This window comes from Cohnella xylanilytica (assembly GCF_014212175.1).
Classification (GTDB): Bacteria; Bacillota; Bacilli; order Paenibacillales; family Paenibacillaceae; genus Cohnella; species Cohnella xylanilytica.
Window position 1 is genome coordinate 1 of sequence record NZ_JACJVR010000004.1, and the last position, 107,517, is coordinate 107,517.

At 55.0% G+C, this 107,517-nt stretch carries 104 protein-coding genes and 1 tRNA gene; 46 read left to right on the forward strand and 59 right to left on the reverse strand.

The features are described from left to right. Positions 1–12: 12 nt before the first annotated feature. The 4 genes from H7B90_RS01205 to H7B90_RS01220 form a co-directional block, all read right to left on the reverse strand. Positions 13–762, reverse strand: a complete 750-nt coding sequence (locus H7B90_RS01205; protein WP_185134046.1) for a hypothetical protein — start codon at positions 760–762, stop codon at positions 13–15. A gap of 100 nt (positions 763–862) precedes the next feature. Next, entirely contained in the window at positions 863–1,405 is a 543-nt protein-coding gene (locus H7B90_RS01210; protein ID WP_260410647.1) for a cupin domain-containing protein, read from the reverse strand. A 201-nt stretch (positions 1,406–1,606) separates the two neighbouring features. After that, entirely contained in the window at positions 1,607–2,380 is a 774-nt protein-coding gene (locus H7B90_RS01215) for a MeeY/MeeF family manganese export membrane protein (protein ID WP_185134047.1), read from the reverse strand. Positions 2,381–2,579: 199 nt separating this feature from the next. Then, positions 2,580–3,128 (reverse strand): maltose acetyltransferase domain-containing protein, encoded by a 549-nt coding sequence (locus tag H7B90_RS01220; RefSeq protein WP_185134048.1) that lies wholly within the window; start codon positions 3,126–3,128, stop codon positions 2,580–2,582. 267 nt (positions 3,129–3,395) lie between these two features. On the opposite strand from H7B90_RS01220, the gene H7B90_RS01225 reads away from it, so the two are divergent. After that, positions 3,396–5,948: an excinuclease ABC subunit UvrA gene (locus H7B90_RS01225; protein WP_185134049.1), complete on the forward strand. Its 2,553-nt coding sequence runs from the start codon at positions 3,396–3,398 to the stop codon at positions 5,946–5,948. Between the two features lie 45 nt (positions 5,949–5,993). Here H7B90_RS01225 and H7B90_RS01230 read toward each other — a convergent pair whose 3' ends face one another. After that, complete coding sequence (locus tag H7B90_RS01230) at positions 5,994–6,443, reverse strand: YdeI/OmpD-associated family protein (RefSeq protein ID WP_185134050.1); 450 nt, start codon at positions 6,441–6,443, stop codon at positions 5,994–5,996. Positions 6,444–6,615: 172 nt separating this feature from the next. Continuing rightward, positions 6,616–7,482 carry an SDR family oxidoreductase gene (locus tag H7B90_RS01235; protein ID WP_185134051.1) on the reverse strand — a complete coding sequence of 289 codons (867 nt, stop codon included), beginning with the start codon at positions 7,480–7,482 and terminating at the stop codon, positions 6,616–6,618. A gap of 147 nt (positions 7,483–7,629) precedes the next feature. Between H7B90_RS01235 and H7B90_RS01240 the strand changes: the two genes are divergently transcribed. From H7B90_RS01240 to H7B90_RS01250, 3 genes are all read left to right on the forward strand, one after another. Further along, positions 7,630–8,223, forward strand: a complete 594-nt coding sequence (locus tag H7B90_RS01240; protein ID WP_185134052.1) for a TetR/AcrR family transcriptional regulator — start codon at positions 7,630–7,632, stop codon at positions 8,221–8,223. A 61-nt stretch (positions 8,224–8,284) separates the two neighbouring features. Continuing rightward, positions 8,285–9,142: a helix-turn-helix transcriptional regulator gene (locus H7B90_RS01245; RefSeq protein ID WP_185134053.1), complete on the forward strand. Its 858-nt coding sequence runs from the start codon at positions 8,285–8,287 to the stop codon at positions 9,140–9,142. Positions 9,143–9,253: 111 nt separating this feature from the next. Beyond that, positions 9,254–10,126 (forward strand): SDR family oxidoreductase, encoded by an 873-nt coding sequence (locus H7B90_RS01250; protein ID WP_185134054.1) that lies wholly within the window; start codon positions 9,254–9,256, stop codon positions 10,124–10,126. A 129-nt stretch (positions 10,127–10,255) separates the two neighbouring features. Here the strand turns inward: H7B90_RS01250 and H7B90_RS01255 are convergent, their stop codons facing one another. After that, positions 10,256–11,170, reverse strand: coding sequence for an NADP-dependent oxidoreductase (locus H7B90_RS01255; RefSeq protein ID WP_185134055.1), 915 nt, complete (start codon positions 11,168–11,170; stop codon positions 10,256–10,258). A 221-nt stretch (positions 11,171–11,391) separates the two neighbouring features. Continuing rightward, positions 11,392–11,883 (reverse strand): JAB domain-containing protein, encoded by a 492-nt coding sequence (locus H7B90_RS01260; protein ID WP_185134056.1) that lies wholly within the window; start codon positions 11,881–11,883, stop codon positions 11,392–11,394. A gap of 197 nt (positions 11,884–12,080) precedes the next feature. Here H7B90_RS01260 and H7B90_RS01265 point away from each other — a divergent pair, with 197 nt between their 5' ends. Beyond that, positions 12,081–12,296, forward strand: a complete 216-nt coding sequence (locus H7B90_RS01265; RefSeq protein WP_185134057.1) for a helix-turn-helix domain-containing protein — start codon at positions 12,081–12,083, stop codon at positions 12,294–12,296. 126 nt (positions 12,297–12,422) lie between these two features. Then, a complete protein-coding gene (locus H7B90_RS01270; RefSeq protein WP_185134058.1) occupies positions 12,423–12,656 on the forward strand; it encodes a helix-turn-helix domain-containing protein in 234 nt (77 codons plus the stop codon). A 169-nt stretch (positions 12,657–12,825) separates the two neighbouring features. Here the strand turns inward: H7B90_RS01270 and H7B90_RS01275 are convergent, their stop codons facing one another. Then, positions 12,826–13,116, reverse strand: a complete 291-nt coding sequence (locus H7B90_RS01275; protein ID WP_185134059.1) for a DUF3892 domain-containing protein — start codon at positions 13,114–13,116, stop codon at positions 12,826–12,828. 114 nt (positions 13,117–13,230) lie between these two features. Continuing rightward, on the reverse strand, positions 13,231–13,941 hold the full coding sequence (locus H7B90_RS01280; protein WP_246578508.1) for a DNA modification methylase: 711 nt from the start codon (positions 13,939–13,941) through the stop codon (positions 13,231–13,233). 68 nt (positions 13,942–14,009) lie between these two features. Here H7B90_RS01280 and H7B90_RS01285 point away from each other — a divergent pair, with 68 nt between their 5' ends. Next, positions 14,010–15,203, forward strand: coding sequence for a DNA adenine methylase (locus tag H7B90_RS01285; protein ID WP_246578507.1), 1,194 nt, complete (start codon positions 14,010–14,012; stop codon positions 15,201–15,203). Positions 15,204–15,662: 459 nt separating this feature from the next. Here H7B90_RS01285 and H7B90_RS01290 read toward each other — a convergent pair whose 3' ends face one another. The 3 genes from H7B90_RS01290 to H7B90_RS01300 form a co-directional block, all read right to left on the reverse strand. Next, positions 15,663–16,319, reverse strand: coding sequence for a BglII/BstYI family type II restriction endonuclease (locus H7B90_RS01290; RefSeq protein WP_185134060.1), 657 nt, complete (start codon positions 16,317–16,319; stop codon positions 15,663–15,665). 37 nt (positions 16,320–16,356) lie between these two features. Then, positions 16,357–16,587, reverse strand: coding sequence for a helix-turn-helix domain-containing protein (locus H7B90_RS01295; protein WP_185134061.1), 231 nt, complete (start codon positions 16,585–16,587; stop codon positions 16,357–16,359). A gap of 285 nt (positions 16,588–16,872) precedes the next feature. Next, positions 16,873–18,249, reverse strand: a complete 1,377-nt coding sequence (locus H7B90_RS01300; protein ID WP_185134062.1) for a hypothetical protein — start codon at positions 18,247–18,249, stop codon at positions 16,873–16,875. Between the two features lie 179 nt (positions 18,250–18,428). On the opposite strand from H7B90_RS01300, the gene H7B90_RS01305 reads away from it, so the two are divergent. After that, on the forward strand, positions 18,429–18,845 hold the full coding sequence (locus tag H7B90_RS01305) for a hypothetical protein (protein ID WP_185134063.1): 417 nt from the start codon (positions 18,429–18,431) through the stop codon (positions 18,843–18,845). Positions 18,846–19,103: 258 nt separating this feature from the next. After that, the gene (locus tag H7B90_RS33585; protein ID WP_373315911.1) at positions 19,104–19,361 is read left to right on the forward strand and encodes a DUF3888 domain-containing protein; all 258 of its coding nucleotides are present in this window, start codon (positions 19,104–19,106) and stop codon (positions 19,359–19,361) included. A 334-nt stretch (positions 19,362–19,695) separates the two neighbouring features. Here H7B90_RS33585 and H7B90_RS01315 read toward each other — a convergent pair whose 3' ends face one another. Both H7B90_RS01315 and H7B90_RS01320 read right to left on the reverse strand, forming a co-directional pair. Further along, positions 19,696–20,037: a hypothetical protein gene (locus H7B90_RS01315; RefSeq protein ID WP_185134065.1), complete on the reverse strand. Its 342-nt coding sequence runs from the start codon at positions 20,035–20,037 to the stop codon at positions 19,696–19,698. 47 nt (positions 20,038–20,084) lie between these two features. Continuing rightward, positions 20,085–21,284 (reverse strand): ParM/StbA family protein, encoded by a 1,200-nt coding sequence (locus H7B90_RS01320; RefSeq protein WP_185134066.1) that lies wholly within the window; start codon positions 21,282–21,284, stop codon positions 20,085–20,087. A gap of 218 nt (positions 21,285–21,502) precedes the next feature. Here H7B90_RS01320 and H7B90_RS01325 point away from each other — a divergent pair, with 218 nt between their 5' ends. Together H7B90_RS01325 and H7B90_RS01330 are read left to right on the forward strand one after the other, a co-directional pair. Then, entirely contained in the window at positions 21,503–21,886 is a 384-nt protein-coding gene (locus H7B90_RS01325; RefSeq protein ID WP_185134067.1) for a MerR family transcriptional regulator, read from the forward strand. Further along, positions 21,883–22,644 (forward strand): SDR family oxidoreductase, encoded by a 762-nt coding sequence (locus H7B90_RS01330; RefSeq protein WP_185134068.1) that lies wholly within the window; start codon positions 21,883–21,885, stop codon positions 22,642–22,644. The genes H7B90_RS01325 and H7B90_RS01330 overlap by 4 nt, the downstream gene beginning before the upstream one ends. A gap of 92 nt (positions 22,645–22,736) precedes the next feature. Here H7B90_RS01330 and H7B90_RS01335 read toward each other — a convergent pair whose 3' ends face one another. After that, positions 22,737–23,768: a Cfr family 23S rRNA (adenine(2503)-C(8))-methyltransferase gene (locus H7B90_RS01335; RefSeq protein ID WP_185134069.1), complete on the reverse strand. Its 1,032-nt coding sequence runs from the start codon at positions 23,766–23,768 to the stop codon at positions 22,737–22,739. 454 nt (positions 23,769–24,222) lie between these two features. Next, a complete protein-coding gene (locus H7B90_RS01340) occupies positions 24,223–25,434 on the reverse strand; it encodes a macrolide family glycosyltransferase (protein WP_185134070.1) in 1,212 nt (403 codons plus the stop codon). 137 nt (positions 25,435–25,571) lie between these two features. On the opposite strand from H7B90_RS01340, the gene mraY reads away from it, so the two are divergent. From mraY to nspC, 3 genes are all read left to right on the forward strand, one after another. Further along, complete coding sequence (mraY, locus tag H7B90_RS01345; protein WP_185134071.1) at positions 25,572–26,522, forward strand: phospho-N-acetylmuramoyl-pentapeptide-transferase; 951 nt, start codon at positions 25,572–25,574, stop codon at positions 26,520–26,522. A 561-nt stretch (positions 26,523–27,083) separates the two neighbouring features. Beyond that, the gene (locus tag H7B90_RS01350) at positions 27,084–28,331 is read left to right on the forward strand and encodes a saccharopine dehydrogenase family protein (RefSeq protein ID WP_185134072.1); all 1,248 of its coding nucleotides are present in this window, start codon (positions 27,084–27,086) and stop codon (positions 28,329–28,331) included. 2 nt (positions 28,332–28,333) lie between these two features. Beyond that, positions 28,334–29,461 (forward strand): carboxynorspermidine decarboxylase, encoded by a 1,128-nt coding sequence (gene nspC, locus H7B90_RS01355; RefSeq protein ID WP_185134073.1) that lies wholly within the window; start codon positions 28,334–28,336, stop codon positions 29,459–29,461. A gap of 110 nt (positions 29,462–29,571) precedes the next feature. On the opposite strand, the gene H7B90_RS01360 is transcribed toward nspC, so the two are convergent. Continuing rightward, the gene (locus H7B90_RS01360) at positions 29,572–31,245 is read right to left on the reverse strand and encodes a DUF6138 family protein (protein WP_185134074.1); all 1,674 of its coding nucleotides are present in this window, start codon (positions 31,243–31,245) and stop codon (positions 29,572–29,574) included. A 391-nt stretch (positions 31,246–31,636) separates the two neighbouring features. Beyond that, positions 31,637–32,572, reverse strand: coding sequence for an alpha/beta hydrolase family protein (locus H7B90_RS01365; protein WP_185134075.1), 936 nt, complete (start codon positions 32,570–32,572; stop codon positions 31,637–31,639). Positions 32,573–32,773: 201 nt separating this feature from the next. Here H7B90_RS01365 and H7B90_RS01370 point away from each other — a divergent pair, with 201 nt between their 5' ends. From H7B90_RS01370 to H7B90_RS01385, 4 genes are all read left to right on the forward strand, one after another. Next, on the forward strand, positions 32,774–33,235 hold the full coding sequence (locus tag H7B90_RS01370) for a MarR family winged helix-turn-helix transcriptional regulator (RefSeq protein ID WP_185134076.1): 462 nt from the start codon (positions 32,774–32,776) through the stop codon (positions 33,233–33,235). A gap of 69 nt (positions 33,236–33,304) precedes the next feature. Next, positions 33,305–33,697 (forward strand): DUF1801 domain-containing protein, encoded by a 393-nt coding sequence (locus H7B90_RS01375; RefSeq protein ID WP_185134077.1) that lies wholly within the window; start codon positions 33,305–33,307, stop codon positions 33,695–33,697. A gap of 227 nt (positions 33,698–33,924) precedes the next feature. Further along, positions 33,925–35,238 carry an HD-GYP domain-containing protein gene (locus H7B90_RS01380; RefSeq protein ID WP_185134078.1) on the forward strand — a complete coding sequence of 438 codons (1,314 nt, stop codon included), beginning with the start codon at positions 33,925–33,927 and terminating at the stop codon, positions 35,236–35,238. Positions 35,239–35,361: 123 nt separating this feature from the next. Then, positions 35,362–36,648 carry an MFS transporter gene (locus H7B90_RS01385; protein ID WP_311772661.1) on the forward strand — a complete coding sequence of 429 codons (1,287 nt, stop codon included), beginning with the start codon at positions 35,362–35,364 and terminating at the stop codon, positions 36,646–36,648. On the opposite strand, the gene H7B90_RS01390 is transcribed toward H7B90_RS01385, so the two are convergent. The 4 genes from H7B90_RS01390 to H7B90_RS01405 form a co-directional block, all read right to left on the reverse strand. Beyond that, the gene (locus H7B90_RS01390; protein WP_185134135.1) at positions 36,645–37,280 is read right to left on the reverse strand and encodes a YdeI/OmpD-associated family protein; all 636 of its coding nucleotides are present in this window, start codon (positions 37,278–37,280) and stop codon (positions 36,645–36,647) included. The genes H7B90_RS01385 and H7B90_RS01390 overlap by 4 nt on opposite strands. Before the next feature lie 86 nt (positions 37,281–37,366). After that, positions 37,367–38,167, reverse strand: a complete 801-nt coding sequence (locus H7B90_RS01395; RefSeq protein WP_185134079.1) for an SDR family oxidoreductase — start codon at positions 38,165–38,167, stop codon at positions 37,367–37,369. Positions 38,168–38,403: 236 nt separating this feature from the next. Beyond that, on the reverse strand, positions 38,404–38,982 hold the full coding sequence (locus H7B90_RS01400; protein WP_185134080.1) for a uracil-DNA glycosylase: 579 nt from the start codon (positions 38,980–38,982) through the stop codon (positions 38,404–38,406). A 108-nt stretch (positions 38,983–39,090) separates the two neighbouring features. Then, the gene (locus H7B90_RS01405) at positions 39,091–39,474 is read right to left on the reverse strand and encodes a MerR family transcriptional regulator (protein WP_185134081.1); all 384 of its coding nucleotides are present in this window, start codon (positions 39,472–39,474) and stop codon (positions 39,091–39,093) included. A gap of 260 nt (positions 39,475–39,734) precedes the next feature. On the opposite strand from H7B90_RS01405, the gene H7B90_RS01410 reads away from it, so the two are divergent. Together H7B90_RS01410 and H7B90_RS01415 are read left to right on the forward strand one after the other, a co-directional pair. Further along, entirely contained in the window at positions 39,735–40,775 is a 1,041-nt protein-coding gene (locus H7B90_RS01410) for an NAD(P)-dependent alcohol dehydrogenase (protein WP_185134082.1), read from the forward strand. A gap of 287 nt (positions 40,776–41,062) precedes the next feature. Further along, positions 41,063–43,120 carry a glycosyl hydrolase family 18 protein gene (locus tag H7B90_RS01415; RefSeq protein ID WP_185134083.1) on the forward strand — a complete coding sequence of 686 codons (2,058 nt, stop codon included), beginning with the start codon at positions 41,063–41,065 and terminating at the stop codon, positions 43,118–43,120. A 155-nt stretch (positions 43,121–43,275) separates the two neighbouring features. On the opposite strand, the gene H7B90_RS01420 is transcribed toward H7B90_RS01415, so the two are convergent. After that, the gene (locus H7B90_RS01420) at positions 43,276–44,133 is read right to left on the reverse strand and encodes a helix-turn-helix transcriptional regulator (protein ID WP_246578502.1); all 858 of its coding nucleotides are present in this window, start codon (positions 44,131–44,133) and stop codon (positions 43,276–43,278) included. Positions 44,134–44,330: 197 nt separating this feature from the next. Between H7B90_RS01420 and H7B90_RS01425 the strand changes: the two genes are divergently transcribed. Together H7B90_RS01425 and H7B90_RS01430 are read left to right on the forward strand one after the other, a co-directional pair. After that, positions 44,331–44,897 (forward strand): NADPH-dependent FMN reductase, encoded by a 567-nt coding sequence (locus H7B90_RS01425; protein WP_185134084.1) that lies wholly within the window; start codon positions 44,331–44,333, stop codon positions 44,895–44,897. Continuing rightward, positions 44,890–45,192 carry a Dabb family protein gene (locus H7B90_RS01430; protein ID WP_185134085.1) on the forward strand — a complete coding sequence of 101 codons (303 nt, stop codon included), beginning with the start codon at positions 44,890–44,892 and terminating at the stop codon, positions 45,190–45,192. The genes H7B90_RS01425 and H7B90_RS01430 overlap by 8 nt, the downstream gene beginning before the upstream one ends. Before the next feature lie 57 nt (positions 45,193–45,249). Here H7B90_RS01430 and H7B90_RS01435 read toward each other — a convergent pair whose 3' ends face one another. Further along, complete coding sequence (locus tag H7B90_RS01435; protein ID WP_185134086.1) at positions 45,250–45,627, reverse strand: MerR family transcriptional regulator; 378 nt, start codon at positions 45,625–45,627, stop codon at positions 45,250–45,252. A 179-nt stretch (positions 45,628–45,806) separates the two neighbouring features. On the opposite strand from H7B90_RS01435, the gene H7B90_RS01440 reads away from it, so the two are divergent. Both H7B90_RS01440 and H7B90_RS01445 read left to right on the forward strand, forming a co-directional pair. Further along, positions 45,807–46,661, forward strand: coding sequence for an SDR family oxidoreductase (locus H7B90_RS01440; RefSeq protein WP_185134087.1), 855 nt, complete (start codon positions 45,807–45,809; stop codon positions 46,659–46,661). Positions 46,662–46,706: 45 nt separating this feature from the next. After that, entirely contained in the window at positions 46,707–47,651 is a 945-nt protein-coding gene (locus H7B90_RS01445; protein WP_185134088.1) for an alpha/beta hydrolase, read from the forward strand. Positions 47,652–47,714: 63 nt separating this feature from the next. Here the strand turns inward: H7B90_RS01445 and H7B90_RS01450 are convergent, their stop codons facing one another. From H7B90_RS01450 to H7B90_RS01460, 3 genes are all read right to left on the reverse strand, one after another. Next, positions 47,715–48,284, reverse strand: a complete 570-nt coding sequence (locus H7B90_RS01450) for a YdeI/OmpD-associated family protein (RefSeq protein ID WP_185134137.1) — start codon at positions 48,282–48,284, stop codon at positions 47,715–47,717. Further along, complete coding sequence (locus H7B90_RS01455) at positions 48,284–49,480, reverse strand: MFS transporter (RefSeq protein ID WP_185134089.1); 1,197 nt, start codon at positions 49,478–49,480, stop codon at positions 48,284–48,286. The genes H7B90_RS01450 and H7B90_RS01455 overlap by 1 nt, the downstream gene beginning before the upstream one ends. A gap of 75 nt (positions 49,481–49,555) precedes the next feature. Next, a complete protein-coding gene (locus tag H7B90_RS01460; protein ID WP_185134090.1) occupies positions 49,556–50,020 on the reverse strand; it encodes a VOC family protein in 465 nt (154 codons plus the stop codon). Positions 50,021–50,120: 100 nt separating this feature from the next. Between H7B90_RS01460 and H7B90_RS01465 the strand changes: the two genes are divergently transcribed. After that, positions 50,121–51,047 carry a helix-turn-helix transcriptional regulator gene (locus H7B90_RS01465; protein ID WP_185134091.1) on the forward strand — a complete coding sequence of 309 codons (927 nt, stop codon included), beginning with the start codon at positions 50,121–50,123 and terminating at the stop codon, positions 51,045–51,047. Between the two features lie 16 nt (positions 51,048–51,063). Here H7B90_RS01465 and H7B90_RS01470 read toward each other — a convergent pair whose 3' ends face one another. Next, complete coding sequence (locus tag H7B90_RS01470; protein ID WP_185134092.1) at positions 51,064–52,488, reverse strand: PQQ-dependent sugar dehydrogenase; 1,425 nt, start codon at positions 52,486–52,488, stop codon at positions 51,064–51,066. 184 nt (positions 52,489–52,672) lie between these two features. On the opposite strand from H7B90_RS01470, the gene H7B90_RS01475 reads away from it, so the two are divergent. The 4 genes from H7B90_RS01475 to H7B90_RS01490 all read left to right on the forward strand — a co-directional run bounded on the left by H7B90_RS01475 (position 52,673) and on the right by H7B90_RS01490 (position 55,761). Then, positions 52,673–53,329 (forward strand): helix-turn-helix transcriptional regulator, encoded by a 657-nt coding sequence (locus H7B90_RS01475; protein WP_185134093.1) that lies wholly within the window; start codon positions 52,673–52,675, stop codon positions 53,327–53,329. Positions 53,330–53,383: 54 nt separating this feature from the next. After that, a complete protein-coding gene (locus H7B90_RS01480) occupies positions 53,384–54,550 on the forward strand; it encodes an alanine racemase (RefSeq protein WP_260410649.1) in 1,167 nt (388 codons plus the stop codon). Between the two features lie 87 nt (positions 54,551–54,637). Next, positions 54,638–55,105 (forward strand): RidA family protein, encoded by a 468-nt coding sequence (locus H7B90_RS01485; protein ID WP_185134094.1) that lies wholly within the window; start codon positions 54,638–54,640, stop codon positions 55,103–55,105. 86 nt (positions 55,106–55,191) lie between these two features. Next, entirely contained in the window at positions 55,192–55,761 is a 570-nt protein-coding gene (locus H7B90_RS01490; protein ID WP_185134095.1) for a DUF4062 domain-containing protein, read from the forward strand. A gap of 121 nt (positions 55,762–55,882) precedes the next feature. Here H7B90_RS01490 and H7B90_RS01495 read toward each other — a convergent pair whose 3' ends face one another. From H7B90_RS01495 to H7B90_RS01510, 4 genes are all read right to left on the reverse strand, one after another. After that, positions 55,883–56,698, reverse strand: coding sequence for a DUF5666 domain-containing protein (locus tag H7B90_RS01495; RefSeq protein WP_185134096.1), 816 nt, complete (start codon positions 56,696–56,698; stop codon positions 55,883–55,885). After that, positions 56,679–57,176 (reverse strand): RNA polymerase sigma factor, encoded by a 498-nt coding sequence (locus tag H7B90_RS01500; RefSeq protein WP_185134097.1) that lies wholly within the window; start codon positions 57,174–57,176, stop codon positions 56,679–56,681. Before H7B90_RS01500 ends, H7B90_RS01495 begins: the two co-directional genes overlap by 20 nt. Positions 57,177–57,439: 263 nt before the next feature. Then, a complete protein-coding gene (locus H7B90_RS01505) occupies positions 57,440–57,862 on the reverse strand; it encodes a tetratricopeptide repeat protein (RefSeq protein WP_185134098.1) in 423 nt (140 codons plus the stop codon). A gap of 76 nt (positions 57,863–57,938) precedes the next feature. Then, the gene (locus H7B90_RS01510; protein ID WP_185134099.1) at positions 57,939–58,736 is read right to left on the reverse strand and encodes a hypothetical protein; all 798 of its coding nucleotides are present in this window, start codon (positions 58,734–58,736) and stop codon (positions 57,939–57,941) included. A gap of 268 nt (positions 58,737–59,004) precedes the next feature. Between H7B90_RS01510 and H7B90_RS01515 the strand changes: the two genes are divergently transcribed. Then, positions 59,005–59,616, forward strand: coding sequence for a TetR/AcrR family transcriptional regulator (locus H7B90_RS01515; RefSeq protein ID WP_246578500.1), 612 nt, complete (start codon positions 59,005–59,007; stop codon positions 59,614–59,616). A 68-nt stretch (positions 59,617–59,684) separates the two neighbouring features. After that, positions 59,685–61,136 carry an MFS transporter gene (locus tag H7B90_RS01520; RefSeq protein WP_185134100.1) on the forward strand — a complete coding sequence of 484 codons (1,452 nt, stop codon included), beginning with the start codon at positions 59,685–59,687 and terminating at the stop codon, positions 61,134–61,136. A 28-nt stretch (positions 61,137–61,164) separates the two neighbouring features. On the opposite strand, the gene H7B90_RS01525 is transcribed toward H7B90_RS01520, so the two are convergent. Further along, the gene (locus H7B90_RS01525; RefSeq protein ID WP_185134101.1) at positions 61,165–62,130 is read right to left on the reverse strand and encodes a helix-turn-helix transcriptional regulator; all 966 of its coding nucleotides are present in this window, start codon (positions 62,128–62,130) and stop codon (positions 61,165–61,167) included. 118 nt (positions 62,131–62,248) lie between these two features. On the opposite strand from H7B90_RS01525, the gene H7B90_RS01530 reads away from it, so the two are divergent. Continuing rightward, the gene (locus tag H7B90_RS01530) at positions 62,249–62,671 is read left to right on the forward strand and encodes a VOC family protein (RefSeq protein WP_185134140.1); all 423 of its coding nucleotides are present in this window, start codon (positions 62,249–62,251) and stop codon (positions 62,669–62,671) included. A gap of 75 nt (positions 62,672–62,746) precedes the next feature. Here H7B90_RS01530 and H7B90_RS33300 read toward each other — a convergent pair whose 3' ends face one another. Together H7B90_RS33300 and H7B90_RS01540 are read right to left on the reverse strand one after the other, a co-directional pair. Further along, on the reverse strand, positions 62,747–63,025 hold the full coding sequence (locus H7B90_RS33300; RefSeq protein WP_306421756.1) for a DUF2269 family protein: 279 nt from the start codon (positions 63,023–63,025) through the stop codon (positions 62,747–62,749). A 194-nt stretch (positions 63,026–63,219) separates the two neighbouring features. Further along, positions 63,220–63,948, reverse strand: a complete 729-nt coding sequence (locus tag H7B90_RS01540) for an NAD(P)-dependent oxidoreductase (RefSeq protein ID WP_185134102.1) — start codon at positions 63,946–63,948, stop codon at positions 63,220–63,222. 149 nt (positions 63,949–64,097) lie between these two features. Here H7B90_RS01540 and H7B90_RS01545 point away from each other — a divergent pair, with 149 nt between their 5' ends. Beyond that, positions 64,098–64,466, forward strand: a complete 369-nt coding sequence (locus tag H7B90_RS01545) for a winged helix-turn-helix transcriptional regulator (protein WP_185134103.1) — start codon at positions 64,098–64,100, stop codon at positions 64,464–64,466. Between the two features lie 134 nt (positions 64,467–64,600). Here H7B90_RS01545 and H7B90_RS01550 read toward each other — a convergent pair whose 3' ends face one another. The 8 genes from H7B90_RS01550 to H7B90_RS01585 form a co-directional block, all read right to left on the reverse strand. After that, positions 64,601–65,089 carry an OsmC family protein gene (locus tag H7B90_RS01550; protein WP_185134104.1) on the reverse strand — a complete coding sequence of 163 codons (489 nt, stop codon included), beginning with the start codon at positions 65,087–65,089 and terminating at the stop codon, positions 64,601–64,603. Then, positions 65,073–66,266 (reverse strand): cobalamin-independent methionine synthase II family protein, encoded by a 1,194-nt coding sequence (locus tag H7B90_RS01555; RefSeq protein WP_185134105.1) that lies wholly within the window; start codon positions 66,264–66,266, stop codon positions 65,073–65,075. The genes H7B90_RS01550 and H7B90_RS01555 overlap by 17 nt, the downstream gene beginning before the upstream one ends. Positions 66,267–66,344: 78 nt before the next feature. Next, on the reverse strand, positions 66,345–67,163 hold the full coding sequence (locus H7B90_RS01560; protein WP_185134106.1) for a phosphate/phosphite/phosphonate ABC transporter substrate-binding protein: 819 nt from the start codon (positions 67,161–67,163) through the stop codon (positions 66,345–66,347). Between the two features lie 22 nt (positions 67,164–67,185). Continuing rightward, positions 67,186–68,313 (reverse strand): acyl-CoA dehydrogenase family protein, encoded by a 1,128-nt coding sequence (locus H7B90_RS01565; protein WP_185134107.1) that lies wholly within the window; start codon positions 68,311–68,313, stop codon positions 67,186–67,188. A 164-nt stretch (positions 68,314–68,477) separates the two neighbouring features. Beyond that, a complete protein-coding gene (locus H7B90_RS01570) occupies positions 68,478–71,021 on the reverse strand; it encodes a right-handed parallel beta-helix repeat-containing protein (RefSeq protein ID WP_185134108.1) in 2,544 nt (847 codons plus the stop codon). Positions 71,022–71,154: 133 nt separating this feature from the next. Then, entirely contained in the window at positions 71,155–71,622 is a 468-nt protein-coding gene (locus H7B90_RS01575) for a DUF8821 family protein (RefSeq protein ID WP_185134109.1), read from the reverse strand. A gap of 25 nt (positions 71,623–71,647) precedes the next feature. After that, positions 71,648–72,127 carry a GyrI-like domain-containing protein gene (locus H7B90_RS01580; RefSeq protein WP_185134110.1) on the reverse strand — a complete coding sequence of 160 codons (480 nt, stop codon included), beginning with the start codon at positions 72,125–72,127 and terminating at the stop codon, positions 71,648–71,650. Positions 72,128–72,242: 115 nt separating this feature from the next. Beyond that, the gene (locus tag H7B90_RS01585; protein WP_185134111.1) at positions 72,243–72,665 is read right to left on the reverse strand and encodes a DoxX family protein; all 423 of its coding nucleotides are present in this window, start codon (positions 72,663–72,665) and stop codon (positions 72,243–72,245) included. 92 nt (positions 72,666–72,757) lie between these two features. Between H7B90_RS01585 and H7B90_RS01590 the strand changes: the two genes are divergently transcribed. Next, positions 72,758–73,723, forward strand: coding sequence for a helix-turn-helix transcriptional regulator (locus H7B90_RS01590; protein WP_185134112.1), 966 nt, complete (start codon positions 72,758–72,760; stop codon positions 73,721–73,723). 227 nt (positions 73,724–73,950) lie between these two features. On the opposite strand, the gene H7B90_RS01595 is transcribed toward H7B90_RS01590, so the two are convergent. From H7B90_RS01595 to desA, 3 genes are read right to left on the reverse strand one after another with little or no spacing between them, the layout of a single operon-like run. After that, positions 73,951–74,550: a response regulator transcription factor gene (locus tag H7B90_RS01595; protein ID WP_185134113.1), complete on the reverse strand. Its 600-nt coding sequence runs from the start codon at positions 74,548–74,550 to the stop codon at positions 73,951–73,953. Continuing rightward, positions 74,547–75,683, reverse strand: a complete 1,137-nt coding sequence (locus tag H7B90_RS01600) for a sensor histidine kinase (RefSeq protein ID WP_185134114.1) — start codon at positions 75,681–75,683, stop codon at positions 74,547–74,549. Before H7B90_RS01600 ends, H7B90_RS01595 begins: the two co-directional genes overlap by 4 nt. Positions 75,684–75,713: 30 nt before the next feature. Beyond that, the gene (gene desA / locus H7B90_RS01605) at positions 75,714–76,781 is read right to left on the reverse strand and encodes a Delta(5) desaturase DesA (RefSeq protein WP_185134115.1); all 1,068 of its coding nucleotides are present in this window, start codon (positions 76,779–76,781) and stop codon (positions 75,714–75,716) included. A gap of 227 nt (positions 76,782–77,008) precedes the next feature. On the opposite strand from desA, the gene H7B90_RS01610 reads away from it, so the two are divergent. Continuing rightward, a tRNA-Met gene (locus H7B90_RS01610) sits at positions 77,009–77,085 on the forward strand. A gap of 130 nt (positions 77,086–77,215) precedes the next feature. Here the strand turns inward: H7B90_RS01610 and H7B90_RS01615 are convergent. Continuing rightward, positions 77,216–77,869 (reverse strand): TetR/AcrR family transcriptional regulator, encoded by a 654-nt coding sequence (locus tag H7B90_RS01615; RefSeq protein ID WP_311772662.1) that lies wholly within the window; start codon positions 77,867–77,869, stop codon positions 77,216–77,218. A 68-nt stretch (positions 77,870–77,937) separates the two neighbouring features. Beyond that, entirely contained in the window at positions 77,938–79,170 is a 1,233-nt protein-coding gene (locus tag H7B90_RS01620; RefSeq protein ID WP_185134116.1) for an FAD-dependent oxidoreductase, read from the reverse strand. A gap of 114 nt (positions 79,171–79,284) precedes the next feature. On the opposite strand from H7B90_RS01620, the gene H7B90_RS01625 reads away from it, so the two are divergent. The 5 genes from H7B90_RS01625 (at position 79,285) to H7B90_RS01645 (ending at position 84,184) form a co-directional block, all read left to right on the forward strand. Further along, on the forward strand, positions 79,285–80,460 hold the full coding sequence (locus tag H7B90_RS01625; protein WP_185134117.1) for a sensor histidine kinase: 1,176 nt from the start codon (positions 79,285–79,287) through the stop codon (positions 80,458–80,460). Beyond that, entirely contained in the window at positions 80,447–81,097 is a 651-nt protein-coding gene (locus H7B90_RS01630) for a response regulator (protein WP_185134118.1), read from the forward strand. Before H7B90_RS01625 ends, H7B90_RS01630 begins: the two co-directional genes overlap by 14 nt. A gap of 67 nt (positions 81,098–81,164) precedes the next feature. Continuing rightward, the gene (locus H7B90_RS01635) at positions 81,165–82,073 is read left to right on the forward strand and encodes a CPBP family intramembrane glutamic endopeptidase (RefSeq protein WP_260410650.1); all 909 of its coding nucleotides are present in this window, start codon (positions 81,165–81,167) and stop codon (positions 82,071–82,073) included. Between the two features lie 286 nt (positions 82,074–82,359). Continuing rightward, positions 82,360–83,376, forward strand: coding sequence for an SIS domain-containing protein (locus H7B90_RS01640; RefSeq protein ID WP_185134119.1), 1,017 nt, complete (start codon positions 82,360–82,362; stop codon positions 83,374–83,376). A 109-nt stretch (positions 83,377–83,485) separates the two neighbouring features. Beyond that, positions 83,486–84,184: an HAD family hydrolase gene (locus H7B90_RS01645; protein ID WP_221481878.1), complete on the forward strand. Its 699-nt coding sequence runs from the start codon at positions 83,486–83,488 to the stop codon at positions 84,182–84,184. Positions 84,185–84,272: 88 nt separating this feature from the next. Here the strand turns inward: H7B90_RS01645 and H7B90_RS01650 are convergent, their stop codons facing one another. The 3 genes from H7B90_RS01650 to H7B90_RS01660 all read right to left on the reverse strand — a co-directional run bounded on the left by H7B90_RS01650 (position 84,273) and on the right by H7B90_RS01660 (position 87,718). Next, positions 84,273–85,736, reverse strand: a complete 1,464-nt coding sequence (locus tag H7B90_RS01650) for an APC family permease (RefSeq protein WP_311772664.1) — start codon at positions 85,734–85,736, stop codon at positions 84,273–84,275. Between the two features lie 63 nt (positions 85,737–85,799). Next, positions 85,800–86,612, reverse strand: coding sequence for a PfkB family carbohydrate kinase (locus H7B90_RS01655; protein ID WP_185134121.1), 813 nt, complete (start codon positions 86,610–86,612; stop codon positions 85,800–85,802). Between the two features lie 125 nt (positions 86,613–86,737). After that, on the reverse strand, positions 86,738–87,718 hold the full coding sequence (locus H7B90_RS01660) for a LacI family DNA-binding transcriptional regulator (RefSeq protein WP_260410651.1): 981 nt from the start codon (positions 87,716–87,718) through the stop codon (positions 86,738–86,740). 261 nt (positions 87,719–87,979) lie between these two features. On the opposite strand from H7B90_RS01660, the gene pfkA reads away from it, so the two are divergent. Continuing rightward, the gene (gene pfkA, locus H7B90_RS01665; RefSeq protein WP_185134122.1) at positions 87,980–88,942 is read left to right on the forward strand and encodes a 6-phosphofructokinase; all 963 of its coding nucleotides are present in this window, start codon (positions 87,980–87,982) and stop codon (positions 88,940–88,942) included. Between the two features lie 106 nt (positions 88,943–89,048). Continuing rightward, positions 89,049–89,771: a GntR family transcriptional regulator gene (locus tag H7B90_RS01670; protein WP_260410652.1), complete on the forward strand. Its 723-nt coding sequence runs from the start codon at positions 89,049–89,051 to the stop codon at positions 89,769–89,771. Between the two features lie 340 nt (positions 89,772–90,111). Here H7B90_RS01670 and H7B90_RS01675 read toward each other — a convergent pair whose 3' ends face one another. The 7 genes from H7B90_RS01675 to H7B90_RS32670 all read right to left on the reverse strand — a co-directional run bounded on the left by H7B90_RS01675 (position 90,112) and on the right by H7B90_RS32670 (position 99,772). Then, a complete protein-coding gene (locus H7B90_RS01675) occupies positions 90,112–91,311 on the reverse strand; it encodes a winged helix-turn-helix domain-containing protein (protein ID WP_185134145.1) in 1,200 nt (399 codons plus the stop codon). Positions 91,312–91,362: 51 nt separating this feature from the next. After that, positions 91,363–92,229: an RNA polymerase sigma-70 factor gene (locus H7B90_RS01680; protein ID WP_185134124.1), complete on the reverse strand. Its 867-nt coding sequence runs from the start codon at positions 92,227–92,229 to the stop codon at positions 91,363–91,365. Further along, on the reverse strand, positions 92,207–93,514 hold the full coding sequence (locus H7B90_RS01685) for a phytoene desaturase family protein (protein ID WP_311772665.1): 1,308 nt from the start codon (positions 93,512–93,514) through the stop codon (positions 92,207–92,209). The genes H7B90_RS01680 and H7B90_RS01685 overlap by 23 nt, the downstream gene beginning before the upstream one ends. Positions 93,515–93,648: 134 nt before the next feature. After that, positions 93,649–95,010: an alpha-L-arabinofuranosidase family protein gene (locus H7B90_RS33305; protein WP_185134125.1), complete on the reverse strand. Its 1,362-nt coding sequence runs from the start codon at positions 95,008–95,010 to the stop codon at positions 93,649–93,651. A 197-nt stretch (positions 95,011–95,207) separates the two neighbouring features. Then, entirely contained in the window at positions 95,208–96,767 is a 1,560-nt protein-coding gene (locus H7B90_RS01695) for an extracellular solute-binding protein (RefSeq protein ID WP_185134126.1), read from the reverse strand. 138 nt (positions 96,768–96,905) lie between these two features. Continuing rightward, positions 96,906–99,197, reverse strand: a complete 2,292-nt coding sequence (locus H7B90_RS01700; RefSeq protein WP_185134127.1) for a helix-turn-helix domain-containing protein — start codon at positions 99,195–99,197, stop codon at positions 96,906–96,908. A 224-nt stretch (positions 99,198–99,421) separates the two neighbouring features. Then, positions 99,422–99,772 (reverse strand): hypothetical protein, encoded by a 351-nt coding sequence (locus H7B90_RS32670; RefSeq protein ID WP_260410653.1) that lies wholly within the window; start codon positions 99,770–99,772, stop codon positions 99,422–99,424. Between H7B90_RS32670 and H7B90_RS32675 the strand changes: the two genes are divergently transcribed. The 4 genes from H7B90_RS32675 (at position 99,771) to H7B90_RS01720 (ending at position 107,485) form a co-directional block, all read left to right on the forward strand. After that, a complete protein-coding gene (locus H7B90_RS32675) occupies positions 99,771–100,358 on the forward strand; it encodes an ABC transporter permease subunit (RefSeq protein WP_260410654.1) in 588 nt (195 codons plus the stop codon). The genes H7B90_RS32670 and H7B90_RS32675 overlap by 2 nt on opposite strands. A 17-nt stretch (positions 100,359–100,375) precedes the next feature. Further along, a complete protein-coding gene (locus H7B90_RS01710) occupies positions 100,376–101,251 on the forward strand; it encodes a carbohydrate ABC transporter permease (RefSeq protein ID WP_185134128.1) in 876 nt (291 codons plus the stop codon). Positions 101,252–101,375: 124 nt separating this feature from the next. Next, on the forward strand, positions 101,376–102,956 hold the full coding sequence (locus tag H7B90_RS01715) for an autotransporter outer membrane beta-barrel domain-containing protein (RefSeq protein ID WP_185134129.1): 1,581 nt from the start codon (positions 101,376–101,378) through the stop codon (positions 102,954–102,956). A gap of 11 nt (positions 102,957–102,967) precedes the next feature. After that, positions 102,968–107,485, forward strand: coding sequence for a DUF7948 domain-containing protein (locus H7B90_RS01720; protein WP_446483090.1), 4,518 nt, complete (start codon positions 102,968–102,970; stop codon positions 107,483–107,485). Positions 107,486–107,517 lie beyond the last annotated feature (32 nt).

Here is a 107,517-nt window from a genome sequence, read left to right on the forward strand (position 1 = left end):
AATTTATAAATTCTATAATGTGTAGAAAACGAGAATGCCGCCCTTCCAGAGCCAAGCGTCGGCCGCGACCAGGATCGGAAGCGGGGCCGCTCTCCAGTACCGATTCTTCGGCACGTACATAAAGAAGAGAACGACGAAGGCCATCGCCACGTCGTATAGAAAGCCGCTGAACAACGTGCTGTCCCGGTACAGGTTGTCCACCCCGTTCACGCGGAAAAACTGTTTATCGAACAGCAGAAGCACGCTTGTCGGAGTCTGCAAGATTATCCATGCGATCGTCCAGATCGACGCGCCCCGCGGGAACCGGCTGCCGGTCTCCTGCAGAACCATGTACCACCTCTTCATGGCGATCAGAAAACCAAAGGCAAGGATGCCGGTCATATAGGTCCGCCACCAATGATGGGAGTAGACGCCGGCTCGGAGGAACAGCTCCTCGACCAGCATGAACCCGATGGAGATCAGAGCCATCCGGAGGAGAGACGGCTGGAATCGCATGACCCAGACGGCCGCCGCCGCCCATAAGGCCGAATTCGCGATGATATGGCCCAGAATATTTTCGAGGAACGGATCCGAGTACGCTCCGGGTTGATAGGCGTAGGCGTTGAACACGAACAGCACGAACGCCTCCCCGAACCACGACAACGCCGTCGTGAACAGGAAGTAAGCGAGAAGGTCCAACGCGCTTCCCTTGCGATACGCCGTATATCCGATGATGACCGCCCCGATGGCGATCAAGCCGTAGTACCAGACGATATTCGGCATAAGTCCTCCGCCTTGCGAGCAAATGCGTATTGCCTATTTATTGCCTGCGACCGGGGCGGTTCATACGTCGGCATTCGGTCAATAGCAAGGCCCCTCGGGGTTATCCCGGGGGACCGATCACGACGGTCTGTCGAAGCGGGCGGACGACCTCCGCCCACTGGGCGGCATTCAGGCCGTATACGGCCTGGATCGTCTCGGGCGGCGTCTTCCTCAGAATATCCGAACCGTAGATGGACTCGAAGCGGTTATTGTCGAAGGTAACCACGAGCCGGACGTCATCCGTGAGCGCGATCGTCCAATGCCACCATCCCCACGGGATGTACACCGATTGCTGCGGCCCGACGCGGTAACCGAGCAGCTCGAGGGTGTACGGATTGAGGACGTATTCGACGATCTCCCCCTGAATCGTATAGAGGAGCTCGTTCGCGTTGGGATGCCAATGCGGTTCGACGCTATGGCCCCTGCTCAGATACACGTCGACCAAGCTTAGCCCCTGCAGGATGGGGAACTGCGCCGCGGTCTGATACAGAATGAAGTTGCGGTCGTCCTTCACGAAGTAAGGGGAGGATCTGACGTCGAAGAACAAATTCAAGCTAGAGGCGGGAGGGCGGGGCGGACCCCAGGCGGTTGTCATTCTCGTCATCACGCCTTTCCTTAAGTTGAACCGAAGCCCATTCATCGCGCACACCAGAGTGTATTCGGGCATCACACGGAAATGCACAACGAAAAAAGAAGGCACCCCTTAGCCGGAGTACCTTCTCGCACCTATGCAAACCTTCCCGGACCTTCTCATGCTTGCTCATGCCTTGTCTCGAACGGATACCGCCTTCGCGCGAATGCGGCTCTAGACGCTGCCTGCCTTGGACCGTTTGTTGCTGGGCGCGAACCAACCGATAAGGGCAATCGCGACCAATACGCCATAGAAGATAAGGGTCCAGACCGTGCTGTGCGGAAAATGATGATCCAATACGCCGATATCCTCATGGGCCAGCGTAATGACGGCGAGCTTCACTCCGACCCATGCCACGATCGCGTAAGCGGTCGTCTCGAGCGCCGGCCGTTCGGCCAGCAGCTTCACGAACCAGGTGGCCGCGAACTTGATCAGAACAAGCCCCGCGATCCCGCCGAGCAAGACGACCAGGAACTTCCCGCCGTCCATCCCGCCGAAATCGTCAAGCGGCGAATCCGGGAGACCGAGCGCCAGAGCGACCGCCGCAAGGATGGAGTCGATCGCGAAGGCGAGATCCGCCACGGCGATTTTCCCCACGGTGGGCCAGAAGCCTTTGCCCGCCGCCTCTTTCTTGATATCTTCCCGGTTGTTCTCGTTCTCCTTGCCGAACCGCGCTTTGATGATATGCTTTAACCCCAAGTATAGAAGGTAAGCGGCTCCGATCGCCTGAATCTGCCAGACGTTCGCAATGAACGAGATCGCGAACAGAGCGGCGAAGCGGAAGACGAACGCCATTATGATCCCGTAATTGATCGCTTTCTTCTTCTGGCTGTCCGGCAGGTGCTTCGCGATGACCGCCAGAACAAGAGCGTTATCCGCCGATAACAGCCCTTCCAATCCGATAAGAATAAGCAGTGCCCATGCGTACTCCAACCACAGCGAATCCAACTGTCATTCTCCCCCTCTACAACTACGGCTAGTTGTCCTAATCTGCGAATGGCCATGAAAATATGGTTTTCTTGCCCGGCAATAGGTATACGTGCGAAATCGGCCATGGAATTCATTTTTGAATAATAAAAAAGCCTGCCGAAGGCAGACTTCTCGGAATGACGGGCGCAAGTCCCCCCATGGTCCCGTATTCTCCTGATTATCTGGAGGAGCTGTCGATGGACTTGATCGCTTTGGCCGGGTTGCCTCCTACGATGACGTTGTCCGGGACGTCCTTGACCACCACCGCTCCGGATGCGATTACCGCATTGTCGCCGATCTTCACGCCGGGGTTGATGACCGCCCGTCCGCCGATCCAGACGTTATGGCCGATCGTGACCGGCTTGCCGAATTCGGCGCCGGAGATTCTGGCCTCGGCCTCCACGGGATGAGTCGCGGTATAGATATGAACGCCGGGAGCCAGGAAGCAGTTGTCGCCGATGCGAATCTCGCACACGTCGAGGAACACGCAATCGAAGTTCGCGTAGAAGTTCTCCCCGACATGGATGTTGTAGCCGTAATCGCAGCGGAACGTCGGTTCGACGTAGAGGCTGCCGCTCGTCGAGCCGAACAGCTCCTTGAGCAGCTCCGTCCGGAGTTCGAACTCCGTCTCCAGGGATTGATTGAAGAGCCGGGTCAACCGGCGGGCGTTCAGGCGATCCCGGATCAGCTCCGGATCGGCCGCATTGTACAGTTCTCCGTTAAGCATCTTTTCTTTTTCGGATTTATTGGGCACGACAAGGTTCCTTTCGCAGATCGTGTCTTCTTGAGGATCGTTCCTTCCTCTTCATCATATCAGCTCTAACGGCGGACAGCTTCCCCGTATTTGGCCTCTCCTTCTTCTAATATGACACTAGGTGTCCTAATTGCCTCCTTATAATCCTAAGGGTCGGGCGTTCGCGATGGTCGTCCTGCTTCCGCGGACCAAGCGAGAGCGCCAAGAGCGGATAACTCGAGGGGATAAGGAGAGGGTCAGATGCAACGGGAATTTATGGAGTTCCGCGGAGTGCGGGAACATAACTTGAAGGGGATCGACGTCGCGCTGCCCAAGCGCAAGCTCATCGCCGTCGTGGGCGTATCCGGGTCGGGCAAGTCGTCGTTCGTGTTCGACGTGCTGTGCAAGGAGGCGGAGCGGCAGTACTTGATGACGATCGGGCGAATCGCGGAGCATCTGGCGCGGCCGCGCTTCGACAGCGCAGCCGGCCTGTCCGCCGTCGTGTCCGTGTCACAGTCCGGCGCCAACTCGAACCCGCGGTCGACGGTCGGCACCTACACGGAGATCTATACGTACCTGAGGCTGCTGTACTTGCTCGCTGGCGACAGAACCTGCATGCGGTGCCAGGCGGTGACGCCGGCCTCGTCCGCCGCAGCCGCCGCGTCCGGCGAGGGGGGACCGGATACATGCCGGTCGTGCGGCGCGCCGCTGCCGGCGCTCACGCTCGCGCATCTGTCGTACAACACGCCGCAGGGAGCCTGCGCGACGTGCAAGGGATTGGGCGAAGCGCTGGCGCCCGATCCCGACGTCCTGCTCGATCCGAAGCGGTCGGTCGTGCAGGGAGGCATCCTGGCGTGGAATAAGGGGACCGGGCGATTCTTCGAGACTTCCCTGACGAAGGCAGCCAAGTTTTATGGGCTGCCCTTCACGGCCGAGGACATGCATACGCCGATCGGGGAGCTCCATCCGGCCATGATCGATCTGCTGCTGTACGGCACCAACGACTTGCGGCTGAGACGGCTCAGGCCCGATGCGAATCCGCCCAAGACGGCGGAGGAGGGCCGGTTCGAAGGCGCGGTGCCGGCGGTGCAGCGCCGCTTCTTCGACAATCCCGAGCACGTGATGAAGGAAGACTCCGAGCTGCGGGCGCTCATGAAGAAGGCCGTCTGTCCGTCCTGTCAGGGCAAACGGGTGAATGAGCAGGCGCTGTCGCTCGCGATCCGCGGCGCCGATCTGGCCAAGACCTCCGCGCTGTCGATGGGCGCCTTGTTGGAGCGCCTGCGGTCGTGGCAGAGCTATTACCGGGAACAGGCGATCTATCCTTCCATCGAATCGGTCGTCCGCGAACTGGAGAGCCGGTGCCGGAGCCTGCTGGACGTCGGCCTGTCCTACGTGTCGCTAGACCGGCCGTTCTTCACCCTGTCCGGCGGCGAAGCGCAGCGCGTGCGGCTGGCGTCCTCGCTCCATTCGGAGCTGACGGACCTCGTCTTCGTCTACGACGAACCGTCTTCGGGCCTGCATCCGCAGGATACGATGCAGCTGTTCCGCGCCCTGAAGCGGCTGCGGGAGAGAGGCAATACCGTCATCGTCGTGGAGCACGACCTGTCGCTCCTGGAGCTGGCGGACCATATCGTCGAGCTGGGGCCGGAATCGGGCAGGAACGGCGGCGAGATCGTCGCGCAGGGCACCTTGGCCGATCTGCTGAAGAGCGAGCGCTCGATCACGCGACGATACGTGGACGGCGGCGAAGGAACGGGGCGCGCCTATCGGGAGAACCGGCGGCGGCCTGGTTCGACAGCGGACGGGCGGACGGAAGGGAATATGGAAGAAAAGGCGGAAGGGAAAATGCTGCGTTTGTCCGGCGCTTACGCGCGCAATCTGAAGGGGATCGATGTCCGGATCCCGCTCGGCGCCATGACGGCCATCGCGGGCGTATCCGGCTCCGGCAAGACGACGCTGCTGTTCGAGGAGTTGCTTCCCCGGCTTGCGGGCCGGGCGGGCGGTTGCTTGACGGGAGCCGAGCCGATCGGGCGCGTCGTCGTGTTCGATCAGGACGAGATGGGGCGAAGCTCTCGCTCGACGGCCGCGACGTACACCGGCGTGTTCGACGGCATCCGCGCGCTATTCGGCGCCCGGGCCAAGCAGCAGGGGCTGCCGTACAAGGCGTCCCACTTCTCCTACAACGTGAAGGGAGGGCGCTGCGAGAATTGCCTCGGGCACGGCACGGTGAAGATGGACATGCACTTCATGCCCGACGTTCACGTCGCGTGCGACGTCTGCGGCGGCAGACGCTATCGGCCGGACCTGCTTGCGGTTCGGTATCGCGGACTGTCGATCGCGGACGTGCTGGAGCTGACCGTCCGGGAAGCGGCCGAGCTGTTCGCCGAAGAGGCGGCGATCAAGGCCAAGCTGGATCTGTTGATTAAGCTGGGCCTTGGCTACCTCCAGCTCGGGCAGCAAGCGACGACGCTGTCCGGCGGGGAGGCTCGCCGAGTGAAGATGGCGGCGGAGCTCGGCGTCCCCGCGGACAAGCACACGCTGTACGTGCTCGACGAGCCGACGACCGGGCTCCATCCGAGAGACGTGGAGCTCGTCGGCGACGCGCTCGAGGAGCTGGCCGGCCGCGGCCATACGGTCGTGTTCATCGAGCACAAGCCGATGCTGCTCGGCCGGGCGGACTGGCTTATCGAGCTGGGCCCGACCGGCGGCGAAGACGGCGGATACCTGCTCTGCGAAGGAACGCCGGAGCAGGTGCGGACGAATCCCGCTTCGCAGATCGGTCCCTATCTATCCGCTGCTTGTATCGCTCATTAGGCCCTATTCAAGGGCGCCCCGTCGGGCGCCCTTCATGCTTGATCCTTATTGGAGCTTGCCTTCTCGCAGCAATTCGACGGATTTCTCAATCCGACGTTGCCTCGTCTCGGCGCTTTTGGCGCCCTCGATGTTCAATACGAACCGGCGCTTATTGCTGTAGGACAACCCTTCGAAAAACCGCCTGGCCTCCTCATGGCGATTAAGCGCTTCTTCGAAATCCTCCGGCACGATTAACTCGCGCGGCTCGGCGTCCAGCTCGAGTTCGACTTCGATCTCGTCGCCGGCTTGAATGCCGGCTCCTTCGCGGTTCTCCTTGCTGACCGGCAGCATGAATCTGCCGCCCATCGAGCCGATCGAGGTTCGGTAGGTATAAGAGCCGATCGTCGCTTTGACGGCCGGCTTCTTGCCTCCTCCGAGCGCCTCCACGATTTCGTCCGGGACATGAATTCCCGTGGCCGTTTTCCTGCTGAGTTCAAGCGTCGCTTTAAACTTCATCCTTCCAGCCCTCCTCGAATTCCTTCTCCTTGAGATCGAATTCCGTCTCCATCTGTGTGATCGTTAACAGATTCTCCGCCTACAATAATTTTACAAGAATGCCACCAAAATAAATAGAAGGCCGTCGAAAAAATCGACAGCCTCTTGCGGGACGAACGGAGTCCTTATTGGATTAGCTCGATTGTCGGTCCATCGACTCCTTCAACACCTCTCGGAAATGAATCGGGGGCCGGCCGATCAAGTTCGCGAGCGCCGGATCGACTTGCGCGAAATCGCCCTGGCGGCTAGCCTGGAAGATGCCCGTCAGCATAGCGGCTCTCGCTTCCGGCAGCCCTTGGGAGATTAAGCGATCCCGGTATTCCTCGTCCGACACGACGATCCGGCGGATGGTCCGCCCCGCGACTTCGGAAGCGATCGCCGCGATCCCTTCCATGTCGATGGCCTCGGACGCCGTCAGGTTAGGAGTCGGGCCTTCGAACCGCGGTTCGCTTAGGATCGCCGCCGTCGCTTCGGCCAAGTCGGCGTGAGCGGTCCAGGCGACCGGCCCGTCTTCGGGAGCGATCAATTCCCCGGTTCGGAGCGCATCGCCCAGCAGCATGAGCGCTGACGCGGCGTAGAAGCCGTTGCGAAGCGACGTGAAGGCCATCCCCGAATCCCCCAGCAGCTGCTCGGTAGCCGCGTGGTGAATCATCGGAGCGAAGCGCGACGTCGGGGACGAGCCCATGTGGCTGGTGTACAGCACCCGGTCCGCCCCCGACTTCTTGGCCGCCTCGATCGCCGTCCGATGGTGCCGAATCCCTGCCTCGCCCAGCGTGCCGGACGAGATGATAAGAACTTGAGACGCGCCTTCGAAGGCGCGGCGCAGACTCTCGGCATCGTCGAAGTCGCCCCGGCGGACCCGTACTCCGCGCTCCTGAAGATCCTGCGCCTGATTCGGGTCGCGGACGCTGACCCCGATCCGCTCGGCGGGCACCCGCTTCAGCAGCCCCTCCACCACGGCTCGGCCCAACTGCCCGTTCGCTCCCGTAACGATAATCATGACATCGACATCCTTTCTTTTTTGTATAATTAAAAGGTAGACGGGAAGCGCCATGCGAACAACCGGCAAAAGGCGGTTGCCGTTGCGTTCCCGACAAATCCGCTTGATTGTCTGTTTGTCGAGTTCTAGAGAAAGCGTGGTTGAGACATGCCGGTCAATCCGAACGATCCCCGGGTCAGAAGAACGCGCCAATTGATGATGCAGGCCTTCAACGATCTGCTGGAAGAGAAGAGGAATATTTATTCCATCTCCGTGCATGACATCGCGGCTCGGGCGACCGTGAATCGAGCCACCTTCTATGCCCATTTCGAGGATAAATTCGCCTTCCTCGAACAATGGATGACGGAGAAGTTCAAGGCGATAATAGGGAAAAGAGTGCCGGAAGACGCGGAATTCAACGAGGACACGCTGCGAATCCTCGTTCGAACTCTATTCGATTTTCTAGTCCGGTTCCGACAGTACCTCTCTCCGGGAGACAAGCAGTTCGAACCGATGTTCGAGATCGCCATGCAGAAGGAGCTTCACCGGCTCCTGCTTCATTGGTTGGGAGAAGGAACCGTTCCGGGCCATTCGAGGGAGCAGGCGGAAGCCACTGCGCTTGTCGTCAGCTGGGGGATATTCGGATCGGCCTTGCAGGGAAGCCGGGATCCTCAGAGCCGTTCGGCGGAGACGATGACGAGAAGCGTCATGGAGGTCGTTACGGTTAATCTGGCCCCGTTCTGGGCACGGCAACCCGGATAAAGATCGGGCAGGCTGTCGGAGAGAAGCCTCCCCCATTCCAACTTAAGGCGGTGATCGACTTATGACCGTTGCTAACGGCCATGCGAAAGCGATGGGAGCGTTCCTCAAGTCGCGCAGGGAACGGCTGCAGCCTTCCGAGGCGGGGATTCAGCCGCTGCCCGGACGAAGGCGCACCCCGGGGCTTCGGAGAGAAGAAGTCTCGTATCTGGCCCATATCAGCGTGACTTACTATACCTGGCTGGAGCAAGGCAAGGAGGTCAACCCTTCGCCGGAAGTGCTGCTGAGCATCGGCAAGGCGCTTCAGCTTGACGAAGACGAGCAGAGGCATCTGTTCGATCTGGCGAACGTCGACCCGGCGAGCGTCGCCGCCGCGCCGAATAGCGCGAAGCCGGACCGAGGATTCCTGAAGCGAATCGTCGACCAACTGCATTATCCTTCTTTTATCACGGATGAGGGGACGGATGTGATCGCCTGGAACCGGGCGGCGGAGCTGATTATCGCCGACTTCGGCCGTCTGCCGGAAGACGAACGGTATATGATGAACCTTATGTTCCTGAGGCCGGAATACCGCGCCAGGCTGGTGAATTGGGAAGGCTTCGCCCGTTACTCCGTCGCGGTTGCGCGGGCCAGCTTCGACCGTTACAAGGACAACCCGGCGTACATGGAACGGTTCGAGAGCTTGAGACGGGAGAGCGAGGAATTCGCGCATTACTGGGAGCTGTACGAGATCAGGCAAAAGCGCGTAGCCACCGCTTTATTCCGACTTCCCGGCGCGAAGGAGATGGAGTTCGAGATCCATTCCGCGGGCGTCATCGACAGCGATCCGGGACTGCACTGGTGCTTCTTCGTTCCGGTTCCCGGTTCAGGCACGGAGGAGGAATTATTGCGGTTGCTGGAGCAGGATAAGTGGCTCCCGTAGAGAGAAGGATTAGAGCCTGTTACTCCCGTTACTAGAATAGACGTGCTGTGGCTAGCCCCCTCCGGTCGAAGGTATGATCCAGTGGAAGACAACGATTGGAGGGTGTATGGCATGCAAACATGGTTTATTACGGGAGCGTCGGGAGGCTTGGCTTCGCAGATCGTTCGCCGGCTGCTGGATAGAGGGGATCGCGTAGCCGCGACGGTACGCAAGCCGGGCGTGCTGGACGATCTTCAGGCGCAGTACGGCTCTCAATTGTGGCAAGCTCAATTGGATCTGACTCATCCTCAGCAAATCGTCGAAGTGGTGGAACGCGCATTCGCGGAGCTGGGCACGATCGACGTGTTCGTCAACAACGCGGCCTATGGATTGTACGGCGCAATAGAGGAAGCGAGCGATCGTCAGATCGAGCATCAGTTCGCGACCAACGTGCTGGGCTCCCTGCGCGCGGCGCGTGCCGTAATGCCTCATTTCCGTCGGCAGGGCCGCGGTCACCTCGTGCAGATCTCGAGCATGGCGGGGCATTATTCCGTTCCGGGCATGGGGCTGTACTGTTCTTCGAAGTGGGCGGTCGAAGGAGCCTTCGAAGCGCTCGCCAAGGAGGCCGCGCCGTTCGGCATTCGCACGACCCTCGTGGAGCCCGGCGGAATCCGCACGAACTTCATCACGAGCAACGCCGTCATCGGAGAGCGGATGGACGTTTACCGGAATACGGAGGCGGGCCAACTCGTCAGCCTGATGAAGGGGGAGCTGCCCGGCTACGATAGGAGCATGTTCAATCAAATCGTTATCGGCGATCCGGATAAAATGGCGCAGCAGATTATACGCCGCGTCGATGAGGGAGAGGGGCCGATGCGGATGGCGCTGGGCAGCGACGCCTATGAGCAGATTCGAGCCGCCCTGCTGGAGAGACTCGCCGCCCTGGAAGCGCAGAAAGAGCTGGCTTATTCGACGGATGCGGATGATGTGATGAAGCAGGTGTAAAAGAAAAAGCCTTCCTCGGCATCGTCCGGCCAGACATCCGGGCACGACAGGACCTCCGTTCCACGATAACGTGGAGGAGGTCCTCTCTTCTCTCTTGGATGAACGATACCGGTTCTCTCCTGCTTCCGCTTAGTCGATCGTAAGGAGAATCTTGCCCCGGCCGTGCCTGGTCTCGATCAGACGGTGCGCATCCGCGACCTGTTCGATAGGGAACGTCTGCCGGATCGGGATGCGCAGCTTGCCCTTGCCGTGCAGGTCGACGAGCTCGGCCAAGCGGGCGGCGGAGCGCTGGCTGCGGACGACGGGGAGACCAAGCTCCTGGGCAAGGTCGTAAGCGACGAACGTGCAGATTCGGTTCCTGTCCGGCACCAATTCGACTGAAGCCCGCAGCGCATCCGCTCCGGCCGTATCGAACGCGGCGTCGACGCCGTTCGGCGCCAGCTCCCGCACTCGCTCGACAAGCCCTTCTCCGTACGTAACCGGGATGGCCCCAAGCGAGCGCAAATAATCGTGATTGCTCTCGCTGGCGGTGCCGATGATCGTCTTGGCTCCCCACTCCTTCGCCAACTGCACCGCGAAGGAGCCGAGCGATCCGGCCGCGCCGTGGATCAGCACCGTATCGCCCGGTCCGACGCCGATGGCTTGCAAGGCGACATACGCGCCTTGGCCGTTGCCGGTCAGCCCTCCCGCCTCTTCCCAGGTCATGCCGGCGGGCTTGCTTACGATCTGGTCGGCGCCCACGACCACGTATTCGGCGTAACCATTCAACATCGTGAAGCCGAGCACCTCGTCACCGACGTCGAAGCCGGTTACGCCTTCTCCAACCTGATCGATAACTCCCGCGAACTCGTTGCCCGGAATTTGCGGAAGACGAATGGCGACCCCCGGCGGATTCCAACCTCTGCGCACGCTGCAATCGTAATGCTGGACTCCAGCCGTTCGGACTCGGACCCTGACTTGTCCCGGACCGGCCTGCGGATCGGGCAAGGTGATAACCTCCATGACCTCGGGTCCGCCGAATGAACGAAATGCCGCTGCTCTCATCGTGAATCCCCCCTTGTCATGCTTTATTTTACGGTCGCTTGAGGATAAACAAAAATATATCTTGAACCATAAGGCTTATATACCCGGGTGTATAAGGTTTCCTAGACAGTAGAGAAGCATTACCGTGGTCGTGTATCCTATTCTGAAAATACGAAAGACACCCGATAGGGTGCCTTGGATTCTCGAATATAGGGTTCTGAAAATAGGGATTGCAATATCCGCTACAAGTCCGACCTGCCCCGGGTTGTCGCTAAGCTGCTTATGACTCCGCTCTCTTTCAAGCTCAGGTAATTGTCTTCGGCCCCAAGAATCAGGTGATCCAACACTTTAATGCCCAACAGTTCGCCCGCCTGCATAAGCCGGTACGTAATCTTCACATCATCCAGACTCGGCTCCGGATCCCCGCTCGGGTGCCAATGGGCACAGACGATTGAAGCCGCATTGGTCAAAATCGCCGTTTTGAACACCTCTCTAGGATGAACAAGCAGGCTGTCGAGCGTGCCCACGGCCACGACCTGAATCGCGGTAGGCCGATGCTTCGTATCAAGGCACAGCAACACCAAGTGCTCCCGATCCATCTCCCCCGTCAGAAACTGACGGAACACAGCTAATGCATCCTCAGGAGACTCTACCTTAGGCTGAGTATAAAACCCCTTCTCCCGAATCAACTCCAAGCGGACGAATTCCACGTATTGCAGTTGGCTGTTCTCCATACCAGGCCCCCACTCTCGAGTTCACTTCGTTACCCAATCTCGAATCCCGCTTTAACGAGGTAAGTTCCAGTGCTCCTTGTCTAAAAACCTAGGGCATAGAAATGAATATTGGTCGTTATACAAATCGTACCATTTCCTATTTCATTAGGTGGTACGCTTTTGCGTATAGTCATATCATCCAGAAGACAAGATGAACCATGAGAAAACGAGTTGTCGTTAAAATTCCCGAGCTGCTGAAGAAACATGGAATCTCACTCAGATATCTCTCTCGGCTAGCGGACATTCTCCATGCCGCTCTTAACGAACAGAACATCAACTTTGCTCCCATCGAAAAGATCGCCGAAGTCTTTGGCATTCAAGATATCCGTGAAATTGTAGAATTAGATCGAAATAATATTAGTTCTGTGATCTAGCAGATTGTCCTATGTTCAACAACTCAGACTATAGTCTACATATTAACATAGATTGTCTCTGTAGACTATAGTCCGTAGACCATTTGTCGAGTGAATGGGAATAATAAGTCTCAAGGAGTGATGTCCTTGAGCATCGAAGTCATTTTCGGCCAACAACTGCGCAAGATTCGCGAAGAGCGTAAATTAAGCCAAGAAGAACTCGCCCTCCGTTCCAAGCTGGACCGAACCTATATAAGTCTACTCGAACGCGGCAAAAGACGACCAACGCTAAATACGATTTTTGCGCTGGCCGCTCAGTTAGATATTGCGCCATCTGAGATTGTACGGATAGTCGAAACTATTTTTCGAAAAAACAGTTGAAATTCATCCCCCGTTACCCTTGCCGTTACTTTTGATACGATTCCGTATCATCTACAGAGCGAAATCGAAAGGCACCCGATGGGTGCCTTGGTCTTGTACCAACAATTCAGAGTTGCGGACTATGGGGGTTTAATTCGTCAATTCGTCGTAGAAGTTGAACTAGGAAAGCTTATAAAGGACACTCAGACAAGCTAAGTAGATTATCAGGTTGGGCACCATCAGCAACTGTCTTTAAGTACTTGTGACCATACTGACTTTTAGCAACAATCACATCTGCAGTCCTTCCACCTGCACTTACATAAAAGGCCCACTTTCCGCTTTCAATTCCTTGAATTGCTTCTTGTTGTGTAATGCGCCACCTTGTTCCGTCTGCATTTTTACCACCAACATGTGTGATCCTTTCATGCGGGTTATATCTGTCGGTTTTGTTAACGCAAGTAATCTGATGCTTAGATGCCATTTCCTGAACCCCCTAGCTAATTATTCGAAATTATTAGTTAGTAATGATTAATAGCATATTCCGAACATTCGTTCCTGTCAAGAACGTATGTTCGCTGTGTTTGTATCTATGTTTTCATTTTCGAAAAATCAGCAAGTGCTCATGAACAATTGGAATAAAGGACCCTTGATACTTCCTTCTTGAGGAGTTTGCATTATGCTGGATCTTAATAATATGGGATTCAAGCGAACCGAAATACTCCATGTCCTTAATAATTGAGTAGTATGCCCCATCTTTCCTACAATCACCTAGAAGCGTTGCCATCCTCCCTCCTTTAGGAAGACTTTCGAACAACTTACTATGAACCAGATTCAGTTTTCGGATGTAGTCTCTATAGTCCCGAGCACGAGATAAATCATCTTCATGCGCTTCCCCCCACACTTGGCCTGAATATATGACCATATCGTAGTAAGGTGGGTGGCAAAAAATTAATTCGGCGCATATCGGCACTTCGTCTTTCAAGGCGTTCCATCCGCCCCATCTTGGGTTCAGGTCCAAATGAACTGAATCTGTATACCCCATTTCCCGAGCCACCTCGAAACCTGTACCACCGCCAGCAAAAATTTCAAGAAATGAGCGTGGCTTATACATCTCCAATAAATCTTTAATTACAAAACCTGAGCAGTTGCCTCGATAATCTGCTCTCCCCCATTTTCCTCGAAATGGGTACGAAATCACACTTTTCATGGCCACCCTCCAACGCAAATAAGCATGCCCAAAAAAGATGGGCATGCTTTGCTCCAATGAATTATAATTGAACATATTGATTTTGTATCTTGCTGCCACTTCTGTGACATCCTTAATATACCACTCCAATTAGCAAAACAAAAGACTAAATTCGAGGAGAAAAACATATGGAAAGAACCATGACACTTACATCTGATGTCGAAGTACCCCACTTCATTAAATACATGGGTTCAAAAAAGAAAATAATTGATTTCGTAGTTAATGCTATTAACGAGGTACACACCGGAGGGCCAGTTTGCGATCTATTTGCCGGTTCTAGCGTGCTTTCCGGTGTTTTGAGAAATCAATCCCAAGTTATTAGTAACGACATCCAAGAATATTCAGCAGTACTTGCGAAGGCTTATTTAACAAATTACCAGTGGAGTATGTATCCGAACCTCATCGATGACGTCGTTCAGCGTGCACGATCAAAAGTTGAACATTTTTTAGCCGCAAACCCACAGTTACAATTTGATTACAATAGGGATTTTACAGTTGAAGAATTTGTTGCTCTAGAAGAGTCTCAGCGCAGTCTCATCCATCACGACTTCAGCGAATTTAAATACCACCTGTTCACAAAATACTATTCCGGCACATACTGGTCCTTTAATCAATGTGTTTGGATAGATGCATTTCGTTCAGCTGCAGAAGAATACCGAGAAACACCTTTTTACAATGCAATCCTTGCATCCCTTATGTTCGCTATGTCATACAATTCACAAAGCACCGGACATTATGCACAATACAGGGATGCGACAAATGACTCTTCAATGGCGGACATACACATCTATAGAAGAAAAGAAATAGAGCCGTATTTTTCAAGAAAAATGGAGGAACTTATGACCACAATACATGAGAACCGGCATCCATTTGAGGTCTATTCTTTAGATTATCTAGATTGTTTGGAATTGATTCCTGAACATACCGTTGTTTACGCCGACCCTCCATATGCATTCGTTCATTACTCGAGATTTTATCATGCGATAGAGACGCTTGTTAGATACGACTACCCTGACGTACGGTACAAAGGCAGGTATAGAACGGATCGCCATCAATCTCCATTTTGCATCAGAACCCAAGTAGAGGATGCATTTAGACAGATGTTCAAGAAGATTAGGGACAAGCGTTCGAACCTGGTTCTAAGCTACAGTAATACTGGGATGATAGAACTTGATCAACTTGAAAATTTGGCCATTTCGACTTTCGGAAGAAATTATCGTGTTGAAGTGCAGACAATTGAATATTTACACAGCACGATGGGCAGAAAAGAAGATAAAAGCAGAAATGTTGAAGAAGCAGTTGTTATTGCCAAGTTACAATAAGATCAAATGTCAACAATAATGATTAGGTGTTCGCCATTGATTTTTCGCGAGAATAAGCCAGCAATTCGTAATTTAGATTAGCTGAACCTATCCCAAAAATTTCAACCAAAAATAGCCTAATCCCTTTGTTTGGTGATGGGGATTAGGCTATTGTCGTTGGCGAGTCTATAAAGGGAGGGCGAACTGTATCCCCTTGCATTGCGGGGCCCCGCTAATCTTTGAACTGGGTGATTTGTTACATCCGGACAACCTCAAGCTCAATACCAAATGGTACGTCATAATGGGAGATGCAGGTTCCTAGATTCATACCTACAATTGAATTCAAAGTGATGTTCCTTAACGAGCAAGTTTTCTTTATACGACAATAGTCGAGATGCGTATAAATCACCAAATACTTGAAGATTGACTTTTAGAAAAGCCTCCGGTATTTGCTTTTCCAAAGTGATTAATTACAATTAATTACTCATCGTTATCCTCTTCGTCATCCTCAAAGCAGAGTAATACATCATCGTCATCATTTAAATCATTAATATACAATTCCTTCGTAATACCAAAAACTAAAACAGGACATCCTCCTGCACCCCCGCCTTCAATTCGTGGCAATAGCTTGTTCATGTGTGTAGTGGAAGTACCGTATTTCTTACCTACTTTGCCACCTATTGACTTAAACACACCTTGAAGTTCTGTGCTGCGAGTAATAATAACCCCTACACTGATGGCATCGAGCTGATGTAACAATCTAAAGTTGTTTAAATCGCGATCATAGAAGGGGTCCTTGTTATTCCATTCAATCTCAAGTGCTACGCGGTTTTTCAAACAGTCAATCTTATGTGTTGGGGTTTCATGTGGAGTACCATCAATAACAACTTTTGTATCAAACGACTTCTCTTTCCATCCAAGCTTGTCATATAGATACTTGTCGATTTTATTTGAGATACTTGACTTCCTTCCGCCGCCCTTGACTATCTCACTTTTCTTTAGTTTGAATGCCTCAAGCACCTCTATAATGTCAGACCATTCCTCTGGGAAATCTTCCTTTAGAATGGCGCATGCATGCTTAAACTCATGAACCTCGTAATGTTCTAGTATGTATTTCGGTAGCAATTTCTTTGACATTTTATTCACGCCTTTAACATTGGGATTTTCCGTTTAGTTAATTGGTTCCCCTTAGCAACCAAGTTGGATCAACATTCAAAATTTTCGAAATTGCATTAAGCTCATAGTCTTTAACTCCACGAGCACCTCGTTCTATCTCTGAAATGTCTGACTGTTTTAACCTTATTCCAAACTCAACATCAAGCGCAGCAGCTAGCTCAACCTGATCCATCTTTAACTGTTCACGGATTTGTTTTATTCTTGGTCCACTAATATTGGCGTTAACCATTAGAATAATCCTTCCTTAAAATCAACTTTGTAGTAGTAACGTATTGGAAATATCAACTCAGTGTAGACGATTTTCGTCTATACAAACAGAAAAACACTACCCAATGTAAGATAGTGTTTAGATATTATCTCAATGGTTTACATTCCCAAAAAATTAGAAGTAACTTTCTGCGCCCTGCAAGAGCTCAGGACCAAAAAAATCGCTATATTTATGATACAGTTCTCCGCGATGTCTGTAACGGCAAGTTTTAAGGCGAGAAGCCACCAAAAGGTGGCTTCTTGAGCATTAAAGGAATCTTTCCTTAAATTCTGAAAAGTTATTTTTTGCTGCTCGAACATCACTTGGAGATTTTGAAATGGAATGTGAGAATCTCTCATCACCTTTGATTTTTATTTTAAAATGCTTTCCATCCTCTGATAATTCAAATCCTAGGCTTTGTAGTTCTCTTTTTCCCTGTCTGGATAAACCGTTTGATGAATTTAATACCAGTTTTATTTTATTTATAAACACATCCTTATTATTTGAATTTTCGTTGGACGCCAAAATAGAAGAGATTATAGCTTCAACTCTCTTTGAACAACTTCCGCTCCTCAGCTTTTCTTCAAGTATTTCTCTTACAAGTTCGATTTGCTCGTTTGGAAATAACTCTTGCTCTGAGCCTTTTAAGAGAATAGCAGTTCTGTTGTTAAAATCACTAGGAGTAAGGATTTCAACTTGACTGTGCAAATAACGGTTTTCAGATTCAAGACTTTCAATTTGCTCCTTCAAGTCTTGATTTTCTTCTAGTGCATACTCTATGAGATCTTTTTGTTCTGATTCGCCTTTTCGATACAAGTCAACTGTAGATTGATACTTTAATCCTTGGACATAAGACCATCTATTCTCATTGGCTATCTTTCTTGTATTTAGTATTTTCTTTACGAAATTAATAATATTCAATATGTGATCCGTATCATCTCTCCGGTAGTAATAATTTTGATCCCCATTTGGCCAATATATACCTATATTTCCATTATAGGCATTTTTCTCGTTTGTAAGATGACGAAGTTCATGCGAAACTGAAGTATCTGATTCGAAATAGACATGCGCAAGTCCCGAGAGCTTTAATGCGAGGCGCTTTGGATCGGTCAGATGATTTCCATAAAAATGTTTGCTTACATAGACAACTGGCAATAAGTTCTTTTTCTTATTGTTAATAATTGAAGCCAGCTCGGATAAATTATCTCTGGTGACACTTTTAGCCTCCACTTCTACAGTGATGCCGTCATCAAGCATAACTCCTGTCTCCTGAAGAAATAGCGAGACAATATACGGCTTTAATGGAAGTCTAGTATATGTAGCAACATTAAAGTTGGCCCTAGATGTTACAATGGTTACATTAAAATCAACGTTAGTTCTAAGGCCTACCACATCTGTCCGCCATTCACAATCTACATCTTTTTTAATGTATCTTACACCACAATGTACACCAACTTCTCCAGCAACCACTACAAACTCCATAGACTCTTGGTCATTAATATACTTCAAACCGTCAACAATTGGCTTATCATCTATTTCTAAAGTCCTATACGGGCTATGTTTCTGCCATTTCCTACAAATCTCCAAAAACATTTCAACTGTTGTCTCTTTATTTAGAGGTAGTACAGTATTAAATCCTATCATTAGGATACCTCCTTAAAATCATGACGATTGGACTATTCGACGAATACAAGTATTTTTCCTCCTGATCCAGCACCAATTTACAATTTGCAACAATTTTAAATACGGATATATATCATGATCTTGCAAGACACAAAGACCCCTCGTGCGAGGGGTCTTCAACTTTTTCAGGAGGGATGAACATGCGAACCATCAACACCCGAATGGATATCGAAGACCTTCGCCAGGACGAATCAGCGCCAGCAGTGTTCACCGAACACATCTCCGAGTTTTTTCGGCAACTGGAGGCAGAGATGGTCGGCAACGAGACAGACTCGTTCAGTCTTGACCCAAACGGGCTGATCATCTTGCTGGAAGCGGGCGACGACCTGCGCAGCCTGAACTTTACGGAACTGGGCAGCGAAAGCGGCGAATGTCTCCGCCGCGCAGTCGAGTTCGTCGAAAAGCTCAACCTTGTCGAGGTGCAGGCGTACAGGCTTGAGGTGATGCTGGACAACGACTTTGTGGTGACGATCTTCACGCTGGCGGGAACACACGACGAGGAGGCGGAGCAATGGCTGAGCGAACAAGCTCAAAGAAGCCGACGGCAAGCGAACTGATCGTCCAAAAGCTCAAGGAAACGTTTGACCGCAAAGGCACTTCCCTGGACGAGGGCTCAAATGTCTGGGTCATGGCAGCGGCGGCAAAAACAAAAGTCCCCCTCGAGGTACCGCATCGTTCTGTGAAAAGCTGTTGGATAGTCTTAAAACCTCTGGAGTAAATTAACTTCACCAAAGGAGGATAAACCATGCAACGAAAAAAATTGACAACCCTTCTTTTCGCCCCCCCAAGACAACTTTCAAGTTCCGTGTGAAGTCCTGAGGGACGCATTCGTTTGGTCTTTGTTCAAACCAATCGACATAGTGCTTTCTCAGTACAACGACAAAAGACAGTTCATGGTTGATAAAGTGGTTGGAATACAAAGACTAGAACAAGGCAAGTACTACTGGGAGGCCACTTTAAAAGTAACGACTTTTCAGGGAGCGCATAACCCTCCCTACCACTACTACACCATCACATTCACTAACCTGTTCTCAGACCAACTAAAGGTGGTAAGCGTTCAGCGTACGGATTAACCAGAACAAACAAAATTCTCTCTTTGAAGCCCGCGTACGCTGGAAATTTCCCTGATCTGGCCCTCCCCGAGCCATGCCCTGCAAAGCACCTTTCCAAGCCTACAGCGAGATTTTCCAAAAAAACTTGCCGTTACTTATGGTACGGTTCTCCGTACCACTCTGAAGGAAAAGTTTGAGGGCGTCCCGAAGGACACCCTCAATGTACGATCATCACTGAGTCTAGGGAACCTAACTTTAGCAGTATTCTGCATCAGTAAGAATTACTTTGCGTTTCTCGGTATTACTTGGTAATACTAAATACCACTTTACCTTCCCAAGTCACACCCCACAACCCTCAACTCCAGGCCTCGATATCCTCGTCATCGAACTCTTCCACTTCCGGCTCAGGCTCGGAATAGGAAGTTGGGGCGGCCTGTCCGATCTGAGCTACCTCCGCCACCGCCGCCGCTTCTGCCGCGACCGCGATCTGCTGAGAGGCTTCGTGCAAGCCTGACCTCTCCATCGGGATATAGGTCTGCAAGTTGCGGACGCCGTTCTGCCTGATCTCGTTCTCTACCAAATAACGAATCGAATCCATCAAGTTCGTCTGCGCGTTCAGCCACGCCATGACAAGCGGATCCTCATTCTTCTTCGTCTTCAAGCTGATGTTGTCGCCTGGAGACTTGGTCTTCTTCATCCCATCCACCTGCCGAATTCAGTAAATGACCGCCGTTCCTGCCACGCTTATGCCGGCTGTTCCGCCGCCTTGCCCTTGAGCGCCGAGAAGATCTTGCCGCGAACGAAGGCGTCGAGCCCCGTCGCGTTTAGCTCTACGGCATATTCGGCCGGTATGTAGAGCAGCTTGATCTCCCGTTCGTCGCACAGCTCCTTCAGATGCGGGTACAGAACGGACCTCATGAGAATGCTCCCCCCGCCGTACACGCAGATGAGGTCGATCTCATTGCGCGCCTTGGTCAGCTGCTTCTTCACATGCTGCACGATCTGCTTGACCTGGCTCTCCAGCGGCCGGCGCAGCGTCTTGAGCGCTCTCGCATGGTACTTGTGGTTCGGATTCTTGATCACGTCGCTGAAAAACTGCCTCGGACTATCCGGCAGATGGATCAGCCGTTTGAACTCCGGGAGCGCCTCTTCGATGGCGTAGCCCGCTCCGTGATGGCTGCCGTGGACGAATTGGCGCAGGAACCGGTTCCCTTCCGTAATCGGATATTCCGTGGAGCCGTCGCCGATGTCCACATGCAGGATACGCTTGTCCTTGAAGAAGCTGCCGTTGAACTTCTTCCCGACGCCATAGGCCTCCACGAATTCGGCGAAGATGTCCCCTTCTCTCCAATTCCCCGACGCGTCCCGCTGCAGCGTGAAGATTACCGGCGTCGCTTCCGGGACGGCCTTGACGAACGGGAACGTGATCCGGACCGCAACGCGATGCAGGCCCAGATGCACGGTCACGTGATGCGTGCCGGAAGTGAACCGCTTCTCGAAGCGGGCCGACGTCTCGTCCGTATGCTGCGTAACCGGCAACGCGGTCGCCATATCGACCTCCAGGTCGATTGTCGACGGGATCGCCTTCTCCTCCTCGTACGCCTTCTGAACGGCCACGGCGGCAATCTGAGCTAGCGTATTCACGACCGGAAGGTCCATATCGCTTTTCAAATCGATGCCGATCTGAAGATTGTCGATGATCTCGCCGCTCTCCAGCGCGAACTTGCCGACATAATACATCCCGGGCCGGGCGGCCGGCGAATCGACCGTGACGACGAGTTGGTCCTGCAGATTCGCGATGAAGCTCTCCGGCGATTGCTCCTCCCTCCAGGGAAGCTCGTCCACCATGCAATTAACGTTAGGCTGCTGAATCAATCTCCCGTCGACGACCAGATCGTGCTCGCTGTTGCCGTTATCGTTACCGACATAGAAATGATAATTCATAGTCGCTCTCCTCTCTAATGGCTTTGGCATGCCACGGTATTACTTTGCCACACGAGGTGTTACCAAGCAACCTTCCAGAGTCCTACGCAACATTATCTTTCTCTCATTTTATTTTGTCGGATCTTGAAGCGGCTGCGAATTCCTGTTGACTTAAACCGCGGTTTAAGTCGTATCCTATTCTTGTCGACAGGATAAACATCCTATTTGGAGGACTCCAGATGAAGTACTGTTCCATCGGCGAAGCCGCGGCCCGGTTCCGAATTCCCGAATCCACGATCCGTTATTATGAGAAAAAAGGCCTGCTGCCGCTCATCGAGCGAGACGCGGCGGGGAGACGGCTATTCTCGGAAGATCAGATGGCGCTTCTGAGTACCGTGATTTGTCTCAAAAACACGAACATGCCTATCAACGACATTAAGCAGTATGTGGCCTGGATCCTGGAGGGAGACAGCACCCTTGAACTTCGGCTCAAGATGATGAGCGAGCACAAGCAGGCCGTGCTGGACGAGATGGCGTTGATGACCGAATCGTTGCAAGGAATCGACGAGAAGATTACGCGTTATAAGACGCGAATTCAGGAGAGAAAAGAGGTAACCCAATGAAATTATCGGGCAATACGATCCTCATTACGGGCGGAGGCTCCGGAATCGGACTCGCTTTCGCGCAGCGTTTTATCCAGGCGGGCAATACCGTCATCGCGACGGGGCGGCGCGAGAACGTGCTTCAACAGGCGCAAGAGAAGCTCCCGGGCCTGATTACTCGCGTCAGCGATCTGAATAAAGAATCCGAGCGCGTCGCCTTGTTCGAATGGGTGACGGCGAACTACCCGGAAGTGAATGTGCTGGTTAACAATGCGGGAATCCAACAACGCTTTAACGTGCTCAAGGCGAACGCCAGGAACGATTGGGGCGGCATCGGCCAAGAGATCGCGACCAACCTCGAAGCGCCGGTCCATCTCTCCCTGCTGTTCGCTCCGTTCTTCGCGGCCAAGGAACGGGCGGCGATCGTGAACGTCACGTCCGGGCTCGCCTTCACGCCGTTCGCGATCGCTCCGATCTACTCGGCGACCAAGTCGGCGCTGCATTCCTTCACGATGAGCCTCCGGCACCAGCTGTCGGAGACGTCCGTAGAAGTCATTGAAGTGGCGCCTCCGGCCGTCAATACCGATCTGGGCGGGTCGGGGCTGCATGTGCAAGGAGAGCCGCTGGACGCCTTTGCGGATGGGATCTTCAAAGGACTGGAAGAGGGGCTTCCGGAGATCGGGTACGGCACTTCCGTGGGCCGCTTGCGCATGTCGCGCGACGACATCGACATGTACACGGAGAAGCTGTATCAGGCTACGAAGAATGCCATTGAATAACGCGCTCATGAAGAAGGCCATCCTATGTCGGATGGCCTCTTCCCATTCGGGCTTGAACGAATTTTCCTCGTCGTCGTTAGCCTTATTTAGCCTTATTCCGTACGGTACAGCTGACCGCAGGCCGCGTTAATGTCCGAGCCGAATTGAGTTCGGATGGTGAATCGAATGCCCCGCGATTTTAGGACCCGAACGAAATCCTCGATCCGGCTCGCATCCGATGCGTGGTAACTGTCCGGAGTCACGTCGGTGGAATTGTATGGAATCAGGGTGACGTGATAGAGATGCTCCCAATCCCCCCTCCCCCGCAGCCATTCGGCCACCGCTCCCGCATGCTCCATGGAATCGTTGACCCCCCGGAGAAGGATATACGCGATGTACACCTTCCTCCCGGTCTGTCGGATGTGCCGATCCAAGGCATCCAGGACGTCGCGAATCGGGAACCGGTTGTTGATCGGCATGAGCTCGCTTCGCTGGTCGTCGAACGGAGAATGCAGCGAGAAGGTCAGATTGATCTGCGGATACTCCCGCGTCAGCCTCTCGATTCCCGGCAGCAGGCCGATCGTGGAGATCGTCAGCCTTCGATGCCCTAATCCGAACAGGCCCGGATCGGTCAGAATGTGCAGAGCCTCGAAGAGATGCGGGTTGGCGAGGGCCTCCCCCATGCCCATGAAGGAGACGCTGTCCAAGCGGTGGCCGTTCAGGTGAAAATACAGCAATTGATCGGTGATCTCGTCGGCGGTCAGATTGCGCTTCAAGCCGATGGTGCCGGTGGCGCAAAATTTGCACCCGAACCCGCAGCCGCATTGCGTCGAGATGCAGTACGATTTCCACCCGCGTTCATAATGGAGTCGCACGGTTTCTACGCGTTCGTCGCCGGCTACGGCGAACAACACCTTGCACACCTGACTCGAGGCGAGCTCCGCTACCGGACGGACGCTGCATACCTGCGAACCGAGGGCCCGGAGCAGCTCTTCCCGCAAAGATCGGGGAAGCATGCTCATCCGTTCGTATTCGCCGACCTTGTGCTTGAATATCGCTTCGTTAATTTGCTTATATCGATACGAGGGTTGCTTCCATTCGGACAATAGTTGGCGTATCCTTGTATATTTCGAGGTTGGCTTCATGTCTTCTCCTTGCCGCCGGAGACAACCTCATTGCGCAGGAGGACAGATCGCTACGTGCATCTGTCGATCGAATGACAGGCCTCCGGCCGTTTGTAGTCGTGAACCGCTTCCTTGGATCCGAACCGGTTCACCCGATCATCTACAACCTCAATCAGCATCTCGTTCATCCTCCAAATTTTCGAATAAAAAAAATGAGCCGCAAGAAAGTTACCTTCCTCGCAGCTCAATCCATACGGCTAATCCGCCCCGGTTCGCGGGGTAGACTAAAGGATATTTATTGAGTGAAAAGAATAAGGTAACTTCCTTGCCGATAAAGAATAAACCTAGCCGCTTTATTCTTTAAACCAGGCAAGAAATCATTACATTATCCTTCTCAACTCCTGTCGTTAAGTGTAGCAAAATTCTAACATATCCCCGGTTCCAACGGCAACACTGGCAACGCAAGCTGTCAACGCTAATGCGCGCTTCTGACGTCGCCCGTTCGTCGGAAGATCTCGTCGACGGCTTGGCGAGCTCCGCCCGCATGCCGCAGCGATTCGCTCATTCGGGCAGCGGCCAGCTTATACGAGGGGCCGCTTAATACGTGATCCGCGGCTTCTCGCAGCCGACTCGCCGTCAAGCTCGGCATGTCCAAGCGGAGGCCGGCTCCGATCCGGGCGACTTGTCCGGCGATGATCGGCTGATCCGCGCCTTGGGGGATGACAACCAGCGGGACCCCGTAATAGAGCCCTTCGTGGGTGCTGTTCATTCCGCCATGCGTAATGAACAGCTTCGCATGCCGGAGGATATCCGTCTGCGGAACGTAATTTTCTACGATGAAGTTGTTTGGAATCTCCCCTAGATCCGCCCTCTGGACCCGAGTCCCGATCGCCATGACTACCGTGTGCTCCGTATTCCCGAACGCCTCGAAGCATAGCTTGTAGAACTCGACGGCTTGGTTAAATACGGTGCCCAGCGAGATGTAAATCGGGTCCCGCCCCTGGATGGCAGCCAAGTCGAAGCGCTCTTGAGCGGGCCGGGAAGAGATGGACGGGCCAACGAACTCATACGCGGAGTCGAACGCCTCCCCGTCCGGTTGGAACTCCCTTGTCGTATACACAAGGGTCAGCGGCGCGGGATTGCAGAACACTTCGTAAGGAGACTCGATCTCCACGCCGTACTTCATCTTCACCGCTTCCGTCAGGCTCCGGTACCTGTCGCGAATCGGATTCGCGATCTCCGCGGGGACTTCCGCATCGAAGGCTTCCAGCATTCGGTCGAAGTCTTCCCGGGTCTGCGCGAACGAAGAGCAGGAATTGATGGCGGGCAGCTTCAGAATTTGCGCCAGCAGCCGTCCGCAGCCGAACATGGAATCGTGGATGAGGTAATCGAACGGCGGCTCCCCTTCGATCTGCTCGAGAACGCTCGGGATGACGATATCCGCCGTAAGCAGCAGTCCGTTGATTCTCTCGAGGACATAGTTCCTTCCGCCCGAGACGAAGGCTTGGATAAACTTCTGATCGTCGAAGGTTCGGACGGTCGCCCCCGCCTTCTCCATCCGCTCCCGATACGCTTCGATGCAGAAGTACACGACCTCTTCGCCCCGCGAGATCAGCTCCTGCACGACTCCGATCGTCGGATTGACGTGTCCCTCGGACCCTCCGTTGATAAACAAGACGCGCGCCACTTCTACCCCTCCCTGGATCTCCAATCCCTTGTCTAACACAGCTTTATTATAACAATGGATTCGAAGGAATATTTGTCCACCGCCTAGAATTACACTAATAGAAATGGCAAATCCATCACGAAAGCGGTGCATTCGGCATGTTCGGGATCTATGGCGTGTCCGGTCTGTCGTTCTTGCTCGTAGCCTTCCTGACCCCGCTCCTCATTCGGGGGTTGCGCGTTCTCAAGCTGACGCAGCCGATTCGGTCCGAGCTGCCTGCCGATCATCAAGCCAAGCGGGGAACGCCGCTGATGGCCGGCCTGATCCTGCTTGTCGGCGTGATCACCTCGCTGCAATTCCATCCCGCCCCATTGATGATTTTCCTATGCGCCGCGTTTCTCTTATTCAGCTTGGTCGGCTTTATGGACGACTTCAAGAAGGCGGCGTGGCAAGATCCCTCCGGAATCTCCGGACGGACGAAGCTGGCGTTCCAATTCGCGATAACCGGGCTGCTGCTGTTCACGTTGTTCCGTTCGTTCTCCCTCTCCAGCGACATTACGTTGTTCCGCGGCTTCCAGCTGCATCTGCCGGTTTACGCGTACATCGTCATCATGCTCCTGTTCATCGTCGGTTCCGCCAACGCCATCAACTTTACGGACGGTCTCGACGGGCTCTTGATCAATGTCGCCATGCCCACTTATTTTTTCTTCTTCCTGATCTCGGACAAGCCCGAAGTCCAAACGTTCTCGCTCGTCATGATCGGCTGTCTGCTCGGTTTATTTCTGTACAACATTTATCCGGCCAGAGCCTTCATGGGGGATACGGGGTCGCTCGCGATCGGCGGTTCCCTCTCCATCTTGGCGGTTATCGAGAAGGTCGAGATTCTAATCCCGATCCTGTTCTCCGTCTATCTGGCCGAACAGTTATCCGTCATCCTGCAGGTCTGGTATTATAAACGGACCCGACTGCGCTTATTTCGAATGACTCCGATCCATTTTCATTTCAGTCTGAAGTACGGCTGGAGCGAGAATAGGATCGTCATGACGTTCGGATTTATCTCCTGGATCTCCGTTCTCGTCTGCTGGCTGATCTGGAAATACGCCCTGTAAAAATACGTGTCGTATCGCGGAGGGAAGTTTTAAATTTTTCTTATTGATATCTGCGGAGTTTATGATATTATGGGTATTGCGTTATTTGGAAAGCAAGCTGATATTCAAAATATACGGGAGTCTTTCCAAGCAGATAATTGTTGACCACATCCGCAAGGAAGTTAAGGCCATACGGACAGCCGGGTCAAATGCCGATTGGCAACTTTAGTTGCCTTATTGATTGAGTTAAAAGCTCAAATTTTATAAGTTTGGTTGCTATCGACCGATGCATAGCATCGCACATCAACTTGTGAAACGATCAATAAGAGTATTAAAGGCGATTATTTGCTATATAGACTCTGATACGTCACCGATATATTTTGAATATTAAATGGCTTCCTTAGCGAGTAGCTTCCTTAGCGAGCTATGTCCCGATTATCGGTGACATCATTTAATATTCCTGATTATCAGAACAAGTGTGATTACGCGATGATGCGTTTTTTGCGCTTGTTTTTTTGTGCGAATAAAGCGTGGCGAGCATCCGAACCCAACAACAATCCAAGAGCAAGGGAGAGCGAGACAATGGGAAAAGCGCTTATTATCGGTGCCGGTGGAGTGGCCTCGGTGGCCGTCCACAAATGTGTTCAAAACAGCGAGGTCTTCGAGGAGATCTGTATCGCGAGCCGTACGAAATCGAAGTGCGACGCGTTGAAAGCTAAGCTGGACGGCGGCAAGACGAAGATCACGACCGCTCAAGTCGATGCCGACAACGTGGACGAGCTCATCGCCCTGATCAACGAAGTGAAGCCCGACATCGTCATGAACCTGGCTCTCCCGTACCAAGACCTGACGATCATGGACGCTTGCCTGGCGACGAAGACGCACTACATGGATACCGCCAACTACGAGCCGGAAGACACCGCGAAGTTCGAGTACAAGTGGCAGTGGGAATACCGCGAGCGCTTCGAGAAGGCCGGCATTACCGCTCTGCTCGGCAGCGGCTTCGACCCGGGCGTCACGGGCGTGTTCTCGGCTTACGCTCTCAAGCACTACTTCGACGAGATCGAATACATCGACATCCTCGACTGCAACGGCGGCGACCACGGCTATCCGTTCGCGACGAACTTCAACCCGGAGATCAACATCCGCGAAGTATCCGCCAACGGCCGGTACTGGGAGAACGGCGAATGGATCGAGACGAAGCCGATGGAGATCAAGCGCGTCTACAACTTCGCCGAAGTCGGCGAGAAGGATATGTACCTGCTGTACCATGAAGAGCTGGAATCCCTGGCTCAGAACATTCCCGGCCTGAAGCGGATCCGCTTCTTCATGACCTTCGGCCAGAGCTACCTGACTCACCTCCGGGCGCTCGAGAACGTCGGAATGACTTCGATCGAGCCGATCGAATTCGAAGGCAAGCAGATCATTCCGCTGCAGTTCCTGAAGGCCGTCCTGCCGGATCCGGCGTCGCTCGGACCGCGCACCGTCGGCAAGACGAACATCGGCTGCATCTTCCAAGGGAAGAAGGACGGCAAGGACGTGAAGTACTACGTGTACAACGTCTGCGACCACCAGGAATGCTACCGGGAAGTCGGCTCCCAAGCGATCTCCTATACGACCGGCGTTCCGGCCATGATCGGCGCGGCCATGATTCTGACCGGCAAGTGGAACAAGCCCGGCGTCTTCAACGTCGAAGAGTTCGATCCGGATCCGTTCATGGAAGAGCTGAACAAGTGGGGGCTTCCGTGGGTAGAGGACTTTAACCCTGTTCTGGTGGACGACGGTCAGGAATCGCTCGACGCTTCCAAGCAACCGGCGCTGGTTCGATAACAATGCGGTTTGACGAACTGCCCACGCCTTGCTACGTCGTTGATGAAGCTCTCATCGAGAAGAATCTGAAGATCCTGAGCGGCGTCATGCAGCGAACGGGAGCGAAGATCGTGCTGGCCCAGAAGGCATTCTCCATGACGACCTTCTACCCCCTTATCGGAGAATACTTAAGCGGCACGACCGCGAGCGGCTTGTTCGAAGCTCGGCTCGGCTACGAGGAGATGGGCAAGGAGACGCACGTCTTCGCCCCCGCTTATCGGGAGGACGAGATCGACGAGATCGTCTCGATCTGCGATCACATCGTCTTCAATTCCTTCTCGCAGCTCGAGAAGTATAAGGACAAGGCGCTTCGGGCCGGCCGGAAGGTAGGCTTGCGCATCAACCCGGAATGCTCGACCCAGGTGGGGCACGAGATCTACGACCCGTGCTCGCCCGGCTCCCGGTTCGGCGTCAAGCGGGAGGACTTCCGCCCGGACCTGCTGGACGGCGTCTCCGGCCTGCACTTCCACACCCTCTGCCAGCAGAACTCCGACGACTTGGAGACGACGCTGCGGGCGGTCGAAGAGAAGTTCGGGGAGTGGCTGCCGCGGATGGAGTGGATCAACTTCGGCGGCGGTCACCATATTACGAGGGACGATTACGATCTCGCCACCCTGGAAGCTTGCATTAAGAGAATGCAGGATCGATACGGCTTAGAGGTGTACCTGGAGCCGGGCGAAGCGGTGGCGCTGAACGCGGGCTACCTGGTCGCCTCCGTGCTGGATCTGCATAAGAACGGGATCGACATCGCGATTCTGGACACCTCCGCGACCTGCCATATGCCGGACGTGCTGGAGATGCCGTACCGTCCTCCGCTGGCGGAGAGCGGCGAGCCCGGAGAGAAGCCGTTCACCTATCGGCTGACGGGGCAGACGTGCCTGACGGGCGACGTGATCGGGGATTATTCGTTCGACCAGCCTCTGAAGGCCGGCGATCGGCTCGTGTTCGGGGATATGGCGATTTATTCGATGGTCAAAACGAACACGTTCAACGGCATGGCGCTGCCGGCCATTGCCGTGCAAGGCAAAGACGGCGATTGCCGAGTGGTGCGCGAATTCGGCTATCAGGATTTTAAAATGCGACTCGCATAGAGAGCTAAAGCTGGCACCGGTTGAGTTGGATACCGGTGCCAGCTTTTTATGTGGATGCTATTTACAACGACGCGCGCGAGGTTCGCCGCATCTCTGCCTCTCGCGTGCCGTCAGGCTTGGCCGGCCGCCTTAAGCAGACGAAGCAGCAGCTCCTTGCGCGGTTCCTTCGCCTTGCGAGCCTGGGCAGCCAGCTTCTCTGCCCCGCCCCAGATCGGGTAGAGCACCCGTTCGGCCTCGTAACGCGGCAGGGCTTCTACCTTCTGGACCAACAGCGACAGCTTGTCTTCTCTCTCCAGCTCCGGCTGAATCTTCAGCTTCAGCGAATCGTGAGAGCGGCGCAAGCAGGCGACCAAGACGGGAATCGAGCTTGCCGTTACGCCATGGGCGTCGGCGAAGGCGGCGGTGAACTTGTCGTGCGCCAGCTGGTGCTCATCGTCCACGAGGGCCATGTAAGCTTCGACCAGCGGGAAATACCGCTCGTCCGACAGTCCCAGCCCGAATACGGCATAGCTGCCCGGCATGACGCTGTTGTCGCCTTCCGTATCCCCGTACCATTCGAACTCTTCCATCGCCTCGCGGGCGTATTGTTCCAATAACGGATGCAGTTCGGAATAAGCCAGCGCATTCGCGAAGAAACGGTGCGTATCCGACTTGGCAAGCCCCTTAACGGGCAAACTCTCTCTCCCGCTGGATTTCAGCTTGATCTTATAGCTTTTGGGGAAGCCCTTCCGGAGCAGGGAGAGAAGAAACGAGATCGCCCGTTCGTAGGCCCCTGCTTCTTCCTTGCGAATGACGACCGTAACGAGGGCGAACACATCGTTAGCCTTGCACTCGGCCAGCTCATGGCGCATATGGGTATCTTCTTGAGAGAAGCTGCCGCTGCCCTCCTTCAGCATGCGCCCGGCTTTGGCGCTGCCGAGCCGCGACGCCAGCTCCAGAAACGTCTGGCCCCTGGATTTGCTGTAATTGGGCTCGTAACGAAGAATCATCGCCGCAACGTACAACAGAAGGTCGATTGGCTGATTGGGCTGATCCTTATTCTCCAAGACGGCATCCGGCTTGATCTCGTATTCATGGTCCCTGTATGCGGAGCGGGTAACATCGTAGTAGCGCGGCAGGAATACATCCTCCGCCCAACCGGTTAACGCCCGGATGAGATGGCTTCGATGCTCCGCGAGCGCTTGCGTCCGTTCTTTGTTCAACTCCTGGATCCGGTCGAATAAAGCAATCGTCCTTGAGGCCTCCGGTTCCGGATACAAAAACGGGTCCAGCAGATGTCGCGACAGGAAGAAGGTTTCCAGCGGCTTGGTCGGGTAGGAGCCCTTCTCCAACTTCTTCTCGATATAGGACTGAATCCGTTCCAGAAGCTGCCGTTTTTTCTCTTCATCTATAATCTCCAGCACCGTGACTGCCGCGGGTCCTTCCGTCGTTGCGAAGGTTCCTCGCAGGGTAAACCGGTAGTCGATAAGCGGCGACGTCCCCAGCTTGTCCAGCCTCTCCTTCGCGATTCCCGCCAGCAGGGGCCGAACCTCATGCAAGACCCGCTCCCGCGTAAAGGGGGAAGCCTTCATCGACTTGCCGCTCTCATCGTTATATCCAAAACCGAAACTGTCAACGATGGTCCTGCCAGGCCGATATTCCAGCCTAACGTCATTGAAGAGGCCTATCTGCAGCGTGGTGCGTTTGACCGTTCCCTCCACGTCCTTTTGCTTCGCCTGTTCGTCAAACCATTCATGAATCGCCGTTCGCATCTCTTCCAGCGCTTCTTCCTGCAATGCGTTCATCGTCTCCCGCCTTCCACGTGTCGCGTCAGCTCCGCCCCATTATTTTACATGCCGGTACAGTCCCGGAACATGAGTCTAACGATGGGAATCGCCGATCTAGGCGGAGGTCGTGTCGCGCAGAGCTTTTATACTTTGCCTGGTTCCCGCTTCGATGGGAGGAGGCGGCCGGCGGCTAACGAATCGAGGAGACGCTATTTGGCTGAAAATAAAGGATTTTCGCTTCTAACGAATCGGATAAGCGTTATTTCGTGCCTTTCCCCAGGGTGCCGTCTCGTGAGTTCGTTAGAATGGGGCCTATGGGCTATCGGCGAAAAATCGCCAGCGACCTGACCTGGCCCGCCCATAGGTACCGGTCAAAGAGCCGTTGGGCATTTATGCGCCCGTTAAAGCTTCAGTCGCACTCCACCCGCCCCAGCGGATTAGGTTCTTCCGCCAACGCGTGGCGCGCCTCGGCCCAGCTGGAGTCTTCGGGGTACAGGGTACTCCGAAGGTAGGCCCATGCGAGCCGCTGGATCAGGGCTACCCGCTCGGGGCTCTCGTCCGTCGTCTCCGCGACGGTATAGCCGGGGATTCCGCCGAGCGAGTGTTCGGCCCCGAACAGAGTAAGCAGGCTCTTGCCGTTGCCGCCCGGACTCAAGCGGTACGGGTCCGCGAACCAGTCCGGCCCCCGAACGGACAGGCGGGACTGGTCCCGATCCCCCGCGACCACGAGGGCCGGCGTGGTCATGTGCGCGAAGCTCGGGTTCATGAAGGGGAAGCGCTCGGCCGCGAACGGGGTCAGGTCGGCTCCGCCCCGTCCGGGCGTCGCCAGCAGCACTCCCGCTTTGACCCGCGAATCGGACATGTCCTCCCCCTCGCCGCCGTCGGGATCGAGGACTCGCGCGCCCAGCAGCATGCTCGCCGTCTGGCCGCCCCAGGAATGTCCGGCTGCGGCGATGCGGCTTCGATCCAGGCGACCGCTCAGGCCGGGAACGGAAGCTTCAATGCGGTCAAGCTCGTCAAGGATGCGCTTCAAGTCCTCGACTCGGTGACGCCAGATCAGCGGCGTACGGGGATCGTCGGGAGGAAGGTTCAGCGTCCTTGAGTCGAGATGGGTCGGCTGAATGACCGCGAAGCCGTGAGCGGCCCAGTAGTCGACCAACGGGGCGTAGCCGTCCAGCGACCAGCCAAATCCGTGCGAGAACAGAATGATAGGCAATTCATGCCCCGCAGCGGGGGCAGACACCCTCACTTGCAGATCCTCGCCGCGGCCCGGGGCGGGCAGCACGACCGGCTTCATCGAGATGACTGGGGTAGGCGCGTTAACTATGATTTCCATACTCTTCATGTTCCCTTCTGTGAGTGAGATTGGCCCAACCGTTACCGGGAGGGGTTCATGTGCCTGAAACCGGGTTTGTTCTGCATGGGATTACTCCCCTCTCCTTTTCTCATCGCCGACTTTTGAGCCGCGTTTGGTTGACATATCAACCACTTCGGATGTAACTGTAGCATATTGTGGTTGACACGTCAACCGTGATATGATGTTCCCATGAATAAGAACGAGCTTAGCGAAGAGGAAATGCGGATCTGGCACCTGTGGAAGGGCTCCTTCCATCGCATCTTCGGCCGCGTCATTAAAGACATGTCCGAGCATACGGGGCTGTCGGAGGGCGATTACGGCGTATTGGACCGGTTGGTTCTTCTCGGGGACGGCAGCCTCCGCCAACAGGAATTGGCCGATTCGATGAACTGGGACAAGAGCCGACTGTCCCACCATCTGACGCGGATGGAGAAGCGCGGATTGGTGACGAGGAAGCCATTGGACACGGATCGCGGCGTTCTAGTCCTCATCACTCCCGCCGGCCGGTCCGTATTGGACGATGCCCGCCCCATCGTCTCGAAGGCCATACGCGAACACTTCCTCGACCAATTAACCGAACAAGACATCGAGTCGATTGCGAAGCTGGCGGAGAGAACCCGAACCAAGTCCTCGGCGGCCCCGCTGCCTTGAGCAACAAGAACCCTCCGCTTCGGAGGGTTCTTTCGGTTGGTTGATTTTCCGGATAAGGAGGGCATGCGGATGGACAAGGCAACGGGCGCAGCGACAGGAGAACCAGGCGCCGTCGAGAGGCTGATCGAGAGCCGCCCCGCCGCGATCAGGGAGATTCTCGTCCAATTGCGGTTAGTCGCCCTTGACAGCCTGCCGAGCGCGCAAGAATTCGCGTATCATAACGCCATCAACTACAAGCTGCCGGAACCGCCAGGCACATGGATCTGTTACCTAGCGGCTCAACGGAACTATGTGAATGTCGGTTTCTACTTCGGAACCCAACTGTCCGACCCGCACAAACGGTTGGAAGGCACGGGCAAGCGCATGCGGCATGTCAAAGTAAGGACAGCAGAGGAAGCAGGCGCCAAGGAGCTGGCCGACCTGCTTCGAGAGGCCTGGTCGCGCTGCCTGCCCGAATCCTAGAAGAGGACTGGCTCCCATCGGAATGAGACTCGTTGACGCGGCCCCGCTGGCAGGATTCGACAATCTTATGTCGAATCTTGACATGCAAGCGGGAAGTTAACTTCTATTGGAAAGTTGGGATCACGATGCCGCGTTCGCCTCGCTCTTTAATCATAACCATATCTATCGCCACAGTCGTTCTTCTTCTGGGGTATGCGTATCTCATGGCGTTCCCTGGACATGATACCATGTGGGATCTTCCCCGGTTCCACTTCTACGTCATCTCTCCAACGATCCTGGCCTTGGCCGTCAGCGCCGTCGCCGTCGGCTGGACGGGGATTCGCCTTCGGGATATGAGCGCGCTTATGCTGGCCTTGGCTCTGTTGTCGCTCAACGGCTTCTTCCTGATTCACGCGCTGTCGACCCCGGGATTCATCATTGCCGATCAATACCACTTGGCCGGCGTCGCCTCCCAAGTCGCGATGACCACGTGCGCGTTCTGGATCTTCCTCTCGACCCTGACCTCCGACCACTCCTTTATCCGCGTGGTGTCGAGGTATCGAAGAAGCATTGTCGTCGGCTGGGTAGCCGTCATCGTTCTGATGAATATCGCGGCTCTTGTTTATCCCAGCATCTCCGAGTTCATTCCCATCGATCTGGAGCCCTTGAACTACCTGATGGCGTTGATTACGGTCTGCCTCTATCTCTGGGCGGCCCAAAGATATTTTCAACAATTCCGGCTCGTCAAGTTCCCTCTGCATTCGGCTATCGTATCGGGCTCCGTCCTGCTGGCCATTACCGAATGCGTCATGGTGACCACCATGATGTGGACGTTGGCCTGGTGGCTCTATCACGTCGTTCTCTCCGTATCGGCTCTGATGCTCTTGTTCGGAATCATAGCGCAGTACCGGTCGAACATCTCCGTCTCCCAGACCGTAGATCCGGCGAGAGGGTCCGCCTCTTCGGATCGGTTCCGCATCAGCATCTCCGGCAGCATGAAGAATCTGATCGTCGCCACGGAGACCAAGGACGAATATACGGCCGGCCACAACTACCGCGTCGCCATGTACGGATTGCAGCTGGGCCAGGCCATGAAGCTGGACGCCGAACTGCTGCGGGCCCTCGCTCGGGGCGGTCTTATTCACGATGTAGGGAAAATTCGGATTCCCGGCGAGATTCTCAATAAACCGGGGAAGCTGGATGCGGACGAGAGAACCGTCATCGAGCAGCATCCCGTGTACGGCTACGAGATGTGCAAATATATCGGCTTCATGACCGAGGAGCTGTCCGTCATCCGGCACCACCATGAGAAATGGGACGGGACGGGGTATCCGGATAAGCTGAGAGGAACCGAGATCTCGCTGCCCGCAAGAATTCTCGCCATAGCGGACGTGTACGATGCGTTGACCTCGCGAAGGTCCTATCGAGAGCCATGGTCCCAAGAACGCGCGCTGCAGGTGATCGTCGAGGGGAGCGGCACCCACTTCGATCCCGAGTGCGTCTCCGCCTTCGTTCAGCTCTGTCGAACAGGCGGGCTGGTTGTTCCGGAGGACCTGGATTAGGAGAGGAGTAGGCGTAGAGGTGCGGCTGTGACGCGGATACTGGCGCACCGCCCGATATTCCCGTATCCTTATGAGTGGCGCGAACCGTCCGCGTCCATGCTCGAAGGAACGGAGACCAGACCCGTGACGAGATCCTCGGCCTTATCTCGGCCTTTCTATTACCTGTGGACCACCCAGACCGCGGCGAACGCGGCGGATGTGCTATATATCATGGCGCTTACGGTGCTGGTGTTAAACCGGACCGAATCGCTGGTATCGGCGGCGTTTATGCCGTTGATGCGGAGCGGCGCCCAAATGCTGAGCGGCCTGATCGCGCCGCTGCTCCTGAACCGCTTCAAGCTGCCGTCTCTGCTGCTGCTGTCGCAGACGGGCCAGTGCCTGCTGTTCATAGGCTTGGCCTTGTACCTGCAGCTGAACGGAGACGCTTCTTCGCTCGCTCTCGTGTTCGCGCTCGTCTTCCTCATGTCCTTCCTCGACGGCTGGACGGTTCCGGCCCGCAACGCGCTCGTTCCGCGGCTGGTGGCGCAGGAGCAAGGCCTGCTCAAGGCGAACGGCCTGATCAGCGTCAGCGACCAGGTCGTCCAGTTCGCGGGCTGGGGGCTAAGCGGCGTGATCGTCGCCTGGCTGGGCCCCGCTCATACGCTGCTGCTGACCGTCGTTCTCTACGGGTTGGCCGCGTTGTTTACGCTAGGCGTCAAAGAGCCTCCCTTGGCCGAGTCTGCGGGGCTGCGGGCAGAGGCCGTGCCGGAGGAGGGCTCGGAGGATTCGGCCGCTCCGTCGTCCAAATGGCATACCCTGACCGAAGGCTGGAAAACGATCTGGCGGATGCCGCGCCTGCGGATGCTCACCTTTATGGACATCATCGACATGCTGGGCGGTTCGGTATGGGTCGGCGCCTTTACGCTCGCCTTCGTGCAAGTCGCGCTCGGGCAGGGCGAAGAGTGGTGGGGCTTCATCAACGCGGCGTATTTCGCGGGGACGGTCGGAGGCGGATTGCTCGTGCTTGCGTTGGCGCGGATCATCGGAAGCCGCTATCTGACCGCGATGTTGATCGGCATGGCGGGGTACGGCATTCTGACCGCCTTCTACGCCATCAGCACGAAGCCCTTCATCGCGCTTCTTCTCGTGCTGCTGATGGGGCCGTTCGCCGAGCTGTCTATCGTCAACCGGCGCACCTTGATTCAGCGCAGCGTAGCCCGGGAGGCGCTGCCCAAGGTGCTGTCGGCTCAAGCCTCCCTGCTGAACCTGGCGTTCTGCGTCTCGCTGTTGGTCATGGCCGGCTTGGCCGAATGGCTCGGCATCGTGAACCTGTATCTGTTCGCGGCAGGCCTCACGCTGCTGGCCCTGGGGGTGGGCCTGCTCGGCCGCCGGACCTTCCGCGATGCGGAGACGCCCGGCGCCTCGAGCTAATCGTGCAATCCTCGGCCAGCGAGGATTTGCTGCACGTACTTTTCAATCCGCGATTCCCGGGTTTTGGATTGTTTAGGCGCCGAGAAATAAAGGGCATAGGCCCGTTGCCGGCCTGGCGTCAACGCTTCGAAGGCCGCCTTCAAGGCCGGATCTTCCTCTAGCTTCTTCTGGAATTCCGCAGGGTATTGGAGCTCGGCATCCTCTTTATAATCCACTTTGAGCCCGGCTCTCTCCGCTTCTATCGCCTCGGCAATATAGGCCTTCAGGACGGGCTCCAGCTTCTCGATCTCCCGAACGTCGGAGAACCGAATGACGCGTTCCGCCCGCGTGTTCGCCCCAGGCTTCTCCAGAATCCGATGGGGATCCTTCAACAAGGCCCCTTTGAAAAAACTAAGCACGGAGCAATCTTTCAAGGCGCTTACAATCACGACATTGCTATTCTGATACGTATAACAGGGAACGCCCCATTTCAATTCCTCGGCCAGCCCGCAGTCCAGCGCGATGGCCCTCAAGCGCTCCAATTCGTCCGGCCAATTGCGGACTTTGCATTCGGGAGTACCCCCCAAGGGACAACGCCCGCAACCCTCCGTGAAAAAGGGATCGACCTTAGGATTCCTTGCGCTATTCGGCATCCGGGAACACTCCTCTTCATCTATGTCGCGCCTACGGATGTTCGGTCCGAAGTCGGCCCTGCGGGCTGACGCCTCCGCTAAGCCTCTTATAAGAAGCCGCCTCTGGAATGGATGATCTGGCCGGTAATCCATTGGGAGTCGTCGCTTGCCAGAAAAGCGACCAGACGAGCCGCATCTTCCGGAACGCCGATCCGGCCCATCGGGAAGTGCGGCAGCAGGGCTTCCTTCACCTCTTCCGACATCCAGCCGGAATCGGTAGGACCGGGATCGACCGCGTTGACCGTAATGCGAAGCGGCGCCAATTCCGCGGCCAGCGACTCGGTAAATGCGGAGATGGCTCCTTTGGTCGCGGCATAGGCCAGATTGCCGGGCATGGGGCCTTTCCCTTGGCCGGAAGTGAGATTGATGATTCGTCCGCCGAACTCGCTGTCGGAGGAACGAACCTCTCTCTCGGCCTCGAGCCTGCGCGCGAATTCCGCGGACAACAGGAAGGTGCCTCTGATGTTCACGGCGCAATGGGCGTCGATGAGAGCCTCGTTCAGTTGGCGGAAATCGGCGGCAACGCTGTACGCAGCGTTATTAACGAGGATCGTCGGAAGACCGACCGCTCTCTGGACTTCGTCCAACAGGCGGGACGCGGACCCCGGTTCGGCGAGGTCCAAGCTCATGTGGGCGACTTGAACGCCCGACTGTCGGAGTTCTTCCGCGAACCATTCGGGCCAATTCTCATCCGCGTCGGTCGGATTCCACTCTTTATCGTAGTCGTGCAGGTGCGTGAAGAACAGGTCAGCGCCCTCGTTCGCCAACGCCCGGCCTATCGCGGCCCCGATTCTGCCTCGGCGGCTCGCGCCCGTGACGAGGGCAACTCTCCCTTGCAATCTGCTCAATTCTGGCAGCCCCCCGTTAAGAGTTTCGTCCTTCTATTTTGCATTATCAAAAGAACGCAGGGTGAAGTCAAGGAAGCGGCCCCTGTCTTGTCCCCCTGTCCCCCCATCAAGCATCCATCGACGGCGAGGGCGAGGGTACGGCTGCATCCTTCGAGGCGGATGACCCGGACGCCACCGGGCTTCGGCCGCGGGGACGGTCGGACATCAGCGCGAAGGGGATGCCCAGCAGCCGTCGCCTAAGGAGCCGATTCCTTCCGCTTCTCCTTCAAGGCTATCAAATCTTCTACGAAGAACCTTAGTAGATTGGGACGCCTTCTTACGGCAAGAGGGTGATAGGTGAAGCCGATGGGCGTACCCTGGAATTCATGCCAACGGCCTCGCAATTGTTTGACAGTGGCGTTCTCCTCTTCCGGGAACAGAGCTTCCGCTACGACATTGCCGAATCCGAACAAGACAAGCGGCCGCTTCTGCAAGATCTGCAATTGGAGATGCGGAAGGCATGCCGCTCTAGCCTCCGGCTTCTTATAGGCGCGCATCGGCCGGCATTTAAGCAAATAAGTGACATACACGTCGTTCGGAGCTATCCCCGCTTCCCTCATGCCGAGCTGGAGAGTCTCCCGGGTGCCGCACAAAAACGAATTTCCTTCCCGGTCCTCCCGGGCTCCGGGATTATCGAGAATCATCATAAGAGGGGCCTTCGGATTGCCTTCCCCCCAGATGACGCGAGTCCGCTGCTTGGATAGCTCGCAAAGCTCGCAATGCTCGATCCCTTCGGGCGCTTGTTCCTCAGGCAGAATGACAAAGGGCTGATCCATATGGGCGTTCCGCTGCTCCTTCATTCGCTCGCAATGAACTCCATTATGCCCATCCCTGACCCAAACTTGCCTTCGCTCGGGGGATGGCTCCCCGCGCCATGGATTTTGTCATATTTTTATCGATGAATGGTTCATTTGAGCTTCAAGAATATCGTACAACGCCAATTTATAATTGATTTTATCCATGTTGCGGTAGAGCTCTTTTATCTTGTTCTCAATCTCTTTTTTATGGTTGAGCATCATCCTTTTCCGCTCCGATATGGTGCCGTTGCCTTCTTGGAACAAACGCACATATTCCCGGATCTGTACGATCGGCATGCCGGTCGCCCGAAGCGCGGTAATAAAATGAACCCATTCAATGTCTTCCTTATCATAGAGGCGTTTCCCGCCTTCATCGCGTTTGACATAAGGAAGCAATCCTTCGCTCTCGTAGTACCGAAGGGTGGAAGCCGATATCCCCGTTATCTCGGCGACTTCTTTTATGCTTATCATGCTTATGTCCCCCGCTCTCGGCCATTAAAGTTAACTTTAACTCAGTTCCAATCCATATTCGCTTTGGAGCCGCATTCAAATCGTCGATAAAGAGCCGAGAGAACGGCTCCTCGAAGTTGAATTATCTTGAATCCCTATAAGAGAAGCTAATCCGATTATACCGAAATGACCAAAGAAAAAATACGCTTGACTTCAAGTCGACTTTAATAATTATGCTGTAAAAAGAATTCAATCTCATCGATAGGAGGAGTAAGGAAACCATGTGTACGACACACGCGCTAAGCGTTCCCAGTGCCGGAGTCCCTCTCGAAAAAACCGCGATCGAGCGGAGAGAATTGCGGCCGGATGACGTTCTAATCGATATCAAGTACAGCGGAATCTGCCATTCCGATATTCACAGCGCGTACGGCGAATGGGGCGGCGGAATATTCCCGATGGTTCCCGGCCATGAGATCGCCGGAATCGTGAAGGCCGTGGGCTCCGAGGTGACCCGATTCGCGGTTGGCGATCGCGTTGGCGTGGGATGCTTCGTAGACTCCTGTGGAGAGTGCGAATATTGCCTCAAGGGCGAGGAGCAGTATTGTACGAAAGGCGTCGTGCAAACCTATAATTCGTTGGACTACGACGGCAATCCGACGTACGGGGGATATAGCCAGAGCATCGTCGTTACGGAGAGATTCGTGGTCCGGATCCCGGACGCCCTGCCGCTGGATGCGGCAAGCCCGCTGCTGTGCGCAGGCATCACGACATATTCTCCGTTGAAGCGCTGGAACGCCGGTCCCGGCAAGAAGGTGGCCATCTTGGGGGTTGGAGGGCTCGGCCACCTCGCGATCCAATATGCGCACGCCCTGGGCGCCGAAGTTACGGTGTTGAGCCGCACCCTGGATAAGAGCAGCGAAGCTCTGGGCTTTGGCGCGGATCATTACTTCGCAACCAGCGATCCGGAGACGTTCGCGGCGCTGGCCGGCCGCTTCGACCTGATCTTAAATACCGTGTCCGCGAATCTCGATGTGGATGCGTATTTATCGCTTCTTCGCGTAGACGGTACGCTTGTCCATCTCGGCGCGCCGGGCACGCCCGATCAGTACAACGTATTCTCGCTGCTTATGGGACGCCGCAGCATAGCGGGGTCGCTCGTAGGCGGGATTCGAGAGACTCAGGAGATGCTCGACTTCTCGGCGGAACACGGCATTGCCCCCAAGATCGAAGTTATCGGAGCCGACCAAGTGAATGAAGCCTATGAGCGAGTTCTCCGCAGCGACGTGCGTTATCGATTCGTTATAGATGTATCCACCTTGTAAGTCCTCCCAGCGATCCTGCAGACGATGGCCCTTCCGCCAAGCGGCGGAGGGGCATTTGTCGCGAAGCACAAACGGAATTTGCCCCATCATTGGATAAATTTATACCCTGATTTGGTTTAAATTGACTATATAACAGGATCCGCACTCTCCATCGCATCCATATTCACATTCGAAGTCGGGGTTGGCCGCGGCTATTTTGTCGTTCCATCGGGACAGGAGGTGATGGATTGCTATCGACTTCACGCCTTTTGCAAGCGATTACAAATTGAGGAGAGGTGGCGTTGATTATGGCAAAGCGGGGAACGGTTATGCACAAAGCGAACATTGTTGCGCTGGCTGTCGGTCTGATCTTATCCATGTTCGCTTCCTTATCTGTCGCACCTCAGAAGGCGGAGGCGGCGTCCGCGTACAAGATCATCGGCTATTACCCGGCATGGGCCGCATACGGACGGAATTATCAAGTGGAAGACATGGACGTCTCCAAGGTTACCCACATCAATTATGCTTTCGCGGATATCTGTTGGAACGGCATCCACGGCAATCCGGATCCGGCCTCGCCGAATCCGCAAACCTGGAGCTGCCAGGACGAGGTCGGAACGATTAACGTGCCGAACGGAACGATCGTGCTGGGCGATCCGTGGATCGACGCGCAGAAGAGTCATGCGGGCGATACGTGGGATAAGCCGATCAAAGGCAATATCGGGGCGCTGATCAAGCTGAAGGCGGCGAACCCCCATCTCAAAACGATCATCTCCGTCGGCGGGTGGAGCTGGTCGAACCGGTTCTCGGACGTCACGGCTTCGGCGGCCACCCGCGAAACTTTCGCGAACTCGGCCGTCGATTTCCTGCGCAAGTACCAGTTCGACGGCGTCGACCTGGATTGGGAATATCCGGTCGCCGGGGGGCTGCCGGGCAACAGCTACCGGGCGGAGGATAAGCACAATTACACGCTGCTGCTCCAGACTATTCGCCAGAAGCTGGACGCGGCGGGGGCTGCGGACGGCAAGCAGTATCTCCTGACCATCGCTTCCGGGGCAAGCCCGCAGTATGCGAACAACACGGAGCTGAGTCAGATCGCCGCCATAGTAGATTGGATCAACATCATGACCTACGACTTTAACGGCGGGTGGCAAAATATAAGCGCGCACAACGCTCCGCTGTACTACGACCCGGCTGCGGGCGCCGCCGGCGTGCCGAACGCGGCGGCCTTTAACGACGATGCCGGCGTGCAGGGGCATCTGAATGCGGGAGTACCCGCAAGCAAGCTGGTCCTGGGCGTGCCGTTCTACGGACGCGGATGGAGCGGCTGCGCGCCGGCCGGCAACGGCCAATACCAGAGCTGCACGGGCATGCCCGCAGGGACGTGGGAAGCCGGCGTGTTCGACTTCAGCGACCTGCAGGCTCGTTTCATCAATCTTAACGGCTATACGCGCTATTGGAACGATACGGCGAAGGTTCCCTACTTGTACAATCCGTCGGGCGGCGTCTACATCACTTACGACGACGCGGAGTCCATCGGATACAAGGCCTCGTATATCAAGACGAAGAACCTGGCCGGGGCGATGTTCTGGGAGTTCAGCGGCGATCGCAACAAGACGCTGCTGAATAAGCTCGCGGGCGATTTGGCCTCCCCGGGAGGAGGAGACACGGCGCCTCCGTCCATCCCGGGCAACCTGCGCTCCACCGGCAAAACCGCGAATAGCGTATCGCTCGCCTGGGATGCTTCGACCGACAACGTCGGCGTCGCCGGCTATACGGTGAGCTACGGATCCTCCAACGTGAACGCGACTGGTACCAGCGCGACGATCGGCGGCTTGACCGCGAACACGAGCTACACCTTCACGGTGAAGGCGCGCGACGCGGCGGGCAACGTCTCGGCCGCCAGCGCGCCCCTCACGGTGACGACGAACGCGCCGGCCGGCGACACGACCGCGCCTTCGGCACCGACGAATCTCGCCGTGACGAGCAAAACCTCTTCGAGCGTCAGCCTGAGTTGGAGCGCCTCGACGGATAACGTCGGCGTCGCCGGCTATACGGTGAGCTACGGATCCTCTACCGCGAACGTGACCGGTACGAGCGCGACGATCGGCGGCTTGGCCGCGAACACGAGCTATACCTTCACGGTGAAGGCGTATGACGCGGCGGGCAACGTCTCGGCCGCCAGCGCGCCGCTCACGGCGACGACCGATCCCGGCTCGGGAGCGGCTGCCTGGGCGCCCAACGTCGCTTACAAGGTCGGCGATCTGGCGAGCTACGGCGGCAAGACGTACTCCTGTCTCCAAGCTCATACCTCACTGGTCGGATGGGAACCCCCGATCGTTCCGGCTTTGTGGACCTTGAAGTAAGCCCGCCCATCCGGTGATCCGTAACGTTACACCCTATAGGAGCACGCCCAACTGGGCGTACCCGCACAAGAGACAGTACCCCTCGCCCCTCGGGTACTGTCTCTTTACTGTCTCTTATCTCTTATCTCTTATCTCTTGTCTCTTGTCTCTTGATGTCAGCCAAGCGAATGATATTCGCTTAACAGCTGCCGCATTTTGTCCGCCGTGCCGTCTGGGCGGGGAACGTGGATGGACACCGTCAAATTGGAGTCGGCCGCATACTGGAACGTAACGAGATCGAAATTCAAGTTCCCGAGATTCGGACACCGCAGCGTCTTGGGAGCATCGATGGCGTCGACGACTTCATGGGAGTCCCAAAATTCCCGAAACTCGCTGCTGGCTTGGCACAACGCCTCGTACTGCTCGGACCACCAAGGGTCGTCGGCGTGGCGCGCATACCCGGCATGGAAATTCGCGGCGACCCGCCGCGCATGCGGCTCCCATTGGTCCCCCTTGATATAACGGAAACGGGGGGAAGTAAACGTCATCCAGACCAGGTTCCGCTCCCTATCGGACATAGCCGCGAGATCTCCGTTCAACGCGCAATAGGCCGCATTCCAGGCAATGATATTCATCCGCGCATCCATGGCATTCGACGGGGACAAGCCTTGGCTATCCAGAAAGCGTTGAAGCGCGGGCGTCGCCTCGGCGGGCAGCTTCGATTCGGTCAACGGGAGCTGCTTGCGGGCAAGATAATACAGATGCCTGCGTTCGGATTCATTCAACCGAAGCGCTTCCGCTATTCGATCGAGGACCTCGGCGGATACGTTGATAGGGCGCCCTTGTTCCAAGTAGGTATACCAGTCCAACCCCACATCCGCCAACAGAGCGACCTCCCCTCGGCGAAGTCCGGGCGTGCGCCTGCGTCCGGACTCCCGCAAGCCCGCTTCCCGAGGGGTCATTCGTTCCCGGCGCGTGCGCAAGAACCGGGACAATTCCGCATAACGATCCAATCCGTTCGACATGGCCTCCATGCCCTTCCCCTCCTATCCGCCGTTCGATGAACATGGGATTCCGAATCCTACGATAACCGGATCTCTTCCTAGCCTCGTCAGGCCTCTATACACTAGTCTATGTTCTCCTCAGGGAGAATAGCAAGAATGGACGCAGCGGCCGTAATCGGTCGAGGCCGTTTAGGTCCATTCGCAATCTAATGATCGAGGTGACGAAAATGAAAGTGGCGGCCATAGTCGGGAGCATTCGCCAGGATTCCTACAACCTGAAGATAGCCCGTTATATTCAGAACCGTTATAAGTCCCTTTTCCAGCTGGATATCTTGAACATTCGGGATCTCCCTTTTTACGATCAGGATATCGAATTCGCTCCTCCGCAGCCGGTTATCGACTTCAAGACGCAAGTCGCCGCTGCCGACGCCGTGTTGTGGGTCACTCCGGAGTATAATTCGACCATCCCCGGCGTATTGGCCAACGCGATCGACTGGTTATCCCGCGTGGACCGGGTCATGATCGGGAAGCCCTCATGGATCGTAGGATCCTCGATGGGATTGTTGGGCTCGGTCAAAGCGCAGGGGCATCTGCGAGACGTTCTGTTCTCTTCCGGCATCTCCTCGCCGCTGCTGCCCGGCAACGAAGTGTATATCGGCCTCGTTCACGAGAAGATCGACGAGAAGGGCGAGCTGACGGACGAGCCTACGATCAAGTACCTGGATCTTGTAGCCGATAACTTCGTGACATGGATGAAGGAAGTCGGGAAGCTTGGAGGGAAGGCGAATGTTTGAGCATATCGTTCTCTTGAAGCTCAAGTCCGACGTCCCTGCTGATCGACAAGAAGAGGCGGTGAAGCTCGCGCAAGCCTTCAAGGGCGCGATTCCGGGGATCGTCGATTTAAGCGCCGGGATCAACGTTACGGAGGAAGCAGAGCATATGCAGGGGTATACGTTGGGCATTCGAGTTACTTTCGAGAATCGGCAGGCCTGCCGGGACTATATTCAGCATCCCCTGAATCAGAATTTACTGCAATCCATCGGCCCCTTGGTCGAAGGGATCGTAGTCATGGACTACCCGATAGCTTAAAAAGAAACGCAGGCCAAAGCTGGGAACCGCGCAGCTTTGGCCTGCTTTTTTCGGCCGTTAGGGCAGCTTGCTGAATTGGCTCTCTTGGGCATCGACCAACGCCAGCTTGTAATTGAGCTTTTCCAGCGTTTTGATCAGTCTTGCGATTTGATCTTCCACTTTGTTTTTCTGGACGACCAGCATCGTCCTCCTTAGGGGCAGCGTCTGTTCTCCGCTCTTGTACAGCTCCACGTATTGTTTAATCTCCGCCAGAGGCAGGCCTGTCGAACGAAGGGCCTGCACCGTATCCACGCAGTCGATATAGTGCTCGTTGAATATGCGCACCCCGTTCGCATCCCGGTCGGGGATCGGGAGCACCCCTTCCTTCTCGTAGAATCGCAAGGTATGCGGGCTAGCTCCCGTTCTCTCCGCGACTTCCTTCATCGTATACGCCATTCGCGCGTTCACCGCCTATGGAGGGCTAGAGTTACTCTAACTTATTTTACGACTCGAGCCGGCTTGTCGTCCATGAATCCTCTTGCCTATTAGAGGCCCGCCCGGCATTTGACTTAGAGCGACTTCAACACGGTAATCTAAACGGGAAGCCGCAATATGGATAACGAGGAGGATGTCTCATGGCCAAGACGGTGTTGATCACCGGATGTTCTACCGGATTGGGGAATACGACAGCCAGGAAGTTTGCTGGCGAAGGATGGAATGTGGTTGCGACGATGCGGAAGCCGGACCCGCGGTTGGCGGAGGAGAATCCCGAACGAATCTCCGTTACGGAGCTCGACGTGACCGAGCCGGCCACGATCGAGGCGGCGATCGCCGCAGGAATCGAACGATTCGGCCGGATCGACGCCGTCGTGAACAACGCCGGAGTCAGCATTCTATCGATATTCGAAGCCACGCCCATGGAGGCGATCCGCGGGGTCTTCGAGACCAATGTCTTCGGCGTCATGAACGTCATCCGGGCGGTTACCCCTTATTTCCGCGAACAAGGCGGCGGAACCATCGTCAATATCACTTCGAACGTGGGCTTCGTATCCAACCCGCTCCTAACGGTCTATGTCGCGACCAAGCATGCGGTCGAGGGGCTGTCGGAATCCCTGTCGTACGAGCTGGAGTCGCAAAATATATCCGTGAAGCTGGTGGAGCCCGGAGCCATGCGAACCACGAACTTCGCGTCGAACACCATGGCCGCCGCGCAAAACGTATCCATTCCGGAATCGTACAAGTCCTACTTCGATCATATGATGAACGCCATGATGAACTACCCGTTCGAGAACGCGGACGAGAATCAGGTGGCGGATCAGATTTACGCCGCTGCGTGCGATCCGTCGGATCGGCTGCGCTATCTCGCGGGTCCGGACGCGGAAGAGACGGCGAAGCTGAGATGGTCCGGGTCGGAAGAGACCTACATGGCGGCCATGCGGGACCTGTTGGGGCAGACGGCGTGGCGCAATAGCCGCAATAGCCGGAGCTGATCTTCGAAGGCGATTACGACTCTGTTCGCGAAGGAAGGTTGGAGAATGGAAGATAGAGTACACCCGGAACTTAGAAGTTTGTTCTCCGTTCTGCCGGAGGTCGCATACACTCGGGAAAATTTAGCGGATCTACGGAGAGAGATGCGTGAATTCGCGGTCGGCGCGGCGGCATCGCTGCCCGTTAACGATGGCGTTCTGATCTCGGAGAGGCAGATTCCGGGCGCGCCGGGCGACCCGGACGTCCGGATCAAGATTTACCGACCTAGAGCGGGCAACGGGCCTCTGCCAGGCCTCTTATATATTCACGGCGGCGGCTATATTCTCGGCTCGGCGGATATGATGGACCCTGCCTTGCAGCAGCTGGTATCGGAACTCGAATGCGTGATCGTGTCCGTGGATTACCGGCTGGCTCCGGAGCATCCTTATCCCGCTCCGCTTGAAGATTGCTATGCCGCCCTCCAATGGTTCTCCGACAACGCGGAAGAACTGGGAAGCGACTCTTCCCGAATCGCGGTAATGGGACCCAGCGCCGGAGGCGGATTAACGGCTGCCTTATCGCTGCTGGCCAGAGACCGGAACGGCCCTTCTATCCGGTTCCAAATGCCGCTCTATCCGATGCTGGACGACCGAGGCTTAACCAAGTCCAGCCGCGAGATTACGGATGACCGGGTATGGAACCAAGCGAAGAACCGGCTGGCATGGGAACTGTATCTGGGGACGAACGAAGAAGCCACTCCCTATGCCGCTCCGGCGCGCGCGACCGATCTGTCGGGACTCCCTCCCGCCTACACGTGCGTCGGCGACCTGGACCCTTTCCGCGACGAGACCATCGATTACGTGTTAAGACTCTCGCAGGCCGGCGTTCCGACGGAATTCCATCTGTACCCCGGCTGCTTCCACGGCTTCGAGGAATACTTGCCGTCCGCCGAGATCAGCCAGAGAGTGATAAAGGAATACCGGGCGGCTCTGCAACGCGCCTTCAGCCAATGACCGTTACCGCCCCGCCGCCTGTCCGCGCATAAGGAAGAGGGAGCCAGCCCCGGCCGGCTCCCTTTAATCATCCAGCAGACGGCCATTATCGTTCCATTGACCGTACATTTTATTTTCTCTCGTGTTCGATATGAACTTGTCTAATCTGCTCTTGAATAATTCCGGCTGATTTTTAACGCTCTGTATGGTGTCGATCCGAACTCTCTTATAAAGGTCTGGAAACGCCATAAAATTCGCATAGGCTTGTTTATCCTCTTTTAGCCGTCGCTCAATCTCCTTATCGATCTGAAAAGAATCCGGATTCATGTCGGGGAGAACCCTTCTCCCTTCCTCGCTCATGAGCCCTAGCCTGTCGAGGCGGCGGACGCGTTCTTTATTCAACTCCGTCCATGAACTGTTTTTGCCTCTGGGAGACAGTCTCTGAGCCAGCTCCGTCTCCGACAGTTTCTTTTTGACGCCGTCAATCCATCCGAAGCACAACGCTTCCTCTACCGCGTCCAAGTATAACAGCCGATCCGGTTCGGGCTTCATACGGACCAAGACCCAGCAGAACTTGGCGGTCTTCCCGTTCTCCTGCAGCCAAGCCCTTAACTCTCCTCTCGATTTAACGGGAAGTAAATTTTCCATTTCCATCATGAATATCCATTGTCCTCTCCAGTTCGATCGTATCTCCCGACAAGGGATTTGGAGGTTGCTGCTTTTAGCATGATCAGCAAGAACGCAAGCCATAACAGGATGATACCGCTCCAGATAAATCGATGCGCGCCCAACTGGGCCATAAACCAGCCCCCGATCGAGGTTCCTGCCGTAATGCCAATATTCGAAAAGGAAACAAACAAACTGTTCCCGAATTCGGGAGCTTCTCGGGCATCCGTCATCAACAAGGCTTGACTGAGAATAAGTCCCCCGGAGTGTACGGCTCCCCACACGAATACGATGACCGCCATCGGCCAAAAGGAAGAACCCCAATAATAAGCGAATAAGTAAACAGCCGCATAGACGAGCGGAAACAGGATGACGGTTCGGGTCATGTTCGCGTTCGCAAAGAATCCGAACAGAAAGTTCCCTGCAATCATGGTGACGCCGAAGACCATCAACATGAGGCTAATCCACGTACCGTTCATATGGGTGACTTCTCCGAGATATTCGGCGAAGTAGCTATAAACGGAACTCATAGCCGTAAAGATCGTCGCAACGATCAGGATCGTTAACCACAATTGAGGCTTGCGCAATAGACCGAGCTGCTTGCCGAAAGTCATTCGTTCCTTAACGGGCATAGAAGGAAGCCGGACAATAATTCCTATGAAGGCGGCCAAACTGACGATAGCTCCGAACAGGAAGGCAGCGCTCAGAGAGATTTTCGCGGCGAGATACGATGTAATCGGCACGCCGAAAGCGAAGCCGACCGTGATCCCGGCCATCACTTGGGTGACCGCTCGGCCGCTTCTCTCGGGAGGAACGAGGCTGGCGGCGGCCGCGAACGCAATCGAGAAAAAGAGGGGATGAAACAACGCGGGAATGATCCGGAAAGCCAGCATCGCTGCGAACTCGGTCGTATACGCGTACACCATATTCGAGATGGCGAACATAAGGATAGCGGCCAGCAAAACCGCTTTACGATTCAGGCCGGAAGCGAGCAAGGTCAGGAATGGGCCTGACACGGCCACGATTAAAGCAAATACGCTTACCAGGTACCCGGCCTGCGAAGGCGTTATGTCAAATTGTTGAGAGACTTGGGGAAGAACGCCGATGATGCCCATCTCGGTTGTAATAATGCCGAATACGCCTAGCGCCAGGAAAAAGAGAAACGAAGAGCGGGTTTTTACCATAATAGCGACTCCCTTGGTCTGCGTAAAGGTGAATTAAAAAAATGGTCTCCAGTTTCAAGACCATTTTTTAATGGGTTACCGTTTATTGGAGATCACTTGATCCAGGAACTTATCCGCGTCGCTATTGAACTTCCAGGCAACGCCGAATTTATCGACCAACATTCCGAAGCAAGAAGACCAAGGCGCTTCGGATAACGGCATGATCACATGACCGCCTGCGGACAAATTAGAGAAGTAACTCTGCAGCGCCTGCTTATCCTCGATAACGATACTAATCAGGATATGGTTGCCTTTAACCAGCTCGCCCGTTACGCTCTTCATCGAAGGCAGAATGTCCGACATCATGATTTTCCCGCCTGCGAATTCGATGGAAGACTCCATGATCATATCGAGCTCGTTGTCCGGCAGCGGGTAGTTCGGATCTTGCGGGATATCCCCGAATTTCACTTGCTTGACTTCGGTCGCGTTCAAAGCCTCCGCATAAAATCCGATCGCTTGTTCCGCATTTCCATCAAAGTTTAAATAGGCAATAGCCGCCATCAGTCATACCTCCTTCATGTGATAAATGAAGTATAATGGATAAGAGGTGACACCTGTATGTCACCATTCAATCATGAATTTCGCAAAAAGGAGGGGAAGTATGGAAAAGATCGAGAGGTTAATATCCATCATCATGATCTTGTTGAAAAAGGATGTCGTATCCACAACGGAATTCACGCAATTATTCAACGTCTCCAAAAGAACGATTCTTCGCGATATGGAGACGCTGAGCTTGTCCAACATCCCCATCTATTCGGTCAGCGGAATTCATGGCGGCTACGCTATTATGGACGAATACAAGGTGGATAAACGTCTTCTGACTAGCTCCGACTTGGAGAACATCTTGGCGGCGCTCGGCGGATTGGAGCAAATTCTGCTTAGCGAAGAGGTTGAATTGACGATCAAAAAAATAGAGGCAATGGTGAGCCCATTGTCTCCGAAAGGTTCCATCCAAGTGTCGTTCTATGATTGGGAGGGTCGTTCTGACATTCTTCAAACCTTGAAGAGGTGCCAGGAGGCTATATTAGCGAGAAGAATCCTATCCTTCGATTACATCGATAAAAACGGCGCGAAAACGAATCGAAGGGTCGAGCCTTACCAGCTTCATTTCAGCGAGACGAGTTGGTATTTAAGAGGATACTGTCTGCATCGCATGAGGTACAGAACCTTTAAGTTATCCCGGATGGATGATCTTCATGTGGATGACAAGACATTTGTCCCCAGAGAGGATTTATTGGAGCAAGAACATGAAGCCAGCTATCAGCCGGAACTGGTCGCCGTCAAAGCGTTGATCTCGCCCGCCGTAAAGGATCGGTTCATTGAAAGGTACGGTCGCAAGAGTATCGAACCCTACGGTTCCGAACTGTTCCTGGCCACGATCCATGTTCCTCAGAACGGCATCGGATTTCAATTTCTGGCAAGCTTCGGGACGAATCTCGAAGTCGTGGAGCCCCAATCCTATGTAGAACAATTCCGGGATTATTTGCTTGCGATGGTGGCAAAATATACGCCTGAAGGTAAGACGTGAAGGATGAAAGGACGCATTACGGAACAATCTCGAAAACGGAGCCTTGGTTCCGATCCGCCACCTTCATCGAACCATTCACCCCTAAATAAAGTCTGGTTTGATCCAGATTCGTTCCCAAACTAACATAATAAGCCGATTGCGCTCCAAAATCATAGTCGATCTCGATCACGCTATAGTCGCTTGGCCTGCATTCCGTTTGCGCTCGGGTATAAGCCAGAACCCCTCTTACCGGTGGTTGAGAGCCTTGCCGGGCCACATCGGTGAAGACAACGCTTCCCCTTAAATCGGGGATTTCATTCCCCATGTAGCACTGGACTCCCGTAAGCGCAGTTCCGCCGAATTTATCGGGCCTCGGATCTTGATGGAAATAACTCGTTAAAGGCGGAAGACGCCTTGCCGAAGCGATTACGGCATCGTCGTAATAAGCCATGGTCTTCTCGTCCAAAGCCGGATTGGCCGGGCAGCCCCTCAGGATCGAAGTAGGAAAAGCACCCTCCCATCCTCGCCAGCCAAAATGAATAAATCCTTCCTGGTCAAGTTCGGCATTCCTTAAAGAGGCTTGGACAAGCTGAGTAACCGGTATCGGCTTATAATGAACGAAGGAATAAATCGACTCGACCAAATCCTGTCCGACGATTCCCGCATATTTCAGATACCGATCATAAAGCCGTTGGTAGGCGATGCCCGGAATATTGCGAACCCCTTTGGCGATTACCGTAAGCGTCTCCTGAATAGGCGCGGGAAGTTCATCGAAACGCGTCACTACGGGCGGATTCGGAATCGATGTGTTTTTATGGACGTCGATTTCAATAATCTTCCCGGCTATCTCCCTGTCATCCTGGCTTAAGTTAAAGGGATCGTAGCCGGAGCCGCCATCTCCGGTCGTCAAGACGAGTTTGCCCGTCTCGGGGGAGAAGGTTAAGCTGTTGACCCCATTATGATTGAGAAAGGGTCTTCTTAAGTTCAGCAAGGTCCGCCCTTTCCGAAATTGACCATTCGGCTGCAAGATCCATTCTTCGACCGTATCGATATGATCGTAATTCGATTCTCTATTTATCCACTTGAGGTTCAAGGTATCGGGATTACAGGGGTCGGGCTTAAAGGATTCCGGAGGAGCGCCCGGCATGGCGCCCGGGCCTTGCGTTCCGGCTGCCGAATAATGAAGGTAGAAGTAACCGTTGTAATAAAAATAGGGATGGAACGCTAACCCTAACAATCCCCGTTCGTCATATCCTCCGGAAGAGCCGCCCAGCTTGAGGATTCGCGAGCTCATATCCAAGAAAGTCCATAACGCTCCGTCTCGTACGCATAGAATCTCTCCCACCTGGGTTGCGATAAATAAGCTCTCCGTCGAGTCGCCCGGAAGGACAGCCGTTTTCAATACAGTGGGCATATGGATCCTGCTTACAACGGGCCGCAAACGAACCTTCACTTTGCTCAACGACCGCCTGCCTCCCTCCACTTGTCTCCTTCCTTAGGGATATGATACGAACGGTTCCATTAGTACCGAAGTTCGGATTAGCGTGAAGGCAAACTTTTTTTATGTCTAACAAACTTTTTGTTTGAATGCGGCTGCGCTTATGGTAGACTCATCTCGTGAACCGTTGCAGAAGGAGGCAAGGCGGATGGAGTCGGTAACGGATGAGATGGAGTTTCTGCGAGACATGGTCCGGGCGCTGGCCGCCCAATTCGGCTCGAACTGCGAGGTGGTGCTGCACGATCTGCGGCGTCCGTACGACAGCACGATCGTAGCGATCGAGAACGGGCACGTGACCGGCCGCAAGGTCGGGGACCCGGGCACGAATCTGGGGCTGGAGATTCTGCGCGGCACGGAGCAGGACGGCAACAAGTTCAATTACTTGACCCAGACGAAGGATGGCCGCATGCTGCGCTCTACCTCCGTCTATATGAAGAACAAGAACGGCGAGACGATCGGCGCGTTGTGCATCAACTTCGACATTACGGACCTGATGGTCGCGGAGAAGACGCTGCAATCGCTCACGCTGACCGGTCAAGCGAGTCCGGTGAAGGAGTCGTTCGTGAGCAATGTGAGCGATCTGTTGGACGCGCTGCTTCAGGAGGCGCAGGAGCAGATCGGCAAACCCGTGGCGCTGATGCAGAAGGAAGACAAGAGGCGAATGGTCGAGCTGCTGGATCGCAAAGGGGCGCTGCTGGTGAAGAAGGGCGGCGAGAGAATCTGCCAGTTCCTCAACATCTCGAAGTACACGCTGTACAGCTATCTGGAAGAGATCAAGAGCGGTTCCGGCGCCGAGGGGCGATAGACAGGCGAGCGGGACTCGGGCAGTTCTACTATCGGAAAAAGGGGCTTGGTGCGATTGACTTCGGAATCCTCGGAAGCATGGGACGCGATCGAGACGCCGTGCGTCGTGATCGATATGGACCGCCTGGAGCGAAATCTCGCGCGGATGGCGGAGACGGCGCGCCTGCATCAGGTGAAGCTGCGGCCGCATACGAAGACGCATAAGCTGCCGCGCATAGCCGAGCTGCAGCTCGCGGCCGGCGCCGCCGGCATCACCGTGGCGAAGGTGTCGGAGGCGGAAGTGATGGCGCAGCACGGATTAAGCGATATCTTCATCGCTTACCCGCTCATTCGGGAGAGCAAGATCGAGCGAGCCGTCCGCTTGAACGAGCGCATCGGGCTCATCCTGGGCGTCGACAGCCTGGAGGGCGCGAGGCGGCTGTCGGAGGCGGCAGGCCGGCACGGCCAAGTTCTGCAGGTCCGGCTCGAGGTCGACACCGGGCTTCGCCGGACCGGGGTGCTCTATGACGACGCCGCAGCGCTCGCGCATCAGGTGCACGCCCTGCCCCATCTGCGGCTGACGGGCCTCTACACGTTCCGCGGCGCCGTGCTCGGCGGCCAGCCAACGATCGACCTCGAGGCGGCGGGCCGCGAGGAGGGAACGCTCATGGCCAAGCTGGCCGAGCGGCTTCGCGCCGAGGGGCTGCCGATCGAGGACGTGAGCGTCGGCTCGACGCCGACATCCGCCTATGCCGCGGCCGTGCCGGGCGTGACGGAGATTCGGCCCGGCACGTACGTGTTCCAGGACGCGATGCAGGCGAAGCTCGGCGTGTGCGCGCTCGACGATTGCGCCGGGACCGTGCACGTTACGGTCGTGAGCCGCCCGTCGCCGGAGCTCGCCGTCATCGACGGCGGCAGCAAGACGTTCGCGACCGACGTGCAGCCGGGCACGGAGCCGCTCGGGCTCGTCGGCTTCGGCCGTATCCTCGGGCTGGACGACGCCGTGCTGGAACGGATGTCGGAGGAGCACGGCATGCTGCGGCTCGGCCCTGCCGCGCAGGCGGCGAACCCGCAGGTGGGGGACCGGCTGGCGATTATCCCCAACCATATTTGCAGCACGGTGAACCTGCACAATACGGTCGTGCTGGCGCGTGCGGCGTCCGGGGCTAGCATAGGGCTGCTGGACGCGCCCAAGCTGAATCTGGAGCGGGTACCGGTGCCCTGCCGCGGGATGCTGGAGTAGCCCGGCGAAGATCCCTTGATCCGGCGCAGCGCTGCTGCCGCCATCGCCATTGCCATTGCATGAATCTAACCTTAGGAGGTGCCCGCTATGGCACGAATCGAAAAGCGTATCGAAGAGCTCGGTCTCGTACTGCCCCCGTCCCCTGTACCCAAGTTTACGTATATCCCTTGCAGCCGGACCGGCAACCTGATCTATCTGTCCGGGCAAGATTGCCGCGACGCGACAGGCACTCTGATCTACGAAGGGAAGCTCGGCCGCGAGCTGACCATTGAGCAAGGCCAGGAGGCCGCCCGCCAGACGATCCTCAATTGCATCGCCGTCATGAAGGGATACCTCGGCGACCTCGACCGGGTCGTGCGCATCGTCAAGGTGCTCGGCTTCGTCAACAGCGCACCGGGCTTCGCCGACCAGCCGTTCGTCATGAACGGCGCGTCCGACCTGCTCGTCGACATCTTCGGCGAGAACGGCAAGCACGCCCGCTCCGCGATCGGGACGAGCGAGCTGCCGTTCCATACGCCGGTGGAGATCGAGCTGATCGCCGAGATCCGCGACTGACCTCCCGCCCGCTCAAAGAGAAACCGCCTCTACATCAGAGGCGGTTTTGTGCGATCCTTTTACCATTGTTTAGGTGGGGTGAGCTAATGAGAAAAAAACTGCAAATTTACATTTCGTCTACTTACTACGATCTTATAGAGGAAAGACATACCGCTGTCGAAGCCATCCTTCAAGCCGGTCATATCCCTGCCGGAGTCGAGCAATCTTTCAGGGAAAGCCCTATGAAAATAAGGAAGAGATGGATCGACGATTCCGATGTATATATCCTGATTCTCGGAGGATTCTATGGCTTGACGCTTCCCGATGATGAATCCAAGAGCTATACGCATTGGGAATACGAGTATGCCGGAGAGGCGGGCAAACCCCGATTTGCTTTTGTCGTCACGGAGAAAGCTTTGAGACTGAAGCCGTACGACTTCACCGCAATCGAACACTATCAGGAATTCCAGGAGTTTAAGCAATCGGTCATGGAACAAGTCCCTATCTATTATGTGGAAGACTTACGGCACATTAAGATGGTCCTTCGCGACCAATTGCCGGTATATGCGGCAAGAGACGATCTGTATGGCTGGATCTCCGGCAAGGAGATCCCCGACGTCCGGGAGCTGTTGGAGGAGAATGCCCGATTGAAGGCGGAGTTGGAAAAAAAGCAATGAAGGAGGGCTGGCGCAAAACCAGCCCCAACATACTCAATCGAACCTTCTCATTGCTTCGGAAACCCCCTTCCTAATAAAGAGGACACCCTCTGTGGAGAGGGCGTCCGGATCGATTCGCCGCTTATTGCCGCGGAGCCATGTTGTTGTAGATGTTCGTCGCGTTCACCTTGCCCGTGCCGACGTCATCGGTCGTGAAGCCGGACACGATGTTGCCGACCTTGAACTCCTTCTGCAGCAGCTCCTCCGAAGGCTCGGCGGCCGTCGGGCCGTCGATGCCCATCTTCGTCTCCGGCGTCACCGTGACCCACAGATCGCCTACCTTGAAGCTCTTGCCATCCTCGCTCACTTCGGAGATGACGCCGTCGATGTTGACGGCAGCCTTGCCCTTAACCGCGGGCTTCGCTTCGCCGTCCTTCTCCGGCGCGATGAGGTTGTAGATCGCATCGGCCGTTACCCGGCCGGTGCTGACGTCCTGGGAGGTGTAGCCGGACACGATGTCGCCGACCTGGAAGTTCTTCCGCAGCAGCTCTTCGGATGGCTTCGCCGCCGTCGGCTCGCTGCTGCCCAGCTTCGTTTGATCCGTGACCTCCACCCACAGGTCGCCCACCTTGAAGCTCTTGCCGTCCGCGCTCACCTCGGAGATGACGCCGTCGATATTGACCGCTACCTTGCCCATGATCGGAGGCTTCGCCGTCGCGGCAGCCGAGGGCTGGGACGAAGGCGTCGTCGCCGGAGAACTCGGATTCAGCGCGAGAATGCCTGCCGCGAGCACCGCGCATGCCGCGAGGCCGGCCGTCCAACCCATTGCTTTTCTCTTCTTCGTCAATTCCATGTTCATCCGCTCCTTATGATTCATCAGTTTGGTATAGGTCGCTTCCTGGAAATCCTCGCTGGTCTTCAAATGGGACATCGCGGACTTATAAACAGATTTCTTCATCCTCCATGCCTCCAATCTTCTCCTTCAGGAGCGCGCGCCCTCTCGCCAGCCATGTCCCCACCGTGGCGGGTTTGGCTTCAAGGATCGTCGCGATCTCCTGGATGGAATAGCCTTCGTAATAGTGCAGATGGATCGGAATCCGGTACTTCTTGTCCAAGGCCAGAACGGCTTGCAGAACGTCGCTCTCTTCCTTCGGGAGGTAGCTCAGGTCGTCGGGAACCGGGTTGCGGCTTCGGAACCATCCGGCCTTCAGTCTATTTTTGCTTTTATTAATGGTCGTTCGAATAAGCCACGCTTTCTCGTGCTCGCCGTTCTCGAATACGGGGCGCTTCTGCAGATACGCGAGGAAGACGTCCTGCGCGACCTCTTCCGCATCCGCCGTGTTCTTCAGGTAGGCGAAGGCGATCTTGATCAAGCTTTGCGAATAAAGACCCAAGGCCCGTCGCACAGATTCATTGAGCTCGAATGAATTGTACACCTCAGTACCTCCTTTCACCTTCAATACAACCGAGCGCTCGATTATTTTTCATAGGGGGCGATTTTTTTTGAGAAAATAATCTCCGCTTGCTCTAGACGAGCCGAGACCCGCCAAGGAATGCAGCCTTTCGGCAGTAAAAAAATCCCGCCTCTTGAAGAGACGGGATTTCCGCAGGTTCACGCACGCCAAATTTTGCTCTATATTCTCATCAAACCAGGTGCCGCGGCCCCCGAAGCAACAACGCCGATCCCCAATCGATTATTTCAAATCGCTATCCTTGTCTCCAGAAACTCAAGATACTTGGGGTCGTCTTCCATAAAGATCGCAATCCCGGCACCCATGTAAGCCCGGGTCAGCTCGTCTGCCGCTTGATCAAGGCGTTCCTGCTCGTAATACAATTGCCCTAGCCGAAGATGAATGTAGGGATTCCCCAACCCCTTCGGACACTGGGCTGCATTATAGAAACACTTGAAGGCCTTATCGTAATTCTTCATTTGAAAATGGACATCCCCAACAGCCGCATAGATCCACGTCGCGGCTTCCCATTCTCGATGATTCTCCGGCAACAATCGGAGGGCCGCGACATATTTATTCTTGCTCTCCTCAAGATGGCCTGCTCTTGCCAGATCATCGCCTTGCTTACACAGCGCGGAAATTTCGGCATGGGTGGAATCCGGAAGTTGCACCGTCGTCTCTCCTATCCTATTGTTTTCTGACTTTCATCAAAAATAATCGCGCCTGGGGATTCTTTCGGCGAAGACTCTACGGCAAAGTCCGGGGTGGCTTTGTTGGAGAAGGCGGCTTCCAGGCTAGCAGAATTCCGGCGTCACCGCAGCATTTGCTTACGCCCTCCATATCATCTCTTCCAACCTCCCAAAGCCACAAATCATTGCCGATTTTCCTTAGGGAGCCGCGGCCCTGTTCTTGGACAATCCATTCTCCAAGCGTCATGCCTTGAATGTCGATATGAAGATGGTTATCGTTTAGCATATTGCAGGGATAAACCATTCTCAGCATATCCCCCCTATAACGAACCTTCCCTTTGAATCTCCCGGGAGTTTCTTTGTTAAAAATCCTTGCATCCTCATAGGGGAACAATTTGATCAGATTCTCGCCCGCCGCATAGTAAAAAGCATTTGCCACTTTCGGGGCAGCATACACGATTCCATACGGACAGCTGATTCTCTTCGATACATCTTCCACAAAGCCGATGAAATTTTCATATATGTCGTCAATAGGTACAGCACACTGGGCATCCATGTGATGAAAGCCGCTAAACTCGTCGGTCATGTACCCAAAAGATGCAAACCAAGGGGAATAGCCATTCTGTTCGTTATATAATCGAAATGCCGTAACTTCTTTAGAGATTATTTTCCTTTTGAGTTCGGAGAGCGAGGTTTCTATCCAATCAACATAGAGTCCATCCTCCTCATTCTTGTATGTATAATACCCGGCAGATGTAACCCTTGCGCCGATAGCATCAAAGAACGACTCGCCAGCCTTGCAAGCCTCCATTGGAGTGACTTCGCTAGTGTCATACATGGCCAAGCCCGTACACATCTATCTCACCTCTATGCCGCGGATAAGGACCGTACTTCGAATGCAGCCTTCGCAGCCGCTTCGATTTTTGATTGCAGCCTTGAAAATCCATGAAAATCCATTTTCACTTCTTTGCCTTCCTTTCGTTCAAAAACCCGGGATGGCCCTTCGTTCATTCTGCCCTAGATCGCGATCTATCGAAATCCTGCAAATTAACCATTTTATTGGGCTTCGCTTTGGGTTGTGCTTGGGTGTGTTGACATAAAATCAAAGGAAATATACAATAACGATGCAAGCAAGCACTTGCATGGAAGGGTGGCTTATGAACGACGCTTACCGCACTAGCGATAAAATATTGATGACGGCGATCGATCTCATGTCCGAGAAAGGTTACGACGCGACGACAACCAAAGAAATCGCCGCCGCGGCCGGAGTGAACGAAGTCACGCTGTTTCGGCATTTCGGCTCGAAGCAGAAGCTGCTCGAGACGGCATTCGAGCGTTATTCCTATGAGGAAGAGATGACGGAGGTATTTCAAGAATCGCTGCAATGGGAGCTGTACGAGGATCTTCTCCTCATCAGCCGGACCTACCATAAGATCATGAATCGGAACCGCAAATTGCTGTATATGGCTCTGAAAGGCAGCAGCAAAGAAATTTATCAGAAAGCCGGGCGCCTTCCCCAGCATTTAAGAACGCTTCTGACCCGGTACTTCGCGGTTATGATGGACAAGAAGAAGCTGTCGACGCCCCATCTGGAGATGACCGTCTTCTCCTTTATGGCCATGAATTACGGCGCTTTTTTCTCCGCCGATGACGGCAAGGAAGCTCTTCCCGAACAAACCTTGGATGAGTTTATCGAAGAAAGCGTCCGATTATTCGCTAGGGCTCTAACCCCCTAGCTCTTTTATTGCCCTATCTGCAAGTAAGTACTTGCATTACAAATCGACTGCCGAACGGAGGAATTCCCATGAAGCACACCAACAAAACGATGGTCTTAATCGCCCTCATCATCGGCATGATCTTCGCCGGACTGGATGAGACGGCGGTCTCGACGGCCATGCCCGCGATTATCCGGGACCTGCAAGACATGACGCTGTACGGCTGGGTAGCCGGCATCTACCTGCTGACGATGAGCGCCTCCATGCCCATCCTTGGCAAGCTGTCGGATCTCTTCGGGCGCAAACGGCTTTATCTGATCAGTATCGCTCTCTTCATTCTCGGCTCTCTGGCGAGCGCCCTCGCTCCAACGATGGAATTCTTGCTTCTAGGCCGCGGCATTCAAGGGGTCGGCGCAGGCGGTCTGATGCCGCTGGCCATGGTCATTTTCGGAACGAGCTTTACGTTAGAGCAGCGCGTCAAGCTGCAGGGGCTGTTCGGCATCCTGATGCTTCTGCCCCAGTTGGTCGGTCCCATGATCGGCGGCTATATGGCGGACCATCTAAGCTGGCACTGGGTGTTCCTGATCAATCTTCCCGTCAGCTCGCTGGCCGCTCTTCTGATGTTCCTGGGACTGCGTGAAGAGAACCGCCGCGAACCGCGGCGTTCGGTGGATTACGCCGGAGCGCTGACTCTGGTGGGGGCCATCCTGTGCCTGCTGCTGGCTCCCGTGCTCATCGAGAACATGGGCCTAGCTTGGACCTCTCCGCCGGTGCTGGCGCTGCTCGGAGCTTCCGGCGTCCTGCTGGGTCTGTTCCTCCTCGTCGAACGCCGGGCCGCCGAACCCCTCATTCCCCCGCGCCTCTTGCGGAACCGCAACATCGTGGTCATGGCCCTCCTGATGTTCACGGCAATGTGCGGCTTGATGGGAGCGGCGTCCTCCTTCCCGTATTATGCCCAGATCGCCATGGGCTTCTCGGCTGCCGTATCCGGCTACTTCACGCTGATGCTGATGGCGGGCGCCCTCCCGTTCAGACTGGCGTTCGGCTTCCTAATGGCGCGCATGCCCTATCGTACGCTGTTCAGCGCTTCGTTCCTGTTCCCGGTCGCGGGACTGTTGATGGCCCTTCGAATCCATCCGGGCCAGAGCTTCTTCTACCCCGCCCTCTGCTTCTTCGTCATGGGCATCGGCACAGGAAGCCTGATGGCCGGGGATACTCTGCTCATTCAGGAATCCGCGGAGGAAGCGGATCGGGGCGTCGCGCAATCCGCCGTGCAGCTATTCCAGACCGCGGGCGCCAGCATCGGCATGAGCATGTTCGGAAGTCTCCTCGCCGGGCGGCTGAACGGCGGCTTGGGGCCCGAGCTTGGGGAGAAGAATGCGACTGTCTTGACGAACGCCTTCCATCATCAGTTCGGGCTGGCTCTTGCGTTCGCCATCGCCGCCGTCATCATCTGCTTCTTCTTCGGCAAGGGCGTCCTGGTCTCGCAGGCTCCGGCCGATCGCAATCCCGTAACCGGTTCGCCGGGCGGTTCATCTTAATCAAGCCCTCGAACCCTGCCTCCCTTATTTATTCTTGCGTCATGATCGCTTCGTCCGCGTACCAAGCCAGCATCTCGGACAGCCGTTGCCGAATCGCCGCACGCAGCTCCTCCGGCTGCCGCACCGCCGCTTCCTTGCCGAGCCCGACAAAATACGAAGCGTAATACGGGATGTCGCTTCTCGGCACATAGCCTTCGAGCCACCCCGTGCCGTCATCCCGAACATGGAGCAGGGGTACCGGACACGGATCCGCCTCGCATGCTTCCACTCCCTCGGCGGACAGCTCGGCATACAGGTATACGCTATCGCCTTCAAGGCGAGACAGCTTCTCCCTGCTCCCCAGATGAATCTGTTGCAGGTCAAGCGGCGGGGAATCCGAGGGAACGGCAGAATGAATCCGGTCGCAGCGGAACACGCGATAAGACTTGCGAAGGAAGCAATAGGCCAAGCAGTACCACAATCCCTCCTGGGTGTAGATGCCGATCGGTTGAATCTCCCGCTTCCCCCGCTGCTGTTTGGAGGCATAATCCACATGCAAGACGACTTGCCGGATGGCCGCATCCAGCAATACGGACAGATGCGGGGATTGCGCATGCCGAACCGGCGTAATGAAGTCGACCCTGTCCCTCATCTGATCGATCCGGACGCGCACATCTTCCGGCATATAACTATAGAACTTGTTCAACACGGCCGACGTCTCCGTCTCGAACGGCAGAGACGAGTAATGACGCAGCGCCTGGACAGCGAAAAAGACCGCCGCCGCCTCCCGCTCCGTAAAGGCGATCGGAGGCAGGAGCCGTTCTTGCAAAATCCGGTATCCCCCATGGGGACCTACTTCGGAGTACAGAGGTACGCCTAGTTCGCTTAACTCCTGCAAATCCCTCAGAATCGTCCTCGCAGACACCTTGAACTCATTGGCAAGCTCCTTGACCGTAAATCGGCGCTTGCGATTGACCGCGACAATCAATTCCATCAACCGTTTGGATTTAGACACGTGCCCCTCCTCCCCGCCTGCCGAAAATCCGCGATAACTATGACGTGATTTGTCACTATCATCCGATACAATCGAAGATGAGTCCAGTACCAAAACAAATTCAAGGAGTTGAATGAAGATGAATGTGAAGTTCACCCCATTTATCATGCTCGACGGCCAGGCGAATGAAGCGATCCGATTCTACGAGCAGGCTCTTGGCGCGAAAGTCGTGTTCAAACAAACGTTCGGAGAGACTCCGGAGGCAGCCGACGCTTCGATGACCGAAGAAGCGAAGAACAGAATCGCCCACTCCGTTCTGATTGTCGGCGGCTCCGAACTGTTCGTCAGCGATTCGGAACCCCATCTGCGATTGGAGCGCGGAGATCAGGTCAACATCTGCATTACGGTGAAGGAAGCAGCCGAAGCGGAGCGCCTTTACGATGCGTTGCGTTCGGATGGGAAGGTGCTCTCGCCCCTGCAATCGCTCTACTTCAGCCCCGCCTACGGCATGGTAACGGATCGGTTCGGAGTGACCTTTCAAATTTTCACGGAGAGAAGCTGATCTTCGAGCGGACGTGCCCTTAACGGCGAATAACCAACAAGGAGCTGCCTCGGGCAGCTCCTTTTGGGTCTCTGTCTAGAACATCGGCTTTATGACCATCAGCACGGTTACTGCCAAGGTCAGCAGTTGGGCAGTCGTCTCCAAGGGCGCAAGTCTCCGCATCGCCAGCCCGACTTCGGCGGATATCTCAGGACCTTCGCTCTCCGACGCGATCCGGGCGATCCTTTTCATACGCGGTTCGATCCATCCGGCAATGGCGACGATCAAGAGAAGCGAGAACAGGATGGAGAGGTTCAGCCACATTTGAGAGAACCCCATATCGGCGATGACCATGAGCCAGATACCGGTCAGCACGAGTACGGTGCCGCCTATTTTAAAGAACCAGGCAACCTTAGACGCAATGTCGAAAAAAAAAGCGGAGCTGCGCGGCGGTACGGGCCGATCTGCGGACGATAGGCATCAAGAAGGCCGAGCCGATCACGGCGACCGCGGCGAGTATATGCAGGAGAAGCAACAATCCGTACAAGCGATCCACTCCCTCTCCCCGATTAGCGAACCGGCGTCTCGCTGCGATAAGCGAGACCGACCCTTTTGCCTTTAAACGGCCCCGCAAGCTCGAGATGGTTCAGCATACAACTCGCTACATCCTCATAGGCGACGTCCAGTTCCTGTAGCCGGCTGAACAAGTGGCCCGCCAATTCGGCTTCGGTAAGCTCCCGTATCGTCTCCGGGAACGGCAAGGGCAAGACTTCCGCAGTTAGGTGCAAACGAACCGGCGGCGAATCCTCCTTCGAATCGATCATCGTTCCCGGACACATGACGGACCAATCGAGCGCGGTCCGCCGCAGCCGGTCCAAATTCCGGTTGTGATACTGGAACGCTGGCGGAAAGCCCGGAAGCTGGTTGCCGATGAGGTCGGTATACGGAATATCGAGCAGCCCGGCCCCTCCCATCAGCCATACCCGTCCCGAGAACAGAGGCTGATTCTCGCATTGGCTGACCATGTTGTCGACGATCCGAACGAACTCTTCTCCCTGTCCCGCATGACCGGCCGCCAGGATGGCGACGTCCTGATGCGCCAGAGCCGCGAAGACGCTGCCCGGATCCAGGATGTCCTGCCCGATCACCTTTACTTGCTCGGCGATCTGCCGGTCTTGCTGCTCATACAGCTTATCCGGATTGCGCACGAAGGCGGTCATCTCATGCCCCATTCGAACGCCTTGCGCCAGCGCTCTTTTCCCCGTATTGCCGGTTGCTCCGAAAACTATGATTTTCATCGTTCGATTCCCTCTTCCTCCGAAGGATTTTTCCAATTTTTACTGTTTGGATTGACTTAAGCATATCATCGGTCATAAAATCTTGTTAAGAACGCACTTTATTGTAGGTCACCTACTTCAAAGTAAGCATAGCGAGGAGGACCGCCGGCATGAGATCGAGCGCAGTGGCGGCATCAGAGAGGAAATGCCCCATCGAGACGGTGATCCAGGTGTTGGGCGGGAAGTGGAAGCCATTGATTCTATGGCATCTGCTGGACTCCCCCAAACGGTTCAGCGAGCTGGAGAAGCTGATTCCCGAGGTGACCCAGAAGATGCTGGCGCAGCATCTGCGGGAGCTGGAGAACGACAGGCTGGTGACGCGGACGATCTACCCGTCGGTTCCCCCCAAAGTGGAGTACAGGTTGAGCGAATATGGCCAAACGATGGTGCCGGTCTTGGAAGTCATGTGCAAGTGGGGCGAGACCCATAATGCGCCGGACTCGAGGACGGCTGCTCAAATAACCGCACAGCCGATGTAGAATGTCCGGCATAACGATCAAGAGCTGCCCAGCGGCAGCTCTTTTCATGTTGAGGTTTAGTTTGAATGCGCATCCATCTGAATAAAGCGCAGACCCAGGTCGGGCCCGGTTCGCTGTACTAAAATACCGTTCGCCTATGTCAGCTTTTTGAAGACGACCTCCAGCTCCATCGATCTTTTTAACGTATTGTAAATAGGGGATTTGGCAAGCGCGCCAAGGCAAAATTCGTCAAAAGCCTTGTCCTCGAGATCCGCATATAAATAAACGGTCACCGTCATCTTGGAGATAAACGGCTCTTCCTCGTACCCTTTCACCCCAAGGAGAGATAAGGGGTTCTCCAGAGAGAGATTCAGGACTCCTTCAATCTCCTCAATGATCGAACCCCTTTTTTTCGACTGCTCCAATAACGTCAACAGGATGCTGCTTAGCACGGATCCTGCGAAGTATTCCATGCTGCTGATCGGTTCGGATTCCGGGTCAAAGCTGATTTGCTTCTCGATCTGAAACCGGTTTTTGCTCGTATAAATCTTCACGGAAGAGAGATCATTCGATGTCCCTCTGAAGCGGATATCGAAAACCTTGGACTCATACGGGGCGTTAAGTTTATCATTGGCCCGGTTCATGATATTTGCTCCTTAGGATGGAAGCCGCTTCCGTTAACGAACGTATTTTGCCCGATATCGTATCGAGCACGTTGACCGGACTATTGGAGAAGGTAGCGAAGCCGCAGTCCGGATTCAGCCATAATCGATCCTTGGGAAGATAGGCCATAGCCTCTTCCGCTCTTGCAACGATAGGAGCTGCGGTCTCGATGTCATCCGTACGCGGATTGATCACGCCCAGACCAAGCGCCTTATGCTCCGCTATCCTCGGATCGGCCAGCAAGGAGCTGAGCTCCCCCGCCCTCGGCGTCGAGAATTCCAGAGCCAACAGATCCGGATCCGCCTTGGCGAACAACTCAAGCAGCGGCGTATAGGGTCCGGCCAATAAGGTGCTCTCCTTCTTGCTCCAGTTGCCTCTGCAGACGTGCAGAGAAGCGACCGTCTGGGTTCGGTCGATAGACTCCATCATCTGTCCGATCAAGGAGCCGGCAAATTCAAGCTCCTCCGTCGGATCCTTCCTCTCGGAGAGAGCCGCGCACATGAACGACCTCGGCTTGCCCTCCGTGAATACGACCTCGGTCAAGACCGGTTCATCGAATTGAATGACGTCGACCCCGATGCTGACAAGGTTGTCTATCTCTTCCTTCAAAATCCCGATCACGTCTTGCCCAAGCTCTTCCTTGCTCCCATATGCCTTGCCGGAGAGATTCCGAAGCCACATCGATCGGGTCAGCAGATAGGGACCCGGCAACGTGACCTTAACGGGCTTGTCGGTGAACTTCTTCAGCATCCGAAGCTCGCTGGCGACAATATCCCCCTTGTACCGCAGCTTGCCCGCGCATATCGCATTCTTAATGCTCACTGCCGGAACGTCGAGCGCGGTCAGCATGTCCTCGAACGCCTTCTTATCCTCCACATAATCCAGCATTTCGCTCATGCTCATCATTTGAACGCCGCCGATCTTGTCGGCGACGAAGGACACGTAATTATCCCGTCCCAATTCGCCGCTTGTGAGGACATCCACCCCCAGATCCTCCTGCAGCTTGACGACTTGGCGAGTCTCCTCCTCGATAAGCCGGTCGAAGTCGCTGGGGTCCATCCGTCCTCTTCTGATCATTCTTAAGGCGCTCAGCACCTCTTTGGATCTCGGCATGCTTCCGATTAAGGAAGTGGGGAATAACGGCAACCGATTTTTCATATGTTTGATCTCCCGCAGCGAATCTAAATAGGGAAAGAGAAGTAGCGGAACTCATCCACGCTTCTCTCTCCAATGGAATTACTTATTCAAGAACTTCAGATAGTCATTGGCTTCGCGCAGCTGCTGGAATCCCGTGATTCTGCCTTCCACCCATTCCTTCAAGCCTTCCATATCCATCATTTTCCGATGGGCCTCATTGGTATAGTCCATTCGATGAAGCACCTTCTGCCATTCCAGGAACCGTTCCGTCTGGAAGTCGGGATGCGCCGTGAAAATGCAGTGGTCATATGCAGCCGTCGTATCGATGCATACCAGCTGATTCTCGTCGACCGTACCGTCCTTCTTCCAGGCTTCCCAGTTCAAGTCCAGCGTTACGGAGGCGTCGACCGTTCCGGCCATTAATGCCTTCATGGCATCCAGTTCTCCTCCGACATGGTCTCCATGGAGGCCGACGCCGATATCGAACCTTCGCTCCGTATAGTCCGCCCCGTACTCAAGCCCCTTCTTATGCAAGTGGTGGATCGGAATCAATCTCGCTTGAGGAGAATCGATCGCTCCGAAGCCGATCGTCTTGCCCCGCAGCCCTTCGAGATTGGCAATGCCGCTGTCTTTCCGAACCACGAAGACGGTCTGTCTGTCTCGGTCCGTATCTCTCATGGAACCCATCTGGCATTGGCCATCGGTTCTCAGATACGTATCCAACCAGGCCAGAGGGGAATTCCAGGCGATGTCGATCTCCCGGTTCATCAAGCCGTCGACCTGTCCCTCATAATCCTTATAGAAGACGCATTCGATCTCGAGCCCTTCCTCTTTGAAGAAATCCGCGATGATCCCCCAGATTACGGTAACCCGCGGATCGTAAATGACCGCCCCGACTTTGATTTTCTCCTTGCTCAACCGAGCTCACTCCTTTGCTTCTTTACGGAATCATCTGACCCGTTAAGGCTTTCCCAAGCCAAACCGACAGAACGTCTGCGCTTGGAGCCATAATTTGACCCGCATACGCGTCTCTCAGCAGCCTTTCCAATGGCAGAGCCTTATTGTAAGCCTTCCCTCCGCCCACTCGCATGGCCAGCCTTCCGCATTCGATGGCAGCTTCCGAGGCGAAGATTCGGGCTGACAAGATCTTGGCAAGCGCGTCGGCTTCTCCGTCGGCGCCTGCTCTAGCGGCCTCCATCGTCATTGCCTTGGCGGCGGTTGCCTGTTTGTAAATGTTGCCGATATGAATCTGGACGGTCTCGATATTGGACAAGGCGCTTCCGTCCGGGTACTTCCTGTTCGCGGCATGGGCGCTCGCTATCTCGAACATGTGCAAGGCCGTACCGCTGTAGATCGCTCCCAGCCCTGTGATGAAGAACGGAGCGACCACTTGGAAGACCTGCTCCTGGCCGGAGCCTTCCGCTCCGATGCGGTGAGTCGAATCCAACGTCACATTATCGATGCTCACGGGACTAGACGAATTGCCCCTCATGCCCAACCCCTGCCACTCCGACAACTCGAAGGACAGGCCTTCCGCTTCCAGAGGGAATACCCAGTTGTTGATCTTCCCCTCTTCGACGGATGGGGCAAGAACGAGATAGTAGGACGCATAGGATGCGGACGTGACCATGCTCTTCTTCCCGTTGAACGTGGTCAGGTCCCCGTTTACCTCGGCGGTCATCTCGGTAATATAAAAGTGGGTGCCCGACCCGAATTCGCTGTAGGCCAGAGCCATGAATTTTCCGTTCTCGATGATGTCCGCGAATACCCTCTTCTTCAGTTCGTCGCTTCCATGAGTGACCAAACACATGACCGCCACATTATGCATCATGTAGCAAAGGGCGGTAGTAGCGCAGGTCTCCGCGAACGCCAGACAAGCCTGGGCATGCTCCTCAAGGCCTCTGCCGAATCCGCCGTATTCTTCCGGTATGAGAAGTTTCAGATAGCCTTGTTCGCCCAGCGCCTTAAAGGACTCCTCCGGGAATCTCGACTCCTTGTCCGTCAGATCCGTATAGGGTTCTATGTAGGACTTTGCAAATGCCTTGCCTTCTTGATAAACCCGATTCATAAGGTTCCCTTCCTTTTCCTCGCGTTATGGGAGAGCCGATCTGCCTGCGTCTGCACAACTACGTACCGACATAAATATATCACACCCTTAATTTGAAGTGAGAGGATTTCGGCAAAATGAAAGGGGCGCCGCTGGAGGACGCCCTTCATCTATGCCTATGCCGACTAGTTCGCGTCGGTAATAACGAGCTCATCCAGGTACAGGCTGTCACCCGGGACTCCCGACGGGCTATAGATCTCGAGGTAGACATTGGCAGTCCCGTCCGGCGCGGCAATGTTAGCGACGGCCTGCTGCCAGTTCGCCGATAAACCGCTCAGCGGGATAACGTCGGTTCGCAATAGCGTCTGGCTTCGATCCAGCCATTTGACCCGGAGTGTCACCTCGGATAGAGATCCGGTCCCTTGCTTGGCCCAATAGCTCACCCGCTTATTGCCGGCGCTTGCCGTAAACCCTGGCCAATTGGCGGCTACGATGCCCCAACCCCATGGACCCTCTACGTCTACCCGGAGGCTGCCGGTCCCGCGATGCGCTTCGGACGTCGATGCCGTAACGGAAGCGGAATACCAGGACTGCCACTGCCCGGAAGAATTCTCGCCGCCAGCCGTGTCGGCATCAAGCGCATTAGGCGCATCGCCTACCGTCATGTCGTCCAGGTAGAAATAATCTCCCGGATTCCCCGATCCGATAATAGATACGAGCACGGTCGATGCTCCTTCAGGAGCATCCACCAATGCAGACTCTTGCTGCCATTCGGCCGTCAGAGCGGGCGATCTCAGTTCGTTCGTTTGCAGTACCGTCTGGTTGCGATCCAGCCATTTGACAATCATCCTGGGCTGTATGTTCGTCCCCGAACCCAGCTTGCCCCAGAAGCTAAGCTTCTTCACTCCTGCGGTCGTAGAGAAGCCGGGCCAATTCGACAGCGCCGCTCCCCAGCCCCATGGATCGGTCACATCGATACGAAGACTGTGCGTCCCGCTTCTCGCCTCATTAGCAGACTGCGAGACCGTTGCCGAATACCAGTTCTGCCACTCGCCGATAGAACCTTCCAGAGTAGACGTATCCGCGTCCAGATCGTTTGCGGCAGGCGTCGGCGTCGGCATCGGCGTATTGCCGCTTGAACCGCCGAAGTCGGGATCGCCGGTGAAGGAGCTATTCGCATCTTGGTTGAATGGCGCGGATCTCCAGGCATTAAACGACACGGCCTCTCCGTATCCTTGGGCGAATCTCCAATTGCCGAAGTATTGATTATCATGGAAGCGGTTATTGTTCCCGAACATCACGTCCTTTTGAATACCTGCAACGGTATAGGGCGACCACGGTATATTATCGGCTCCTGTCGCAATCAGAGCCTGTACGCCGCAGTAAGTGCCCGCGCAAGGCACCGCATTCTCGTCGAAATGAAACTCGTTGTTATTGACCTCAATATCGCGTGCATGCCAACGGCAGTCGGTCTTGTACGGCTCGTCGGCAATATCGGTATAGCAAGGATGCGCATCGCTAATCGGATTCGGGTAGTCATAGCTGCGCCCGGAGTCCGGAATCATCGTTGGAGCCGCGAATGGCGTACAGTATCCCGTGCTTGTATTGCCGTTCGAATTGCAGAATCGGTTTGCATTCTCGTAGATAGAGACGCCCGAGAAATTATCGATGAACGAATTGTTGTAGATTCGAATCTTGGGCGCCCCGCTCACAGCCGAAGCAAGACGTGCATCGCCGCCCGATTCGGATAGGTAAATGGCCGGGCCGGGCGATCCTTGATTGTTATTTCCGCTTGCCCATGCATTGCGGCTGATCGTATTGTTACGGATCGTAGCGTTGTAACTGATCTCGTACCAGATGCCTTCGCCGTCGTTATGGTCGATCCAATTCCCTTCAATCAGGAAGTCGATGTTATTCGTATCTGCCCACAGACCGGTTCCTTTGTTGTCGTGTATGTAGTTGCCCGTGATCTTCGCGCCGTTCACGTCCCAGAACTTGCCTCCGCCCGTGCAGCCGCAGCCGGGAATCTGAGCTTCCCAGTTATCCGTATTATTGCCGGCAATCTCGTTATGGTCGAGCACGATATTTTTAATGGCCGAATCTCCTTCGACCGGAGGTCTATACATGCTAAAGCCATACTGACCGTTATCCTTCAGGCAATTGTAACGGACAACATTATCGGTGCCTAGAAATACGCCTGCGCCGTCATTATTGGAGATCGTGTTATATTCAAGGGTCCAACCGGTACCGGCATCGTGGTTGACGACGCCTTCGTTATGGTTATCATGGCCTCGGCCAAAGTTCGTGATGGTGAGATTCTGGATGGTTACGTTCGGCACGTCGCCCGTGAATGCGTACAAATTGATATTCCGCCCATCGAGAATGGCGCCCGGAGCTCCGATATAAGTCGTGTTGGCCTTCGCTTGAATCTGACCGTAAATATCATTCGCAAGCGTGTGCGTGCCCGGCTCGAACCAGAACGTAGCCCCTGGCCGATTGAAGTCGAAGCTGCTATTATCCCCTGCCGGAACGATCACAGCCCCATCGGGAGCGGCGCTGGGACCGCTTAATAATCCCGTATCGCTGCATATAGCCGCTGGCGGAGAAGCGGGCCAAGAATCATCGGCATAGGCAGGATTGACGAAGGATGGCATAAGGGTTCCTGCGAAAAGAAGCGTCAATAGCACGACAATGAACATAGTGCTATGATGAGGGCGGATGGCTTTCATTCGGCACTCTGCCTTTCTTGGCGGTATTTTCCTCTCATAGTGCCTTTCTTTGACGCCATCGTCAATGATCATAAAGCCTCATTATGGCAAGTTGAAGGGCCATCCTTCAGCGGATGGCCCCTTCCTGATGGCTTCAATATTCTCCTTTAATGACGAAGAACGAACCTCGAATGGTCCCAGCCAGTTTGGACTTCTGCCTGGCGAATTTGAACTTCTTCTCTTCCAGCTCCTTAGGAACTTCCATCCCCTCGGATAGCTTAAATCCAACAGCCCGCTTCTTGGGATCATCCACCGTATACAGGACGTTGACCGCTAAACCATCCTCATAGAAGACGAAGGCCCAATTAATATTCTCTACTTGAAAACGCGATGTCTCTAGAGGCCGGGCCGCAAACTCGATACCGCGTTCTTCCTTCAAAACCCGCTCCACGTATTCAAGCGTCTCCTGGCTCTCGCTGGCGGGTACGACCGTAAATTCGTGCTTGTATTTGTTCATGAAGTAGCGGGCTTCGTTCGCGCGTAAACCCGCTAGCGCTTCGGCTACCGGCGAAGATTCCAGACCGGCCGTAGACACCTTATTAAAATCAACGATAGTGGACATTCTTCATACCTCCTGCTGATCTCTTTTACTTTTTCACAACCGGAATCCACATCTCGCCATAGACGAGGCCGTCTCGCTGCCCCATCTCGACCGTCGCGTTGGGCCCGCCGACATAGGCGTAATGATCGGCTGCCGGCAAGACTTGACCGAAGGCAATGCCGGTAAGCATGCCGCTCAGCTCGTCAGCCGACTTCCCTTCGCCTTTAACGACGAGGTATTGTCCCTTAGGGAATTGGATCACTCGGTGTTCTTCCGGGATCGACGAATCGGTCATAACGCCGGCATAATACATCATCTTGTTATTTACCGCTTCGTTTACGGCAAAGATATAGTCGTTCGCGGCAATCGCCTTTAACGTGTCGAGCCTTCCATCCTGCTCCACGGACCGCCAGAAGTTTTCCTTCTCCTTATTCATGCCGGCATAATCCGTGTAATCGCTTTTCAGCTCCGTTCCAATCCCAAGAACGATAAAGCTGTCTTTTTCCTCGAAGGTATACGTTGCCACTCATCCCAGCTCCTCTTTTTTTTGAATGGATCGATTTGTTTATTCACTTGATGGGTTTATCATAACCATAAATCCTGTCAGAATGGTAGCAGGAGTCTAGCGGGTTCGCTCTCTATTAGAGTTTGCGGCTCTTCGGGCGCAGCGCCCAGGAGGCGATGCCAAGCGCGGCATAGAACAGCGGGAGAATAACATGGAATCCGCCGTCGCCGTAATCATGAGCGAACACATGGGACAAGGCCGCGCCCGTCATTAGAAAGAAGATTCCGCTATAAGCCCATTCCTTAAGCCGGGGGAAGCCCGGCATGACGATCGCAATGACACCAAGCAATTTCCAAGCCCCGAGAATGTTCGTGACATATAACGGGAAGCCGATATCGGTCACCAGATCGACATTGCCGCCATAGCGCATCAATTGCCCGATCCCGCTTAACGCAATAGAGAAGGCGAGAATGATCGTGACAGTCCAATAAGCGACCTTCCTTCCAATAGGGCGGGAATCAACCTTCGCGATGTTCTCGTTGCCGGTAATCGTACTCATTCCTAATTCCTCCTTTGATCTCGTTTAATCCGCTTGATGGGTTTATAATAACGATAAATCATGTCAAAATATGATACTGTTTAGAGGGCCCGATGAAAAAAGTAGAACGGATTAACGTCATCATGCGGTACATCAACAACCGCGCCCATTTCACCATCTCGGAGATCATGCAGGAGTTTAACATCTCCCGTTCGACGGCGATTCGCGATATCCGGGAGATCGAAGCGATGGGAATGCCGCTCGTCGCCGAAGTCGGGAGGGACGGGGGTTATTCCGTGATGAACAACTCCGTCCTGCCTACTGTCCGCTTTACCGATAACGAGATCAAGGCTCTTTTTATCGCCTTCATGGCCACGCGGAATCTACAGCTCCCTTATCTCAAGAGCCGCCACTCTTTAGCCGAGAAATTGCTCGGCCTCATCTCTCAAAACCAGCAAGACGATCTGGTTCTGTTAAATCAAATCCTGCTCTTCGAAGGGACCAACCCCCGCAATCCCGACCTGCTCGATCTATCGGATCTGCCTCACCCTATGTTAGAACAACTCATCCAGCTGCTTCTTGCAGACAGATCCTTAACGGTTGCCGTCGAAGAAGGAAGGGAGCTCAAGTCTTACTCCATCTATCTCATGCGCCTCTATCGGGAGAAGAGCTCTTGGCAAATCGAAGGCTTCGATCTGGAGGAGGAGCGGAGGCGAATTATTCCGGTCGATCATCTCGCCGATGTCAAACCGTACTCCGGGAAAAAAAGAATAAGCGAGAAGAGGATTGCAGAACGGCTAAGCAAGCAGGAGGAAGCCGTCAATCTAGTCCTCGAGCTTGGTCCCAAGGCGATTGCCCAGTTCAAAAAGTATCACCCGATAAAAATGACCCTTTCATACACGAATCCTTATCAGACCACGGCTATTTTAAAGGCCTTCATCGATGTCCGTCATCCGGACGAATTGGCCGAGATAACGAATTGGCTGCTTTTCTTGGGCGGAGATATCAAGGTTAGGGAGATCCCGGAAGAAGTTGTAGAAGAATGGCGCCACAGAGCGGGGATATTAGGAGACAAGTAATTGACCGTCATGCGGAGAAGGAGGCCCCTTGCCTGGCAGAGCTTGGTTTCATGCACCTTCTCCGTTAAACAAAAAATCCACATATTGAAAAAGGTTCCATCAAAAAATGAGACCCTTTTCAATATGTGAATTGGCTGCCATTTAATAACTTTCACGTTCGCAACACAGCGAATGCCCCTAAGCGCGCAATTGCAAATTTTGAGATAGCGTTCTAGCGTGCGCGCGTATCATTTGAACCATCCCTTATCTTTAAAACGCTTGATCGCCTCGACCCGGTTGCTGACATCTAGTTTATCCAGAATAACGGAAATGTAATTGCGGACCGTCCCCGCCGTGATAAAGAGTTGTCTGGCGATTTCCTTCGTGTCTTTGCCGTCGGCCATCAGCACCAGCACCTCGTTCTCCCGGTCCGTCAACGGATTCCCTTCATTGAAGACGTCATCCACCAGCTCCGAAGCGTAGATCCGCCTTCCCGCCATTACGCTTCGAATAGAGGCGGCCAGTTCCTCGCTTGGGCTGTCTTTGAGCAAATAGCCGTTCACTCCCGCTTTAACCGCGCGTTCGAAATAGCCGGGCCGGGCAAAGGTCGTCAGAATAATGACCTTGCATCCGCTTCCCTTCAGTTCCTCCGCCGCGTCCAAGCCGTTCTTCCCCGGCATCTCGATGTCCATGATACAAACGTCCGGTCTCAATTGCGACACGAGCTTGACCGCATCCTCCCCGTTATTGGCCCTTCCGACGACCGTAATATCGCCTTCCAACTCCAGGAGCGCGGCCAGCGCTCCAAGAAGCATCTTCTGATCCTCGGCAATGACAACCCGTATCATCGGGATTCCTCCTTATCCGACCGCTTGTAAGAATTCGGCACTTTAATGACCACGGTCGTCCCTTGGTCGGAGACGAGGTCCAGAGTCCCGTTCACGAATTCAAGCCGCTCCTTCATCCCCCGTATGCCGTTGCCCCTTGAACAGCCGATCGAATCGACCACTCCAATTCCATTATCCCGCACCGTGACCACGACCTCATGCGCGTCCGGTTCGATCGCTATGGAGCAGGAAGTGGCGCGGCTGTGCTTCACGACATTGGTGACGGCTTCCTTGATACACATGCTGATGACATTCTCGCCCAGAAGGGACGTGCTCGCCAGCCTGGGGTCGCCCGTCAACGTAAACTCGATTTGAGCCGCCATCAAGATCTGTTTAACCCGGTACAGCTCATCCTCCAGCTTCGTACCTCGCATCTGCATGACCATCTCGCGAACTTCCTTTAACGCCGTTCGAGCGGTCTGATGGATATCATGGATTTCAATCGCGGCCTGCTTCGCGTTTGTATGGATTAATTTTCCCGCCAACTCGCTCTTTAGGCCAATCAGGGAAAGCTTCTGTCCCAACGTATCGTGCAGGTCGCGGGCAATTCGTTGCCGCTCCTCCAGCTTGACCAGCTCGGATATTCGCTTGTTCGCGTCCTCCAGCTGTCCCTGCAGCCGGCCCTCTTTATTTCTGTTATAAGTGCTTATCGGAAGCAGAATAACGGCGATCAGGCTCAGAAAGACAAAGGGCAGCTGTTGAAAAAAGACCGGATTTTGGATGACGAAGCCATAGTATACCGTAGCGAAGGTGCTGACGATGTGGATGGTGTATAGCGTGAAGAAGACGACCCGATTCTTGAGATTGCCGATAAAAAAGGCCAGAAAAAGCGAAAAATACACGTAACCGAACGTCAGGCTCATCGCACACGATATCGCGATTTGCACGCTCGTCCAAAAATAAACGAGCCACCCTTTGGACACAAAGGATAGCACATAACATACGAAATAGACGATGATCATCGCAATGCCTATGACGATCGCATGCGTGGACGAAGAACGGAAGACGAAATAAAAAGGGAGGATGTAAAAGACAACCCATACGTAAGGACTAAGCCCGGTATTTTTACGCGACACTTGGCTCCAATTCTGCATAGGCTCTCATCCCGCCCCCTGTTCCCTCCATTATTCCCCTTGCCAGTTCGGCCTATGACCGGCCATCGGCTCCTTGATGGATGCCTTCGCGGCTTCGGGTTTGCCCAGAAGCGACTTGACCTCCTTGAAGCGGACGAACGTCTTGCTCTTGTCGTTCCATAGGCGGTACCGAAGCGACTTCAGGCTTGTCGCCACCGTGATCGTCGTCGCTTTCTGAAGAGGCGGCGTCTCCTTGTGCGCCTTCTCCAAGTTATAGTTGGGCACCTTCGGACTCAGGTGATGGACGTGGTGAAACCCGATATTGCCGGTGATCCATTGCAGAACCTTGGGCAGCTTGTAATAAGAGCTTCCCTCCACCGCGGCTTGCACATAGCTCCATTCCTCCTCATTCTCAAAGTAGGAGTCCTCGAACTGGTGCTGTACATAGAACAGCCAAATCCCGAGCAGCCCGGATACCATAAAGATCGGGCCTTGGATCATCAGGAAGGACTGCCATCCGACAGCCCAGCATAAGCCTGCATACAAAGCGAGGATGGATAGGTTCGTGACGTACGTATTGATTCGTTCCTTGCGCTTGGCTCCCTTGCGATTAAAGCGGTATTCAATCAGGAAGACGGCGATCGGACCGAGCCCGAACATGACGACAGGGTTGCGATAAATCCGGTAGGCGATCCGGCGCCACCACGGAGAGTCGGCATATTCCTGTACCGTCAGCAGCCACATATCCCCCGTGCCCCGCTTATCGAGATTGCCGCTCGTCGCATGATGAATCGCGTGCGAGCGTTTCCACTGCTGATAGGGGACCAGAGTCAGGATACCCGTAATCGTACCCAGTATATCATTAGCCAAGCGGCTCTTGAAGAATGATTGGTGACAGCAATCGTGGAACAGGATAAACAGGCGGATCACAAAGCCGGCCGTTACGATAGCCAGGAGGAGCGTCAGCAAGTAGGATACGGCAAGGGACAAATAGGCCGCATACCAAAGAAGCACTAGAGGCACCGTCGTATTCAGGATCTGCCGAATACTCGATCGGGTATCGGTCTTCTCGTATGGGGCCATCGCGCGCTTCAGCCTGGAGATCTCGGTATCTGCCACGGGCGTTTATTCCTCCTTAACCGAACAGTATCATTATTATAGAAAACAAGAACTGTCCGTTGAAGTCATAAACGTCAAGCGGAGGGCATGACAAATGTCATGTGCATGCGATAAATCCCTTTAGCCCTCGAAGGAAATTCCAATATATGAGCTTGCATATTGGCTCGAACTGCTGTAGTATGAGAGACCTGACCGACGTGAAGCATCGAATGGCTCAGTCATACTATCGCGGGGTGGAGCAGCCCGGTAGCTCGTCGGGCTCATAACCCGAAGGCCGCAGGTTCAAATCCTGCCCCCGCAACCAACCTGCAATTCCGGCTACATACGATAGGAGAATGCCTCTAAACCACTGAACGTGGATTAGAGGCATTCTTTGTTTGTATCGTGTCGAAATCGTCCGTTTTCGCAATGCTTAAGGCTCGACCGGAAAGGGGTCAAACCCTTTTCACCCTCTGCTCGATTCCATCCAGCAATAAGAGAACCCCGGAATGGAACAGTTCGTCCGAACCCATCAAATTAAACACGCCTTCTTCGTGCATCCGTCGAAGCAATTTGAATGGCGATAGATCCGAGTGAGCATTCTCCGTTTTACCCGCCTCTAACGATATCTGCAGCATGCGTTGTTCATATTCTTCAACGGCGAAATGGATGACGTAGTTAAACAAATGGGTCGTGTATGAAAATTTTTGCTCATCCGTCAACGAAGCAGGTTCGATCATCTGCAACAGGGATTCGAACAGTTCCATAAAATCGGCCTCCGGCCTCGACTTCATCAGAAGTTGACCGGAGCAAGGAAACTGCTGGAGCTTCCTCCGAATAACCGTCGCGCTTAGCTGAAGCCTCTCCCGCCAGTCTCCTTGCTTGGGAAGCTCGCTTATGATCTCTCTCGATACCAGGTTGGCCAACGCTTGATAAATAACCTGCTTACTCTCGAAATACCAATAGATCGTAGGGGCTTGAACGTTCAATTCCTTGCAGAGGTTTCTTATTGTGAAATTCTCGATTCCATGTTCGGATAGAAGCCGCCACGAGGCCGCTATGATCTTCTCCTCGCTGATATGTGGCCTGCGATGAGGCATGGGAAGCATTCCAACTCCATTCCATAAATTCTTATATGCCTTATTATACTCTATATGGAGGGGAGCTCAGCCACGGATTACTCCTCTAATTCCACATCTTCGGCGGGCAGCGGCCTCTGGTTGAACATGCCTTCCCCTGCTTTCGAGGAGAGACGTACATCCCTCATCCCGCGTTCGATGGCACTTACTTCATAATCGCGCAGCGCGGTCAGAAGTTCCTTTTCCCCGTTTTTAACGCTGATTAATTGTTTCGAGAGCTCGCAGGCATCGAAGAGGGCCGCGTTCCCGCCGATCCCTGCCGGTGTCATGGGGTGCAGGGCGTCTCCCAGCAAAACCAGAGAGGTCGTCTCTTTCCAAGGCTTATACGGCAGAACATTACGGAGATGATAGACGGCCGTCTTCTCCGGCTCCGCTAATTCCAGCATCCGTTTTACTTGCGGATGCCAATGCTTGGTTTTCTCTTGAGTGAAGGACAACAATTCGAACCCGTTCAATTGGAAGAGCTGCTCGTCAGGAATCCCCAACCACTCGGGCGAACACGCGAACACGGCGTACAGGTAATCCTGTTGAGGAGAGATCTTCATCTGAAGGGACATGGATTCGGGCAAATGTTCCATATTCGGCTTAAAGGCCATGTCTTCAAGCAGGAGGGAGACCGGAGCATCACCTTCCGGAGCTAGAAGGCATCTCATGCTGCCATCCCCAATGAGCCTCCTCAGTTCCTCTCTCCGCGCCTCATTCAGAAATACCTTGGTATAAAGCGCCCTTCCGCCCGTATCGAAAATGTTCACCCCCGGTTTGTACTGATGGCGAACTTTGGAGCCTCCCCCGTCAGCGCCAACCAGGACATCCGCGTCCATATGCTCCCCATTATCGAACCACGCTCTTAGGCGTCCGTTTTCTAACCTTTCATAATGGGTGAACCGGTACCCGTAACGGATTCTGTCCCCTAGTTCGCCAAGCAACACTTCACGGAAGGTAAACCGATTGACGGCTGGCGTGGCTTCGGCTTTGTCGTACAGCGGGTGCTGTTCTTCCGCGGGCTCCAGAGAGATCGGATCCAGGAAGACGGGGTGTGCCGGTCCTATAACGGATGTTGCCATATAGAGATCGTAAAGCTTCTCAGGGAGACAAAACCGCAGCGCATGGGAACCACTCTCATTTATTTTGATTCGATAGCCTGTTTGAACGAAGTTGTCCTCCTGCTCGCGTTCGTAAACATAAAAGTCGATGTGATTCTTTTTCAAACTTTGCGCCAAGGCAAGTCCTCCGAGACCGCCGCCGATAATGACTACGGATAGTGAGCTCATAAGAATCCCTCTCTTTAACTAAGTTATATTTATATAACATCGTTATATTACAGCGTTCCTCCTCCGTCTGTCAATGACTGTTAATGAGCAAGCCATTTCCTGTATGATGAGGCTATGAAAAAAATCTTATCTCTCATGGACTGGGGTATATTCGCTCTTCGTCTATACCATTATATTTTGCTGTTATCCCGGGTTCTGTCAGGAAGCGAGTTCTCGAACCGGACGTTATTAAATGCGGTCTGGCTGGGCCTGGCCCTTGTCGTCCCTTTGCTGTTCTGGTTCCCTGGGCGCCGCGAGAACAAAGTCTGGTTCGGCGTGCTGGAGCTATTGCTAGGCGGTTCTTATTATGTGAATTCCGTCATTCATCCGGATTTGACATCGAAGGCGGACTACTTGCTGCCGAGTCTAGCAATGGGGTATTTATTGACGAAGCGAACCCTTTGGATCCTTCCCTTGCTTGTCCTCATCCCCTTCTCCTTCCAGTCCTCCCTAAGATTATCTTGGGAGCAATCCCTAAGCATCGGAACAGACAACCTGCTGTTCGGCTTCATCGGGATGTGGGCAAGCTTCGTCGCCAATGCGTATGACCAGAAGAACAAGCTGGTAGCGGAGGTGGAGCGTCAAAATAAGCTGTTAACTCACTACTCGGCCGAGATCGAGAAAATGACGTTGCTTGAAGAGCGCAACCGAATGTCCAAGGAGCTTCATGATACGCTGGGGCATTCCTTTATCTCGCTTATCCTGAGCCTTGATGCTTCTTTGGCCCTTATGGATAGCAAGCCGGCCGAGGCCAAGGATCGGCTCATTCGCAAAAGAGCATTGGCGGAGGAAAATTTGGACGAAATGAGGAACATCGTGCACGAGATGGGGGAAGAAGAGGAATCCAGTCTGATCCGACAGGTCGAATCCCTGGCGAACCGTTTCCGGGAGCACACGGGTACGGCTCTGACCTTGAGTTTGCCGGAGACAGAGCGGTCCATCCGTTTTGAAGTCCGGCAGACGATCCTTCGGGTCATCCAGGAATCCTTCACCAATGCGCTAAAACACGGGAAAGCCTCTCAGCTTCATCTCGAGCTTACATATTCGGAGAACCACCTGAGATTGTCCGTTCGCAATAACGGCAAACCGATCGGCAAGCCGCAGGACGGCTTCGGCTTGACCACGATGAGACATCGGGTGGAGCGGTTGGGAGGCCGTCTGCGCCTATCGTCCGGGGAGGGAGCTCCAGCGATAACCGAAGTCCGATGCGAAATCCCGCTGACAGGAGTGATGCCGCATGGCGAAGATTAAAGTGCTGCTCGCCGACGATCAAGAGTTAATTCTCGAGAGCCTGCATATCGTGCTGTCCATGGAACCGGATTTGGAGATTGTCGGTCTGGCCAAGAATGGGGAAGAAGCCCTGCAGGGCTGCGAGCGGTTGAAGCCGGATATCGTGCTGATGGACGTCAACATGCCGGTCATGGACGGCGTCGCCGCCACGGCCCTGATTAAAGAGCGAATCCCTGCGACCAAGATCGTCATGCTGACTTCCTATAAGGAAGTGGAGTACGTGGTATCGGCGTTAAGCTATGGAGCGGAAGGGTATCTGCTCAAGGCCATTCATCCCAGAGACCTGGCTGCAGGCATACGAGTCGTTCAGGCGGGAGGGACGTTAATCTCGCAGGAGATGGCGAGTAAAATGATCCGGAACATGACCGCTGCCGCCCCTGCGGCAAAGAATGAATTCGGGCTCACGGTCCGCGAGATCGAAGTGCTGCACAAGCTGGCTGCCGGCCTGCGCAATCAGGAGATTGCCGAGGCGTTGTATCTGAGCGAAGGAACGGTCAAAAATTATATCTCAACGATCTATTCGAAGCTTAATGTGAAGGGAAGGCGGGAGGCCGCCCGCAAAGCCCGGGATTCGGGATTTATGGATCCTTCATTATGACTAAACCGCACTGTCTCTTTATGACTTTTTCCGCCTATACTCATAGCATCGAACAACGGAAGAGGCGATGAAGGACATGAAGGGAAAAGGGTCTCGAAATAAAGCTCCGCTGCAGAATAGCGGGAAGTTAAGCGCTTGGAGTTCATTTTGGCGCTTTCCGATCGTCTGGATGATTGCGGGGGCTGTCGGCATTCTTCTTATCGATGCGTTCTTCCGGCAGCTGACAGAGCGGGTAGAGGGGATAGCTTCCCTTATTCTTACGCTTATCATGGGATTCCTGGCCATCTTGGTCTATAAGCTCACGATGACCCGCCTGGCCCGGCGGTCCGCTCCGGAGATCTCCGGACAGCGCGCAGGGATGGAGGCTGTTCGGGGCATCCTGACCGGGACCGTCTTTATCGCAGGATCCGCCGTTATGATTACGGCGCTGGGAGGGTACTCCTTCCAGTGGGCGAGCTCCGCGGATACGAGTTCCGTTCTGGCATCCTCCCTTGGAGCAGCCTTAGGGGCGGCCATTGTCGAGGAGCTGATGTTCCGCGGACTTCTGTTCCAAGTCCTGGTTAAAATGGGGGGAAGCTCGCTAGCCCTTGCCGTGACCTCTCTCTTCTTCGGAGCGGCCCATCTTGGAAATCCGGGGGCAACATGGTGGAGCGCGTTCGCCATCGTCCTGGAAGCAGGCGTGCTGCTCGGAGCCGCTTTCTTGTGGCGGCGGAACTTGTGGTTCGCCATGGGACTGCATTTTGCCTGGAATGCCGTTGAAGGCTTGCTCGGCCTTCCTGTCTCCGGACACTCTGCTGCCGGTCTATTTACTGTCAAGGCGAACGGCGACGCGCTCCTCACAGGAGGCAGCTTTGGTCTCGAGGGCTCTATCGTTCCGGTCGTAGTCAGTCTTCTGATCTCCGTTCCGATGCTAATTGCGGCCGCAAGGAATCGAAGGGTTGAAGCCGGGAACGGAAATCTTCTCGTATCCAAGTAAACGGCAGGCAACTAACCGGCTGTCGATCACTTCCGCCGCGAGTAATGCCTGAGCCGCGCCTGCAAGTCATAAGGATGGACATAGAAGAGCCTTCAAGCGGCCGCTTGAGGGCTCTTCCGCGCTGAGTCGTTCAACTGGCATTGCGTCTCTAACTACGAGACGCCATTTTTTTATACCGCCCACTTGCCAATGGTCTATCCGGATGTTATATTGTTACCAGTGGTACATTACCAGTGGATTTTAAAACATTAACCTCTGGTAATATAAAAGGAATGGAGGCGTACGAATGTTTAACTTTGACGTAGAACGTTTTTTGAAGATCCAGAACGGCGCAGCTTCCCAGAAGGATGCCATCGACAAGGCGCTCGACGAGATCGAAGGCAAAGGCGGATTTAAAAATCTGTTCCTGATCGGCTCCGGCGGCGCGGGCATCCTGATGATGCCTGCCGAATACATCATGAAGACTCATTCGACGCTTCCGGTGTATCGGGAGGCGGCGGCCGACTTCTTGGCAATGAACCACAAGCACTTCGGTCCGGACTCGCTCGTCGTGATGGCTTCGCTGTCGGGAACAACGTCAGAGACGATCGAAGCGGCCAAGTTCGTTAAGGAGAAGGGAGCTGCGACGATCAGCTTCGTCGGCCATGGAGACAAGCCGCTTGCCCAAGCGACCGACTACACCTTCGTCAACTTCGCAGAGGACGATACTTCCTGCGAATCGTTCTTCATGCAATTTTACCTGCTTATCGCTCGCATCATGAACAAGCGCGGCGAGTTCCCGCAATACGAAGCTTTCGCAAATTCGATAGCCAAGCTGCCGGAAGGCTTGTTAAAAGTAAAGGAGCAGGTCGAAGACCGGGCGAAGGCTTGGGCCGACAAGCACAAGGACACGCCGTACCATCTCCTCGTAGGATCGGGCACTTCCTGGGGCGAGACGTTCTACTACGCGATGTGCATACTTGAAGAAATGCAGTGGATTAAGACGAAAGCCGTCAGCGCCAACGATTTCTTCCACGGTACGCTTGAGCTGGTCGAAAAAGGCGTCAGCGTTATCCTCTTCAAGGGCGAGGACGAGACGCGTCCAATGATGGAGCGCGTCGAACGGTTCGCCGTTCAGTATACGGACGAGCTCACAGTGTTCGACTCGAAGGAATTCGAGCTGCCCGGCGTGGACGCGGAGTTCCGCGGCTGGTTCTCTCCGATCGTGTTCGCAACGCTGCTGGAACGCGTCAGCGCCCATCTCGAGCACGTGCGCAACCACCCGCTGACGACGAGAAGGTACTATAGAAGGATTCAATACTAATCAGCCGGACGGCCCGTCCGTTCTATCCGATCGCAGGTTAATCAGAAGTGAGGCTCGGCCTCCTTCCGGTTAACCTTTCTTTACATCAAACGAAAGGCGGGGAAACCTTTTGATTAAAGCCCTTGTATTCGACTTCGACGGACTGATCATCGATACCGAGACGGCCTGGTACCGCAGCTATCTGCAGGCGATGGAAGAAGAAGGCCTGACGTTCCCGCTCGAACTGTTCTGCAGATGCGTCGGCACCCATGACGACGAGCTCATTGCCTACATCGCCGAGCAAGCGGGCAGCGACGAACGCCTCGCGAGGATTAGAACCAACGCCGCATTGCTGCACGAAGACATGATGCGCGAGACCGACGCGCGAGAAGGTGTTCGCAGCTTCCTGGAGGATGCTCGCGCCGCGGGTCTTGGCATCGGTCTTGCGACCAGCTCGAACCGCGCGTGGATCGACCGTTTCCTGGGACGGCTCGGCCTGCTGCCATACTTCGATGTCATTCTGACGAAGGACGACGTGACGGAGATCAAGCCCGACCCCGAACTCTACCTCCGGGCGACGGCAGCGCTAGGCGTCCGGCCTTCGGAAGCCGTCGCGTTCGAAGACTCTGTGAACGGAGCGAAGGCGGCCAAGGCGGCGGGACTTCAGTGCATTATCGTGCCGAACGCCGTCACGGAGCGTCTCGTCTTCGAGAACTACGAACTGCGGATCGCCTCGATGGGCGACTACAAACTGGCGAATCTGCTATCCGAGCTAACAAAGCTCGTAGAGGGTGCCGGCGGCCGCGCTTTCGGCAGCGGTCCGGCCTGACCTGGCTTTTCCCTGCCTCGGACTATAGCCCCCTGTAACGTGAGAAGCACCCCGTCCCTCATGGGACGGGGCCTTCGCCGTGCCGTGATTACTTCAGGGATTCTTGGCCGACCAACGGCAGCGACCCTCCGCCGCTGTGCGAATCCTCGCGGAAGACGGATCCGAACGAATCGACGACTTCCGGATTGCGCCGTTTGATCCCGCTCAGGTACAGGTACCCGCCGATGATCCAGGCGATGAGAATGTACGGCGCGAGATTGTTAGGGAAGTCCGGAACCGGGTACAGACTGGAGTAAAGGGGGAGCAGGAGCAGAAGCATGCCGATGATCGGGAAGATCAGATGCTTCCATGGCGAGAACTCGCTCCTATGCTGCTTCAGATAGTAGCGGGGCAGCGCGAAGGTTACGATGCCGTATACGACGATCAGCCCGAGCGCCATAATGCTGCCCAGCAGGCCCCATACCGCCCAGCCGTCCTTCCAGAGTCCCACGCCGAGACCGAGGACCGCCGACAGGATCAGGTCGAATACGATTGCGTTGACCGGCGCGCCCTTCGAATTTGTCTTGCCAAGCGAGCGAGGCAGAATGCCTTCGCGCCCCAATGAGAAAATATTGCGTACGACCGAGGTTTGGCCGGCCACGGCATTGGCGAACACGCTGTTCAAGGCAGTCAGCGTGATGATCCATGCGAATTTGTCGCCCCAGAGCGAGCGGGCAATCGTATCGAACGGCGCATCATTGTTGGCAACGGCCGCCGGGTCGTTGAAGAAAATACTGACGACGTACGCGCCCAGCACGTAGAAGATGCCGATCATAATAACGGAGAGGATAATGGCGCGCGGTACCGTCCGACGGGCATCCTTCACCTCTTCTCCCAGGTTGGCGGCGGCCTCGAAGCCGGTGAAGGACAGAATGCCGAATACCATAGCCAAACCTACGGAGGAGAAGCCTCCCGAAGCGTTGGCGGGATTGAACGGCGCGAGCGAGGGCTCGGTGCCGCCGATGAAGACGCTAACGATAGCCGCGAGCACGATGGCAAGCTCCAGTACGAGAAAAATAATGGTCGTAATCGTCGAATGATTGACACCGAACATGGATAGCACGCTGACGACGATGGCGATCAGGATAAAGAAGGGAATCCAGGAGACGTGCACGTCGAACTGCCGTTCCAGGAATTCGGACAGCATCTCGCCGAAGCCTGCGTATGTTATAGGCGAGATCATCGCATAAGCGAGCAGCAAGGTCCAGCCTGCCATGAAGCCAGTCTTCGGACCGACGCCATGCGAGGCGAACGTGAAGGCGAAGCCTGCTCCATTGACTTTTTTAGAAAACTGAATTACGCTATTGGCGATAAAAAGGATGGCAATCAGGGAGATCAGGAACGAGAGAGGGAATGCGGCACCGGCCGCTTTGGCCGCGGGCGGCATGTTAAAAAAGATGCTGACGGCTGGCCCCATAAACGCTGCGGATACGGCAAGGGCACCCCAGAACGTGACGCTGTTTTTCTTTAACAAGTTGGTCTTTTGCGGATTTTCCATGTGAAGCCTCCTCATTCGTCTGTTCGGCCAGGACTTCGGCTGCCGGTGGCACGGCAACCGGGGTCCTGTTGCCGTCTATCACCAAGCTCCGAATCGGCTGCAAGCTTCGGCCGCCCATATACTGCCGGACAGCAGATGGTCCTCGATGGTTCTCCCGCTTCGCTTCAGGGAATCGAGAAAGCCCGATATGAACGCATCTCCGGCTCCCAGCGGATCGACGACCTCCGATGCGGACAGCAACGACGCCTGACTCACCTCCTTCTCGTCCCAGAACGCCGTGACGCCTCGCGCTCCTCTGGTGACGATGACATGCTTCGCGCCGAAGGTTGCGATATCGGCGGCTAAGCGACGAACTTCGTCGTCGGAAGCGGCGGATCCCCCAGATACGAACACATACGCAAGATGAGGCAGGATGCGCTCCCAGTACGCTCGGTCATGCTTGGCGTAGAAGGTGCTGATATCGCAGGAGAGCGGCTTGGACAGCGTTGCGAGTTGGTCCAGCAGTTCGATGGCCCCTCCCGTCAGCGAGAGATGGATCAACGTCGCATGCTCGCGCAGATACTCAAGCGTCTCGCCATCCAGGCTGACGTGCGAGCTGACGCCGTACTCCTCGCTGCGGATCACGTACTCGCCGTCGCCGACAAGCTCAATTTCCGTGATCCCCGTGGTTCCTTCTTTCCTCGCGATAAACTTCGTATTCATGCCCAACTTCTGAAGATCCGAGATCAAGGCTGTCCCCCGGTCGTCGGTGCCGACCGTTCCGATGTAGACGGCGGGCTGACCGTGCTTCTGCAGATTGGCTACGACATTAACGACATTGCCTCCGGCGAAGGACTTGTCGATGGGCGGCAGATAGTGGTCGATACAATTGTCGCCGATTCCGATAATCATGAGTCTCTACCTCCTGCGAGTCATTCTTTGAATTGTTCGAAAACTGAGACCGCTCTCAAATTTGGGTGAGGCGGGCCGCTCGAACGGCCTTTCATTGCATTGTGGATCGCGCGGCGTTGCATTCGTCAAGGCTTGAGCGCACGGACTGAGCCTCTCAGCTTCAGCAGGCTTGAAAGCCGTATATGCCGCTCTCCCTCGAGAGATCCGTTGATGCGACTCATCAGCAGGCTCGCCGCCGTCTCGCCGATCTCGTAGACAGGCTGCTCGATCGTCGAGATGGCAGGCTCCAGCAGCGACATCCAAGGCTCGTCGTCGTAAGTGACGAGGCCCATCTCGTCGCCAAGATGGATGCCGAGCTTGCGTGCGGCGATGACGACCGCCGTGCAGATGACGGCGTCGCCGGCGATGACGGCATCCGGCTTCGCCTCGCTGAGATAGTCAGCGATCGCAGGGACGATGTCGTCTAGCAGATGAGATGCCATGACATGCCTATCTATGAGTAAGCCGCGCTCGGCTGCGGCCTCGCTGGCGCCGGCAATACGTTCGTGCGTCGTCGAGATATGCGGCAGGTTGAGAAGAAGGGACAGCCTCCGGTATCCCGCATCGATCAGCGCGGCGGTCGCCCGATAGGCAGAATCGTAGTTATCGGTCGTGACCCAGCCGTCTCCGGCCATCTCATTAGCTGGCATCCGGTCGACCGAGACGACCGGCACGGTACTCTCCGTCAAGCCTTTAAGTCCGTCCGACGGCGCAACCACGATGCCTTCAACCTGCTCGGACAGCATGTCCTGCAGCAGGAGAAGCTCCTGTTCCGCATTCTCCCCGCTGATGCCAAGGGTGACCGTGTAGCCGGCGTTATGGCACACCCGCTCGACGCCCCGATAGAGTCTGGCGAAGTACGCATTCTCAATATCCGGTAGGATAACGCCGATCTTGAAACTCCGTCTGCTGGCCAGGCTCTTGGCCAGCTTGTTCGGCTTGTAGCCGAGCTCTTCCGCCGCCTGCAGCACCCTGGCCCTGGCCTTGGACCGGCTGCCCGAATAGCCTCCCAGAATACGCGCCGCGGTCGCCCGCGATACACCGGCTCGCACCGCTACGCTCTCCAACGTGATCTTGATATTCGTCCCCCCCTTTGGGCCGTCTCGGTTTAAGACCGCTCTCAGTTTTGAGTTGCCTTGATCATAAGACAGATTTTCGACGATGTCAAAAAGTTTTTTTTCGTGAAAACGATTGCAATGTAATGTTATCTAACATGGTCGATTTTTGAGAATGATCCATTGCTTTATTTACCTATGGGTGATATTTTATAACCATAGGTAATTACCACAGGTAACATCAACATAAACGTTGAAGGGGCGAACTTATCCATGAAAAAAATCGGTGTACTCACCAGCGGCGGAGATTCCCCCGGCATGAACGCAGCCATACGGGCTATCGTCCGCAAGGGCATCTCGATGAATATCGAAGTATACGGCATCTACCATGGCTACACAGGTCTCATCGAGGGAACGATCCGACAGCTTGACCTCGGGAGCGTCGGCGACATCATCCACCGCGGCGGCACGATACTCCGCACAAGCCGCTCAGATGCGTTCAAGACCGAGGAAGGACGCCAGGCTGCGCTGGCCCAGCTTCGCAAGTTCGGTATTGAAGGTCTCGTCGTCATTGGAGGAGACGGGTCCAGCCGAGGCGCACAGAAGCTGTTCGAGCTCGGCATCTCCACCGTGACCATTCCCGGCACGATCGACAACGATATTCCCGGCACCGAGATGACGCTCGGATTCGATACCGCAGTGAACACCGTCATCGAGGCAATCGACAAGATCCGCGACACGGCCGCTTCGCATGACCGTATCTCCGTCATCGAAGTGATGGGGAGGCACAGCGGCAATATCGCGGTATGGGCGGGACTGGCAGGAGGCGCGGAGTCGATCGTCATCCCCGAAGTCGACTTCAATATCGAAGAGATCACGGACAAGCTGGAGGAGACGAACAAGCGGGGCAAGAAGCATAGTACGATCATCGTTGCCGAAGGCGTATGCAGCGGAGCGAAGGTGGTCGAGATGATCAAGGAGAGGACCGGGTTGGATACTCGCGTCACCGTGCTGGGGCATATGCAGCGCGGTGGATCGCCGTCAGCGACCGACCGTTTGCTGGGGAGCAGGTGGGGGGCCAAAGCCGTCGAGCTGCTGGCCTCGGGCGAGCCCGTCGGCAAAATGCTGGGATTGCGGGCCAACCGGCTCGTCGCGAACGGATTCGACTTGCTGCATAGCGAGAAGCCGGCCGTTAATCTGGAGCTGTATGAGCTGAGCAATAGCATCTCTATCTAAGCGATTGAGAAACGCGAGCTTATCCATTACACTAGGGGGGATAGAACTGTCAACCAAGGAGGCGGTAGGCATCAAAGAGCATCCGAAGCTCGTACCGGGCAGCCCAATGCCCCTCTATTATCAGTTAAAGCAGCTGATCATGGAGAAGCTAAAGGAGCTGCCGCCGCTGTCGCCGATCCCTTCCGAACGGGAGCTGTGCGACACGTTCGGCGTGAGCCGGCCTACTGTCCGGCGGGCGCTGGAGGAGCTGGAGAACGACGGAGAGCTCGTCCGGCTGCCCGGCAAGGGCACCTTTGTAGCGGAGAAAAAATATGTAGACCACGCTATGCAGTGGTCGATCGGCTTTTATGAGGATGCCAGCATGCAGAACAAGGCGCCGACGACCAAGGTGCTGCAACAGACGATCGTCCCGGCGACGGCGGAGATCGCCAAGCGGCTAGCGGTTCAGCAGGATTCCGAAGTGTTCGTCCTGGAGCGTCTGCGGTTCGTGGACGGCGAGCCGATCTGCCTCGTCACCTCTTATCTTCCTTATGCCTTGTGCACCGATCTGCCCAAGGCGAACTTCGCCGAGCAATCGTTGTATGCCTTCCTTAAGGAATATGGCATCGCGATCCACAGGGCGAAGCGCTCGATTGAGGTCAAGCAGGCGAACGTCACCGAAGCCGCTTATCTAAGCATCGAGAAGGACAGTCCGATCGTCCTGTTCCAGAGCCTGGGCTTTATGAAGGACGGCACGCCGTTCGAATACGTGCGTTCCCGGTATCCGGCGTATAAGGCCCGGTTCGAGAACGAGGTGTTCCAGCCCGCCGTGGAGTCCGAACTGCCCTGAATGCGGGATATGGACAAATGTTATCCGCACACGGATGCCCACCGGTAGAGACGCGCTTGCGCGCCGTCGCCGGAGGGCATTTTTGCGTGCCCCTATCGCATTGCCTAGGTTGATTGTTCACTGACACTCGCTCTGACGAGTTAACCCGGGCTCACATGGGCGCGGGCATAGAGATGTTTCTGGAAGATGACTCCAAGTGCCTTGAGCTATTGGAGATAAAAATAAAATGTTGAAGCTGCGCTGTCATTGGTTGATGGGATAACGGCCAGCTTCACTAATCGAAAAAGTGGTAAGCGGTAAAGTCATTCGCATGACATGTATGTAAAGTAGAACGCGAATTTCAATATCCGTTCATAGACTCTGCAGAAATCTTCCCGCACTCGTTGAATAGCGCAAATCTTTGGAAACAACTGTTCAAGGCTGTTTGCAATTGCGTTGTTTGCTTCACACCGTTCTCGTACCAGATGTTTTTAACGACGAGCGTTCCCGTTTTTCGCTCCACGATTATCTCGGCTCGTCCGATGAAGCTCTCTCCATATAATAGAGGCAGCACGTAATAGCCGAATTTCCGTTTGCTTGCAGGCGTGTAAATCTCCCAGGTGTAATCGAAGCCAAACAAGTCGTTGATCAGTTTCCGGTCCCATATGAAATTATCCAGAGGGGCAATAAGCTCGCAACGCCATTTCGGCTCCTGATTTTGCAGAACGGCTTCCATAAGCGGTAAATCCTCCGCGAGGCAGTACAGCATATCCTTTATTTGTTCCACGGCAACGGCAACAATGCGAGCTTCGTGCAATAGCTGGCGGAAAACCTCGTTGCGCTGCGCTGCCTTCAACCCCCATATATTCAGCCATGCATCCGACGCACGATTCCATAAGAGACCGACAGAGCCGATTCGACGCAGTACCCGCCACTTATGATGCTCAAGCTCATCCTCCAGCGGCTCTGCTGCATTCAGAAGATCTGGCTGTATGTGCTTCTCGGCTATGTCGTAGTATTTACGCGTTCCTTTTTTATGATGGATAATCAACTCGCCCGTCGAATACATCTGTTCCAGCACCGATCGAGATGAATTGGTTCCCCCGCTCCAGTGGATGGCCGAATGCCAAGAGAAATTTCCCTCCAATTTAAAATCATCCGAACTTAGCGCACCGTGATTTTGAATATGAGTCCGCACTTGCGCTGTCAACGCTTCCATGTCTGGATAGCGTTCAGCATGTCTTCGGGCCGCTTGCCTGTATCGCTCGAAATACGGCCAGTCCTCGACAGGGATAATGGCCAGGTTCTTGTCGGGATAATCGACCAGTCTTCTATCCTCATACAGCAGCTCGGCGAGCATTCCCTTGGTAAATCCCTGTATTCGCGACTGCAGCACCAATTCGGCGTTTTTCCCGCAGACGTCGATGGGGTCGTATTGAATGCAGCCGACCTGCCGAACAAAGTCCAATACGCCCTGCTTCTCACTGAATTTATATTCGCCCACAAGTCCATGCTTCAACAACAGAAATTGCCTTGCCTGGCGGTTCGTTAATTGGATCATCTTCACACCTGCCTTCATTCGCGTCTCTTTTATCATATAGAGCATCTGCTCTTATAGATGACTCAACTTCTCCGGATTGGCGACAGTATAGATCGCTTCGATCTTCTGATCTCGATAGGCAAATGAATAAACATATTTGATTTCTCCATCCAAACGAATGAGGATTCCGGGGAGCCCATTGACCGTAAGGTACGAGAACGTAATTTTACCCGCATGCATTTTAATCACACTTTGATGCAACTTCAGCACTTGCTCGAACCCGACAACAGGCACTTGCGCCGCTCTTACTTTGCCTCCGCCGTCCGAGTAGAGCACGACATTCTCACTAACCAGTTCAAGAAGCTTCGTCGTATTCCCTTGCAGCAGCGAGTTCACAAACTCTTTAATCTTCTCCTCCGCGATCGACACCGACGGCGGTTGTTGGTCCGGGTCGAAATGGATGCTTTTTTTGGCGCGGTGGAAAATTTGCCGGCAATTGGCCGTGCTTTTCCCGACGATATCGGCAATCTCTTCAAACGAATAATGAAAAATCTCCCGAAGCAGGAAAACCGCCCTTTCCGTCGCGCTCAGTTGCTGCAGAAGCAGAAGATAAGCCGTGGAAATCGATTCGGACCGCAAATACTTATGGGACGGATCGTTGTCCGAAGCCCCTTTTTCAATAAGGGGCTCCGGAAGCCATGGACCGACGTACATCTCCCGTTTTTTGGCCGACGAGCGCAGAAGATCCAGACAACGGTTCGTTACGACTTTGTATAGAAATGCCCTTTCGTTGCGGATGGTCCCGGCGTCCGACCGCCTATCGTAGCTCAAGAAAGCGTCTTGTACGATATCTTCCGCGTCCATAACGCTGCCGAGCATTCGATAGGCTAACGAAAACAGCTCCGTTTTATAACGTTTATATAATTCCTCTGTGTTCATAGAAGACATTCCTCTCCTTACCCTCAAGGGAGAGCATGTGTCGGACGGCTCTCTTGGCGCTTGCCGTCGCGGCGTCGACCAATACTTCACCGTGCGACGCCCATTCTCCTGCTACATATAATCCTTGTATCTCCGGGACAGCGGGTCCGGGATTCTCAAGACGTTTCATATGCGCAAAGTCGTGACAAACCGTCATTCTAGGAAGGTATTGCTTGACGACCAATTCTTCCCGCCATCCCGGCTGCATCAAATCCAGCACGCCTTCCAGTTCGCGCAAATCCTTCTCCGGATCGGCGTCTTTCCCTTGGTACTTAATGAGCGAGATGACTTGCGCGCCATCGTCGCTTAGATAAGCCGCACGCGAATAATTGCTAAACAGCACGGTCTGGTCAATCCCGTAAGCAAATTGTTGTTTGGGCTTGGGAAGTCGTTTCAAGGCCACATCCAGACAAGCCGCCGTGACCTCAATCGCTTGTTCTTTCCAGGTATGAAGGGCGGTTTGCTTGGCGAAGGGCACCAACTCATATGCGATAGCAGGCGATGTGGCAAGGATAACATGGCGCGTATCGATTCTCGTTCCGTCTTCACAGAGAACCTGCCGCACGGTCCCGTCACGGGTATCGATGGACGAGACTTTGATATTGGTTACCAACCGCACGCCCAGGTCGGACGCCTTCTTCCGCAATTCCTCGATCAATTCGCCCCAGCCGCGATCCAGGTACAACGCGCCTTTAAGGGCATTCTGCAGCTGTCTCAATACAGGACCGGCGGCTGGCAAATCCGGCCCGGCCACATAACTGGCGGCACGAAGCAACGAATAGAAGATATTGCGCACCATGGGATCTCGCAGATTCCCTTCGACCCATTCGCGGATGCTGATCCGGTCGAAGGGACGAGTATCCGCTTTGGAAAGCTTCATCAGACACGAAGCGAACTCCATCTTTCCTTTCCAAGACAACAGCGGGGTCGTAAACAGGGACTTCGCATCCGAAGGCAAGGCGCTTAATTTCCCTTTCCAAATGCCATAAGCGAAGGCCGAGGGTTTCTTTCCTTGCAAGGTCAATCCGAGTTCATGGAAAGTCGCGTACGCATCTCCCTTATACAGGGAATGCGCGCCCAGATTGAAGTAAGCTCCCTTCTTCTTGTTGGAGACGGCCCGGCCGCCTAAGCGATTCTGTTTTTCAATGACGATCGTTCGCTTCCCGGCTTTGGCGGCGTATATAGCCGCTGTCAAACCCGCAATTCCTCCGCCAACCACGACCACATCAACCTTTTGCATTTGCATCGCTCATCATCCCTTCGGAATTTTACCTGTATGACGGGGAAGGGATGGGAGGTGTGACAGATACGCAAAAAAAAGGTTTAAGGGAAATTTCCTGGAGTACACTTAGAGGACACCCGGAATGGGTGCCCTCGATCCTAATTCGTCGTATCGGCAAGTTTATCTATGGAATAGCGATGTTTAAGCAGCGTGATCGAATGAGGAGGAAATCCATACCCTCCATCCGAGTCGTACCGAGCATCCGTCTTTGCCATGCGCGTTACCTGGTCAGCGATATCAAAGCCGTTAACCGTCTCCCACGACGGGCAATTCAATTCGATCGCCTCGCAGATCTCCAAGCCTTCCGTTCCGACGAATGACACCTTCGCGCTCACAGACTGTTCCGGGTGGCGGTTGACAACGGCAACGACAACCTCGCCTTTCTCATCATGGTAGGTAGCCGATACATCCAGGCAAGCGCTAGCGGTCGGTTGTCCATCTCCGTCCAATAGCATCATGGATTCCGCTTCGCACGACAGCTTCCAATTCCCGCTGTGTTCCCGGTACAGCTGCAACGGGTGATAGATCGTTTGACAGAACGAACCGTTCTCGTTCGTGAAGATCGGCGCCAGAATGTTGACCAGCTGCGCGAAAGTCGCCATCGTCACCGCATGGCTCTGCCGCTGCATCACGTTCAGCATACTAGCGACGAGCAGCGCCTCCTTCCAGTTGAAGACGGCCTCCATATCCGCAACGTAATCGTCCGAACTCTGGTTCTGCCAGATGCCCCATTCATCAAGCGCGATCTGAATTTTCCGCTGTCTTGGCGGGAATCGATACCAGCGATCGAAGGACTCCACCCTTGCGGGGTAACGATCGAGAAGCTTCTTGGTATCGACGATTATGTTCTCCATTGCGACCGCATGATTGAACACGCTGGCGTAGTCCTCGTTCTCCGAGCGGGCATAATAATGCAGCGACAGGTAATCGCATATCGGATGAAGCTCATCCAGAATCGCCTTGTTCCACTCCGGCTTCTCCCCTACCATGACGAGCTTAATCGAACGGTCGGCCAACTTCATCTGCTTGGCGAACTCCCAAGAGGCTTTAATGTATTCATGCGGATCATGAAGGAAGCCGATATCAGGGACCGCAGCCTCCTCGTTGCCAAGTCCCCAGTACTTGACGTTATGCGGCTCCTCGAAGCCATGGCTTCTGCGCAGATTCGCATAGTACGTGTCGTCCGTTCCGTTGCAATATTCCACCCAATTCGCCGCTTCTTCGGCTGTTCCCGTCGCCATGTTGACGATGATGAAGGGTTCGGCCCCGATCTCCCGGCAATATTGAATGAATTCGTTGGTCCCGAATGCGTGATCGATGACCCCGCCCCAGATCCGATTGCTCTGGCGCTTGCGCTCCTCCTTCGCTCCAACGCCGTCCATCCAGTGGTACAACTTCACCATCGTGCCGCCGGGGAATCTCAGAATCGGAGGCTGCAGCCCCTTGACTTTCTCCCGCACATCTTGACGAAATCCATTAGGATCGGACAACGGAGAACCGGGGTAATAGATCCCTTGATCGATGCACCTTCCAAGAAACTCGATAAACTGTCCGTATATAAAAGGATGGACTAAATTCTGCTTCTTCGTAACGTCTACGTTAATTCGAGCTTGCATCCAACGAACACACTCCTAGTCGTATTAACTGCGACGGAGACTTAAGCGTTGCTCTTCTTCCACTCCTCGAACTGGCGTTTATATTCGGCAACGACCTTATCCAGGCCCGCGGCCTTCATCCTCTTGAGGGCTTCGGGGAACGCCTTGTCATAGTCGATCAATCCGAGTTTGATCGGATAGATGCTCGTCTTAAGCTCCGTCAGACAATTCGAATATTCTACCCCGACCTTGCTCGCGTCGAAGTTAAAGCCTACCGTGACGCTGTTGATCGCGTCCTCCACGACCGTCGTCTTGGTTCTCACATACGTCGGATGGGTCTCCGGAGTCCAGCGCCCCATCTTGATGTTCCCCAGCATCCAGTATTGCAGCTGATAAGCAGGGGCGTTTTTGTCGTCCTTTTTCAGCACCTCCATCTTGTTGGGCCCATCGTCCTTCCAATGGACATCCTGGATGCCGTACATGACGAGATCGAAGTTCTCCTGCTTGCTGTACAGCCAGTTCAGGAACTCGATGGCCGCTTCGGGATGCTTGCTGGTCGCGGACACCCCATTGGAGTTGCGAACGCCGTAAGAACGGAACTTCGGCTTGTCATTCAGATAGAAGGTGTCTACGGAAGCTCCCGGGACTTTATTGGCCAAGTCGCCGATAAGCGCCTCGGCTTCGCGGTATAGGAATCTACCGTTGGATTCCTCCTTCGATTCCAACTCCTTCGGGACGGTGAGAATATCCGGATTGATTAACTGACGGGTATAGGCTTCCCGGAAAAACCGAGCGTCCTTTTTGAATTCATCCGTCTCGATCCAAGGCTTCACGTTGCCTTGTTGATCCACGTAGATCAAATCTTGGAACACTGTAAACGGATACGTGTCGTAAGCCGTGTGCAGGTAAGCCGGGGTCTCTTCCTTCAGCACTCGAATGTACACGTCTTTGTTGTCTTCGGGCCAATTTTTCTTCAGTGTTTCCGCCATCGAGAGTAATTCCTCGGGCGATCTCGGCGGCTGCAGATTGTTTTGTTTCAGCAGGTCGGTGCGAATGGTGATCATCCCGTCCGCATAGGCGGTGTCGGTCCAGAAGTCCGGCACGAAGTACGTCTCGCCATGAATCTTCGCGGCATCCCAAACCCAATCGGGAAGCGACTTTTTCAAGTCGGCGCCGTATTGATTCAGCAGATCGTCAATGGGGATGATACCGCCATTGCTTGCGAGGATATTCGGCCCCTTCAAGTCGTGCATAATATGGATCAGCTCGAACTCTTCGCCCGTCGACATCATTAAATTCGTCTTCTGATCCCATACGTCCCACGGGATATAGATGGCTTGGTACGTCAGAGGAAGTCCGTCCTGCTCCAGCTTCTTATTAATGGCCTCCTCCACCATAGCCTGATCCTGCGGCGCGGTGCCCGGCATGACATAACGAACGGGCAACTTGTCTCCGTTGGCGCCGCCGCTATCGGCGCTAGCCGTGGACGACGGCTTCGCTCCTCCCTCGGAAGCATTGCCCTCGCTCTTCGAATTCGAACAGGCCGCAAGCGCGGACGTCGCGAGCGCAGCTCCAAGCAGCAGCGCCAGCGGACGTCTGTAGCTATATTTCTTTTCGACCATACGAGCCCCTCTCCTTTATTCGCGTTTTGAAGTACAGGCCCATAATAGGGCTGCACCCGGAAGAACGTAAACTACGAAATCCGGAGATTGCTTCGATTCAAGGGCTTTTGCCGGCTGCGATTCGGAGCGCGATTTCAATTATTCGGGAATATCGGCTTTCTCTTCAGGCGATTTCAAACGGTTGGCAAGCGCTTCCGAACGGTACTGGGCCGGCGATAGGCCATACTTCTTTTTGAATATCGTGTAGAAGTAGGTCGTGTTAAAGATGCCGATCCGTTCGCTAATCGTATTGGCCGAGTCGTCCGTCTCCAGCAACAGTTCCTTCGCCTTTTCCAGCCTTACGTTTTTTAAGTAATCATTGAAAGACGATTGGCTTTGGGCCTTAAATATTTTCCCAAGATGGCCCGGCGTCAATTGAACCCGATCGGCGATGAAGTCCAGCGACAGATCCGGCTTCGAATAATTTTGCTCGATATACGCTTTGATTTCTTCGATAATCTCCCCATGTCTGCCTTTCGAATGGGCTCGGATTGCCTCGGAGACGGCTGTACAAATCCGCTTCAACTCGGAGATGATTTCTTCCAATGTCTCATACAGCGTCAAGCTTGTAGCCATCTCCATGAGTCCGTTGGCTTCGCTCTTGCAGGCGGGTACGATGGCCAAGCTCCTGTACATCGATATAACCAATTGATTCAGGCACAGCAGCGCCTGATCATAAGGAAGCTCGGATACGTAGACCGCCAATGCATCGATCTCTTTAGCGGCGATGTCGTCGCGAGAAGCCCGAATCGATTCCACCAGTACCTTCTCTATCGCGGAGGGGTAGCGAAGCTCCTCTGGCGATTCTTCGTCGTCTTCGCTATAGAAGATTCTGCCCGCTCCGGCGAAGAACCGGTTTAGAAGCGCCTCCTTGGCCTTCTCGTAAGAATCGCGAATCTCGATGTCCGTATTTACGATAGGACCAATCCCGATGGATACCGTGATTTTGAAGTACTCCTCGACATGCCGCTGAACGTCCTGCAGCCGCGCCTGCAGCGCAGTCGGAAGGATAGGAGAATCCAGCCTTCCGAGTACTCCCACCTCGTCCGCAGCGACAACGATAGCCTCCATTCCCGTCAATTCCTGGGCTATGTTGCAGATAGCGAATCGAATGAGCGATTGCGTTTGCTCCGAGTGTATATGGCTGAACGCGGCGAAGCGATCGATCCTGAGAACGATCGCGACGAAGTCGGGGCCCTTAAGCGGCTCCAGGTAACGATTCGCAAAGTCGACCTGGCTTCCTTTAAAGTAATTCAGCAGATGGCTCTTCTTGGCGATCTGCAAGGCCGGGCCCATGGAGGCAATTTGATCTGAGATGTCTTGGAACGCTTCGCCGAGCAGGGAATACTCGTTGACTTGCCGGCGCGCTCCATCCCCTCCGACCGCATAGGTTGAGTTCAGCTTGCGCAGCAGCTTGTCGAGCGGGTCGTACATATGGTTTGTCAGCCAGATTGCCGCCGCGACTCCGGCCAGAAACATCGCTAATGCAATGGACAGCACAATGGAACGGAGCCGCCCAAGATTCGACAGCAGGTCTTTGTAACGGTTTATGCTGACGAATGACCAGTTCAGCTCTTCGGATTTGACATAGCTGACCAGATACTTCTCGTGATCAATGACTACGGCGTAGCTCCCGCTTGTCTCTTCGGAAGCCAGCATCCGGCTCAGATAAGCTTCGCTGCCGACGTTCACGAGCGGCGATTCGCTGTCGCTCTGCATCAGGATGGAGCCGGCATCGTCGGCAAGGACAATAAAGTCCGCACGATTGCTTCGCATCTGCTGAACAAGCTCTTGGATGTAGCTCTCGTTCATATTGATGACGATGGCTCCCTTTCTGGGCAGGTAAGAGTTGAACCCGGGTTTGAGCACGAAGGTGAACACCTGTTCGCCCGCGCCTGTGACCGGATCCTCGAACGTTCGCGGATATAGGCTGCTATAGGCGGTCTCGGAAGATTCCGGGATTTGATCCAGAAGCTCCGCCTCGGCTTGGCGGCTGACCCCCTTATTGTTCATATAACGTTCGGTGTAACCATTATAGATGCCGATGAAATTCAGAAACGGGTAGCCTGCCTGCACATCCGTCAGGGCACGAACGACGCGATACTCCTGCAGACGGTCGATCTCCGGATTGAACATCCCCGTTACGATGTCGGGATTGTTCAGCAGATGGTTGCCGATCTCGTACACTTGCTGGTTGACGATGTTCGCCACATAGCTTGTCTGACGGAGCATCGACTGAGAGATGCCGGCGACCTCCTTCACCGAGTTGGCGGAGAAAAACATGTAGAGAGCCGCGCAGACGACTCCGATCGTGACGGAGAGCAGCAAGAAAAAACTGAGGAACAGCTTGCGATAGGTTGCATAAAGAAATAGTTTCTTGCGAATCTGCATCGAGATTCCCCCGGTATGCAAACAGTACTTTTCGTCTCAACATTGTAGCAAGGAACCAGCACGCTTCATACCTCAATCGCCGGAATTCGAAGGGAATTTAAAAAAGCGAAATCGCAAGGATCGGAAAAGTGTTGGGGGAGCCATAAATCAAAGTTTAATCCGAAATGGCGCTGAGCTAGTTTAGATATAGAGTCTTGCTCTTAAGCCAATCCGGAGGAGAGGAATCACGTATGAACCGGGGTCACCTTCAACGTCCAGTCAGGGAAATAAGAAGAAATTACGTCGCTTACTCGCTCGCTTTGCCCGCCGTTCTCTATACGTTTATTTTCGGCTACCTGACGCTGCCTTACATCCTGATCTCCTTCCAGAAGTTCAACTACAAGCTGGGGATTTGGAAGTCGCCGTTTGTCGGCTTGGATAACTTCGAATTCTTCTTCTTGTCCGATCGCGCCTGGCAAGTGACCTTCAATACGATTCGTTTTGAACTTCCTATTTATTGTCGTCGGCACGGCAGCCGCCTTATTGCTCGCTATCTTGTTCACCGAATTAAGGGGCCGACGCTTCTCCCGAATCATGCAATCCACCATCCTGTTTCCCCATTTCTTGTCCTGGGTCATCATCAGCTACGTGCTTTACGGCTTCTTCGCCTCTAATTACGGACTGCTTAATCAGACTCTGGATTGGTTAGGCCTTCCCCAGAAGAACTGGTATTCCGAACCGAATTATTGGGTGCCGATTCTCGTCGCCGTGAACGTCTGGAAGGAGGTCGGCATCTCGCTCGTCATCTATCTGGCGGCGATTGCCGGTATCGACTCTTCCTTATACGAGGCGGCGACCATGGATGGCGCCAACCGTCGGCAGCAGATCCGCTACATCACGTTGCCGTTGCTTATGCCTACGGTGATTATTCTATCCTTGCTGGCGCTAGGCAAGATCATGTACGGCAGCTTCGACATGATTTACGCCATCATTAAGGATAACGGCTTGTTGTATCCGACCGTCGACGTCATCGATACGTATGTATTCCGCGCTTTGCGAACGATCGGCAACCCGGCTCAGGCGATGGCCGTAGGGCTCTACCAGTCCGTTGTCGGCTTCATTCTCGTGTTCGGAGTCAACATGATCGTCCGCAAGGTCAGTCCGGATAATTCCCTGTTCTGAACGAGGAAGGAGTCTATATGCGAACCTATAAGCTGTTCGATGTCGCCAACAAGACGTTTATTGCCCTATTAGCCTTCGTCTGCACATTGCCTCTGCTGCTCGTGCTCATGGTGTCGATATCCGATGAGCGCTCCATTCAGAGTCAAGGCTATAGCTTCTTCCCCGCACAGTTGTCGTTCGACGCCTACCGCCTGCTCTTCTCAGGCAGCTCTCCGTTATTGCAAAGCTATATCGTCTCCATCACCGTCACTGCGCTGGGGACGCTGCTTGCGGTAACGATCACCTCAATGGCCGGGTATACGCTGGCGGCGAGGCATGTTCGTTACCGCAACGGTCTAGCCATGTTTTTCTTCGTGACCATGGTATTCAACACGGGGCTGGTCCCTTGGTATATGATGAGCACCAAGCTTGGTCTCCAGAACAATATATGGGCGTTAATTATTCCTTCGCTTGTGTTCAACCCGTTCAACCTATTCCTGGTCCGGAACTACATGAAGCAGATTCCCGAATCGCTGATCGAAGCGGCCAAGATCGACGGAGCGAACGACGCGTTTATCGCCTTTAAAATCTTCTTCCCTCTCAGCCTGCCCGTACTGGCCACCATTACGCTGTTTTATGGGATTGGCTACTGGAACAACTGGTTTAACGCTATCATGCTCGTCGATCGCCCGAACCTGTACCCGTTGCAATACTTGCTATTCAAACTCAATTCGGAGATCAGCATGATTCAGCAGATGCAATCCTCTTCAAGCTCGATGTCGACGTCGCAGCTTCCGACCGAATCCATCAAGATGGCGACTGCGATCGTCACCATCGGTCCGATCGTTCTGTTCTATCCATTCCTTCAACGCTACTTCATTAAAGGCTTGTTAATCGGGTCCGTTAAGGAATAGCTTGCTGGAGTACAACGAACCAGCCACCATTAAGAACGTCTAGACAGCAAGCACCCGCCAGATAACAAACGTATATGATGGAATACGGACATTCGCATATGGTTTGAATATATGGGGGGAAGATATGGAAATCGCCACCTTTGAGCAATTAAAGAACGCTATAGAAAACGCCAATGACGGCGATGTTTTAACTCTTATCGTCCTAAACGACCTCCTGTTCGCCAGCTCTGTGGTAATCAGCAGAAGCCTGACCATCCATCTTACAAATGGCAGCGGCGCCAATGAGGTTGTCCTTTCGTTTGCAGCGGGAGGGAATTTCCGTCACTTCTCGACCAATCCCAACGGAACGACCGCTCTTGCAGACGTTCCTAATCTAATCATGACCATAGGCGAAGGCATTGTTCTCAATGGAAATAATACTTCCGGCGGCATCGGCTTTAATAGCTCGGGCGGACAATTGATTCTGGACGGCTGCTCTATCATCAACTGCGTAAGAAGCGGGTCTGGCGTCGCGGGCAACGGCGGCGGCCTATGGGTTGGAGGCCATACCGCCATATGTACGCTAAGCATGCAGGATGTTCTCATTGCGAACTGTTCGGCCATTAACGGCGGCGGCGTATTCGTGAACGACAACGCTGTCTGTACGATGAACAATGGAGAGATCTCCGGCAATACGGCCATCCAAGACAACTCAAATGGCGGTGGCGTGTATGTGTTCAGCGCTGCCAATTCCTTCACTATGAACGGCGGCACCATCAAGAACAATACGGCCTCGAACGGCGGCGGCGTGTTTAACTTGAACGGGATCTTCACGATGTCCGGCAATGCCGCAATAGTGGGTAATACGGGCTCAAACAGCGCCGGCACGGCTGGTAACGGCGGCGGCGTATACAACCTTGGCGGCCATTTCACCATGAACGACGGTGCGATCAGCGGCAATACGACCGCCAGAATCGGAGGCGGCGTTCGCAACCATGGAGCGGGCGCTGTCTTCGATATGCTTGGAGGCGAAATTTCCGGCAACGCCTCCGTCGGCGACGCCGGCGGCGGCGTGACCAATATTAGCGGCGCGACTTTCAACCTATATGGCGGGAAAATATCAGGAAATACCTCAGCCGTATTTAGCGGCGGCGGCATCAATAACCAGGCATCTACGTTGGTGATGACTGGCGGCGAGATTTCCGGCAATACAGCCTCCAGCGGCGGCGGCGTATTGAACTGGAGCAACGCCCGGTTTACGATGGAGGGCGGCATCATCTCCGACAATAAAACGTTTGCCGCCGAGGGCAGGGGCGGCGGCGTATTCAACTTCGGTCCCGCGACCTTCACCATGAGCGGCGGCATCATCTCCGGCCATACGACGGCCAGCTACGGCGGCGGTATAAACAATTCAGGCGCCGATGCCATTGTCGCCATCGCAGGCGGAACGATCTCCAATAATACGGCCATTGTCGACGGCGGGGGAGTTTGGATCGATCATGGGAGTCTGGCTAATCTTGTTGTAGAGCCCGGTGCGATATTTTCTAACAACAGCGCCTCTCGAGCATTTAGCCGCAACCCTATCGACGACGAGCTCTACTTTACTCATAGCTTCGGAACCCGATGGACTTCGCCCTTTACGCAAGGCTATAACAATTATGACATTTCCTATATCAACGGGACGCCCTTTTCCTTGCCGGCAGTTGCAATAGCTAACGCGGATTAAGGAGGTTATCCATGTCATTAACCGTCGCTCAACGGCGCTTCGTTCCGCATCACTACGATAAACTCCCTTTAACTTTTGTAGAAAATGCAGGTCAGGTTCGTCCGGAGATACGGTATCTAGCCAACCGGCCTGGGTACGGAGTCGGCTTCCGTCCGGACGAGGCTCAATTTGTGTTCGCTCGGGGAGCTCGCGGTGAGCAAGAAGGACTGTCGCTGTCCTTGCAGTTTCTCGGTGCGAACGCCGCCGCAAAGATGGAGGGCCGACACCGTAATCAGGAGAAAGTCAATTTCTTGATCGGGCAGGATCCGGCGAAGTGGCATACCAAGCTCCCTACCTATCAAGAGGTTGTCTACCGCGAGCTGTGGCCGGGAGTCGATCTGATTTTCCATGGAGAGGGCGGGAAGCTCAAATACGACGTCGTTGTTCAGCCCGGCGCCGGGCTGGACGCCGTTCGATTCGCCTACCGCGGAGCGGATCGACTGTCCTTGGACGAGCAAGGGAATCTCTTGATCCATACGGCCTTCGGCGTCTTGACCGAAGAGCGACCTGTAAGCTATCAAGAAGCGGATAACAAGAAGGTACCGGTGGAATGCCGCTTTGTTATAAAGCAAACCGAACCGGATGAGTGTATTTACGGATTCGAGGTCGGAGACGGTTATGATGCCGGCAATAGGTTGGTCATCGATCCGTCGCTTCTCTATTCCAGCTATCTTGGCGGCAGCGGGACGGAGACCGGGTTTGCCATCGCGGTCGACGGTTCGGGCAACTCCTACGTGACGGGACAAACCGTATCCGCGAATTTCCCGCTTACTCCCGGCGCGTTCCAGACTGGAGCTGCCGGATCTTCGGACGCCTTCGTGACCAAAGTGAACGCCGAAGGCACTGCCCTTGAATTTTCGACTTTCATTGGCGGCAGCAGTCTGGATCTCGGCGCCGGCATCGCGGTCGACGATTCAGGTCACGCCTACGTGACGGGGCAAACGACCTCCGCTAATTTTCCGGTTACTTCCGGCGCCTTTCAGCCCGAGATTGGCGGCAGCCGGGACGGCTTCGTAATCAAATTGAGCTCCGACGGCTCCGCGCTCCTCTATTCCACTTATCTTGGCGGAAGTTCGGTAGATAACGGCAACGCGATCGCGGTCGACGGTTCGGGCCATGCCTATGTGACGGGGACAACCAGCTCCACCGACTTTCCAACCACGCCCGGTGCCTTTCAAACCGCGGGAGGAGACAATCTCGGCGACATTTTCGTAACCAAATTGAGTGCCGACGGTTCCGCGCTTCTTTATTCCACTTACATTGCCGGCAATCACATTGATGAGGGTCTTGCCATCGCGATCGACGGATCGGGCAACGCCTATGTGGCGGGGGCTACGATTTCTTCGAATTTCCCGACGACCCCCGGGGCGTTCCAAATTGCGCTTCGCGGAACTCAGGACGGCTTCGTGACCAAATTGAATGCCGACGGCTCCGCGCTTGTATATTCCACTTTCCTTGGCGGCAGCGGGAATGATGACGGGGAAGGCATCGCCGTTGACGAATTCGGCAGCGCCTACGTTACAGGGAAGACGACTTCGACCGATTTTCCGGTTACGGGGGGCGCATTCCAAACCGCGTTCGGCGGCGGAACGTTCGACGCTTACGTAACCAAATTGAGTCCCGACGGCTCCGCGCTTGTGTATTCCACCTACCTTGGCGGCAGCGGAACGGATACCGGAGTCGGTATCGGATTGTCGGGCGGCAGAGCTTATGTAGCGGGGATTACCGGCTCCGGCAATTTCCCCGTAACGCCCGATGCTGTCCAGCCCTCGCTCGCTGGAGCCGAGGACGCTTTCCTGACGCAATTGAACGTCTCGGGATCTGCGCTTGACTTCTCGACCTTTATTGGCGGCAGTTCGAACGACTCCGGTTTTAGCCTCGCGGTCGACAGGTCGGGCAGCGCCTACATGACCGGGCAAACTTTCTCCTCGAATTATCCGGTAACCCCGGGCGCGTTCCAGCAGGCTTTGGCGGGAGGAGGCGATTCTTTCGTAACGAAGATCGGGAATACGGCTGAGATATTCGTGCGGAAGTTCTCGGATCGATTCGAAGTCCGGCCGGGGGAGACGGTGATCTTCTTTATCGAAGTCTTCAATCCAAGCGCCGTCACGCTCACGAACGTGTCGATCGACGACCCGCGGCTCGGCTTTTCCGTTGCGGTTCCGGAATGGGTTCCCGGAGAGGTCCGGATCTTCGAGGTCGTCTTCACCGTTCCTGCAGGAACGCCGCCGGGACTGCTGACCAATACCGTCGCCGTCGCCTCCGATCAAATCTCCGAACCCGTCACCGAAGAGTCCGAGATCCTCGTTACGGAGACGCCCGCGCTCTTGGCGACCAAGACCGTGAACCCGCCCGCCGCGGCGCCTGGGGAGACGGTCGTGTTCACGATCGCGATCCAGAATGTCGGCAATGTCGATCTGATCCACGTGCGGATGAACGACCCGCTCATCGGGCTGGAGGAGACGATCGGCGACATTCCTGTCGGAACGAGCGTCGTTATCGAGTGGCCGTTCGTTATCCCTTCGGACGCGCAGGCGGGACTGACGATTGCGAATACGGTGACGATCGTCGCCGACAATCTTCCCGCGCCGGAGGAGATAGGAACGGCGGTCGAGGTGCTGCCGGTTCCGAGGCTTAGCCTGACCAAAACGGCGGATCGAACCGTCGTGCCTCCGGGAGAGACGGTCGCGTTTACGATCACGGCTGCTAATACGGGAAATGCGGCGCTAACCAATATTTCGGTGACGGACGATCTCACCGGGTTCCGCACCGTGATTCCGCTGCTGGCGATCGGGCAGACGGAAGCGCTTCGGGTACCGTTCCTTGTTCCGCTAGAGATGCCGCCGCAGACGTTCACGAACACGGCAACGGCGGTCAGCAAGGAGACGGAGCCCGTATCCGCCAGCACGGAGGTGGTCGTGTCCGCCCGTCCATTGCTCGGGGTTAGCAAAGTGCCTGATTCGACTGCCGTTACGCCGGGCCAGACCTTCAACTACACCGTTACGCTCTCCAACCTCGGCAACGTGCCGCTGACCGGCATCCGGCTCGCCGATCCGCTGCTTGGATTCGACCAAACGATCGCGACTCTTGCGGTCGGGGAGACCCTTGAGATTGCGATCCCATTCGCCGTACCGGCGGGAGCGTCCATCGGGTCGGATATCGCCAACCTGCTCTCCGTCACCTCAACGGAGACCGTCACGCAGCAGGTGGAGTCGTTAGTGACGGTAGCAGGCGCAGGACTCGCGCTGAGCAAGCAGCCCGACCGGGCATTTGCCGCGCTGGGAGAGACGATTACGTTTACGCTGATCGTTACGAATCTATTGAATGTCCCCCAGACCCAAGTCGTGCTGAGCGATCCGCTGCTCGGCATCGGCGAGACGGTAGGAAGCCTCCCCGCGAACGGGACGATTACCCGAACGGCGCCGTTCACGATACCGGCGGGAGCGGCGAACGGCAGCGTCATTACGAACGCGTTCCGTGTCTCGTCCGATCAAACGCCGCTTCAGCAGACGACGGCCGAAGTCGTCGTACGGGAAGTACCGGGCGCACTGACGACGCTGACGGTGCTTAAGCTCCCGGACCGCAGCGTGGCGGCGCCCGGAGAGACGATCCGCTACACGGCCCAAGCGACGAACACCGGCAGCAACCCGGCGACGAGTGTCATCGTCAGCGATTCGCTGACCGGCACGCAGTCGACGATCCCGGTTATCGCGCCGGGCGAGACGGCTGCGGCGACATTCACGTTCACGGTTCCTGCAGATGCGGCGCAAGGTACCGTCATCGCCAACCGCGTTACCGTCGCGTGGCCGGAGCAGCCTCCTGGAACCTTGGCGCAAAGCGAAGCGCGCGTCACGGTCGCCGTACCCGCCGTGCTGCCGGGATTGGACGTTCAGGCTTCTTCGTCGACGGCGGATCCGGGAGACACGGTTGCCAAGACAATCAAGATTACGAATGTCGCGAACCGGACGCTTATGAACATCCGGGTCGCCGATTCGCTCCTTGGCTTCCGAACCGTCATCCCGTCGCTTGCGCCCGGGGCGCAGCGCGTATTTACGCTGCCGTTCACAATCCCGGCGGGGACGACCGGCGGAACGGCGTTCCGGAACGCCGTCGTCATTCTCTCCGACCAGACTCCGCAGCAGCAGGATACGGTCCTCATTCGCGCGGCGGCGTTGCCGGATGCCGAACTCATCCATACGGTGAATCGCCCAGAGGGGAGGCCAGGGGAAACGGTCATTTTTACCATTCAAGTGCGCAATACAGGAAACGTCGCCCTCCTGAACGCGATATTGACCGCCCCCCGGCTTAACATCCAATTGCGCATTGTCCGATTCGAAGTCGGGGCTGACGAGACGATTCGAGTGCCGTTCGTCCTGCCGGATGTGGAGGAGGACACCGTCATCACGAGTCTGGCAACGTTTGTCTCGGATAACGGGCCGACCAGACAGGCTCATGCATCCGTATTGGTGATCGCGGAGGAAGAGGAGTGACCGTGCTGGGAATAAGAAAAACGCCTGACGGC

Bases quoted from the DNA above. Each gene is read 5' to 3' on its own strand.
- H7B90_RS01245 (WP_185134053.1), top strand. From the start codon at position 8,285: ATGACCGTTGCTAACGGCCATGCGAAAGCGATGGGAGCGTTCCTCAAG.
- H7B90_RS01675 (WP_185134145.1), bottom strand. From the start codon at position 91,311: ATGATCCAATTAACGAACCGCCAGGCAAGGCAATTTCTGTTGTTGAAG.
- H7B90_RS01450 (WP_185134137.1), bottom strand. From the start codon at position 48,284: ATGGAAATGGAAAATTTACTTCCCGTTAAATCGAGAGGAGAGTTAAGG.
- H7B90_RS01225 (WP_185134049.1), top strand. From the start codon at position 3,396: ATGCAACGGGAATTTATGGAGTTCCGCGGAGTGCGGGAACATAACTTG.
- H7B90_RS01250 (WP_185134054.1), top strand. From the start codon at position 9,254: ATGCAAACATGGTTTATTACGGGAGCGTCGGGAGGCTTGGCTTCGCAG.
- H7B90_RS32675 (WP_260410654.1), top strand. From the start codon at position 99,771: ATGCAATCCACCATCCTGTTTCCCCATTTCTTGTCCTGGGTCATCATC.
- H7B90_RS01365 (WP_185134075.1), bottom strand. From the start codon at position 32,572: ATGAAGAGTATGGAAATCATAGTTAACGCGCCTACCCCAGTCATCTCG.
- H7B90_RS01650 (WP_311772664.1), bottom strand. From the start codon at position 85,736: ATGAGGAGGCTTCACATGGAAAATCCGCAAAAGACCAACTTGTTAAAG.
- H7B90_RS01220 (WP_185134048.1), bottom strand. From the start codon at position 3,128: ATGCTTAACGGAGAACTGTACAATGCGGCCGATCCGGAGCTGATCCGG.
- H7B90_RS01495 (WP_185134096.1), bottom strand. From the start codon at position 56,698: ATGAAGAAATCTGTTTATAAGTCCGCGATGTCCCATTTGAAGACCAGC.
- H7B90_RS01490 (WP_185134095.1), top strand. From the start codon at position 55,192: ATGAGAAAAAAACTGCAAATTTACATTTCGTCTACTTACTACGATCTT.
- H7B90_RS01305 (WP_185134063.1), top strand. From the start codon at position 18,429: ATGCGAACCATCAACACCCGAATGGATATCGAAGACCTTCGCCAGGAC.
- H7B90_RS01700 (WP_185134127.1), bottom strand. From the start codon at position 99,197: ATGCAGATTCGCAAGAAACTATTTCTTTATGCAACCTATCGCAAGCTG.
- H7B90_RS01585 (WP_185134111.1), bottom strand. From the start codon at position 72,665: ATGAGTACGATTACCGGCAACGAGAACATCGCGAAGGTTGATTCCCGC.
- H7B90_RS01695 (WP_185134126.1), bottom strand. From the start codon at position 96,767: ATGGTCGAAAAGAAATATAGCTACAGACGTCCGCTGGCGCTGCTGCTT.
- H7B90_RS01205 (WP_185134046.1), bottom strand. From the start codon at position 762: ATGCCGAATATCGTCTGGTACTACGGCTTGATCGCCATCGGGGCGGTC.
- H7B90_RS01405 (WP_185134081.1), bottom strand. From the start codon at position 39,474: ATGATAAGCATAAAAGAAGTCGCCGAGATAACGGGGATATCGGCTTCC.
- H7B90_RS01430 (WP_185134085.1), top strand. From the start codon at position 44,890: ATGTTTGAGCATATCGTTCTCTTGAAGCTCAAGTCCGACGTCCCTGCT.
- H7B90_RS01630 (WP_185134118.1), top strand. From the start codon at position 80,447: ATGGCGAAGATTAAAGTGCTGCTCGCCGACGATCAAGAGTTAATTCTC.
- H7B90_RS01315 (WP_185134065.1), bottom strand. From the start codon at position 20,037: ATGAAGAAGACCAAGTCTCCAGGCGACAACATCAGCTTGAAGACGAAG.
- H7B90_RS01295 (WP_185134061.1), bottom strand. From the start codon at position 16,587: ATGGTTAACGCCAATATTAGTGGACCAAGAATAAAACAAATCCGTGAA.
- H7B90_RS01620 (WP_185134116.1), bottom strand. From the start codon at position 79,170: ATGAGCTCACTATCCGTAGTCATTATCGGCGGCGGTCTCGGAGGACTT.
- H7B90_RS01425 (WP_185134084.1), top strand. From the start codon at position 44,331: ATGAAAGTGGCGGCCATAGTCGGGAGCATTCGCCAGGATTCCTACAAC.
- H7B90_RS01255 (WP_185134055.1), bottom strand. From the start codon at position 11,170: ATGAGAGCAGCGGCATTTCGTTCATTCGGCGGACCCGAGGTCATGGAG.
- H7B90_RS01330 (WP_185134068.1), top strand. From the start codon at position 21,883: ATGAAATTATCGGGCAATACGATCCTCATTACGGGCGGAGGCTCCGGA.
- H7B90_RS01440 (WP_185134087.1), top strand. From the start codon at position 45,807: ATGGCCAAGACGGTGTTGATCACCGGATGTTCTACCGGATTGGGGAAT.
- H7B90_RS01685 (WP_311772665.1), bottom strand. From the start codon at position 93,514: ATGCAAATGCAAAAGGTTGATGTGGTCGTGGTTGGCGGAGGAATTGCG.
- H7B90_RS01655 (WP_185134121.1), bottom strand. From the start codon at position 86,612: ATGATTATCGGAATCGGCGACAATTGTATCGACCACTATCTGCCGCCC.
- H7B90_RS01435 (WP_185134086.1), bottom strand. From the start codon at position 45,627: ATGGCGTATACGATGAAGGAAGTCGCGGAGAGAACGGGAGCTAGCCCG.
- H7B90_RS01285 (WP_246578507.1), top strand. From the start codon at position 14,010: ATGGAAAGAACCATGACACTTACATCTGATGTCGAAGTACCCCACTTC.
- H7B90_RS01370 (WP_185134076.1), top strand. From the start codon at position 32,774: ATGAATAAGAACGAGCTTAGCGAAGAGGAAATGCGGATCTGGCACCTG.
- H7B90_RS01720 (WP_446483090.1), top strand. From the start codon at position 102,968: ATGTCATTAACCGTCGCTCAACGGCGCTTCGTTCCGCATCACTACGAT.
- H7B90_RS01465 (WP_185134091.1), top strand. From the start codon at position 50,121: ATGGAAAAGATCGAGAGGTTAATATCCATCATCATGATCTTGTTGAAA.
- H7B90_RS01380 (WP_185134078.1), top strand. From the start codon at position 33,925: ATGTGGGATCTTCCCCGGTTCCACTTCTACGTCATCTCTCCAACGATC.
- H7B90_RS01600 (WP_185134114.1), bottom strand. From the start codon at position 75,683: ATGCAGAATTGGAGCCAAGTGTCGCGTAAAAATACCGGGCTTAGTCCT.
- H7B90_RS01715 (WP_185134129.1), top strand. From the start codon at position 101,376: ATGGAAATCGCCACCTTTGAGCAATTAAAGAACGCTATAGAAAACGCC.
- nspC (WP_185134073.1), top strand. From the start codon at position 28,334: ATGCGGTTTGACGAACTGCCCACGCCTTGCTACGTCGTTGATGAAGCT.
- H7B90_RS01460 (WP_185134090.1), bottom strand. From the start codon at position 50,020: ATGGCGGCTATTGCCTATTTAAACTTTGATGGAAATGCGGAACAAGCG.
- H7B90_RS01540 (WP_185134102.1), bottom strand. From the start codon at position 63,948: ATGAAAATCATAGTTTTCGGAGCAACCGGCAATACGGGGAAAAGAGCG.
- H7B90_RS01520 (WP_185134100.1), top strand. From the start codon at position 59,685: ATGAAGCACACCAACAAAACGATGGTCTTAATCGCCCTCATCATCGGC.
- H7B90_RS01290 (WP_185134060.1), bottom strand. From the start codon at position 16,319: ATGTCAAAGAAATTGCTACCGAAATACATACTAGAACATTACGAGGTT.
- H7B90_RS01515 (WP_246578500.1), top strand. From the start codon at position 59,005: ATGCAAGCAAGCACTTGCATGGAAGGGTGGCTTATGAACGACGCTTAC.
- H7B90_RS01400 (WP_185134080.1), bottom strand. From the start codon at position 38,982: ATGGATCAGCCCTTTGTCATTCTGCCTGAGGAACAAGCGCCCGAAGGG.
- H7B90_RS01590 (WP_185134112.1), top strand. From the start codon at position 72,758: ATGAAAAAAGTAGAACGGATTAACGTCATCATGCGGTACATCAACAAC.
- H7B90_RS01615 (WP_311772662.1), bottom strand. From the start codon at position 77,869: ATGCTTCCCATGCCTCATCGCAGGCCACATATCAGCGAGGAGAAGATC.
- H7B90_RS01320 (WP_185134066.1), bottom strand. From the start codon at position 21,284: ATGAATTATCATTTCTATGTCGGTAACGATAACGGCAACAGCGAGCAC.
- H7B90_RS01335 (WP_185134069.1), bottom strand. From the start codon at position 23,768: ATGAAGCCAACCTCGAAATATACAAGGATACGCCAACTATTGTCCGAA.
- H7B90_RS01635 (WP_260410650.1), top strand. From the start codon at position 81,165: ATGAAGGACATGAAGGGAAAAGGGTCTCGAAATAAAGCTCCGCTGCAG.
- H7B90_RS01510 (WP_185134099.1), bottom strand. From the start codon at position 58,736: ATGTGTACGGGCTTGGCCATGTATGACACTAGCGAAGTCACTCCAATG.
- H7B90_RS01565 (WP_185134107.1), bottom strand. From the start codon at position 68,313: ATGAATCGGGTTTATCAAGAAGGCAAGGCATTTGCAAAGTCCTACATA.
- H7B90_RS01680 (WP_185134124.1), bottom strand. From the start codon at position 92,229: ATGAACACAGAGGAATTATATAAACGTTATAAAACGGAGCTGTTTTCG.
- mraY (WP_185134071.1), top strand. From the start codon at position 25,572: ATGTTCGGGATCTATGGCGTGTCCGGTCTGTCGTTCTTGCTCGTAGCC.
- H7B90_RS01325 (WP_185134067.1), top strand. From the start codon at position 21,503: ATGAAGTACTGTTCCATCGGCGAAGCCGCGGCCCGGTTCCGAATTCCC.
- H7B90_RS01275 (WP_185134059.1), bottom strand. From the start codon at position 13,116: ATGGCATCTAAGCATCAGATTACTTGCGTTAACAAAACCGACAGATAT.
- H7B90_RS01595 (WP_185134113.1), bottom strand. From the start codon at position 74,550: ATGATACGGGTTGTCATTGCCGAGGATCAGAAGATGCTTCTTGGAGCG.
- H7B90_RS01350 (WP_185134072.1), top strand. From the start codon at position 27,084: ATGGGAAAAGCGCTTATTATCGGTGCCGGTGGAGTGGCCTCGGTGGCC.
- H7B90_RS01445 (WP_185134088.1), top strand. From the start codon at position 46,707: ATGGAAGATAGAGTACACCCGGAACTTAGAAGTTTGTTCTCCGTTCTG.
- H7B90_RS01555 (WP_185134105.1), bottom strand. From the start codon at position 66,266: ATGAAAAATCGGTTGCCGTTATTCCCCACTTCCTTAATCGGAAGCATG.
- H7B90_RS01475 (WP_185134093.1), top strand. From the start codon at position 52,673: ATGGAGTCGGTAACGGATGAGATGGAGTTTCTGCGAGACATGGTCCGG.
- H7B90_RS01240 (WP_185134052.1), top strand. From the start codon at position 7,630: ATGCCGGTCAATCCGAACGATCCCCGGGTCAGAAGAACGCGCCAATTG.
- H7B90_RS01625 (WP_185134117.1), top strand. From the start codon at position 79,285: ATGAAAAAAATCTTATCTCTCATGGACTGGGGTATATTCGCTCTTCGT.
- H7B90_RS01230 (WP_185134050.1), bottom strand. From the start codon at position 6,443: ATGAAGTTTAAAGCGACGCTTGAACTCAGCAGGAAAACGGCCACGGGA.
- H7B90_RS01550 (WP_185134104.1), bottom strand. From the start codon at position 65,089: ATGAACCGGGCCAATGATAAACTTAACGCCCCGTATGAGTCCAAGGTT.
- H7B90_RS01545 (WP_185134103.1), top strand. From the start codon at position 64,098: ATGAGATCGAGCGCAGTGGCGGCATCAGAGAGGAAATGCCCCATCGAG.
- H7B90_RS01455 (WP_185134089.1), bottom strand. From the start codon at position 49,480: ATGGTAAAAACCCGCTCTTCGTTTCTCTTTTTCCTGGCGCTAGGCGTA.
- H7B90_RS01300 (WP_185134062.1), bottom strand. From the start codon at position 18,249: ATGATAGGATTTAATACTGTACTACCTCTAAATAAAGAGACAACAGTT.
- H7B90_RS01260 (WP_185134056.1), bottom strand. From the start codon at position 11,883: ATGGAGAACAGCCAACTGCAATACGTGGAATTCGTCCGCTTGGAGTTG.
- H7B90_RS01410 (WP_185134082.1), top strand. From the start codon at position 39,735: ATGTGTACGACACACGCGCTAAGCGTTCCCAGTGCCGGAGTCCCTCTC.
- H7B90_RS01640 (WP_185134119.1), top strand. From the start codon at position 82,360: ATGTTTAACTTTGACGTAGAACGTTTTTTGAAGATCCAGAACGGCGCA.
- H7B90_RS01530 (WP_185134140.1), top strand. From the start codon at position 62,249: ATGAATGTGAAGTTCACCCCATTTATCATGCTCGACGGCCAGGCGAAT.
- H7B90_RS01210 (WP_260410647.1), bottom strand. From the start codon at position 1,405: ATGACGAGAATGACAACCGCCTGGGGTCCGCCCCGCCCTCCCGCCTCT.
- pfkA (WP_185134122.1), top strand. From the start codon at position 87,980: ATGAAAAAAATCGGTGTACTCACCAGCGGCGGAGATTCCCCCGGCATG.
- H7B90_RS32670 (WP_260410653.1), bottom strand. From the start codon at position 99,772: ATGATTCGGGAGAAGCGTCGGCCCCTTAATTCGGTGAACAAGATAGCG.
- H7B90_RS01390 (WP_185134135.1), bottom strand. From the start codon at position 37,280: ATGCCGAATAGCGCAAGGAATCCTAAGGTCGATCCCTTTTTCACGGAG.
- H7B90_RS01360 (WP_185134074.1), bottom strand. From the start codon at position 31,245: ATGAACGCATTGCAGGAAGAAGCGCTGGAAGAGATGCGAACGGCGATT.
- H7B90_RS01485 (WP_185134094.1), top strand. From the start codon at position 54,638: ATGGCACGAATCGAAAAGCGTATCGAAGAGCTCGGTCTCGTACTGCCC.
- H7B90_RS01375 (WP_185134077.1), top strand. From the start codon at position 33,305: ATGGACAAGGCAACGGGCGCAGCGACAGGAGAACCAGGCGCCGTCGAG.
- H7B90_RS01415 (WP_185134083.1), top strand. From the start codon at position 41,063: ATGGCAAAGCGGGGAACGGTTATGCACAAAGCGAACATTGTTGCGCTG.
- H7B90_RS01570 (WP_185134108.1), bottom strand. From the start codon at position 71,021: ATGAAAGCCATCCGCCCTCATCATAGCACTATGTTCATTGTCGTGCTA.
- H7B90_RS01235 (WP_185134051.1), bottom strand. From the start codon at position 7,482: ATGATTATCGTTACGGGAGCGAACGGGCAGTTGGGCCGAGCCGTGGTG.
- H7B90_RS01670 (WP_260410652.1), top strand. From the start codon at position 89,049: ATGCCCCTCTATTATCAGTTAAAGCAGCTGATCATGGAGAAGCTAAAG.
- H7B90_RS01420 (WP_246578502.1), bottom strand. From the start codon at position 44,133: ATGGAGGCCATGTCGAACGGATTGGATCGTTATGCGGAATTGTCCCGG.
- H7B90_RS01265 (WP_185134057.1), top strand. From the start codon at position 12,081: ATGAGAAAACGAGTTGTCGTTAAAATTCCCGAGCTGCTGAAGAAACAT.
- H7B90_RS01710 (WP_185134128.1), top strand. From the start codon at position 100,376: ATGCGAACCTATAAGCTGTTCGATGTCGCCAACAAGACGTTTATTGCC.
- H7B90_RS01575 (WP_185134109.1), bottom strand. From the start codon at position 71,622: ATGTCCACTATCGTTGATTTTAATAAGGTGTCTACGGCCGGTCTGGAA.